This window comes from Falsigemmobacter intermedius, from assembly GCF_004054105.1.
GTDB lineage: Bacteria > Pseudomonadota > Alphaproteobacteria > Rhodobacterales > Rhodobacteraceae > Wagnerdoeblera > Wagnerdoeblera intermedia.
This window is the reverse complement of sequence record NZ_SBLC01000003.1, coordinates 111577-220685: the sequence shown is the minus strand read 5'-3', so window position 1 is coordinate 220685 and position 109109 is coordinate 111577. Positions and strand designations below refer to the sequence as shown.

At 62.6% G+C, this 109109-nt stretch carries 110 protein-coding genes, 7 tRNA genes and 1 other annotated feature (1 of these 118 running past the window's edge); of the genes, 36 read left to right on the top strand and 81 right to left on the bottom strand.

Features of this window, described 5'->3' with window-relative positions:
• The first annotated feature begins 26 nt into the window (after positions 1-26).
• The gene (locus tag EP867_RS03370; RefSeq protein WP_128486787.1) at positions 27-983 is read left to right on the top strand and encodes an IS5 family transposase; all 957 of its coding nucleotides are present in this window, start codon (positions 27-29) and stop codon (positions 981-983) included.
• 294 nt (positions 984-1277) lie between these two features.
• On the opposite strand, the gene EP867_RS03365 is transcribed toward EP867_RS03370, so the two are convergent.
• The 6 genes from EP867_RS03365 to EP867_RS03340 all read right to left on the bottom strand — a co-directional run bounded on the left by EP867_RS03365 (position 1278) and on the right by EP867_RS03340 (position 7231).
• Positions 1278-1670: a F0F1 ATP synthase subunit epsilon gene (locus EP867_RS03365; RefSeq protein ID WP_128486786.1), complete on the bottom strand. Its 393-nt coding sequence runs from the start codon at positions 1668-1670 to the stop codon at positions 1278-1280.
• 11 nt (positions 1671-1681) lie between these two features.
• Complete coding sequence (gene atpD / locus EP867_RS03360; RefSeq protein WP_128486785.1) at positions 1682-3109, bottom strand: F0F1 ATP synthase subunit beta; 1428 nt, start codon at positions 3107-3109, stop codon at positions 1682-1684.
• A 21-nt stretch (positions 3110-3130) separates the two neighbouring features.
• A complete protein-coding gene (locus EP867_RS03355; protein ID WP_128486784.1) occupies positions 3131-4003 on the bottom strand; it encodes a F0F1 ATP synthase subunit gamma in 873 nt (290 codons plus the stop codon).
• A 21-nt stretch (positions 4004-4024) separates the two neighbouring features.
• Complete coding sequence (gene atpA / locus EP867_RS03350) at positions 4025-5563, bottom strand: F0F1 ATP synthase subunit alpha (protein WP_128486783.1); 1539 nt, start codon at positions 5561-5563, stop codon at positions 4025-4027.
• Complete coding sequence (locus EP867_RS03345; RefSeq protein WP_128486782.1) at positions 5563-6123, bottom strand: F0F1 ATP synthase subunit delta; 561 nt, start codon at positions 6121-6123, stop codon at positions 5563-5565. Before EP867_RS03345 ends, atpA begins: the two co-directional genes overlap by 1 nt.
• 334 nt (positions 6124-6457) lie before the next feature.
• Positions 6458-7231 (bottom strand): class I SAM-dependent methyltransferase, encoded by a 774-nt coding sequence (locus EP867_RS03340; RefSeq protein WP_128486781.1) that lies wholly within the window; start codon positions 7229-7231, stop codon positions 6458-6460.
• Between the two features lie 64 nt (positions 7232-7295).
• Here EP867_RS03340 and gloB point away from each other — a divergent pair, with 64 nt between their 5' ends.
• Both gloB and clpA read left to right on the top strand, forming a co-directional pair.
• Positions 7296-8063: a hydroxyacylglutathione hydrolase gene (gene gloB / locus EP867_RS03335; protein WP_128486780.1), complete on the top strand. Its 768-nt coding sequence runs from the start codon at positions 7296-7298 to the stop codon at positions 8061-8063.
• A gap of 169 nt (positions 8064-8232) precedes the next feature.
• The gene (clpA, locus tag EP867_RS03330; protein ID WP_128486779.1) at positions 8233-10551 is read left to right on the top strand and encodes an ATP-dependent Clp protease ATP-binding subunit ClpA; all 2319 of its coding nucleotides are present in this window, start codon (positions 8233-8235) and stop codon (positions 10549-10551) included.
• 132 nt (positions 10552-10683) lie between these two features.
• On the opposite strand, the gene EP867_RS03325 is transcribed toward clpA, so the two are convergent.
• Positions 10684-11628, bottom strand: coding sequence for a sigma-70 family RNA polymerase sigma factor (locus EP867_RS03325; protein ID WP_206616304.1), 945 nt, complete (start codon positions 11626-11628; stop codon positions 10684-10686).
• A gap of 82 nt (positions 11629-11710) precedes the next feature.
• Here EP867_RS03325 and EP867_RS03320 point away from each other — a divergent pair, with 82 nt between their 5' ends.
• A complete protein-coding gene (locus EP867_RS03320; protein ID WP_128486802.1) occupies positions 11711-12277 on the top strand; it encodes a MarR family winged helix-turn-helix transcriptional regulator in 567 nt (188 codons plus the stop codon).
• 120 nt (positions 12278-12397) lie between these two features.
• On the opposite strand, the gene purS is transcribed toward EP867_RS03320, so the two are convergent.
• Positions 12398-12637, bottom strand: a complete 240-nt coding sequence (gene purS, locus EP867_RS03315) for a phosphoribosylformylglycinamidine synthase subunit PurS (RefSeq protein ID WP_128486801.1) — start codon at positions 12635-12637, stop codon at positions 12398-12400.
• Positions 12638-12656: 19 nt separating this feature from the next.
• Complete coding sequence (locus EP867_RS03310) at positions 12657-13415, bottom strand: phosphoribosylaminoimidazolesuccinocarboxamide synthase (RefSeq protein WP_128486777.1); 759 nt, start codon at positions 13413-13415, stop codon at positions 12657-12659.
• Between the two features lie 138 nt (positions 13416-13553).
• Between EP867_RS03310 and EP867_RS03305 the strand changes: the two genes are divergently transcribed.
• Positions 13554-13868 carry a DUF1476 domain-containing protein gene (locus EP867_RS03305; RefSeq protein WP_128486776.1) on the top strand — a complete coding sequence of 105 codons (315 nt, stop codon included), beginning with the start codon at positions 13554-13556 and terminating at the stop codon, positions 13866-13868.
• 162 nt (positions 13869-14030) lie between these two features.
• Here EP867_RS03305 and tyrS read toward each other — a convergent pair whose 3' ends face one another.
• Positions 14031-15281 (bottom strand): tyrosine--tRNA ligase, encoded by a 1251-nt coding sequence (gene tyrS, locus EP867_RS03300; RefSeq protein WP_128486775.1) that lies wholly within the window; start codon positions 15279-15281, stop codon positions 14031-14033.
• 64 nt (positions 15282-15345) lie between these two features.
• Between tyrS and EP867_RS03295 the strand changes: the two genes are divergently transcribed.
• Complete coding sequence (locus EP867_RS03295) at positions 15346-16440, top strand: anhydro-N-acetylmuramic acid kinase (protein WP_128486774.1); 1095 nt, start codon at positions 15346-15348, stop codon at positions 16438-16440.
• A 4-nt stretch (positions 16441-16444) separates the two neighbouring features.
• Here the strand turns inward: EP867_RS03295 and rarD are convergent, their stop codons facing one another.
• Entirely contained in the window at positions 16445-17368 is a 924-nt protein-coding gene (rarD, locus tag EP867_RS03290; RefSeq protein WP_128486773.1) for an EamA family transporter RarD, read from the bottom strand.
• A gap of 101 nt (positions 17369-17469) precedes the next feature.
• On the bottom strand, positions 17470-17679 hold the full coding sequence (locus EP867_RS03285; protein ID WP_128486772.1) for a heavy-metal-associated domain-containing protein: 210 nt from the start codon (positions 17677-17679) through the stop codon (positions 17470-17472).
• 231 nt (positions 17680-17910) lie between these two features.
• On the opposite strand from EP867_RS03285, the gene EP867_RS03280 reads away from it, so the two are divergent.
• Complete coding sequence (locus EP867_RS03280; RefSeq protein WP_128486771.1) at positions 17911-18582, top strand: PAS domain-containing protein; 672 nt, start codon at positions 17911-17913, stop codon at positions 18580-18582.
• 59 nt (positions 18583-18641) lie between these two features.
• Here EP867_RS03280 and EP867_RS03275 read toward each other — a convergent pair whose 3' ends face one another.
• The 4 genes from EP867_RS03275 to EP867_RS03260 all read right to left on the bottom strand — a co-directional run bounded on the left by EP867_RS03275 (position 18642) and on the right by EP867_RS03260 (position 22310).
• Entirely contained in the window at positions 18642-19550 is a 909-nt protein-coding gene (locus EP867_RS03275; RefSeq protein ID WP_128486770.1) for a DUF4167 domain-containing protein, read from the bottom strand.
• A 241-nt stretch (positions 19551-19791) separates the two neighbouring features.
• Positions 19792-20637: a peptide chain release factor N(5)-glutamine methyltransferase gene (gene prmC / locus EP867_RS03270; RefSeq protein WP_128486769.1), complete on the bottom strand. Its 846-nt coding sequence runs from the start codon at positions 20635-20637 to the stop codon at positions 19792-19794.
• A complete protein-coding gene (gene prfA, locus EP867_RS03265) occupies positions 20634-21689 on the bottom strand; it encodes a peptide chain release factor 1 (RefSeq protein WP_128486768.1) in 1056 nt (351 codons plus the stop codon). The genes prmC and prfA overlap by 4 nt, the downstream gene beginning before the upstream one ends.
• Positions 21690-21692: 3 nt before the next feature.
• Positions 21693-22310: a riboflavin synthase gene (locus tag EP867_RS03260; protein ID WP_128486767.1), complete on the bottom strand. Its 618-nt coding sequence runs from the start codon at positions 22308-22310 to the stop codon at positions 21693-21695.
• Positions 22311-22525: 215 nt separating this feature from the next.
• Between EP867_RS03260 and EP867_RS03255 the strand changes: the two genes are divergently transcribed.
• Together EP867_RS03255 and EP867_RS03250 are read left to right on the top strand one after the other, a co-directional pair.
• The gene (locus tag EP867_RS03255) at positions 22526-23827 is read left to right on the top strand and encodes a capsule biosynthesis protein (RefSeq protein WP_128486766.1); all 1302 of its coding nucleotides are present in this window, start codon (positions 22526-22528) and stop codon (positions 23825-23827) included.
• 99 nt (positions 23828-23926) lie between these two features.
• Entirely contained in the window at positions 23927-25063 is a 1137-nt protein-coding gene (locus tag EP867_RS03250) for a polysaccharide biosynthesis/export family protein (RefSeq protein WP_241656800.1), read from the top strand.
• A gap of 87 nt (positions 25064-25150) precedes the next feature.
• Here the strand turns inward: EP867_RS03250 and EP867_RS03245 are convergent, their stop codons facing one another.
• Entirely contained in the window at positions 25151-27379 is a 2229-nt protein-coding gene (locus EP867_RS03245; RefSeq protein ID WP_128486765.1) for a glycosyltransferase family 32 protein, read from the bottom strand.
• 141 nt (positions 27380-27520) lie between these two features.
• Between EP867_RS03245 and EP867_RS03240 the strand changes: the two genes are divergently transcribed.
• The 5 genes from EP867_RS03240 to EP867_RS03220 all read left to right on the top strand — a co-directional run bounded on the left by EP867_RS03240 (position 27521) and on the right by EP867_RS03220 (position 34091).
• Positions 27521-29809, top strand: a complete 2289-nt coding sequence (locus EP867_RS03240; protein ID WP_128486764.1) for a glycosyltransferase family 2 protein — start codon at positions 27521-27523, stop codon at positions 29807-29809.
• Positions 29810-30010: 201 nt separating this feature from the next.
• Entirely contained in the window at positions 30011-31033 is a 1023-nt protein-coding gene (locus tag EP867_RS03235; protein WP_128486763.1) for an aspartate-semialdehyde dehydrogenase, read from the top strand.
• Positions 31034-31159: 126 nt separating this feature from the next.
• On the top strand, positions 31160-31825 hold the full coding sequence (gph, locus tag EP867_RS03230; protein WP_164888747.1) for a phosphoglycolate phosphatase: 666 nt from the start codon (positions 31160-31162) through the stop codon (positions 31823-31825).
• Positions 31822-33207 carry a pyridoxal phosphate-dependent decarboxylase family protein gene (locus tag EP867_RS03225; protein ID WP_128486761.1) on the top strand — a complete coding sequence of 462 codons (1386 nt, stop codon included), beginning with the start codon at positions 31822-31824 and terminating at the stop codon, positions 33205-33207. Before gph ends, EP867_RS03225 begins: the two co-directional genes overlap by 4 nt.
• Complete coding sequence (locus EP867_RS03220) at positions 33204-34091, top strand: TPM domain-containing protein (protein WP_128486760.1); 888 nt, start codon at positions 33204-33206, stop codon at positions 34089-34091. The genes EP867_RS03225 and EP867_RS03220 overlap by 4 nt, the downstream gene beginning before the upstream one ends.
• A 62-nt stretch (positions 34092-34153) precedes the next feature.
• Here the strand turns inward: EP867_RS03220 and EP867_RS03215 are convergent, their stop codons facing one another.
• Positions 34154-35713 (bottom strand): helicase HerA-like domain-containing protein, encoded by a 1560-nt coding sequence (locus EP867_RS03215; protein ID WP_128486759.1) that lies wholly within the window; start codon positions 35711-35713, stop codon positions 34154-34156.
• A 494-nt stretch (positions 35714-36207) separates the two neighbouring features.
• On the opposite strand from EP867_RS03215, the gene EP867_RS03210 reads away from it, so the two are divergent.
• Positions 36208-36921, top strand: a complete 714-nt coding sequence (locus EP867_RS03210; RefSeq protein WP_128486758.1) for an invasion associated locus B family protein — start codon at positions 36208-36210, stop codon at positions 36919-36921.
• Positions 36922-36973: 52 nt separating this feature from the next.
• On the opposite strand, the gene EP867_RS03205 is transcribed toward EP867_RS03210, so the two are convergent.
• The 5 genes from EP867_RS03205 to EP867_RS03185 form a co-directional block, all read right to left on the bottom strand.
• Positions 36974-38176, bottom strand: coding sequence for a beta-ketoacyl-[acyl-carrier-protein] synthase family protein (locus tag EP867_RS03205; protein ID WP_128486757.1), 1203 nt, complete (start codon positions 38174-38176; stop codon positions 36974-36976).
• Positions 38173-38433: an acyl carrier protein gene (locus EP867_RS03200; protein ID WP_128486756.1), complete on the bottom strand. Its 261-nt coding sequence runs from the start codon at positions 38431-38433 to the stop codon at positions 38173-38175. Before EP867_RS03200 ends, EP867_RS03205 begins: the two co-directional genes overlap by 4 nt.
• Positions 38430-39545, bottom strand: a complete 1116-nt coding sequence (locus EP867_RS03195) for a UDP-3-O-(3-hydroxymyristoyl)glucosamine N-acyltransferase (RefSeq protein WP_128486755.1) — start codon at positions 39543-39545, stop codon at positions 38430-38432. The genes EP867_RS03200 and EP867_RS03195 overlap by 4 nt, the downstream gene beginning before the upstream one ends.
• 103 nt (positions 39546-39648) lie before the next feature.
• Positions 39649-40818, bottom strand: coding sequence for a M20 metallopeptidase family protein (locus EP867_RS03190; RefSeq protein WP_128486754.1), 1170 nt, complete (start codon positions 40816-40818; stop codon positions 39649-39651).
• Between the two features lie 27 nt (positions 40819-40845).
• On the bottom strand, positions 40846-42012 hold the full coding sequence (locus EP867_RS03185) for a M20 aminoacylase family protein (protein ID WP_128486753.1): 1167 nt from the start codon (positions 42010-42012) through the stop codon (positions 40846-40848).
• A gap of 272 nt (positions 42013-42284) precedes the next feature.
• On the opposite strand from EP867_RS03185, the gene EP867_RS19755 reads away from it, so the two are divergent.
• Complete coding sequence (locus EP867_RS19755; RefSeq protein ID WP_164888746.1) at positions 42285-42434, top strand: hypothetical protein; 150 nt, start codon at positions 42285-42287, stop codon at positions 42432-42434.
• 79 nt (positions 42435-42513) lie between these two features.
• Here EP867_RS19755 and EP867_RS03180 read toward each other — a convergent pair whose 3' ends face one another.
• Positions 42514-43713 carry an RSP_2647 family RNA methyltransferase gene (locus EP867_RS03180; RefSeq protein ID WP_128486752.1) on the bottom strand — a complete coding sequence of 400 codons (1200 nt, stop codon included), beginning with the start codon at positions 43711-43713 and terminating at the stop codon, positions 42514-42516.
• Between the two features lie 116 nt (positions 43714-43829).
• Positions 43830-44015 (bottom strand): RSP_7527 family protein, encoded by a 186-nt coding sequence (locus EP867_RS03175; protein WP_128486751.1) that lies wholly within the window; start codon positions 44013-44015, stop codon positions 43830-43832.
• A 198-nt stretch (positions 44016-44213) separates the two neighbouring features.
• Here EP867_RS03175 and edd point away from each other — a divergent pair, with 198 nt between their 5' ends.
• Entirely contained in the window at positions 44214-46019 is a 1806-nt protein-coding gene (gene edd, locus EP867_RS03170) for a phosphogluconate dehydratase (RefSeq protein WP_128486750.1), read from the top strand.
• Between the two features lie 87 nt (positions 46020-46106).
• Here the strand turns inward: edd and EP867_RS03165 are convergent, their stop codons facing one another.
• The 6 genes from EP867_RS03165 to EP867_RS03140 form a co-directional block, all read right to left on the bottom strand.
• Positions 46107-47099 (bottom strand): ABC transporter ATP-binding protein, encoded by a 993-nt coding sequence (locus EP867_RS03165; protein WP_128486749.1) that lies wholly within the window; start codon positions 47097-47099, stop codon positions 46107-46109.
• Positions 47092-48075, bottom strand: a complete 984-nt coding sequence (locus EP867_RS03160; protein ID WP_128486748.1) for an ABC transporter ATP-binding protein — start codon at positions 48073-48075, stop codon at positions 47092-47094. The genes EP867_RS03165 and EP867_RS03160 overlap by 8 nt, the downstream gene beginning before the upstream one ends.
• Positions 48072-48998: an ABC transporter permease gene (locus EP867_RS03155; RefSeq protein WP_128486747.1), complete on the bottom strand. Its 927-nt coding sequence runs from the start codon at positions 48996-48998 to the stop codon at positions 48072-48074. Before EP867_RS03155 ends, EP867_RS03160 begins: the two co-directional genes overlap by 4 nt.
• 73 nt (positions 48999-49071) lie before the next feature.
• The gene (locus EP867_RS03150) at positions 49072-50055 is read right to left on the bottom strand and encodes an ABC transporter permease (protein ID WP_128486746.1); all 984 of its coding nucleotides are present in this window, start codon (positions 50053-50055) and stop codon (positions 49072-49074) included.
• Positions 50056-50159: 104 nt separating this feature from the next.
• A complete protein-coding gene (locus EP867_RS03145; protein ID WP_241656799.1) occupies positions 50160-51752 on the bottom strand; it encodes an ABC transporter substrate-binding protein in 1593 nt (530 codons plus the stop codon).
• A 270-nt stretch (positions 51753-52022) separates the two neighbouring features.
• Complete coding sequence (locus EP867_RS03140; protein WP_128486745.1) at positions 52023-53855, bottom strand: ABC-F family ATP-binding cassette domain-containing protein; 1833 nt, start codon at positions 53853-53855, stop codon at positions 52023-52025.
• A 223-nt stretch (positions 53856-54078) separates the two neighbouring features.
• Between EP867_RS03140 and EP867_RS03135 the strand changes: the two genes are divergently transcribed.
• Positions 54079-54285, top strand: coding sequence for a cold-shock protein (locus EP867_RS03135; protein WP_128486744.1), 207 nt, complete (start codon positions 54079-54081; stop codon positions 54283-54285).
• A gap of 209 nt (positions 54286-54494) precedes the next feature.
• Here the strand turns inward: EP867_RS03135 and EP867_RS03130 are convergent, their stop codons facing one another.
• From EP867_RS03130 to EP867_RS03075, 12 genes are all read right to left on the bottom strand, one after another.
• The gene (locus EP867_RS03130; RefSeq protein WP_128486743.1) at positions 54495-54842 is read right to left on the bottom strand and encodes a DMT family protein; all 348 of its coding nucleotides are present in this window, start codon (positions 54840-54842) and stop codon (positions 54495-54497) included.
• 117 nt (positions 54843-54959) lie between these two features.
• The gene (locus EP867_RS03125) at positions 54960-56237 is read right to left on the bottom strand and encodes a solute carrier family 23 protein (protein ID WP_128486742.1); all 1278 of its coding nucleotides are present in this window, start codon (positions 56235-56237) and stop codon (positions 54960-54962) included.
• Positions 56238-56513: 276 nt separating this feature from the next.
• On the bottom strand, positions 56514-57365 hold the full coding sequence (locus EP867_RS03120) for an extensin-like domain-containing protein (RefSeq protein WP_241656798.1): 852 nt from the start codon (positions 57363-57365) through the stop codon (positions 56514-56516).
• Between the two features lie 176 nt (positions 57366-57541).
• Entirely contained in the window at positions 57542-58489 is a 948-nt protein-coding gene (locus EP867_RS03115; RefSeq protein WP_128486741.1) for a prephenate/arogenate dehydrogenase family protein, read from the bottom strand.
• On the bottom strand, positions 58486-59574 hold the full coding sequence (gene hisC, locus EP867_RS03110) for a histidinol-phosphate transaminase (RefSeq protein ID WP_128486740.1): 1089 nt from the start codon (positions 59572-59574) through the stop codon (positions 58486-58488). The genes EP867_RS03115 and hisC overlap by 4 nt, the downstream gene beginning before the upstream one ends.
• 85 nt (positions 59575-59659) lie before the next feature.
• On the bottom strand, positions 59660-60202 hold the full coding sequence (locus tag EP867_RS03105) for a TIGR00645 family protein (RefSeq protein WP_128486739.1): 543 nt from the start codon (positions 60200-60202) through the stop codon (positions 59660-59662).
• Between the two features lie 179 nt (positions 60203-60381).
• Positions 60382-61002 (bottom strand): 30S ribosomal protein S4, encoded by a 621-nt coding sequence (gene rpsD, locus EP867_RS03100; protein ID WP_128486738.1) that lies wholly within the window; start codon positions 61000-61002, stop codon positions 60382-60384.
• A 338-nt stretch (positions 61003-61340) separates the two neighbouring features.
• Positions 61341-61859 (bottom strand): gamma carbonic anhydrase family protein, encoded by a 519-nt coding sequence (locus tag EP867_RS03095; protein ID WP_128486737.1) that lies wholly within the window; start codon positions 61857-61859, stop codon positions 61341-61343.
• A gap of 36 nt (positions 61860-61895) precedes the next feature.
• Positions 61896-62534 carry a guanylate kinase gene (gmk, locus tag EP867_RS03090; RefSeq protein WP_128486736.1) on the bottom strand — a complete coding sequence of 213 codons (639 nt, stop codon included), beginning with the start codon at positions 62532-62534 and terminating at the stop codon, positions 61896-61898.
• A gap of 3 nt (positions 62535-62537) precedes the next feature.
• Positions 62538-63452, bottom strand: coding sequence for a YicC/YloC family endoribonuclease (locus EP867_RS03085; RefSeq protein ID WP_241656797.1), 915 nt, complete (start codon positions 63450-63452; stop codon positions 62538-62540).
• An 82-nt stretch (positions 63453-63534) separates the two neighbouring features.
• Positions 63535-64098, bottom strand: coding sequence for an RSP_2648 family PIN domain-containing protein (locus tag EP867_RS03080; protein ID WP_128486735.1), 564 nt, complete (start codon positions 64096-64098; stop codon positions 63535-63537).
• Positions 64095-65702, bottom strand: a complete 1608-nt coding sequence (locus EP867_RS03075; protein ID WP_241656796.1) for a L,D-transpeptidase family protein — start codon at positions 65700-65702, stop codon at positions 64095-64097. Before EP867_RS03075 ends, EP867_RS03080 begins: the two co-directional genes overlap by 4 nt.
• Positions 65703-66169: 467 nt before the next feature.
• On the opposite strand from EP867_RS03075, the gene EP867_RS03070 reads away from it, so the two are divergent.
• Positions 66170-66739, top strand: coding sequence for a YcbK family protein (locus EP867_RS03070; RefSeq protein ID WP_128486733.1), 570 nt, complete (start codon positions 66170-66172; stop codon positions 66737-66739).
• Between the two features lie 208 nt (positions 66740-66947).
• Here EP867_RS03070 and EP867_RS03065 read toward each other — a convergent pair whose 3' ends face one another.
• Positions 66948-67274, bottom strand: a complete 327-nt coding sequence (locus EP867_RS03065; RefSeq protein ID WP_128486732.1) for an arsenate reductase family protein — start codon at positions 67272-67274, stop codon at positions 66948-66950.
• A 1-nt stretch (position 67275) separates the two neighbouring features.
• Positions 67276-67884: a lytic transglycosylase domain-containing protein gene (locus EP867_RS03060; RefSeq protein WP_128486731.1), complete on the bottom strand. Its 609-nt coding sequence runs from the start codon at positions 67882-67884 to the stop codon at positions 67276-67278.
• Positions 67885-68063: 179 nt separating this feature from the next.
• On the opposite strand from EP867_RS03060, the gene ssb reads away from it, so the two are divergent.
• Positions 68064-68609 (top strand): single-stranded DNA-binding protein, encoded by a 546-nt coding sequence (gene ssb / locus EP867_RS03055; RefSeq protein ID WP_128486730.1) that lies wholly within the window; start codon positions 68064-68066, stop codon positions 68607-68609.
• Positions 68610-68756: 147 nt separating this feature from the next.
• On the opposite strand, the gene EP867_RS03050 is transcribed toward ssb, so the two are convergent.
• The 9 genes from EP867_RS03050 to EP867_RS03010 all read right to left on the bottom strand — a co-directional run bounded on the left by EP867_RS03050 (position 68757) and on the right by EP867_RS03010 (position 78790).
• On the bottom strand, positions 68757-70223 hold the full coding sequence (locus tag EP867_RS03050; RefSeq protein ID WP_128486729.1) for an alanine/glycine:cation symporter family protein: 1467 nt from the start codon (positions 70221-70223) through the stop codon (positions 68757-68759).
• Positions 70224-70343: 120 nt separating this feature from the next.
• Positions 70344-70862 carry a DUF805 domain-containing protein gene (locus EP867_RS03045; RefSeq protein WP_128486728.1) on the bottom strand — a complete coding sequence of 173 codons (519 nt, stop codon included), beginning with the start codon at positions 70860-70862 and terminating at the stop codon, positions 70344-70346.
• 161 nt (positions 70863-71023) lie between these two features.
• Positions 71024-72130 carry a 3-isopropylmalate dehydrogenase gene (leuB, locus tag EP867_RS03040; protein ID WP_128486727.1) on the bottom strand — a complete coding sequence of 369 codons (1107 nt, stop codon included), beginning with the start codon at positions 72128-72130 and terminating at the stop codon, positions 71024-71026.
• 987 nt (positions 72131-73117) lie between these two features.
• Complete coding sequence (locus EP867_RS03035; protein ID WP_128486726.1) at positions 73118-73954, bottom strand: hypothetical protein; 837 nt, start codon at positions 73952-73954, stop codon at positions 73118-73120.
• A 264-nt stretch (positions 73955-74218) separates the two neighbouring features.
• A complete protein-coding gene (gene leuD, locus EP867_RS03030; protein WP_128486725.1) occupies positions 74219-74824 on the bottom strand; it encodes a 3-isopropylmalate dehydratase small subunit in 606 nt (201 codons plus the stop codon).
• Between the two features lie 12 nt (positions 74825-74836).
• Complete coding sequence (locus tag EP867_RS03025; RefSeq protein ID WP_128486724.1) at positions 74837-75349, bottom strand: HdeD family acid-resistance protein; 513 nt, start codon at positions 75347-75349, stop codon at positions 74837-74839.
• Positions 75350-75398: 49 nt separating this feature from the next.
• A complete protein-coding gene (gene leuC, locus EP867_RS03020) occupies positions 75399-76817 on the bottom strand; it encodes a 3-isopropylmalate dehydratase large subunit (RefSeq protein WP_128486723.1) in 1419 nt (472 codons plus the stop codon).
• A 269-nt stretch (positions 76818-77086) separates the two neighbouring features.
• Positions 77087-78133: a hypothetical protein gene (locus tag EP867_RS03015; RefSeq protein WP_128486722.1), complete on the bottom strand. Its 1047-nt coding sequence runs from the start codon at positions 78131-78133 to the stop codon at positions 77087-77089.
• A 66-nt stretch (positions 78134-78199) separates the two neighbouring features.
• Positions 78200-78790, bottom strand: a complete 591-nt coding sequence (locus EP867_RS03010; protein ID WP_128486721.1) for a transferrin-binding protein-like solute binding protein — start codon at positions 78788-78790, stop codon at positions 78200-78202.
• Positions 78791-79055: 265 nt separating this feature from the next.
• Between EP867_RS03010 and rsfS the strand changes: the two genes are divergently transcribed.
• The 4 genes from rsfS to EP867_RS02990 all read left to right on the top strand — a co-directional run bounded on the left by rsfS (position 79056) and on the right by EP867_RS02990 (position 80993).
• Positions 79056-79484 carry a ribosome silencing factor gene (gene rsfS / locus EP867_RS03005; RefSeq protein WP_174722289.1) on the top strand — a complete coding sequence of 143 codons (429 nt, stop codon included), beginning with the start codon at positions 79056-79058 and terminating at the stop codon, positions 79482-79484.
• The gene (gene rlmH, locus EP867_RS03000; RefSeq protein ID WP_128486720.1) at positions 79484-79954 is read left to right on the top strand and encodes a 23S rRNA (pseudouridine(1915)-N(3))-methyltransferase RlmH; all 471 of its coding nucleotides are present in this window, start codon (positions 79484-79486) and stop codon (positions 79952-79954) included. The genes rsfS and rlmH overlap by 1 nt, the downstream gene beginning before the upstream one ends.
• Positions 79955-80090: 136 nt before the next feature.
• Complete coding sequence (locus EP867_RS02995) at positions 80091-80345, top strand: GlsB/YeaQ/YmgE family stress response membrane protein (RefSeq protein ID WP_128486719.1); 255 nt, start codon at positions 80091-80093, stop codon at positions 80343-80345.
• A 102-nt stretch (positions 80346-80447) separates the two neighbouring features.
• A complete protein-coding gene (locus tag EP867_RS02990; RefSeq protein ID WP_164888745.1) occupies positions 80448-80993 on the top strand; it encodes an NYN domain-containing protein in 546 nt (181 codons plus the stop codon).
• Here the strand turns inward: EP867_RS02990 and uvrB are convergent.
• Genes uvrB through mnmD form a run of 4 tightly spaced genes read right to left on the bottom strand, consistent with a single transcriptional unit; the run spans position 80935 to position 85621 of the window.
• Positions 80935-83121: an excinuclease ABC subunit UvrB gene (gene uvrB, locus EP867_RS02985; RefSeq protein ID WP_128486717.1), complete on the bottom strand. Its 2187-nt coding sequence runs from the start codon at positions 83119-83121 to the stop codon at positions 80935-80937. The two genes, EP867_RS02990 and uvrB, sit on opposite strands and share 59 nt — an antisense overlap.
• 33 nt (positions 83122-83154) lie before the next feature.
• The gene (locus EP867_RS02980) at positions 83155-84066 is read right to left on the bottom strand and encodes a DMT family transporter (RefSeq protein ID WP_128486716.1); all 912 of its coding nucleotides are present in this window, start codon (positions 84064-84066) and stop codon (positions 83155-83157) included.
• Between the two features lie 3 nt (positions 84067-84069).
• Entirely contained in the window at positions 84070-84945 is an 876-nt protein-coding gene (locus EP867_RS02975; protein WP_128486715.1) for a DMT family transporter, read from the bottom strand.
• 1 nt (position 84946) lies between these two features.
• On the bottom strand, positions 84947-85621 hold the full coding sequence (gene mnmD, locus EP867_RS02970) for a tRNA (5-methylaminomethyl-2-thiouridine)(34)-methyltransferase MnmD (RefSeq protein WP_128486714.1): 675 nt from the start codon (positions 85619-85621) through the stop codon (positions 84947-84949).
• A gap of 86 nt (positions 85622-85707) precedes the next feature.
• Between mnmD and EP867_RS02965 the strand changes: the two genes are divergently transcribed.
• The gene (locus EP867_RS02965) at positions 85708-86730 is read left to right on the top strand and encodes an NAD(P)/FAD-dependent oxidoreductase (protein WP_128486713.1); all 1023 of its coding nucleotides are present in this window, start codon (positions 85708-85710) and stop codon (positions 86728-86730) included.
• A 15-nt stretch (positions 86731-86745) separates the two neighbouring features.
• Here EP867_RS02965 and EP867_RS02960 read toward each other — a convergent pair whose 3' ends face one another.
• The 3 genes from EP867_RS02960 to EP867_RS02950 form a co-directional block, all read right to left on the bottom strand.
• Positions 86746-87675: a carbon-nitrogen hydrolase family protein gene (locus EP867_RS02960; protein WP_128486712.1), complete on the bottom strand. Its 930-nt coding sequence runs from the start codon at positions 87673-87675 to the stop codon at positions 86746-86748.
• A 102-nt stretch (positions 87676-87777) separates the two neighbouring features.
• The gene (locus tag EP867_RS02955; RefSeq protein ID WP_128486711.1) at positions 87778-88035 is read right to left on the bottom strand and encodes a DUF6455 family protein; all 258 of its coding nucleotides are present in this window, start codon (positions 88033-88035) and stop codon (positions 87778-87780) included.
• A gap of 232 nt (positions 88036-88267) precedes the next feature.
• Positions 88268-88705 (bottom strand): pseudoazurin, encoded by a 438-nt coding sequence (locus EP867_RS02950; protein WP_128486710.1) that lies wholly within the window; start codon positions 88703-88705, stop codon positions 88268-88270.
• Between the two features lie 425 nt (positions 88706-89130).
• Between EP867_RS02950 and EP867_RS02945 the strand changes: the two genes are divergently transcribed.
• Complete coding sequence (locus EP867_RS02945; RefSeq protein WP_128486709.1) at positions 89131-89835, top strand: NAD-dependent deacylase; 705 nt, start codon at positions 89131-89133, stop codon at positions 89833-89835.
• On the top strand, positions 89817-90425 hold the full coding sequence (locus EP867_RS02940; protein WP_241656795.1) for an exonuclease domain-containing protein: 609 nt from the start codon (positions 89817-89819) through the stop codon (positions 90423-90425). The genes EP867_RS02945 and EP867_RS02940 overlap by 19 nt, the downstream gene beginning before the upstream one ends.
• Before the next feature lie 117 nt (positions 90426-90542).
• Here EP867_RS02940 and EP867_RS02935 read toward each other — a convergent pair.
• The 7 genes from EP867_RS02935 to EP867_RS02905 form a co-directional block, all read right to left on the bottom strand.
• Positions 90543-90619, bottom strand: a tRNA-Asp gene (locus tag EP867_RS02935).
• A 213-nt stretch (positions 90620-90832) separates the two neighbouring features.
• Positions 90833-90909 (bottom strand) — tRNA-Asp (locus tag EP867_RS02930).
• Positions 90910-91122: 213 nt separating this feature from the next.
• Positions 91123-91199, bottom strand: a tRNA-Asp gene (locus EP867_RS02925).
• A gap of 80 nt (positions 91200-91279) precedes the next feature.
• Positions 91280-92344, bottom strand: a complete 1065-nt coding sequence (locus tag EP867_RS02920) for an ABC transporter ATP-binding protein (protein ID WP_128486794.1) — start codon at positions 92342-92344, stop codon at positions 91280-91282.
• A 56-nt stretch (positions 92345-92400) separates the two neighbouring features.
• On the bottom strand, positions 92401-93210 hold the full coding sequence (locus tag EP867_RS02915; RefSeq protein WP_128486708.1) for an ABC transporter permease: 810 nt from the start codon (positions 93208-93210) through the stop codon (positions 92401-92403).
• A complete protein-coding gene (locus tag EP867_RS02910; RefSeq protein ID WP_128486707.1) occupies positions 93207-94160 on the bottom strand; it encodes an ABC transporter permease in 954 nt (317 codons plus the stop codon). Before EP867_RS02910 ends, EP867_RS02915 begins: the two co-directional genes overlap by 4 nt.
• Positions 94161-94245: 85 nt before the next feature.
• Positions 94246-94497 carry a hypothetical protein gene (locus EP867_RS02905; RefSeq protein ID WP_128486706.1) on the bottom strand — a complete coding sequence of 84 codons (252 nt, stop codon included), beginning with the start codon at positions 94495-94497 and terminating at the stop codon, positions 94246-94248.
• 230 nt (positions 94498-94727) lie between these two features.
• Here EP867_RS02905 and EP867_RS02900 point away from each other — a divergent pair, with 230 nt between their 5' ends.
• Complete coding sequence (locus EP867_RS02900; RefSeq protein WP_128486705.1) at positions 94728-95180, top strand: pyridoxamine 5'-phosphate oxidase family protein; 453 nt, start codon at positions 94728-94730, stop codon at positions 95178-95180.
• A gap of 48 nt (positions 95181-95228) precedes the next feature.
• Here EP867_RS02900 and rpsI read toward each other — a convergent pair whose 3' ends face one another.
• The 3 genes from rpsI to EP867_RS02885 all read right to left on the bottom strand — a co-directional run bounded on the left by rpsI (position 95229) and on the right by EP867_RS02885 (position 96764).
• On the bottom strand, positions 95229-95714 hold the full coding sequence (rpsI, locus tag EP867_RS02895; RefSeq protein WP_128486704.1) for a 30S ribosomal protein S9: 486 nt from the start codon (positions 95712-95714) through the stop codon (positions 95229-95231).
• 2 nt (positions 95715-95716) lie between these two features.
• Positions 95717-96181 (bottom strand): 50S ribosomal protein L13, encoded by a 465-nt coding sequence (rplM, locus tag EP867_RS02890; RefSeq protein WP_128486703.1) that lies wholly within the window; start codon positions 96179-96181, stop codon positions 95717-95719.
• 166 nt (positions 96182-96347) lie between these two features.
• A complete protein-coding gene (locus EP867_RS02885; RefSeq protein ID WP_128486702.1) occupies positions 96348-96764 on the bottom strand; it encodes a hypothetical protein in 417 nt (138 codons plus the stop codon).
• Between the two features lie 110 nt (positions 96765-96874).
• Here EP867_RS02885 and hisF point away from each other — a divergent pair, with 110 nt between their 5' ends.
• On the top strand, positions 96875-97633 hold the full coding sequence (hisF, locus tag EP867_RS02880) for an imidazole glycerol phosphate synthase subunit HisF (protein WP_128486701.1): 759 nt from the start codon (positions 96875-96877) through the stop codon (positions 97631-97633).
• On the top strand, positions 97633-97953 hold the full coding sequence (locus EP867_RS02875; protein WP_128486700.1) for a phosphoribosyl-ATP diphosphatase: 321 nt from the start codon (positions 97633-97635) through the stop codon (positions 97951-97953). The genes hisF and EP867_RS02875 overlap by 1 nt, the downstream gene beginning before the upstream one ends.
• Before the next feature lie 64 nt (positions 97954-98017).
• On the opposite strand, the gene ruvB is transcribed toward EP867_RS02875, so the two are convergent.
• The 4 genes from ruvB to ruvC form a co-directional block, all read right to left on the bottom strand.
• The gene (gene ruvB / locus EP867_RS02870; protein ID WP_128486699.1) at positions 98018-99043 is read right to left on the bottom strand and encodes a Holliday junction branch migration DNA helicase RuvB; all 1026 of its coding nucleotides are present in this window, start codon (positions 99041-99043) and stop codon (positions 98018-98020) included.
• Between the two features lie 103 nt (positions 99044-99146).
• Complete coding sequence (gene htpX, locus EP867_RS02865; RefSeq protein WP_128486698.1) at positions 99147-100121, bottom strand: zinc metalloprotease HtpX; 975 nt, start codon at positions 100119-100121, stop codon at positions 99147-99149.
• 61 nt (positions 100122-100182) lie between these two features.
• On the bottom strand, positions 100183-100875 hold the full coding sequence (gene ruvA, locus EP867_RS02860) for a Holliday junction branch migration protein RuvA (protein WP_128486697.1): 693 nt from the start codon (positions 100873-100875) through the stop codon (positions 100183-100185).
• A complete protein-coding gene (ruvC, locus tag EP867_RS02855; RefSeq protein WP_128486696.1) occupies positions 100872-101393 on the bottom strand; it encodes a crossover junction endodeoxyribonuclease RuvC in 522 nt (173 codons plus the stop codon). The genes ruvA and ruvC overlap by 4 nt, the downstream gene beginning before the upstream one ends.
• A 293-nt stretch (positions 101394-101686) precedes the next feature.
• Between ruvC and EP867_RS02850 the strand changes: the two genes are divergently transcribed.
• A complete protein-coding gene (locus EP867_RS02850) occupies positions 101687-101893 on the top strand; it encodes a DUF1127 domain-containing protein (protein WP_128486695.1) in 207 nt (68 codons plus the stop codon).
• A gap of 182 nt (positions 101894-102075) precedes the next feature.
• Here EP867_RS02850 and EP867_RS02845 read toward each other — a convergent pair whose 3' ends face one another.
• From EP867_RS02845 to EP867_RS02820, 6 genes are all read right to left on the bottom strand, one after another.
• On the bottom strand, positions 102076-102951 hold the full coding sequence (locus EP867_RS02845; RefSeq protein WP_128486694.1) for a 50S ribosomal protein L11 methyltransferase: 876 nt from the start codon (positions 102949-102951) through the stop codon (positions 102076-102078).
• Between the two features lie 139 nt (positions 102952-103090).
• Complete coding sequence (msrA, locus tag EP867_RS02840) at positions 103091-103753, bottom strand: peptide-methionine (S)-S-oxide reductase MsrA (protein WP_128486693.1); 663 nt, start codon at positions 103751-103753, stop codon at positions 103091-103093.
• A 76-nt stretch (positions 103754-103829) separates the two neighbouring features.
• Positions 103830-104447 (bottom strand): dTMP kinase, encoded by a 618-nt coding sequence (gene tmk / locus EP867_RS02835; RefSeq protein WP_128486793.1) that lies wholly within the window; start codon positions 104445-104447, stop codon positions 103830-103832.
• A 5-nt stretch (positions 104448-104452) separates the two neighbouring features.
• Positions 104453-105613, bottom strand: coding sequence for a D-alanyl-D-alanine carboxypeptidase family protein (locus EP867_RS02830; protein ID WP_128486692.1), 1161 nt, complete (start codon positions 105611-105613; stop codon positions 104453-104455).
• Positions 105614-105659: 46 nt separating this feature from the next.
• Positions 105660-106511: an SPOR domain-containing protein gene (locus EP867_RS02825; protein ID WP_128486691.1), complete on the bottom strand. Its 852-nt coding sequence runs from the start codon at positions 106509-106511 to the stop codon at positions 105660-105662.
• Between the two features lie 437 nt (positions 106512-106948).
• Positions 106949-108124, bottom strand: a complete 1176-nt coding sequence (locus tag EP867_RS02820; RefSeq protein ID WP_128486690.1) for a BaiN/RdsA family NAD(P)/FAD-dependent oxidoreductase — start codon at positions 108122-108124, stop codon at positions 106949-106951.
• A gap of 153 nt (positions 108125-108277) precedes the next feature.
• Here EP867_RS02820 and EP867_RS02815 point away from each other — a divergent pair.
• The 5 genes from EP867_RS02815 to EP867_RS02795 form a co-directional block, all read left to right on the top strand.
• Positions 108278-108352, top strand: a tRNA-Gln gene (locus EP867_RS02815).
• Between the two features lie 60 nt (positions 108353-108412).
• A tRNA-Gln gene (locus EP867_RS02810) sits at positions 108413-108487 on the top strand.
• Between the two features lie 164 nt (positions 108488-108651).
• Positions 108652-108726: transfer RNA gene (locus tag EP867_RS02805), tRNA-Glu, on the top strand.
• Positions 108727-108786: 60 nt separating this feature from the next.
• A tRNA-Glu gene (locus EP867_RS02800) sits at positions 108787-108861 on the top strand.
• Positions 108862-108959: 98 nt separating this feature from the next.
• Positions 108960-109015 (top strand) — a sequence feature (sul1 is cis-regulatory element that is thought to sense ions involved in sulfur or methionine metabolism; They are found in Alphaproteobacteria).
• Between the two features lie 18 nt (positions 109016-109033).
• Positions 109034-109109 carry the 5' portion of a SulP family inorganic anion transporter gene (locus EP867_RS02795; protein ID WP_128486689.1) on the top strand. The gene runs 1322 nt beyond the window's last position, so the window shows 76 of its 1398 coding nt (coding positions 1-76); its start codon is at positions 109034-109036; the stop codon falls past the right edge of the window.

Sequence of the window (109109 nt, the reverse complement as noted above, 5' to 3'; positions counted from 1 at the left end):
TCGGGACGCGACGAGGAGCCCCGCCGATGCCGAAACAGCCTGCCTTTCCCGGTCTTCGCTATGCGATGAAGAAGAAGGTGACGCGGCGCGAACAGTTCCTCGCCGAGATGGACGCAGTGGTTCCCTGGGGCCGACTTCTGGCGCTCATCGCGCCGTACTATCCGAAAGCCGGGCCGAAGGGCGGGCGCCCGCCGATGCCGCTGGAAACGATGCTGCGGGTCTACTTTCTCCAGAACTGGTATGCGCTGAGCGACCCGATGGCCGAGGAAACCTTGTACGACAGCGAGGCGATGCGCCGCTTTGCCGGGATCGAGCTGGGCGATGACCGCATTCCCGATGAGACAACCATCCTGAACTTCCGCCACCTGCTGGAGCGCCACGGGCTGACCGAAGCGCTCTTTACCGAGGTGAACGCGCATCTTGCTGACAAGGGGATCAGCCTGCGCTCGGGCACGCTGATCGATGCGACGATTATCGATGCGCCATCCTCGACCAAGAACAAGGCCGGCGCTCGCGACCCAGAAATGTCCTCCACCAAGAAGGGCAACGAGTGGTATTTCGGCATGAAGGCGCACATCGGCGTCGATGCCGACAGCGGCGTGGCCCACAGCCTTGATACCACGACGGCGAGGGTCCACGACAGTCAGGTCTGGGATGCGCTTCTGCACGGCGACGAGGATTCGGTCTGGGCGGACAAGGGCTATGTCAGCGCCGAGCGCGAGGCGGGGTTCAGGCGGGCGGGCAAGATCTGGGGCGTCATGCGCAAGGCACCGAAGGCCGGCGAGTTGCATCCTCTCGACGCGCGGATCAACCGCATCATCGCCAGCGTCAGGGCGAAGGTCGAACATCCGTTCCGGGTCATCAAGCGCCAGTTCGGTCACGTGAAGACCCGCTACCGGGGGCTGGCCAAGAACCGCGCCCAGCTCTTCACGCTGTTTGCGCTCGGCAACCTGTTTCTGATGCGGAGGAAACTTCTGGCATGAGGACGAGTCTGCCCAGAATCCACCAAGTGGCCGCAGCTGCGGTCCAGAAAGCACGAAAACAGCCGCCGGACACCCGTCCTCGGCTGGTCCAGCCGGTCAAGCGGCTATCTCGGCGCAGCCGAAGCTGTTGATCAGACGTTCCTTAAGAAAAGCCAAAGAAAGCACGAGCCGCTTCGCTTTGGCTTTTCTTAAATACTCATCTTCTCTCTGGCCCCACACAGACGCCTGCATTTGAAAAAGAAAGGGCCCCCGGAGATCACCCCGGAGGCCCTTGGCAGTCGTTTCGCGGCAGGATCAGACGCCGACAGCCGCTTTCAGCGCGATCAGGTCGTTGACGTATTTGTCAGCGACGGCGCGGTCGGTTGCGGAAGCTGCACGGCCACGGGCCGCTTCGATCAGCGCGTCAAGGACCGCTGCCGAGGCTTCTGCCACCGGGATCGCCTGCTCTGCGAGCACGGAGATCGCGCCTGCGTTGATCTCGGCGAAGCCGCCGGTCACCGCAAAGGCTTTGGTGCCTTCAGCGGAGACCGCTTTCAGCACGCCCGGACGCAGGGTGGTGATGAGGGGTGCGTGACCCGCACCCGCCGTCAGATCGCCCTCGGCGCCGGGAATCTGCACCTCGGTGGCCGCAACGGAAGCAAGCTTCCGTTCCGGCGACACCAAGTCGAATTGCACCGTATTGGCCATCAGTTACCCCCTCAGGCGTTCGCAGCCATCTTTTCGGCTTTGGCGATCACTTCGTCGATGCCGCCGACCATGTAGAACGCGCCTTCCGGCAGGTGGTCGTACTCACCGTTCACCACAGCCTTGAACGACTTAATGGTGACGTCGAGCGGAACCTGCACACCGTCAGAGCCGGTGAAGACTTTCGCCACGTCGAAGGGCTGCGACAGGAAGCGCTGGATCTTACGGGCGCGGGCCACGGTGATCTTGTCGTCTTCCGACAGCTCGTCCATGCCAAGGATGGCGATGATGTCCTGCAGCGACTTATATTTCTGCAGGATGCCCTGAACGGCACGTGCGGTCTCGTAGTGCTCTTCGCCGATGACTTTCGGGTCCAGCAGACGCGAGTTCGAGTCGAGCGGGTCAACGGCCGGGTAGATCCCCAGTTCCGAAATCGCACGCGACAGAACGGTGGTTGCGTCGAGGTGGGCGAAGGTGGTCGCCGGTGCCGGGTCGGTAAGGTCATCTGCCGGAACGTAGACGGCCTGGATCGAGGTGATCGAGCCGTTTTTCGTCGAGGTGATGCGCTCCTGCATCGCGCCCATGTCGGTTGCCAGCGTCGGCTGGTAACCCACTGCGGAGGGGATACGGCCCAGCAGTGCCGATACTTCCGAACCCGCCTGGGTGAAGCGGAAGATGTTGTCGACGAAGAACAGAACGTCTGTGCCCGACTGGTCACGGAACTGCTCTGCCAGGGTCAGACCGGTCAGGGCGATACGTGCACGTGCGCCCGGCGGTTCGTTCATCTGGCCGTAAACCAGCGCCACTTTCGATTCCGAGAGCGCATCCGGCTTGATAACGCCCGATTCGATCATCTCGTGGTAAAGGTCGTTACCTTCACGGGTCCGCTCACCAACGCCTGCGAACACGGAGTAGCCCGAGTGCACTTTTGCGATGTTGTTGATGAGTTCCATGATGAGAACGGTTTTACCCACGCCCGCACCACCGAAGAGACCGATCTTGCCGCCCTTCGAGTAAGGAGCGAGCAGGTCGATCACCTTGATGCCGGTGACGAGGATCTGGCTCTCGGTCGACTGAGCAGCGAAATCCGGTGCCGGCTGGTGGATCGCACGGTGTTCACCGGCTTCGACCGGGCCCTTTTCGTCGATCGGCTCGCCGATGACGTTCAGGATGCGGCCGAGGGTAGCGTCCCCCACCGGGACCGAGATCGGCTTGCCGAGGTCAGCAACCGGAGCGCCACGAACGAGACCTTCGGTCGCGTCCATAGCGATGGTGCGGACAGTGTTTTCGCCAAGGTGCTGAGCCACTTCGAGGACCAGACGCTTGCCGTTGTTGGTGGTTTCCAGCGCGTTCAGAATCGCCGGCAGTGCGCCGTCGAACTGCACGTCGACGACGGCGCCGATGACCTGGGTCACCTTACCGTTAGCCGTAGCTTGTGCCATTGGTTTTCTCCGTTCCGGTCGTCAGAGCGCCTCAGCGCCCGCGATGATTTCGATAAGTTCCGTGGTGATCGCGGCCTGACGGGACCGGTTATACTGGATCGTCAGCTTGTTGATCATGTCGCCTGCGTTGCGGGTTGCGTTGTCCATTGCGGACATCCGCGCACCCTGCTCCGAGGCGCCGTTCTCAAGAAGGGCCGTGAAGATCTGCGTAGCAACCGAGCGCGGCAGCAGGTCAGCGAGGATCGCCTCTTCCGACGGCTCATACTCATAGAGCGACGAGGCCTGGGCCGCGCCGGTCTCGATCTGAGCCGGGATGATCTGCTGTGCCGTCGGGATCTGCGAAATCACCGACTGGAAGCGGTTGTAGAAGATCGTTGCCACATCGAATTCGCCGCCGTCAAAGCGGGCGAAGATCTGCTGCGCGATGTCCTGGGCATTGGCATAGCCAAGCTTTTTGACTTCGCTCAGATCGACGTGACCCACGAAATGAGCCTCGAGATCGCGTTTCAGCTGCTCGCGGCCCTTTTTGCCAACGGTGAGGATTTTCACCGTCTTGCCGGCTGCCAGCAGCTTTTGCGCATGTGCCCGTGCCAGACGCACGATGGTGGTGTTGAAGCCACCGCACAGACCACGCTCGGAGGTCATCACCACCAGCAGGTGGGTCTGATCCGAACCCGTCCCGGCCAGAAGCCGGGGCGCGCTGTCGGAAGTGCCGACCGAAGCGGCAAGACCGGCCATCACGGCGGTCATGCGCTCGGCATAGGGGCGCGAAGCCTCTGCCGCTTCCTGCGCACGGCGCAGTTTGGCGGCAGCGACCATTTGCATCGCCTTCGTGATCTTCCGCGTGTTCTTAACGCTTCCGATCCGGTTTTTTAGGGCTTTAAGGCTGGGCATATCCCTGTCCTTTCAGTCCGATTAAGCGAAGTCGCGGGCGAATTCGGCGATTGCGTCTTTCAGCTTCTGCTCGTCTGCACCCTTGATCTTGGGATCGGAGTTGGTGATCCAGTCGAGGATGTCCTTGCGCTTGGTGCGCAGGAAGTTCAGCAGACCTGCTTCAAAGCGGCCAACGTCTTTCACGGCAACCTTGTCGAGGAAGCCCGAGGTACCTGCGTAGATCACAGCAACGATTTCAGCGTTGGTGAGCGGCGAGTACTGCGGCTGCTTCATCAGTTCGGTCAGACGGGCACCACGGTTCAGCAGAGCCTGGGTCGAAGCGTCGAGATCCGAGCCGAACTGAGCGAAGGCTGCCATTTCGCGGTATTGTGCGAGCGACAGTTTCACCGGGCCGGCCACGGTTTTCATCGAGTTGGTCTGAGCCGAGGAGCCCACGCGCGACACCGAGAGACCGGTGTTCACGGCCGGGCGGATGCCCTGGTAGAACAGTTCGGTTTCGAGGAAGATCTGACCGTCGGTGATCGAGATCACGTTGGTCGGGATATATGCCGAAACGTCGCCGGCCTGGGTTTCGATGACCGGAAGAGCGGTCAGCGAGCCGTTGCCGAAATCGTCGCCGAGTTTCGCCGAACGCTCGAGCAGGCGGGAGTGGAGATAGAACACGTCGCCCGGGTAAGCTTCACGGCCCGGCGGACGGCGCAGCAGCAGCGACATCTGCCGGTACGACACAGCCTGTTTCGAGAGATCATCATAGATGATCAGGGCGTGACGGCCGTTGTCGCGGAAGAATTCTGCCATCGCGGTTGCCGAATAGGGCGCGAGGTACTGCAGCGGTGCCGGGTCCGAAGCGGTTGCGGCAACAACAATGGTGTATTCCATTGCGCCGGTTTCTTCGAGCTTCTTCACCAGCTGAGCAACGGTCGAACGCTTCTGACCGATTGCCACGTAGATGCAGTAGAGTTTCTTCGACTCGTCGTCGCCAGCAGCCTCGTTGTAGGACTTCTGGTTCAGAATGGTGTCGAGAGCAACGGCGGTTTTACCGGTCTGACGGTCGCCGATGATCAGTTCGCGCTGGCCACGGCCAACGGGGATCATTGCGTCGATCGCTTTGATACCGGTCGCCATCGGCTCGTGAACCGATTTACGCGGAATGATGCCGGGGGCCTTCACGTCAGCGACGCGGCGCTCGGTCGAAGCGATCGGGCCTTTGCCGTCGATCGGGTTGCCCAGACCGTCAACAACGCGGCCGAGCAGAGCGTCGCCGGCAGGCACGTCCACGATCGACTTGGTGCGCTTAACGGTATCGCCTTCTTTGATCGAGCGGTCGTCACCGAAGATCACGATACCGACGTTGTCGGTCTCGAGGTTCAGTGCCATCCCGCGGATACCGCCGGGGAATTCCACCATTTCGCCGGCCTGAACGTTGTCCAGACCGTGCACGCGGGCGATACCATCGCCCACCGACAGCACGCGGCCAACTTCGGCCACTTCGGCGTCTTTGCCGAAGTTTTTGATCTGCTCCTTGAGGATCGCAGAGATCTCAGCAGCCTGGATTCCCATCACCCAACCTCTTTCATGGCATTTTGAAGTGCGGCGAGCTTCGAGCGGATCGAGGTATCGATCATTTTCGAGCCAACCTTAACGACGAGACCACCGATGAGGGTCTCATCAACGGTCGTTTTCAGTTTCACGGTTTTGCCGACGGTGCCTTTGAGCACCTCAGCCAGCTGAGCAGCCTGCTCAGCGCTCAGTGCCACGGCAGAGGCCACCTCAGCGGTAACTTCACCCTTGGCATCCGCGATGCGCGCGCGCAGGTCCTGGACCAGCTGCGGCAGCGTGAACAGACGACGCTTTGCAGCCATAAGGGCCAGCGTATTCGTCGTCAGTTCCGAGAAATTCAGTTTCGCAGCGACGGCTGCGATTGCGCGGCCCTGATCTTCACGGGTCAACACCGGCGAGGTGATGACTTCACGAAGATCCGCACTGGCAGCAAGGGCTGCCTCCAGAGCGTCCACGTCGGCTTCCAGCGCCTGCAGCGCGCCGCCTTCGGCCGCCAGATCAAACAGAGCCTGAGCGTAGCGCGAGGCAATGCCGAGGGAAATCGAAGCTGGTTCGGACACGTCGACCCTTCCGTTGTCTTTGCCCTGGCCAGCTTCCGGCGTGACTGCCGGACGCCGGGTCAAGGTCCACCCGTGGCGCAGACCGGGGGCCTGCGTCATACTTTGCGATGCGTCTAGCAGAGGAATTTTCATGTCGCAACCGTTCGGGTGGCTGCGAATTCCCCTGAAAGGCGTAAACATCAGGACTTTCTTTACGATGTGCCCCGCAAATCCCGATCGGTCACAGTGTCGCGGCCTTTTCAGCGCCCTTTTCGCCCCCGTCCGCTCTCCTTCTGCCTGTCGTCGGGCCGTGTGATTCACGCGCCCGTGACGTGAGGTTCTGCCCGATTTTTGATCATATCCGGCGCGCCTCCGGCGCGGAGGCGCTGCCGGGTTCTGCCACCGGGCGCCCTGCCCCTTCCAGCACCCGCAACGGCCGGCGCACCACAGCGCCCAGACCGCCGCGCCGCGGGCTCCAGACCTGGCGTGAGGCTTCCACCATGATCACCCCGCCGGAGCGCCAGGGCGTGAAGCGGGCATAGCGCTCCCAGACATCTGAGGTGCGCAGCCAGAAGGCCGCATCGCTCGGCGGCATATAAAGAGCCGAGGTGGTGCGTTCGGGTAAAAGATCCCAGTGCCGCAGCTGCGCCTCAAGCTGACCAGCGGAATAGGGGCGGCCATAGCCAAAAGGCGTGCTGTCCGCGCGGCACCAAAGTCCGGCGCGATTGGGAACAATGACCATCATCCGCCCCTCAGGCCGCAGCACCCGGGCGCATTCCTGCAAAACCCCCGCCGGATTGTCGGTCGTTTCAAGGCCATGCATGACCACCAGCCGGTCAAGGCTTTCAGAGGGCAGCGGCCAGGAGTTCTCCTCGCTCAGAACCGATACATTCGGCATCCCCGCAGGCCAGGGCATCACCCCCTGCGGGCCGGGCATCAGCCCTACCACCCGCGCCGCCGTGCCCAGCCAGGGCCGCAGCAGCGGCACCGCAAAGCCATATCCTGCAATGGTTTCCCCCGCCCGGGGCGGCCAGAGGCTGACCAGCTGATCCCGGATCGCCTTCTGTGCCGCACGCCCCAGCCGGGTGCGATAGTAAAAGTTTCGCAGATCAAGCACATCAAGATGCATTGCCCCAGGCGTCCTTACAGGGGAAACTCAGAGCCGCAGAATAGCCTGCTCCGGAGAAAACACCATGGCCGCTGAAATCATCCGCATTCCCTGCCTTCAGGACAACTATGCCTGGGTGCTGCATGACGCCGAAAGCCGGATCACGCTTTGTGTCGATGTCCCGGATGCGGATCCGGTTCTTGCGGCCTTAACCTCGCGCGGCTGGCTTCTGACCGATATTCTGCTGACCCATCACCATGACGATCACATTCAGGGCGTGGAGGCGCTGAAAGCCGCCACCGGTGCGAAAGTGACCGGGGCCGCTACCGATGCGCACCGCCTGCCCGCGCTGGACCGCAGCGTTCAGCCGGGCGATAGCTTCACCCTCGGCGCGCTCAGCATTGAGGTGCTTGATGCCCCCGGCCACACCCTCGGGCATATCGCCTATTACATCCCGGCCGCGAAAGCCGCCTTCACCGGCGACAGCCTGATGGCCTTTGGCTGTGGCCGCCTCTTTGAGGGGACGGCTGCGCAGATGTGGCAGACCCTCTCGCGCCTCAAGGCCCTGCCCGGCGAGACGCTGATTTACTCGGGTCACGAGTACAGCCTCTCAAACGCGCGCTTCGCCTTGACGATTGAGCCTTCCAATCCCACCTTAGCTGCACGGGCCCGCGAGATTGAGGCCGCCCGCGCCGCCGGAGAGCCGACCCTGCCGGTCCTGCTCTCCACCGAATGCAGCACCAACCCGTTCCTGCGCGTCTCAGAGCCGGCGATCCGCGCCACTCTGGGCCTGCCGTCAGCCTCTGACGCAGAAGTTTTCGCCGAAATCCGCGCCCGGAAGGACCGTTTCTGAGCCCCACGGCTGCCTGAGCGATCACATTTTTCGTTTTGCAGCAGGAACCTCACGGGTGCACGGAAAATTGCCCTTGAAGAACGGCAAATAAAACCGAAGTTTAACTGTAAGAGGCGAGGGTAAGGCCTGAAACCCGTCAGGCCCCGCCCGCAGGACAAGGAGCACCGAAGTGCCGTCGTTCACCACTACGCTCGAACAGGCCATTCATGGCGCGCTCGCTCAGGCGAATGCGCGTCACCATGAACTCGCTACGCTCGAACATCTTCTGCTCGCCCTCATCGATGAGCCTGATGCCGCGCGTGTTATGAAAGCCTGCTCCGTCGATCTCGATGAGCTGCGCCGCGCGCTGACGGAGTTTATCGACGATGATCTGTCGAATCTGATCACGGAAACCGAAGGCTCGGAGGCGGTGCCGACGGCCGCCTTCCAGCGCGTGATTCAGCGTGCAGCGATCCATGTCCAAAGCTCGGGCCGTTCAGAGGTCACCGGGGCCAATGTGCTGGTCGCAATCTTTGCAGAGCGCGAATCGAACGCGGCCTTCTTCCTGCAGGATCAGGATATGACGCGCTATGATGCGGTGAATTTCATCGCCCATGGCGTTGCCAAGAACCCCGCCTATGGCGAGACCCGCCCGGTTCAGGGCGCGGATGAGCCCGGCGAGACGCTGAAAGCCGAAGCCGGAGAGGCGAAAGATTCCGCGCTGTCGAAATATTGCGTCGACCTGAACGTAAAAGCCCGCAAGGGCGATGTCGATCCGCTGATCGGCCGCGAGTCAGAGGTGGAGCGCTGCATTCAGGTGCTCTGCCGCCGCCGCAAGAACAACCCGCTGCTGGTGGGCGATCCGGGCGTGGGTAAGACCGCGATTGCCGAAGGTCTGGCGCTGAAGATCACCCGGGGTGAAACTCCGGCCATCCTCTCGGGCGCGACGATCTTTTCGCTGGATATGGGCTCGCTTCTGGCAGGCACCCGCTATCGGGGCGACTTCGAGGAGCGCCTGAAGCAGGTCGTCAAAGAGCTTGAGGAGCATCCCGATGCGATCCTCTTTATTGATGAGATCCACACCGTCATCGGTGCCGGTGCCACCTCGGGCGGGGCCATGGATGCCTCAAACCTGCTCAAGCCCGCGCTTCAGGGCGGCAAACTGCGCTGCATGGGCTCAACCACCTATAAAGAGTTCCGCCAGCACTTTGAAAAAGACCGTGCCCTCTCGCGCCGCTTCCAGAAGATCGACGTCAATGAGCCGACGGTCGAAGACAGCGTGAAGATCCTCATGGGGCTGAAACCCCATTTCGAGGAGCATCACGACCTGGCCTATACCAAAGACGCCATCCGCCTGGCGGTCGAGCTTTCGGCCCGCTATATCCACGACCGCAAACTGCCCGACAAAGCGATCGACGTGATCGATGAGGCCGGTGCGGCGCAGCATCTCCTGCCCGGCTCGAAACGTCGCAAGACCATCGGCCCCAAAGAGATTGAAGCTGTGGTGGCCAAAATCGCCCGCATTCCGCCGAAAACCGTCTCCAAAGGCGATGCGGAAGTGCTGCGCGATCTGGAAGCCACGCTGAAACGCATGGTCTTTGGTCAGGATCAGGCGATTGAAGCGCTGTCCTCGGCGATCAAACTGGCCCGTGCCGGTCTGCGTGAGCCTGAGAAGCCGATCGGCAACTACCTCTTCGCGGGTCCCACGGGGGTCGGTAAGACCGAAGTGGCGAAACAGCTGGCCTCCTCTCTCGGCGTGGAACTGCTGCGCTTCGACATGTCGGAATATATGGAGAAACACGCTGTATCCCGCCTGATCGGCGCGCCTCCGGGCTATGTCGGTTTTGACCAGGGCGGCCTGCTGACCGATGGCATTGACCAGCATCCGCATTCGGTTCTGCTGCTTGATGAGATCGAGAAGGCGCATCCGGATGTCTTCAACATCCTGCTGCAGGTGATGGACCACGGGAAACTGACGGATCACAACGGCCGTCAGGTTGATTTCCGCAATGTGATCCTGATCATGACCTCCAACGCCGGGGCGTCCGAGCTTGCGAAGACCGCCATCGGCTTTGGTCGCACCACCCGCACCGGCGAAGACACCGCCGCCATTGAGCGCACCTTCACGCCGGAATTCCGCAACCGCCTCGATGCGGTCGTCTCCTTCGCGCCCTTGGGCAAAGCGACGATCCATAAAGTGGTTGAGAAATTCGTCATGCAGCTGGAGGCTCAGCTCATCGACCGTGGCGTGCAGATTGAGCTGACCCCGGAAGCCGCCGACTGGCTGGGGGAAAAGGGCTATGATGAGAAGATGGGCGCGCGCCCGCTTGGCCGCGTGATCCAGGAGCATCTGAAGAAACCGCTGGCGGAAGAGCTGCTCTTCGGGCGTCTGACCAAAGGTGGCACCGTCCGCGTCTCGGTCAAAGACGACGCGCTTGATCTTCAGGTCGAAGAGCCTGGCCGCCCGCGGATCGCCAATGCCCGTCCGCCGCTGCTGACTGCAGACTGACGCGCAGCTCCTGTGAGATAAGAAACGCCCGCACCTGAAAAGGCGCGGGCGTTTTGCTGTTTGAGTGAAACAGACCAGCCGCCAGAAAAACGCCCGCCGGATCCCTCCGACGGGCGCTCAAAACCATTCGGCCTATGCTGTCACTTCAGTGTAAGAAACGACCTCAATTCCCTGATCTTCCACTATTTTGCGGGTCACTTCATCCCCCTGAACCGCGCGTTTCAACGCGAGAAGCGCACGCTCACGGATCTGGCGCACCCGCTCACGCGAGATCTGAAACTCCTCGCCCATCTCTGCCAGAGTGCGGGTGTCATCCTGCATCACCGTGGCGGCAAGGATCCGGCGATCCCTCTCCGGCAGGCGCGCCAGATGCCCTCCCAGAAGTTGAGCGATCGCATCGGCCTCACTGGCCTCACCCACCCGGGTTTCCGGGTCAGAGAGCGGGTCGGGATCGGCCAGAAGGTCCTGCCATTCCGCGCTGCCCTCGGTATCGCCCATCTGCTGATTGAGCGAAAGATCCCGCGCCGCCAGCCGGTCGCGCACCATCTGCACCCGCTCAACATCAACGTCAAAGCGCTTCGCAATGGCCGCATCGAGATCTTCCGGCAACACCCCCTCCGCCTTCAGCTCAGCTTCCGCCCGCCGCAGACCAAAGAACATCCGCCGCAAAACCGAGGATCCCGGCATCCGGATCAGCGACCAGTCGCTATAGGCGTAATCCTGGATCTCCGCCCGAACCCACCAGGCTGCATAGGTCGAAAACCGAAAGCCCATATCCGGATCAAAGCGATCCGCCGCTTTCAGCAAACCGATATTGGCCTGCTGAATCAGATCCTCATCCGGACGGCCACCCCCCCGCGTCATCCGCGCCGCCGCCTTATAGGCCAGCGCCCGATGCGCCAGGATCAGACGATCGCGGGCGCGGGTATCACCCTCATCGCGCCAGGCCCGGGCCAGCCGCGCCTCGGTCTCGGCATCAAGAAATTCCGCCGTGAACCCGCCGTTACGCCGCTTCGACGCGGCACGGACGGGAGAGGCAGAGTTCAGATGACGGGCGGGCAGGATTGGGCGGTTCATCACGATCACCATTTGATTTCGATTCGAAACTATCATTTCAAATCAGATTGTCAAACCAGTTTCGAAACGCTACTTGTTTTGGATGTCGAGCGCTGAAGAAATCTCCGAACTGCTGATCCACCTTGGCCGCGCCGCCCGCACCGAGGACCAGAATGCCCGGCTGACCCCGGCGCAATGGACGGCGCTGCGCTATCTTGCGCGCGCCAATACGGCTTCGCGCACCCCTTCCGCCTTCGCCAGCTTTCACGCCACCACGCGCGGAACCGCGACCCAGACACTTAAGGCACTGGAAAGTAAGGGATTGATCTGCCGCGGCAGCAAGCTCAGCGACGGCCGGGTGGTCTGCTATGATGTGACCGAGGAGGGGCGCTCCCTCCTGTCAGAGGATCCGCTGCGCGATCTGATCCGCGCTGTGGCCGGGCTTGAACCGGCAACCCGGGATTGCCTCGGGCAGGCGCTGCCGAAGCTGGTGGCGACCCTGGCTTCCCTGCGCGAGGCTCCCTCCTTCGGCACATGCCATGATTGCCGCCACTTTGAAGGTACACCGCAAAGCGCCTTTTGCGCCTGTATGTCCCGTGTCCTTGCCGCCTGCGATACCGGACTTCTTTGCGTCAATTTTAACAAAGACACGCCGCCCAAACTGCGCTGACGGGCGGGCCGGGTTTCATTGTCGAGCCCCCGGTGTGCGAGCGGGCGCCTTGCAAATAAAGCCAAATGCGAAACGGGCGGCAGGTTGCCCCGCCGCCCGTCAGACTGATCCTGCCCCGCCTCAGCGAATCGAGACGGTGTATTTTTCGATAACGGTGTTTGCGAGCAGCTTCTCGCACATCGCCTTGACCTCAGCCTCAGCGGCAGCCGCATCGGTCGCGGCAAGGTCAAGCTCAATCACTTTGCCCTGACGGACCGCATCCACACCGGCGAAGCCGAGGGTGCCGAGAGCGTGGCGCACAGCCTCACCCTGGGGATCAAGGACGCCGTCTTTCAGCATGACATGAACGGTGGCTTTCAGGGACATCGCCGAGGGCCTTTCAGTTGATGAGCGTAGGTTTGGTCGTATGCGTGACATTTGAGGGCAAAACCCCCAGACGCCGCGCCAGTTCGGTGTAAACATCGGCCAGCGGACCCGGCTCGCGCACATTGCCGTCGCGGTCCGTATCCCCCTGACGCAGATCCCAAAGACGGCAGCTGTCCGGGCTGATCTCATCGGCAACGACAAGTCGCATGAAATCACCTTCCCAGATCCGCCCGGCCTCCAGACGGAAGTCGGCCAAACGAATACCTGCCGCCAGCATGGCACCCGACAAGAAGTCGTTGACCCGCAGCGCCAGCGCCACCATGTCATCAAGATCCTGCTGCGCGGCCCAGCCAAAAGCAATGATATGCTCTTCGGTGACCAGTGGATCGCCCAGCTTGTCGTCTTTGAAGTTAAATTCCACGATCGGGCGCGGCAGTGCCGCCCCTTCAGGAATGCCAAGCCGCGTCGACAGATCCCCGGCCGCATAATTGCGCACGGTGATCACCACGGGAATGATCTCAGCCATGCGGATCAGCTGCTCGCGCATATTCAGACGGCGCATGAAATGGGTCGGAATGCCCACGGCATTGAGCCCGTTCATGAAAAACTCAGAGAGGCGGTTGTTCAACACACCGCGCCCGTCGGCAGGTGCCGGCCGACTGGTGGTCTGAACGGCAGCGTCATCCTTAAAATATTGAATAAGGGTGCCAGGCTCCGGCCCCTCATAAAGGATCTTCGTCTTGCCTTCGTAGACTTTTTTGCGACGTGCCATAAAACCTCGGATCCGGGAAGTGGATCCCCCCTTTGCCGCCCTCATAGTGCAGATACCGCCCTGCCGCAAGGCAGGCCCCTTGTGATGCAGGGTCCTGCTGCTCATATTTACAAAGTGACGTCTCAGGAGATCGCTCTCATGACCACTTTCGATGACCGTGAACGCGGGTTTGAAAACAAATTCGCCCATGATGCAGAGATGCAGTTCAAAGCCAGCGCCCGCCGAAACCGCCTTCTGGCCGAATGGGCCGCAGGGATCCTCGGCAAAACCGGGCCCGAGGCCGAGGACTACGCCCGCGAGGTGGCCCGCTCTGATCTGCAGGAGCCAGGCGACGAGGATGTCTTTCGCAAAATATCCGTCGATCTCGCCGGCCGCGTCGATGAGGCGACGATCCGCCTGCGCATGGCGAGCCTCCTCGCTGAGGCGCGCTCACAGCTCTCGCTGGAGCCCTGACCCGGCCCCAGGCGCGCGCCCTGCGTCTTTGGCTTTTCTGAAATACTCATCTTCTCTTCGCCCGGCCGCGCCGCGCTGCATCCGCGAAGAAAAGGACGGGCCCAATGAAAAAACCCCGGCACGCTCACCGTGCCGGGGTTTCTATCTCCGATACCGCGGATCTCAGCCCAGCATCACCAGTGCGTGACGCTTTTTACCGGCCGAAAGCTTCAGCGGCTCCTTGAGGTCTTCGGCGCTGATCATGCGCCCGCCATCGGTGGCGGCTTCGTCATTGACACGCGCGCCGCCTTCCTGGAACAGACGGCGGGCTTCTTTCCCCGAGGGCGCGAGTTTGGCGCGCACGAAAAGCTGGGCCAGCGAAATGCCTTCAGCCGCTTCCCCTGCCGGGATCAGAATGGTGGGCAGATCGCCACCGATACCGCCTTTCTCAAACACTTCCCGCGCCGTCGCCTCTGCCGCAGCCGCCGCTTCTGCCCCGTGCAGCAGCGTGGTGACCTCATTGGCCAGGATGATTTTGGCAGTATTGATCTCAGAGCCCTGCAGCGCGCCCAGACGCTCGCATTCCTCCACCGGAAGCTCGGTATATAGCTTCAGGAAGCGACCGACATCGGCATCGGTCGAATTGCGCCAGAACTGCCAGAACTCATAGGGGCTCAGCATATCGCCATTGAGCCAGATCGCGCCATTGGCCGATTTACCCATCTTTTTGCCGTCCGAGGTGGTCAGCAGCGGCGAGGTCAGCCCGAAGATCGAATTATCAAGCACCCGGCGCGTCAGATCGATCCCGTTGACGATATTGCCCCATTGATCCGAGCCGCCCATCTGCAGCAGACAGCCATAGCGGCGGTTCAGCTCCAGGAAGTCATAAGCCTGCAGGATCATATAGTTGAACTCGAGGAACGACAGCGACTGCTCGCGGTCGAGACGCGATTTCACGCTCTCAAACGACAGCATCCGGTTGACCGAGAAGTGCCGGCCGATGTCGCGCAGGAACTCAAGGTAGTTCAGATTATCCAGCCATTCGGCATTGTTGAGCATAATGGCATCGCCCGCACCCTCCCCGTAGGAAAGGTAACGCGCAAAGACCTTGCCCATGCCGGCGATGTTTTCATCGATCTTTTCGGGCGTCAGCAGCGGACGCTCATCTGCGCGGAACGAGGGATCCCCCACCTTGGTGGTGCCGCCGCCCATCAGGGTGATCGGCTTGTGGCCCGTCTTTTGCAGCCAGCGCAGCATCATAATGTTCAGCAGATGCCCGACGTGCAGCGAGGCTGCGGTCGCATCATAACCGATATAGGCCGGCACCACGCCTTTCAGCAGAGCTTCATCCAGCGCCTGATAATCGGTGCAGTCGGCCACATAGCCGCGCTCGAAGAGGACGCGCAGGAACTCGGATTTGGCATGGTAGGTCATGGCAAGATCATCCATATTTCGGGTGCAGCAGGGTATAGCCCCCCAAATCCACAAGGGAAAGCAGATGTTGAAGGCAAAGCCGGTCTGGGCGCTTGGCGCGATGTCAGGAACCTCGCTCGATGGCGTCGATGCAGCCATGCTGCTGACCGATGGCGAGACGGTCTTTGACTTCGGACCCTCGGCCTTCCGCCCCTATTCCCTGCCCGAACAGGCCATCCTGCGCGCCGCACTTGGCCACTGGCCCGGCACCCCCGAAGTCCGCGCCGCAGCCGAAGTGACCGAGGCCGCCCATGCCGAGCTTTTGTCACGCTTTGACGGCGCAGAGCTGGTGGGCTTTCACGGCCAGACGCTCGCCCATGATCCCGGCGGGCGCGGCACTCATCAGGCGGGCAATGGCCAGCTGCTGGCCGAGGCTCTTGGGCTGCCGGTGGTCTGGGATTTCCGCTCTGACGATGTGCGACTGGGCGGCCAGGGCGCGCCGCTGGCCCCCTTTTACCACTTCGCCCTGGCAAAACGGCTGGGCGCTGATCCGGTGGTGTTTTTAAACCTCGGGGGGGTTGGCAATCTGACCTGGGCCGATCCGTCTGAAAAAGGCCCCGATACCCCCGGCGCGGTCTTTGCCTTTGACACCGGCCCCGCCAATGCGCCGATCAATGATCTGATGCAACAGCGCCTTGGGCGCGACCGCGATGAAAACGGCGCGCTTGCCGCGCTTGGCAGTGCCGATGAGGCGCTGATCGCCCGGTTTCTCGAGCATCCGTTCTTCTTCCGCATGGCACCGAAATCCCTCGACCGCGACGCCTTCAGCGGATTGAGCGAAAGTGTCGCAGGCTTAAGCGATGCCGATGCCGCCCGCACGCTGACCGCAGCCGCGGCTGCCGCCGTGGCTGCCGGGCTGACCCTCCTGCCCGCACCGCCCTCGCAGGTGCTGACGGGGGGGGGCGGGCGGCTCAATCCGGTTCTGATGTCGGAACTGAACGCCCGCCTGCCCTGCCCGGTCAGGCCGGTCGAGGCCGCAGGTTTTGACGGGGATATGCTGGAGGCCCAGGCCTTTGCCTTCCTCGCTGTGCGCGTGGCGCGGGGTCTGCCCACCTCGGCCCCCGGCACCACGGGCGTGGCCGCGGCAGTGGGCGGCGGACAGATCAGCCGCCCCGCCTGAGAGTTTAGAGGCCGCGCCGACGGGCGCGCCCCTCCGCCACCAGGGCGATGACATAAAGGATCATCGCCACCCAGATCAGCGGGAAGGCAATCGCCTTGGCGCGGCCGAAGGGCTCGCCAAAGACAAAAACCGCCACAAGGAAAATGCAGGTCGGCGAGATATACTGCATGATGGCGATGGTCGACAGACGCAGCAGCTTTGCGCCATTGGCATAAAGGATCAGCGGCAGCGCCGTGCAGAGCCCCATTCCGAAAAGCAGCGCAAAATCTTTAAAACCCGTATGCGGGAAAAGCGCCCAGCCCTGCATCTCTGCAAAGATCAGATAAGCGATTGCGAAGGGGAAGAGCAAAAGCACCTCCAGCGCGAAGCCCTCATTGGCGCCAACGGGAAGCGAGCGCTTGAAATAGGCGTAAAAGCCCCAGCTGACCATCAGCAAAATCGCAAGCCAGGGCAGCTCGCCTTCATCCACCGCCAGCACCACCACGGCGGCGAAGGCAAAGCCCACCGCCAGCCATTTCAGCTGGCTGAGCCGCTCGCCGAGCAGCAGAAAGCCCAGCAGGATCGAGAAAAGCGGGTTGATATAATAGCCAAGGGCCGCCTGCATCGCCTGGCCGATATGAATGGCATAGATGTAGACGCCCCAGTTGACGGTCACCACCATCGAGGCCAGCGCCGCCATCATTACCGTGCGCGGCTCACGCAGGGCCTGGACCAGCGCACCGAGTTTGCCCATCAGCGCGAGAGCCACCAGCGACAGCGGCAGCGACCACAGCACCCGATGCGCCAGAACCTCAAGCGAGGGGATATGCGAGAGCAGCGCCACATAAAGCGGCATCAGCCCCCAGAACATGTAGGTGACCAGCGCGTAAGCGAAGCCGCGCGGATCGTCGCGATCCGCCGGACGGCGAAGGGGGGTCGTATCGGTCATTATGCTCTCCTGACGCGCAGGGACCGCCTGCCCGCAAGATTTCGGAAATGCCGATTGTGACACCGGCACCGGGTCAGTTCAGGGCGCAGCCGCAGCCGCGATCAAAGCGCGGGACGTGCCTCAAAGCCGATGGCATCGAGCCCGGCAATCACCTCTGCCTCAGGCGCAGACGTGTTCAAGGTCACGCGGCGGGCCGCCAGATCGACGCCCACCCGGGCTTCGGGATCAAGCGCCTTCAGCGCCTCAGTGACAGCCGCAGAGCAATGCCCACAGCTCATATCGGGAAGGTGAAGGGTCAGTTCGCGGCGCATGGCGGATCTCCTTTGCCAACAGATAGGCCCGCAGCGCCGCCCTGAGCAAGGGGGAGCGAAGCTCCGGTCAGCGGCGGTCGCTGAGCGGGTTAACCAAATCTTCGGAAATGTGAAGAATTTTCGAGAAATCCGGCTATAATCTGATCCATCCCGGCCCGATCGGCGGGGAAGTTTACTCAGTGGTCTGCCCGGCGGCTTTCCTGCCCGGGCGGAGAGGTTCGGAGAGATATCATGCGCGGAGTCACCGGCAGATCAGGTCAGATCTTCACGCTGCTTCAGGGCGGCGCGCTGCCCCGCCAGGCCGCAGCCTTCGCGCAACTGGAAGCCTATTGGCTGGCGCTGCGCGGCGAGGCCCGCCTGCTGCCCGAGCGCAGCCGCTTTGATCCCCGGGGTGTCGCTGATATCCTTAACCATCTTATCCTGCTCGAACGGATCGCCCCCGGCCAGTTGCGGGTTCGCCTTGCCGGGCAATCGGTCAGCGATCTTTTCGGCCTCAGCCCCGAAGGCATGCCGCTGACCGCATTGATCAGCCCCGAGAGCCGCGGCGCGGTGGCCGCCCGGATTGAGGAAGTGTTCCGCCGTCCCGCGATCCTGGAAATGGATCTTTCCACCCCGGCAGGCCTGTTGCGCCAGAGCATCGCCACACGACTTTTGCTTTTGCCGATGACCGGGCGTGACGGCAGCTGCGACCGTGCCATTGCCTGCCTGATCAGCGAGGCCCGCCCCGCAGGCCGCGTGCTGCGCTTCGGGCTGGAAAACAGCCGCTTCCGCGAGGTGCCGCCCGCAGAAAAGGGTGTCATTCCGGCGCGGCAGCCACGCTTTGAAGAGGCGGAGCGCCTGCCGCGTGGAGGCGCGTCGACCGCCCCGGCTCAACCACCCTATCTGCGGCTGGTGAAGGGCTGAGACGAAAAGCAAAACGGGCCCCGAGGGGGCCCGTCTGTCTCAGAAGGCATGTGCCGCCCTTATTCCTCAGCCGAGGGGACCGGAGCGGCTTCCGCATCTGCTGCGGCTTTAGCGCGCGTGCGGGTTGCGGGCGCGCGGCGCGGTTTGGCTGCGGCGCGCGGTGCTTTTTCGGCCTCAGCAACGGGTGCCTCTGACGAGACGGCCTCAGCTTCGGTCACAGCAAGGTCACGCGGCTTGCGCTCTTCGCTGCGACGATCGTCTTTGCGACGGTTCTCACGCTTGGGGTCCTGACGGCGGTCATCTTCGCGCTTCGGCGCACCCGAGCGGCGCTGACCTTCCGCGCGCGGTTCACGCGGCTCACGCGGCTGGCGCTCACCCGAGCGGGGCTCGCGGCCCTGGGTTTCGCGGGGCTGCTGTGCTGCCTCTTCGGTCAGAAGAACGGGTGCAGCCTCAGCGACTGCGCGATCTTCCGGCGTTTCGACCAGTCCGACATCTGCGGAACCGGCGTCAGCGTCCTCAAAGGGGAAGACCGGTACCGGCGCAATCTCGGGCTGCTCATCAGAGGAGCGGTCATCACGACGGTTCTGCGACTGCCAGGACGGACGATCGCCCCCCTGCTGGCCACCGTTCTGATGGTGACCATAGCCGTTGCCATTCCCATTGCCATTCCCGTTGCCATGCTGGCCCTGGAACTGGCGGCGGGCTTCCTGTTCTGCCGCCATCTCGCGCATCGCTTCGCCGAGCATACGGGTGTAATGCTCTGCGTGCTGCAGGAAATTTTCGGCTGCAACGCGGTCATTCGACAGCTGAGCATCACGCGCAAGGGCTTGATACTTTTCGATAATCTGCTGGGGAGTGCCACGCACTTTCCCATCGGGGCCCGAACTGTCGAACACCCGGTTGACGATATTACCAATAGTACGCGGGCGGTTCTGTTTCGAACGCGAGCGGGACTTGGAGGATCTCATGTGTCCTGTATTCCGGCCTTGATATGGCTGACCCGGACTGCGCAGGCTGTCCTGAAGCTGAACCCCGGTAAACGGGCAATCGGGTCGACGCTTTGCGGGCTGTAACGCGCAACAGGACCGAAGGGTCTCTGCCTGCGCTGAGGTTGTGAAAGCACGCCAGAAACGCAGGCGCAAGCAGTTTCTGGCTAATTCCGCTGAATTTTACGGATTTCACCGAGGTTTTTTTGACTTTGAGCGGAAGTCAGCCTTTGATTGCGCTCACATTGCGCTCGCGCCCGTCCAGATCCGGATGCACCTGCACCTGGGCGAATCCCGCAGCCTCAAAGAATTCACGCACCGCTGCGCCCTGGCTCGGGCCGATTTCCACGATAATGCGGCCACCAGGTCGCAGCCAGGCGCCGGACTGCGCCGCCAGCAGACGATAAACGCTCAGCCCGTCGCCTTCATCGGTCAGCGCCATACGCGGATCAAAGCCCAGAACATCGCGCGACAGCTCCGACATTTCCTCAATCGCGATATAGGGCGGGTTTGAGACGATCAGATCAAACTGCCCCTCAACCTGCGAAAACCAGTCCGAGACGATCAGATCTGCCCGCTCTGCCACGCCCAGCGCTTCGGCATTTTTGGCCGCAACCTGAAGGGCCGCCGGAGAGAGATCGGCCCCCGTCCCCTTCGCCCCCGGGCGTTCGGCGAGCAGCGTCAGCAGGATTGCCCCGCTTCCGGTGCCAAGGTCCAGAACCTGCGAGAACGGTGCTTTCAGCGCCAGCGCGATCAGGCACTCGGTCTCGGGGCGCGGGTCGAGCACATCGGGGGTGACGTGGAACCGGTAGCTCCAGAAATCCCGGTAGCCGAGAATTTTCGACACCGGCTCCCCCCTGGCGCGCCGCGCGATCAGCGCATCATAGCGCGCGTCAAATTCGGGGGTGAAATCCGCAAGCTCCAGCCGGTGCAGCTTATCGCGCGTCAGCCCTGCCGCATGGGCCAGCAGCATCCGCGCATCAAGGATCTGATCCGGCCCTTCCGGCAAAACAGCGCGGGCGCGGGCCAGGGTCTTCGCCATGGCTTCTGAGAGAGAGCTGTAGCTCATTGCGTGGCCTCTGCCAGTCGCGCGGCCTGATCTTCGGCGACCAGCGCGTCAATCACTTCCCCCAGATCGCCCTGCATGACCTGATCGAGCTTATAAAGCGTCAGGTTAATGCGGTGATCCGTCAGACGGCCCTGAGGAAAGTTATAGGTCCGGATGCGCTCTGAGCGATCGCCCGACCCCACCTGGGTTTTGCGATCCGCCGCCCGGGCCTCATCGCGGGCCTGACGTTCGAGATCGTAAAGCCGCGCGCGCAGGACGGCCATGGCATTGGCGCGGTTCTGGTGCTGCGACTTCTCAGAGGAGGTCACAATGATCCCGGTCGGGAGATGGGTGATCCGCACCGCCGAGTCGGTGGTGTTCACATGCTGCCCGCCTGCGCCCGAGGCGCGCATGGTGTCGATGCGGATGTCCTGTGCGGGGATGTCGATATCCACCTCCTCCGCCTCAGGCAGCACCGCGACGGTGGCGGCGGAAGTGTGGATGCGACCGCCCGATTCGGTGGTCGGCACGCGCTGCACACGATGCACACCGGATTCGAATTTCATCCGCGCAAAGACGCCCTCGCCCACGATGCGGGCCATGGCCTCTTTGACACCGCCAAGATCAGACTCGCTCAGTTCCAGAAGCTGAAACTGCCAGCCCGAATTTTCGGCAAAGCGCTGATACATCCGCAGCAGATCCCCGGCAAAAAGCGAGGCTTCTTCTCCTCCCGTGCCGGGGCGGATCTCAAGGATCGCCGGACGCGCATCGGCGGCGTCTTTGGGCAGAAGCGCCAGCCGCAGGCTGTGTTCCACCCGGGGAAGCTCGTCGCGCAGAAGGCTCAGCTCTTCCTCAGCCAGCGCCTTCATATCGGGATCGGCCAGCATCTCTTCGGCCTGGGCGATCCCCGCCTCAAGGTCGCGCCAGCGGTTGATCTCTTCAACCACCGGCTTCAGGTCTGCATAATCGCGGCTGATCTGCGCGATTTCAGAGGCAGCCGGTCCGGCCGCAAGCTGCGCTTCGAGATATTCGAAACGCGAAAGGATCTGTTCAAGCTTTGCGACCGGCAGCATCCGTCAGTTGCCCGCCGCCGCCCAGTCGCGCAGCCGCGCCACATAACGCGCCATGGTATCGATCTCGAGATTGATCTTATCGCCGGTCTTCACCCCGCCCCAGGTGGTCTGCGTCTGGGTATGAGGGATGAAGTTGATCCCGAAATCGGTGCCGTCGACCTCATTCACCGTCAGCGAAGTGCCGTTCAGCGCGACCGAGCCTTTCGGCGCGATGAAACCGGCCAGCTCCCGCGGAGCACGGAAGGTCACGCGCAGGCTGTCGCCTTCGGGGCGCACAGCGATCACTTCGGCCAGACCATCCACATGGCCCGAGACGATATGGCCGCCCAGCTCGTCACCGACCTTCAGCGCACGCTCAAGGTTCAGACGTTTGCCCGGCTGCCAGGTCTCAGCGCTGATATTGGTCTTGCTGACCGTCTCGGCCGAAATCTCAACGTCATACCAGTTGCGCCCGCCCTCGGTGCCGCGCGCGATCACCGTCAGGCACACACCGTCCGAGGCGATCGAGGCCCCGAGATCAATGGTCTCAGGATCATAAGCGGTGGCAATCCGCGCCCGCAGATCGCCGCGCTGCTCAGATGACACGACCTCACCGATATCCGTGATAATCCCCGTGAACATGCTCCGCCTCCGCCTTGGGAAATGATGCCTTTCCCTAAACGATCCGCCGCGCTGAGGGAAGCAGCGCTGCCTTCACCCTGCCTTGATCGTGCCACAGGGCTGTGTTCTGTCAAAAAACGGGGGCGCAACCGCTTTGATTTCTCCGCGTTTCCCGATGCCTGTGCTTTGCTTTTCCTGTGAGCCGCCATTTCGCGGTTTTTGAAGTGGTCTTTAACATGACGGATTTGCCCCGCCCTCCGCTGGCGCCCCGCAGCTTCCTGCTGCTTCAGGGCCCGCACGGCCCCTTCTTTGCAAAACTCGGCGCGCAGTTAAGGGCCGCGGGCTGCGCGGTCTGGCGGGTGGGGTTCAACCGGGGCGATCAGGTCTTCTGGCCGGAAAAATCCAGCTATATCGCCTGGACCGGAACCCCGGAGGACTGGCCCGCAGAATTCTCACGGCTGATCAAAGACCGGCAGATCACCGATCTGGTGCTTTACGGCGACACCCGCCCCATCCACGCCCGCGCCATTGAGATCGCCCGCGCCGCAGGTCTGCGCATCCATATCTTTGAGGAAGGCTATCTGCGTCCCTATTGGGTGACCTATGAACGCGGCGGCTCAAACGGCAATTCCCGGCTGATGGATCTGACGCTCGAAGAGATGCGCCGCGCCCTGACCCGGGGCGAGGATGAGGTGCCCGAAGTGCCCGCCGTCTGGGGCGATCTGCGCCAGCATATCTTTTACGGTGCAGCCTATCATTTCTTTGTCATGGCGCTGAACGGGCGCTACCGGAACTTCCGCCCCCACCGCTCGATCACCGTGCTTCAGGAATTTCGCCTCTACCTCAAGCGGCTGCTTTTGATGCCGCTGCACCGCTTGCGGCGGTGGCAGGCCGAGCAGGCGATTGCCAGGGGCGGCTTTCCCTATCACCTGGTGCTGCTGCAGCTGGAACATGATTCCAGCTTTCAGATGCATTCGCCCTTCACCTCGATGCCCGAGTTCATCACTCTGGTCCTTGAGGGCTTCGCCCAGGGGGCACCGCTGCACCATCATCTCGTCTTCAAAGCCCATCCCCTGGAAGACGGCCGCGCCGGAATTGAGGCCGCCATCACCCGAGAGTCTGCGCGCCTCGGGTTGTCAGAGCGGGTGCACTATGTAGGTGGCGGCAAACTGGCGCGGCTTCTGAACCACGCGCGCACGGCAGTGACGGTCAATTCCACCGCTGCGCAGCAGGCGCTCTGGCGCGGGATGCCGCTCAAGGCCTTTGGCCGTGCGGTCTATCAGCAGCCGGAATTCCTGAGCGATCAGCCTCTGCCCGAGTTTTTTCGCGCCCCCCGTCGCCCGGATTTGAAAGCCTATCGCGACTACCGGCGCTTCCTTCTCGAGACGAGCCAGCTGGTGGGCGGCTATTACTCGTCCCGCGGACGCCGCGCGCTGCTGCGGCAGGTGGTGGATCTGATGCTGGCGCCGGAAGACCCCTATTCTGCGCTGCTCAGCGGCTGCGCGGCACCGCGGCAACAGTTGCGGCTGATCATCTGACCATCAGAGGGGGTGCGACATTGTGTACTGGAACGGTGCAGCATGTTCGGCTAGCGTGAGTGCCAAAATATAAAACAGGTCCGACGAGGAGACCGAGCAGTGAGATCAGAAGTCAGATCCGGGGCCAGTCGTCTGGTCCTGAGCCTTTGCGTGATCGCCCTCGCAGGCTGCGGCCTGCCCAGGTCGGGACCCAGCAAGCGCGAAATTTTCGCCGGCAGCGTCATGCAGCAGGGCGATGCCTTTGTCGTCTCCGTCAATGACCGTGTGACCCGCGCCACCGCCGTGGTCCCCGATCTGAGCTTCCCGCAAAGTTTTGCCGCCGCGGGCCGCGTGACGGCAGATCGCATCAACCCCGGCGATGTGGTCAACCTCAATATCTTTGAGAACGTCAAAGATGAGCCCCTGCTCTCCGTGGCCGGAGAGCGGCTCTCGGTGCTGACCGATGTTCAGGTGGACGATCAGGGCTATATCTTCGTCCCCTATGCCGGGCGCCTGAAAGCCGCAGGCCGCACGCCGGACCAGCTGCGCGCCGCCATCACCAAAGAGCTTGAAAGCCAGACCCCGGATCCGCAGGTCATGGTCTCACGCCTGGCCGGTGACGGCTCGACCGTATCGGTCTCTGGCGGCGTGACCGCGCAGGGAGTCTATGCGATTGAGCGACCGACCCGCTCGCTTCTGGGCATGCTCTCACGCGCAGGCGGTGTCTCGATTCAGCCGGCCGTGGCCCAGGTCCGCGTGACCCGCGGGGGCACCACCCGCAAGGTCTGGCTGCAGGATATCTATGAAAACCCGAAGGCGGATATCGCCCTGCGCCCGGGCGATAAGATCGTCGTCGAAGAAGACCGCCGCGCCTTTGTGGCCCTGGGGGCGACCGGCACCCAGACCCGCGTTCCTTTTGACACCCGCACCCTCTCGGCTATTGAGGCGATTGCCCAGGTCGGGGGGCTGAACACCTATCTGGCCGATCCGACGGGCGTTTTCGTCTTCCGTAATGAGCCTGCGAGCATCGCCAACAAGGTGCTTGGCCGCAGTGATCTGCAGGGTGACCAGCGGATGGTCTATGTGCTGGATCTGACGCAGCCCATGGGGATGTTCCACGCCCGCGATTTCGTGGTGCGGGACGGAGACACCGTCTATGTGACCGAAGCACCTTACGTGCAGTGGCAAAAAACCCTGAGCGCGCTGACCGGCGCAAGCTCTGCGGCGGACAGCCTGCGCTCCGCCTCAGGCGGTTGAGCGCAGCGACATGGGATCAGAACCGACCCCCTGCGGGCCGGTTTTTTATGACCTGGCCGGGCAGACGCTCCCCCTGCCCGACGGCCGTCAGCCCTCTCCCCCGGCACGCGCCTGACGCAGGGCCTGGCGCAGCGGCCGGTTGTCATTCAGCTGCAAAGCGCGCTCCGCCATGCGCAGGGCCAGTTTGCGATGCCCTCTTGCCATGGCTTTGGCGAACAACTCCCGCTGATAGCGCGGAAAGCTGCGCCGCGCGCGCAGAGCCCTGTAGAACTCCTGCGGCTTAAGGCTGCCATCAAGCGCGGCGAGGATGATCTCAGACAGGACCCCCATCTGCGAGAGCGATGAGCCGAGCCGATGCCCCAGAAGCGGCGCCGGAAGCCGCATCACATTACCACCCCTGAACCGCGCCACATGTGCGGCATCGAGCGGCTCATAGGGATCATAAAGCACCACCAGCTTCGACGCTGCGGAACTCACCTCTGCCGCATCGCCGAAAGGCCCGGAAAAATCACGCCCCCAGGCGGTTTTATACCGGCTTTCCCAGGGCACGAGGCTGCGATCCAGGGTGGATTGCGGCGAGATTGCCACCACTGCTGCCCCCGGCGCCGCCCCCGAAAAAGCCGCCGCCGCATAGCCGCCCATCGAGGCCCCGTAAAAGACAACCCGTTCGAAACGCGCAAAAAAACCTTCGTCACGCAGCCGCTCAAACATCGCGCTGACAGCGCGATCGCGATACCAGGTCCAGCCTGCGGCCATCACGCCCAGCATCGACCAGCCCTGCTTTTCGATAAAGTCAAATCCCCATGGACGACGGTCTTCCCGCTTGTTCATCGCAATATCGAGATTGTCGAAGGTGACGACCAGCACCTTCTCAGAGCGGGGGATGAAGAGGAAACTGTGCTCGCCAAGATCCTCAAAAAAACCGGTATCGCCCGCCAGTTCCCGGGCCAGACCTGCCCAGCCGGGCTGCACCTCACTTTTCGCAGTGCGCGTGCAAACCCGTGTCAGTCCGGCGGCCTCGCCCAGCGCCTCTGTGGGTCCGAGCGCTTTAAGCCAGTGCCAGGCACCGCGGCCTTTGCGGATATCACTCAGCAAAAGCGTGTCCGCATGGCTCAGCGCCCCGATCACCACGGGTGACAGCGGCTGCTTCCACCGCGCCCCGAAACCATCGAGGTTGAGGATCAGATCAACGGGGCGAATATCTTCCGGCCCCGAAATCAGATGCAGCTTTCCGGCTGGCACCCCCCGGGACAGAAGGCTGTCACTCGTGGCCCCCGCAGAGCCGCCCCCCGCGAAAGGCCCTGAGGGATCCGCATCGAAAAGACTGATGTCGCAGCCGGTCTTTTGCCAGAGTGCCAGAAGATCCCCGACCGCAGCCCCCGTCAGATCCGCAACAGAGGTGAGCGACAGTTCCTCAGCCTCTGCGACCGCAAGCGCGGGGGGCATCGCCGGGGGCGCCTCAGCAGGCAGGAGTTTCCCGGCAGCCACAAACCCCGGCAGCGGGGCTGCGCGCGGATCAATGCCATGCGCCTTCAAAAGACGCCCGATGACGCTGCCCGGACGCGGCACACCCTCGGGCTCTGTGGAGAGAATGCGGGCCCGCATCCGCCGCCCATAGAAATGAACGGAGTAAGTCTCTGCGGTGACATAATCCTCAATCCGCACCCCCGGCTTCAACATCTGCCGCCGGTCGCGGTAGTGAAAGGGATAAAGCGCCACCCGTGGCAGGGCGTATTTCACCTCACCCGTCGCCTTCAGAAAATGGGTCAGCGCCGCCGGGCCCCAGACGCCCCAGGGCTGATCCGCCGCATGAACGGGCGCGCCCGCGTCGCGCAGCATTCGCAGACGGTCCTGCTCGGCGGCGCTGAACCAGGGCGGAATGGCATATTCATCAGAGGTAAAGTCCAGGAGCGCACGCAGAGTCTCACTGTCGGGGGGCAGACCCAGAACGCCGCCGTTCAAACCGTGATCACTCTCCCAGGCGTAGAAATGCCCGTTCGGCGTGGTGAAGGGGCGCAGACAATAGGCATCGGTATCCGCCCAGATCATATCGGGCTGCTTTGCCAGCATGTGATAGCGAAAGAGATCGGAATGCAGCGCCGGAGAGCCCGTGCGGCCATGGCGCAGAAACCCGGTCAGCGGCAGGATCTCAGCGGCGTCACGCAACTCGACGCCGGCGGGCGGATTGGTGACGCCCTCATAGGTGTAGAGCACGATAGGCTGCCCGGCATCGACAAAGCTTTTCAGGCAGAGCTGCTCAAGATAGCTCAGACTGCCGCCGATCCACAGCGCGCCGATCCTGTAGTCCCTGCCCATAGCCCGAAGCCCCCTGCCTGCCGCACTCTCCGGATAACATGATAATCCGGTCGGAATTTGTCTTCAGGTTTTGATTTTCGCACTGGTTCCTTAACATTCCGGGTGCAACTCTGTGGCGGACATCAGCCCGGATGCTGCGAAATGCCTCAAAATCCTGACCCTGCCCTCTTCCTGCGCCGCAGTCTCCGGGCGCAGATCTGCCCCTCAGGCGCCGTTCTGCTTGACGCGATCGCGGATGGAGCTGAGCCGGGGCGCGTGCGGCTGATCTTCGCGCGGGGCAGCTCAAAGGAAGCGGTGCTCTCGGCCCTGCCACGGACGGGAAAGCTGCGTGAACTGCGCGAGATTTCCGGCAGCTGGCTCGCCGATCTGGAAGGGGCGCCTGCGCCGGGGCTTCCCGATGACCGCGCATTTCTGGCCGGTTGCAATGTGGCGCTGGCGCTGCGCGTGGCTGAAACGCCGGCCATGCTGCGCGACTGGCTGAGCTATCACGCAACCCATCACGGACTGACCGGCGCGCTGATCGTCAATCGTGCCCCCCCTGGCCCTGAGACCGGGGATTTCGCCCGGGCGCTGCAGGCCCTTATGGCCGGAAGCCCGCTGCGTATCCTGGTGGTGGAGCCTGATTTTCCGACCGGAAAGCCGGGCCTCGGGCCGGAAAGCCATCCCTTCCTCGCCCCGGATGCACCGGGCAAAGACCGAATGACGCCGCCAGAGCCGGACCCCTTCCGGGCGCCTTTGGGCGAGATGGCACTGCATGAGGCGCTGAAGTGGCGCTTCCTGCGCTCGGCGCGGGCGGTCGCGCTGCTCGACCCCTGCGACTGGCTGCCCCCCCGGGCAGAGGGCGAGGCGGATCTTTTCAGCCGCACGGCGGCGGCCCCCGAGGGGGTGATCCTGCTGATCGGGCAGCGCATCTATCCCTGGCGCATCCGTCCCGGTGCAGAGCCTGTCTTTGCAGATCACATCTGTCGTCAGTTCGACGCCCGCCACGCCGTGGCGCGCTGGGCCGTGGCGCCTGAACGCGCGGGACTGGAGAAGACCTGGCGGGTCCGGCGCGTCTCCTATGCCCGCCCCGATCGCAGCCTGGTCGCGCCTTTCCTGCGCGCAATGGCCCTGCGCATTCCCGACCGCAGCGCGGGGGAGCTGGCCCCCAAAACCTCTCTGATCGAAGATCCGGCCCTGCTGGCCATGGCGGGGGATCTCTTCGGGCATAAACCCGTGCGTCCGCCGGTCTCAGTCGCCCCCGCCCTCACCCCGCCCGCCGAGCCGAGAACCGCCATCGTCACCACGATGAAGAATGAAGCGCCCTTCATTCTGGAGTGGCTGGCCTGGCACCGTGCCATAGGGGTCACCGATTTTCTGATCTATACAAATGATTGCACCGACGGCACCGATACCCTGCTGGAAATGCTGCAACGCAAGGGGCTGGTGCAGCATCGCGTGAACCCCTGGGTTCCTGGGGGAGAGTTAAAGCCCCAGCACGCGGCACTACAGGCCGCAGAGACTGAGCCTGTGATCCGGCAGTCTGACTGGGCGATCTGCATGGATGTCGATGAATTCATCAATATCAAACTGGGGGATGGCCGCCTGCCGACACTCTTCGCCGCCATGGAAGAGGCCGCACCCGGTGCCAATATGATCTCATTGACCTGGCGGCTTTTTGGCAATGGCGATGTGGCCGGGTTCGAGGATCGCTTCATGATCAGCCAGTTCACGCGCTGCGCGCCGGAACTGATCCGCAAGCCGCATCAGGCCTGGGGGTTTAAGACCCTTTTTCGCACGATCGACATCTTCAAAAAACTCGGCGTTCACCGCCCCAAGGGGCTGCGCCCGGATCTGTGGGAAAGCATCATCTGGCTGACCGGATCCGGCAAACGGATGCCGAAAGAGATCTACCGCAACGGCTGGCGCTCAACCAATGAGACCTGGGGCTATGACTGGGTGCAACTGAACCACTACGCCGTCCGTTCTGCGGAGAGCTTTCTTGTGAAACGCGACCGTGGCCGGGTGAACCACGTCGACCGCGATCAGGGGCTGCACTACTGGTTTCGGATGAACCACAATGTCGTTGAAGACTGCAGCCTCCGGAACCGCCTGCCCCTGCTGCAGGCCGAATGGGAGCGGCTGATGGCCGATCCTGAAATTCGCGCCGCCCATGAGGCCGCCGTCGCCGCCCATCGCGCCAAAATCGCTGAGCTGCGCGCCACCGAAAAATTTGAAGCCTTTTATCAGGAGTTGACCGGAGAGCGTCTGAGGCGGTTGTCCCGACTGACCCCGCATTTTGGCGGCGCGGTTTTTACCGCCGGCCCCGGCGTGGTGCCCGATCACATTGCCTTTGCAGAGAGCCTGCCGAAGGGCTTTCACTTCACCATTGACGATGAAAAGGCCGCCGAAACCGCGGAAGATCAAATAACCCCGCCACTCAACGCCTGATTTTTAAGCAACATCCGCCTGCAGGGCCTGCCTGTCGGTGGTTTGCTGCGTTCTGACGAGCGAACCGACGAAATGTTGTGTTTTTCGTCATTTTGTTAACCCCTGTCCCGGAGTTTCCCTTCCCCCCGGCCCCCCCTTCGGGTAAGCCCCTCCCTGCCCCGACGATCGTGCGGCGGGGCTTATGTCTTTAAGGAGGCCATGATGGGCTACAAAGTCGTTGTCGTGGGCGCTACGGGGAACGTGGGCAAAGAAATGCTCTCGATCCTTGCTGAGCGTGAATTCCCGGTTGATGAGATCGCGGCACTGGCGTCGCGTAAATCGCTCGGGACCGAAGTATCTTTCGGCGACCGAACTTTGAAGACTAAGGACCTCGACACTTTCGATTTCACCGGCTGGGACATTGCGCTCTTTGCAATCGGCTCGGATGCAACGAAAGTTTACGCGCCCAAAGCGGCTGCAGCGGGCTGCGTCGTCATCGATAACTCGTCGCTCTACCGCTATGACCCGGACGTCCCGCTGGTCGTGCCGGAAGTGAACGCAGAAGCGGTTGACGGCTACGCGAAGAAAAACATCATCGCCAACCCGAACTGCTCGACCGCGCAGATGGTTGTGGCTCTCAAGCCGCTGCACGACCGCGCGAAGATCAAACGCGTTGTCGTCTCGACCTATCAGTCGGTGTCGGGCACCGGCAAAGAGGCGATGGATGAGCTTTGGAATCAGACCAAAGGTCTCTTCGTCATCGGCCAGGACGTTGCCCCCAGCGTCTATCCCAAGCAGATCGCTTTCAACGTGATCCCGCATATCGACGTCTTCCTCGACTCGGGCGACACCAAAGAAGAATGGAAGATGGTCGCTGAGACCAAGAAGATCCTTGATCCCTCGATCAAAGTCTCGGCCACCTGCGTTCGCGTTCCGGTCTTTGTCGGCCACTCGGAATCGATCAACATTGAGACCGAAGACTTCCTCGACTGGGAAGAAGCGACTGAGATTCTGCGCGAAGCCCCCGGCGTTCTGGTGATCGATAAGCGCGAAGCCGGCGGCTATATGACCCCGGTCGAAGCGGCGGGCGAAGATGCGACCTATGTCTCGCGGATCCGTCAGGACAACACCATCGAGAACGGTCTGAACTTCTGGTGCGTCTCGGACAACCTGCGCAAAGGCGCGGCGCTGAACGCCGTTCAGATCGCCGAAGTTCTTGGCAAGCGTTGCCTGAAAAAGGACTGATCGCAGCCAAAGCCGTTAATGAGCCGCGCCCTTCCCACCCGGAGGGCGCGGTTTTTTCATGGGAAATTCACTTTACCCCCGCAATCTGAGAAGGCACAACATGGCCATCTGCGCCGGAGTTCTGCCATGCCCTCTCTTGTCTTTGACCTCGACGGAACGCTGATCGACAGCGCCCCGGATATCGCCCTCGCGCTCAACAAAGTGCTTGAGGAAGAGGGCTTCGCCCCGCTGACGCTGGCGCAGGTCATCGGCTTTATCGGCAATGGCATTCCCGCGCTGATCGGCAAGGCCCGCGCGCATTACGCCATCAGTGAGGCGCGCCAGCAGCCGATGCTTGCGGCCATGCTGCGCTATTACGATCACGGACAGACCCGGCTTTATCCCGGGGTGCATGAGGCGCTGAATGCGCTGAAGGCAGAAGGGTATCGTCTTGGCCTTTGCACCAATAAAAATATCGGCCCCACCCATGACGTTCTGAAGGCCTGCGGCCTTGCCGAATTTTTCGAGGTTGTGATCGGCGGCGACAGCCTGTCGGTGAAAAAGCCCGATCCCGCCCCGCTGCTCAGCGCTTTTGACGCGCTGGGCGGACACCCGCTTCTTTATATCGGCGACAGTGAGGTGGATGAGGAAACTGCGCGACGCGCCGGATTTCCCTTTGCCTTTTTTACCGGCGGCTATTGCCATCTGCCCGAGGAGCGTCTCACCTTTGCGGTGAAGTTTGACGCCTTCGACGCCCTGCCGGGCGCGGTGCGCAGGCTTGCAAGGGCGAAGACCGGGGAGACACCTGCATGAACCATGATGAGCTGCGTCATTGGTCAAAGATTGCTGCCGACTGGGCGCATGACTATCATCTGGACCTGCGTGACCGCCCCGTGCGGGCGCGCACGCCGCGCAACGCGATCCGCGATGCGCTTCCCCCCAAAGCTCCTGAACTGCCGGAGAGCATGGAAGAGATCTGGGCCGATTTTAACCGGCTGATCCCCCAGGGTATGACCCATTGGCAGCACCCGCGGTTCTTTGCCTATTTCCCCGCCAATGCCGCCCCCGTCTCGATGCTGGCAGAGCAGCTGGTCAATGCCATGGCCTGCCAGGGCATGATCTGGCAGACCTCTCCGGCGGCCACAGAGGTGGAACAGGCCATGATGGTCTGGCTGCGCGAGGCACTTGGCCTGCCCGATCGCTTTACGGGAACGATCCACGACAGCGCCACCACCGCCACCCTCTCTGCCGTGCTCACCATGCGCGAGCGCGCGCTGAACTGGCACGGGCTTCAGGCCGGGCTTTCGGGCATGCCGGTGCTGCGCCTTTATACCAGTGGCGAGACCCATTCGAGCGTTGATAAGGCGGCCCGCGTGGCCGGGATCGGCCAGCAGAACCTGGTGAAAATTCCGACCGACGACAGCCTGTCGATGCGGCCCGATCTGCTTGAGGCCGCGATTGCAGCCGACCGCGCAGCCGGCATGATGCCCGCAGGGGTGATCCTTTGCGTCGGTGGCACCTCGGTGGGGGCCTTTGATCACGTGGCCGAACTCATCGCCGTCGCCAAAGAGGCCGGTCTTCCCGTGCATGTCGATGCCGCCTGGGCCGGATCTGCCATGATCTGCCCGGAGTTCCGCCTGCTCTGGGAGGGGATCGAAGGGGCGGATTCGGTAGTGTTTAACCCCCATAAATGGCTCGGCGCGCAATTTGACTGCGCGGTGCAGTTCATCGCAAACCCGCATGAGCAGATCAAAACCCTGGGCCTGCGCCCCAGCTACCTTGAGACCCCTGATCAGGATGAGGTCGTCAATTTCAACGAATGGACCGTTCCCTTAGGGCGCCGGTTCCGGGCGTTGAAACTTTGGTTTTTGCTGCGCGCTCATGGGCTTGAGGATCTGCGCAACCGCATCCGCAACCACGTGAACTGGAGCCGACAGCTCTGTGCCCTGCTCTCCGAACTGCCCGATCTTGAGATTGTGACGGCCCCGGCGCTGTCGCTTTTCACCTTCGCGCACCGCGACGGCGAGGCGGCGACGCTTGACCTGTTGTCGCGGATCAATGACGACGGACGGGTTTATCTGACACAGACCCGCCACCAGGACCGTCTGGTGATCCGCGTGCAGGTCGGGCAGTTTGACTGCACCGAAGAGGATGTGATGATGGTGCATACCGTGCTCTCGGAGCTTCTGGAATGAAGGCGCTGCGGCTGATGCTGAGCGGGGGGCTGCTGGCCCTTCTGCTCTTGCCTCTCGCTGCCCTGGCCGATCTGCCTGCGGCAGAAGACTTTTACGTCAATGATTTCGCCGATGTCCTCACCCTTGAGGAGGAGGCTGAGCTGCGCGGTCGGCTGACGGATCTGCGCGAGGAGACCCGCATCCACGGGGTCGTCGCCACGCTGCGCAGCCCGATCGATTATGACGGCCCGACCGGCCTTGCGGCCTTTGCCACGGCCCTTTTTAACGACTGGGGCATCGGCGACCGGATCCGCAATGACGGATTTCTCATCCTTGTGGCCACCGACACCCGTGAGATCCGCATTGAGCTGGGCGCGGGTTATGAGCCGGTCTGGGACAACCGCGCACAGCGGGTCATTGATGCGCTGATGGTGCCTTTGCTGCGCGATGAGCGCTACGCGGAGGGGCTGGAGGCCGGGGTGAGCGGCGTTGCTGATTACATCGCCCGTCCCCTCTCACAGGGGGTCAGCTTCACCGCGACCGAAGGGATGCCCGATGCGCCTGAGGAGAACGAGAATGATCTGGTCACCTTTCTCACCTTCATGGCGCTGATCGGAGGCATGGTCCTTTACTCCAACCGGGCAGAACTCGGCGACGCTCTGGCCCGCCACCGTCCCTGCCCGCAGTGCCGCGCCAGAACCATCCGCACCAAAGCGGGCCGGCGCCCGGGCGAGGAGGTCCTTTCCATGCGCCGCTTCTGCAGCAGTTGCGGCTGGGAGACCTGGCGCGCCCTGCCGGACGCGGGCTCGGGGGACCAAAGCTCAGACCGCGGCTCCTCTTCTGGTGGCGGCGGCGGCTTCGGGGGCGGCTCCTCCTCCGGTGGCGGGGCTTCCGGGCGCTATTGAAAGCTGAGAAGGCGAAAAGACAAAGGCGCTCTAAAAAGAGAGCGCCTTTGTCGTAGCGATGGTTACTTGCCCCGGAACAGCGTGCCGAGAATACCGCGCACCAGGGCCTGGCCGCTTTTGGTGCCAAGCTGGCGGGCAAAGCTTTTGGCGAAGGTCTGGGTGACGGAATCTGACCGCGACGCGCCGCTGCTGCGCTTTGGCGCCGGAGCATCGGCCTTCGGCGTTCTGTAGCGCGGTGTCGGATCATAGCGGCGCGCGCGGTTGTAGCCGCCGCCCTCCGCCGGGGCGACTTCGGCGGCGGCTCCGGCGGCTTCATCCGCTGCCCGGGCCGCACGGCGGGCCAGCATTTCAAAGGCCGAATCGCGATCGAGCAGCTTTTCGTATTTCGCCGCCAACGGTGAGGCCGCGATCACCGCCGCCCGCTCGGCCAGTGTCAGCGGGCCGTTGAAGGAGGACGGCGGGCGAATGAGCGTCCGCTCGGCCACCCCCGGCACGCCTTTCGCTTCCAGAAAGGACGTCACCGCTTCACCCGTACCGACCTCGCGGATCGCATCTTCGATGCTGAAACGCGGATTGGCGCGGTAGTTCTGCGCCGCCTGACGCAACTCGCGCTGGTCTTTGGCGGTAAAGGCGCGCAGCGCGTGCTGCACCCGGTTGCCCAGCTGACCGAGCACCACCTCCGGCACATCCGCCGGATTCTGCGTCACGAAATAGACCCCGACCCCCTTGGAGCGGATCAGTCGCGCAACCTGCTCAATCCGGTCGATCAGCGCTTTCGGGGCACCGTCAAACAGGAGATGCGCCTCATCAAAGAAGAAGACGAGCCTTGGTTTATCCGGGTTTCCGACCTCGGGAAGCTCTTCGAACAACTCAGAAAGGATCCACAGCAGCACCATGGAATAAAGCCGCGGTGTGTTCATCAGCCGGTCCGCAGCGAGGATATTGATGACGCCGCGCCCGTCATCGGACTGCCGCATCAGATCCGCCAGCTCGAGTGCCGGCTCGCCGAACATCGCAGCCCCGCCCTGGTTTTCCAGCACCAGCAGACGGCGCTGAATCGCCCCGATGGACGCCGGAGCGACATAGCCCCAGGCGGGATTAATCGACTTCGCATTCTCGGCAAGGAAGGCAAGAACGGCGGTCAGATCCTTGAAATCCAGAAGCGGCAGGCCCTGCTCATCCGCGAGGCGGAAGGCGATATTGAGAACACCCTCCTGCGGCTCGGTCAGCTCCAGCATCCGCGCGATCAGCACCGGCCCCATCTCGGCCACCGTGGCCCGCAGCGGGTGACCCTGCTCGCCCCAGATGTCCCAGAAGGCCACCGGGAAAGCCTTATACTCAAGATCAAGACCGATGGTCTGAGAGCGTTTGACGAAAGCCTCGTGAAGCTTGCCCTCTGCCACGCCGGGCTTTGCAAGCCCCGACAGATCGCCCTTCACATCGGCCAGAACCACCGGAACACCCGCGGCAGAAAAACCCTCTGCCAGGATCTGAAGGGTCACCGTTTTCCCGGTGCCCGTCGCCCCCGCAATCAGCCCGTGACGGTTGGCATAGCCCAGCAAAAGCGCCTGAGGCTCTGCATAATCCACGCCGCCGCCGCCGGCAAAAATTCGATCTGTCATCCGACCTCCGTGTCCCGCCCCGGCGCTGCCAGGTATCCGGGGATTTCACCGCCCCGCAGCATACTCTCTTAATTCTTCTGCGCCACTATGGCTTTCGGGGTCCGCCGCTCTGCCGGGGCGGGCCCCCGTCCCTGTCAGACTGGCCGCGCCCTCTCCGGCGCGGCCTTTTTTCTGTTCAGATGGTCGCAGAGCGGGCAGGTCAGCCTTCGGTTGCAGGAAAATTGTAAATCTTTATTGACGGATTGTCGCAGCCCGCCTAGCCTGAGGGCATATAAGTCGGCCAGTCCGACAGGGAGCAATAAGATCATGGAAAAGGGCCTTAAGGCCCTTTTCCGCATTTCAGACAGAGCCTTATCACTATCCAACTTCCGCCGGGTGCGGATCACAAATGCGGGGGATGCGGCGGGAATACGCCTTCCCCCCCGGATAGGGGACTGACTTACTCAGGCCCCCGTGATAACCCCGGTACAGATCCAAATGTTTGCGGGATTGACATGAAATCGACCGAAACGTTCTTCGCCCTGGCCCTCTCGATGGCCCTGGCATCGCCTCTCGCAGCGCAGACCGCGCCTGAAACCCCGGCTGCCCCTGAGGCGCCTGCGGCTCAGGCTCCGACTGAAGCGCCTGCTGAGGGCAATTCGCAGGCTGCTCCGGCAGCGCCTGCCGGCATGTCCATGGGCGAAGAAACCGCCCAGACCGGCACCACCTATATCAAAGAGACGTTCGGCGACTGGCAGTTGAACTGCATCCGCTCGGAAACCGGTGTTGATCCCTGCCAGGCCTATCAGCTGCTGAAGGACGCAGAGGGCAATTCGGTGGCAGAGATCAATCTCTTCAACCTGCCCCCGGGTGGTCAGGCTGTGGCCGGTGCCTCGATTGTAACGCCGCTTGAGACGCTGCTGACCGCTCAGGTCACCGTACGGATCGACAGCGCGCAGCCCAAGCGTTACCCCTTCACGCTCTGCGCGCCGATCGGCTGCGTGGCCCGCGTGGGCTTTACCGCCGCTGAGGTCGACAGCTTCCGCAAAGGCAACAAAGGCACCGTGACCATCGTGCCGGCCATGCTGCCCGATGAGCAGGTTGATATCACCCTCTCGCTGAAAGGCTTTACGGCCGCCTGGGATGCGATGCTGAAAGCCAATGACGCTGCGGATAAAGCGGCGCAGGAAGCAGCCAAGGCCCAGGCCCCGGCAGCGTCGCAGAACTGAGGCCGGACCTCAGGAGATCAGAAGGGCGGTGGCTGAAAGGCCGCCGCCCTTTTCATATCGCCTTGAGGGCGATCACCGCATTCAACCCGCCAAAAGCAAAGGCATTGGACAGGGTTGCACGAAGCTGCACCGGGCGCGCCTGCCCGGCGACCACATCCGTCAGGCATTCGGGATCGGCGAGGCTGCGACCGATGGTCGGTGCAAGGATCCCGTCGCGCAGCGCCATCAGACAGGCCAGAAGCTCAATCGCGCCCGTTGCCCCCATGACATGACCATGCATGGATTTGGTCGAAGAGACCGGCGGGGGCGCATCCCCGAAGACCTCGCGGATGGCCTGGGATTCGCTGCGGTCATTGGCGGCTGTCCCGGTTCCATGGGCGTTGATGTAGCCGATGTCTGAGGGCTGAAGTCCGGCATCCCGAAGCGCCGCCCGCATGGCATGGGCCGCGCCCTCGGGCGAGGGCAGGACGATGTCGGCGGCATCGGCGGTCATGCCAAACCCCGCCACCTCGGCCAGAATATCCGCCCCCCGGTCTCTTGCGCGTTCGTATTCCTCGAAAACAAATACCGCAGCCCCTTCCCCCATGACCATGCCGTCCCGATCGGCACTGAAAGGGCGACAGCCGGTGGGCGACATGACGCGCAACCCCTCCCAGGCCTTCAGGCCGCCGAAGCTGATCATCGCCTCGGCTCCGCCGCAGAGCATGACATCCGCAGCCCCGCTCCGGATCAGCTGAAACGCCAGCCCCATCGCGTGGTTTGAGCCCGCGCAGGCGCTGGCGAGCGAAAACACCGGGCCTTTCAACCCATGAGCCATGGAGAGATGACTGGCCGCCGCGCTGTTCATCAGACGCGGAACGGTGAAGGGATGCACCCTTGCCCGCCCCTCCTGATAGACTTCACGATAAGCGGCATCCGAGGTCGTCAGCCCGCCGCCCGCAGATCCGAGGATCGCGCCGGCACGATGGGCCAGCGCCTCATCGACGCAGAGCCCCGCGCCCGCCATGGCCTCTGCCCCGGCGATCAGGGCGAATTGCGTAAAGCGGTCATAAAGGGGAAGCCTGTTCCCGGGGAACAGCGCCTCCGGCTGCCAGTCGCGCACCTGAGCCCCGATGCGGATCTGCAGGCGCTCGGGATCGGGCAGATCAAGCGGTCCGATCCCGCAGCGCCCCTCCCGAAAGGCGGCCAAAGTGCCTGGCACATCACGGGCGAGGGTATTGACCGTCCCTGCCCCGGTGATGACCACCCGCCTCACGGCGCGGCAGCGGCCAGCTGCGCCTCAACCCCGGCGATCAGACTGGCGAGCGAGGAAAAGTCCAGCCCCTCAGCCTCAGGCGTATTGGCATTGAAGGGCAGCGAAACACCAAAGCTCTCCTCCAGCGCAAAGAGGATCTCAACCAGCGCCATGCTGTCGAGACCCAGGCTTTCGGGCGTGTCGTTCAGGCGCAGATCCGCCACGGGCCGCCCGCACTGGGCCGCCACAATGGCCAGAATGCGCGCCTGTGCCGTCATGCGCTCTCCGATCCGTCGCCGGTCTTCCCGGCGCTGAGGGACTTCTGAAACGCCTCCATCTTTGCCATGAAGCGCGGCAGACGGCGGACGGCTTTGTTGATCTCGATCTGGGTGTCCATCTTCACCGCCGGGCTGCCAAGGATCACCCTTCCTGCCGGAACATTGGTAAAGATTTTGCTCGCGCCCCCGGCGATCACGTCAGAGCCTACGGAAATATTGTCGGAGACGCCGCATTGGCCGCCCAGAACGGTGCGATCGCCGATCACCGAAGACCCCGCGATCCCGACCTGTCCGCACAGCAGGCAATCGCGCCCGACCTGCACGTTATGGCCGACATGCACCATATTATCGAGCTTGCTGCCCGAACCGATGCGCGTCGCCCTGACCGTGCCGCGATCGACGCAGGCATTGGCGCCGATCTCAACATCGTCGCCGATCTCAACCCCGCCGAGCGAGGCAATGCGCGACCAGGTCTGCTCCCGGAAGTCCTTGCGCTCACCAAGCGTGTCGCGGATCTGCTCGACCCCGGATTTCTCAGGGGTGACATAGGAAAATCCGTCAGCGCCGATCACCACGCCGGGATGCGCGATGAAGCGCTCGCCAATGGTCACGCGGTGACAGATCCGCACGCCCTGCAGCAGCAACGCATCCGCCCCGATCTGCGCATATTCCGCGATCGAGACATGGCTCGCGATCTGTGCGCCCTTCCCGATTTTCACCCCCGCGCCAATGGTGACGAAGGGGCCGATGGCCGCGCCCTCACCAATCTCGGCGGTGGGATCAATCACGCTCATCGGGTGGATACCCGGCGCGATCTCAGGGCCCGGATCAAAGACACGCGCGATCCCCGCCATGGCAAGACGCGGGCGGGAAATATAGATGGCGGCCTCGAGACCAAGGGTGCGATGATCCGCCCCGTCCCAGATCACCGCAGCGCGGGCCTGCCCCTTCTCAAGCCCGCCGGCATATTTCGGGTCCATTGCCAGCGCGAGATCCTCAGGCCCTGCGGTATGAGGCTCTGCCGCACGGATCACGCGCAGCTCAGTCTTGCCCTCAGCGCGCGCGCCAATCGAGGCGGCGATCTCAGCAATGGTCAGGGATTTCGGGGTCATCTTACGCTCCTTGGCCGGGGCGTGCCGCGCCCCGCCTCACTCGTAGGCTATGTAAGGCGCTGCGGGCCATCCGAAAAGACCTGATGGCCCGCAGCGACAGAGATCATGCGATGGGGAGACGGCTTTCCACCATGCCGACCAGCCAGGAGGAGCCGAAAGGAATCGCAGTATCGTCAAAGTTATAGGCGGGGTGGTGAACCCCTGCGGTGTCGCCATTGCCCATGAAGATATAGGCACCCGGGACCTCTTCGAGGAGATAGGCGAAATCTTCGCCGCCCATGGTCGGCAGGATCGGATGGACCGGAACGCCCGAGACCTGTTCGGCCACTTTGATGGCATAGCCGGTCTCGGCTTCGTGGTTCACCACGCCGGGGTAGCCTTCGATCCACTCCACCTCTGCCACAGCGCCATTGGCAAGCGCGGTGCCTTCGGCGATGGCCTTCACGCGCTCACCGGCCAGCTGGCGGCTTTCTTTGTAAAGCGTGCGGACCGTGCCGCGCAGCTCAACCTGCTGCGGGATCACGTTATAGGCCTCAGAGCTGGTCTGGAACGAGGTCACCGAGACCACAATCGACTTCAGCGGATCATTGACCCGCGAAGCAATGGTCTGCAGCGCCAGCACGATCTGCGAGCCGATCACGGTCGGGTCGATGGTGTCATGGGGCTTAGCCGCATGGCCGCCACGTCCCTTGACCACGATGCGGAAGGTATTGGTCGCCGCCATCAGCGGTCCTGATTTGACCGCGAACTGCCCCGTCGGAATGCCCGGCCAGTTGTGCAGACCATAAGCCTCTGAAACCTTGCCCCAGCGGGTGAGCACGCCCTCATCGATCATCGCCTTGGCCCCCGCACCGCCCTCTTCGGCAGGCTGGAACATCAGCACGGCAGTACCGTCGAAGTTCCGGGTCTCGGAGAGATATTTCGCCGCGCCGAGCAGCATGGCAGTGTGACCATCATGGCCGCAGGCATGCATAACGCCTGGGGTCTTCGACTGATAAGCAAGGCCGGTGTCTTCGAGGATCGGCAGCGCGTCCATATCGGCGCGCAGCAGCACCACCCGACCCGAGGTATTGGTGCGGCCCTTAATCACGGCCACGATACCGGTTTTCCCGACACCGGGGGTGATCTCATCAATCTCCATCTCGCGCAGGCGCGCTTCGACAAAGGCAGAGGTCTTATAAAGCTCGTATTGAAGCTCGGGATTTTCATGCAGATGCTGACGCCAGGCGGCGATTTCGGGCTGCAGTTCTGCAAGGCGGTTTTTCACCGGCATATTGGTCTTCCCTGTTGGTCCTGTGAATTACTGTGCGGGCATCCGACGCTCAGCCAGCAGCGCAAACCAGCTGCAGCCCAGCGGCATGATCTCATCATCAAAGCGGTAAGCCGGGTGGTGGCACATCGGCGTGTCGCCATTCCCGAGGAACATATAGGCCCCCGGCCGCGCCTCGAGCATATAGGCGAAATCCTCAGCCGGCATGACGGGGGGCGTGTCGCGATCCACATCTGCCGTGATCTCGGCAGCGATATCTGCGGCAAAGGCGGTCTGCGCGGGGTGATTGACGGTGACCGGATAACCGCGCTCATAAATCAGTTCCGCCGTGGCGCCGAAAGCCTCAGCCGTCGAGGTGACGATGCGGCGCAGGCTCTCTTCGGCCACATCGCGCATCTTTTCATCGAGGCAGCGGACCGTGCCGGTCATCTTCACCGTATGGGGGATGACGTTGCGGGCCTGACTGTCGGTTTCGATCGTGCAGATGGACAGCACCACGCTCTTGAGCGGATCGACATTCCGCGAGACCACGCTTTGCGCCGAGACGATGATCTGCGCCGCCACCAGAGAGGTGTCGATCGCCTGATGGGGGGCCGCTGCATGGCCGCCCTTGCCGGTCACCCGAATCTCAAGGCTGTCCGCCGAGGCAAGCAGCGCGCCGCTGCGGATCGCAAAAGTGCCCGCCTTAATGCCCGGCATATTATGCATGCCGTAGACTTCCTGAATGTTCCAGCGCTCCATGACGCCGTCATCCACCATGGCTTTTCCGCCTGCGCCGCCCTCTTCTGCGGGCTGGAACAGCAGCACAACGGTGCCGTCAAAATTGCGGGTTTCGGCCAGATATTTCGCAGCCCCCAAAAGCATCGCCGTGTGCCCGTCATGGCCGCAGGCATGGCTGACGCCGGGAATGGTCGAGGCATAATCAAGCCCGCTGGCCTCCGGGATCGGCAGCGCATCCATATCGGCCCGCAGGCCGATCACCTTACCCGAAGCCGTTGATTTACCGCGGATAACGCCGACAACCCCCGTGCGGCCAATGCCCGGCACCACCTCATCACAGCCAAATTCTTTCAGCCGCTCTGCCACCAGACCCGCCGTGCGATGCACCTCATACATCAGCTCAGGATGGCGATGGAAATCATGCCGCCAGGCGGTGATCTCGGGCAGGAGTTCGGCAAAACGGTTTTTGATCGGCATGGCGCAGGCCCCTTCTGACAGACCGGGCCGGCCGGTGCTGTTTGATCTCAGCGCCAGCCTGCCCGCTGCAGCAAACCACTGCAAGAGGGATCGGAAGCCTGAGGCGAGCAGTTGCCAGATCGCACAATTTAAAGAAGTATGAAGATCTGCTCACGCAGCGCACGCGAAGATGTGTAATCACGGGCCGAACATTAAGGGATAAGTCGTTTTCTGGTCATAGGGTGTAAACCGGTATGCCGCATCCTGCGCCCATACCGCAGGGGAGACCGCGAATGAAGCGCATGAACCGTCTGAGTGAACTCCTGGCAGAGGGCGAGGAATATCATGAGACCTTTCTGTGCTTCCCGATCTCCGCACCAAAGACCATGGCGGTTATTTTCGCGCTTTTTGCTTTCGCGCTGGCGCTGATGGAGCCGCTGTGACCAAACGCAAAGCCCGCGACCTTTCCGTCACGGGCTGCGCATTATTCAATGAAATCAACGATCACTCGCCGAGACTCGCTCAGCCATCCAGACGGAAGGCCAGTGCCTTAAGATAGCCGCCCTCTGCGAGCTGCGGCAGGACCGGGTGATCGGGACCGGCAAACCCGGTGTAAAGCACCTGGCTGCGGCGACCACCGCGACCGATGCCACGCGCTGAGGCATTGCGGAACGCGCTCAGATCCGCTGCATGCGAGCAGGAGCAGAGCACCAGAATGCCACCCGGCGCGACCAGCGGGGCTGCCAGACGGGCGACCCGCTCATAGGCGCGCAGGCCCGCTTCCAGCGCCGGTTTGGCCGGAGCGAAGGCCGGCGGATCGCAGATCACAACGCCGAACTGCTCCCCCTCGGCTGCGAGTGCCTCGAGGGTTGCGAAAGCATCGCCCTGGCGGGTGGCATAGCGATCAGATGCGCCCATCGCCTCTGCCCCTTTGCGGGCCAGTTCCAGCGCAGCCGCAGAGCCATCGACCGAGAGCGCCGAAGTCGCGCCGCCGGCAAGGGCTGCCAGACCAAAGCCGCCGACATGAGAGAAGACGTCCAGAACCTTCTGGCCCCGCGCCAGCGAGGCGGCGAAGGCATGGTTCGGGCGCTGGTCATAAAAGAGGCCGGTCTTCTGACCACCGATCAGGTCAGCCATATAGACTGCGCCATTCATCTTGACCGGAACCGGGCCGGTCACTTCACCGCGAAGGATCAGCGTCTCTTCGGCCAGACCTTCAAGGCCCCGCGAGCGGCCCGAGCCGTTCTTCACAACGGCGCTGACGCCGGTCACAGCGACCAGAGCCGCGACCAGAGCTTCGAGATGGATCTCAGCCCAGGCGGCGTTCGGCTGAACCACGGCCACATCGCCGAAACGGTCAATGACCACGCCAGGCAGGCCATCGGCCTCGGCGTGAACCAGACGGTAAAAGGGATCGGCGTAAAGACGCTCACGCAGATCAAGGGCGCGTTTGAGGCGTAGCTCAAACCAGGCCTGATCGATCACGGCTTCCGGATCGCGGTCGATCATCCGCGCAATGATGCGCGAACGGGTATTCACGGTCACAAGGCCGAGCGTGCGGCGCTCAGCGTCTTCGAGGATCGCAAGCGCACCCGGCTCAAGGCCCTGGGTGCGGCGGTCAGTGACCAGTTCATCGCCATAGACCCAGGGGAAGCCGTGGCGGATCGCGCGGGCTTCGGCTTTGGGACGCAGGCGGACAATGGGGTAGGATGATACACTCATGGGCTCTTTTACGCGCCGCGCGCCTTGTGAGAAAGGGAAAATGTGAAGCCGCCGGCTTCAAAAAAGAAAAGCCCCGGGCAGATGCCGGGGCCGTCTTTTCAACTCGTCTGCGCGGATCAGACTGCGCTTTTGTGGCCCTTATGGGCATCCTGCGACGCCGCACCAAAAAGTGCACGCAGACGCTGAGCAAGGCTCGAGACGCCGGCTGCCAGGACGCGGGCACGATGTGCACGGGCCTCACGGATGACGGCAGTCAGTTCGGCATGGCTCAGAGGGACGACGGAAGAAATGGACTTGGTCATGACGGGCTCCGTTCGGAATGAATCAGTGTTTCTGTCTTGCCCGTTAAATGGGCTTTATGCTGCGATTGCACAATCATGCTGCAGCGCAGAGCCGCTATGCATCCTGCGCAAGCCCCCCGGCTCCCGGGCGCGGTCGCTTGTGTCCGGGCACCACCGAACCTACATTCAAAAGGCATGACTGCCCGTTCCGGAGCCCAGATGACCATCCATCCCCGCATCGCTGAAGTGACCCGCCGAATCGTCGCCCGATCGGCTGACACCCGCGGGCTTTATCTTGAACGGCTTGAGCGGGCGGCCGCCACCGGCCCTGCCCGTGCCCATCTGGACTGCTCGAATGCCGCCCATGCCACCGCGGGTGCCGGGCCGGATCAGGCGGCGATTGCTGCGGCCTCAGCCCCCAATCTGGGCATTGTGACGGCCTATAATGACATGCTCTCGGCGCATCGGCCCTATGAGGATTACCCCGCGCAGATCCGTGACTACGCGCGCCGCGCCGGGGCCACGGCCCAGGTGGCGGGCGGCGTTCCTGCGATGTGTGACGGGGTGACCCAAGGCCGCCCAGGCATGGAACTGAGCCTGATGTCACGCGATGTGATTGCGCTCTCTGCGGGCATTGCCATGAGCCATGACTGCTTTGACGCCGCTTTGTGGCTGGGGGTCTGCGACAAGATCGTGCCCGGTCTGGTGATCGCGGCGGCCAGCTTTGGCCATGTTCCGGCGGTTTTTGTTCCGGCCGGGCCGATGACATCCGGTTTGCCCAATGACGAAAAGGCGAAGATCCGCCAGAGCTTCGCAGCCGGTGAGATCAGTCGGGCTGAGCTGATGGCTGCCGAGATGGCGAGCTATCACGGGCCGGGCACCTGCACCTTCTACGGGACCGCCAATACCAATCAGATGCTCATGGAGCTGATGGGGCTGCATATGCCGGGTGCGGCCTTCGTGAACCCCGGCACGCCGCTGCGCGCCGCTTTGACAGAGGCCGCTGTCGCGCGGGCGGCGGCGATCACCGCAAGGGGAAGCGAGTTTACCCCCGCCGGGCATATCCTGAGCGAAAAAGCCTTGGTGAACGGCATTGTTGGTCTGATGGCCACCGGAGGCTCGACCAATCTGGTGCTGCATCTGCCGGCCATGGCCCGGGCCGCGGGCATTCATCTCGACATCGCTGATTTCGCCGATCTGTCTGAGGTGGTCCCCCTGCTTGCACGGGTCTATCCCAATGGGCTTGCGGATGTGAACCACTTCCATGCGGCAGGCGGCATTGCCTGGCTGGTGCGCCAACTTCTCGATGCGGGTCTTTTGCACGAAGATGTGCTGACAGTCGCGGGGCATGGCCTGTCGGCCTATGCCAGTGAGCCGGTCCTGCGCGAGGGGGCTTTGTCCTGGGAGGCGGTGACAGGCCCTTCGCTCAACGACCGGATTTTGCGCCCCGTGGCCGATCCCTTTCAGCCCAGCGGCGGTCTGGTGGCGCTGGAGGGCAATCTGGGCCGGGGCGTGATGAAGGTTTCCTCGATCCCGGAGGACCGCCATGTGATTGAGGCACCAGTGCGGGTCTTTGACACCCAGGAGGCCGTGAAAGAGGCCTTTCGCGACGGTGAATTTACCGAAGACGTCATCGTGGCCGTGCGCTTTCAGGGGCCGCGCGCCAATGGCATGCCGGAACTGCATGGCCTGACGCCGGTGCTGTCGGTGCTTCAGGCACGGGGGCTGCGGGTTGCGCTGCTGACCGATGGCCGGATGTCGGGTGCTTCGGGCAAGGTGCCTGCAGCGATCCATCTGAGCCCCGAGGCGGCAGATGGCGGACCGCTCGCGCGGTTGCGGGACGGCGATCGGGTGCGTCTTGATGCTGTGGCTGGCCGGCTGGAGGTTCTGGAGGCGGATTTCGCCGCGCGCGTGCCGGTGAAAGGTGATCTGGCGGGCAATGATTTCGGCACCGGGCGGGAGCTTTTTGCCGGACTCCGCCAAAGGGCCTCCGCGGCGGGCGATGGGGCCTCGGTGCTTTGGTGAGCAGAGCGCCGGAGGGCCGGGTTTAAAGATGAGTATTTAAGAAAAGCCAAAGAAAACGCCGCGAGAAGGTCCCGCGGCGTTTTTGCTTCAGAGGTTGGCCGTCTCGCCGATTGCGATACAGGCGGCGGAGCCGATCGGGGTCGGACGCCGCTCAGGGATTGCGAGTTTGCACTCAGGGCGGACCAGCGGGCAGCGCGGATGGAAGGCGCAGCCGGGGGGCGGCGAGATCGGGTTCGGGATTTCCCCCTCAACCGATTTGCGGCGGCGGCCCGAGAGCGCGAGATCCGGCACCGCTTCCAGCAGCATGCGGGTATAGGGGTGCTGCGGTTGTTTGAAGAGCTCTTTGGCCTCCGAGACTTCAACGAGGCGGCCGAGGTAGAGCACGCCGATGCGGTTCGCCATATGGCGCACCACCGAGAGGTCATGGCTGATGAAGAGATAGGTCAGCCCCAGCTCATCCTGCAGGTCGCGCATGAGGTTGAGGATCTGCGCCTGAACCGAGACATCAAGCGCAGAGGTCGGCTCGTCGCAGACGATGAACTCGGGCTTCGAGGAGAGCGCACGGGCAATCGCGATCCGCTGGCGCTGGCCGCCGGAGAATTCATGCGGGAATTTTTCCGCATCTTTCGCCGAAAGGCCCACGACGCCGAGAAGACGCTCCGCTTCTTTGCGGGCGTCGGTGGCATTGGCCATGCCGAAGGTGATCATCGGCTCAGCGATGATATCCCCCACCCGCCAGCGCGGGTTCAGCGAGGCAAAGGGATCCTGGAAGATCATCTGGAAGCGGCGGCGCAGATCGCGCAGTTCTTTAGGGGACATGGAAGCCATGTCGCGCCCGTCAAAGGAGATTTTGCCGCCTGAGATTCCGACAAGGCCCACCATCATCTTGGCGATGGTGGATTTGCCCGAGCCGGATTCGCCAACAAGGGCGAAGGTCTCGCCACGGTTGACCTCGAAGGAGACATCTGCGGTGGCGGTGAGGAACTGTTTCTCCTCGCGCTCGATGACGCGGTTCAGCCAGGGTTTCGAGACGTCGAATTTCCGCCAGAGGTTTTCAACGCGGATCAGCGGGTCAGACATGCGCCTTCTCCTCATCGTAAAGCCAGCAGGCGACCTGACGGTCGTTGGGGCGGTTGATCGGATCAGGACGCTCTGCGGTGCAGCGGCCGAAGGCTTTGGTGCAGCGCGGGTTAAAGGCACAGCCCGGCGGGATGGCGTTCAGGCGCGGCATCGAGCCGGGGATCGAGATCAGGCGCTCACTCTCCTGGGTGAGGGTCGGGATCGAGCCCATCAACCCTTGGGTATAGGGATGCTCAGGCCGGGTGATCACGTCATGGACCTTACCGATCTCGGCGAGGCGGCCTGCGTAGAGCACCGCCACGCGGTCTGCGGTTTCCGCGATCACGCCCATGTCGTGGGTGATCAGCATGACGGCGGCGTTGCGCTCAGCACAGATCTCTTTGATGAGATCGATGATCTGGGCCTGGACCGAGACATCAAGTGCGGTGGTCGGCTCATCGGCGATGACCAGTTCCGGCTCTGCGCAAAGCGCAAGCGCGATGACCACGCGCTGGCGCATGCCGCCGGAGAAATGGTGCGGGTAGTCGTCGATGCGGCGCGCAGCCGCCGGGATTCCCACGCGGTCGAGCAGCGCGATGGCGCGCTGGCGCGCCTCAGCGGCAGAGACCGGGAGGTGGGTCATGATCGTTTCGGTCAGCTGTTTCGCGACCGTATAGAGCGGGTTCAGCGAGGTCAGCGGATCCTGGAACACCATGCCGATGCGGCGCCCGCGCACCTTGCGCATGGCGTCGGGCGAGAGGTTGTCTATCCGCTCCCCTTTCAGCAGGATTTCGCCCCCGGCGATGCGGCCAGGCGGCTCCAGAAGCCCGATGATCGAGGCGCCGGTCAGCGATTTACCGGCACCGGATTCGCCCACCATGCCCAGCACTTCGCCGGGCATGATGTCGAAGGAGACGCCGTTGAGTGCAGTCAGCACACCCCGGCGGGTCGGAAATTCGACCTTCAGGTCGCGGACGGAAAGCAGCGGCTTTGTCATTTCAGCCTCGGATTCAGAGCGTCGCGCAGCCAGTCACCCAGCAGGTTGACCGAGAGCGCCAGCGCCAGCAGCGTGGCGGAGGGGAAGAGCAGGATCCACCACTCCCCGGAGAAGAGATATTTCTGACCATTGCCGATCAGCGTGCCAAGCGACGGCTGTGTCGGCGGAACACCCACCCCAAGGAAGGAGAGCGTTGCCTCAGAGATGATCGCCAGCGCCAGCGAGATGGTCGCAATGACCAGCACCGGGCCAAGCACATTGGGCAGAATATGGGTGAAGATGATCCGGGCCGGATGCACGCCGATGACGCGGGCGGCCTGGACATATTCTTTGTTCTTCTCAACCATGGCTGCGCCGCGCACGACGCGGGCGAACTGCACCCAGTCCGAGAGGCCGATGGCCACGATCAGCACCCATATCGCCATGGTCTCACGCATATTGGTGGGGATGACGCCGCGGGCGATGCCGAAGATCAGCAGGGCAATCAGGATCGAGGGGAAAGACAGCTGCACATCCGCGATGCGCATCAGCAGGCTGTCGACCCAGCCGCCGCGCCAGGCCGCGATCAGCCCCAGGGTGATGCCGAGGATCATCCCGAAGGCAACGGCCGCAAAGCCCACGAAAAGCGAGATCCGCGCGCCGTAAAGGATGGTCGAGAAGATATCGCGGCCCTGGTTGTCAGTGCCCATCAGATAGGTATTGCCGGAAAATTCATTCGGCACCATCGGACGCGAAAAGCCGTCCATCAGGTTCAGCGACGAGGGATCGAAGGGGTTGTGCGGCGCGATCCAGGGGGCGAAGACCGCGCCCAGAATGATTGCCAGCGCCACAATGGCCGCGATGATGGTCACCGGCGAGCGGCGGAAACTATAGGCAATATCACTGTCCCACATTCGGGCCAGTTTACTGGTGGATTGGCTCATCGGCTGGCTCCGGTCATCGGAAGGGTCATCTGGCGGCGCTGGCCGCCGCGAAGGGCGTGGAGGGGCTTGCGCATCAGTGCTTGCCCCCGCCATCCAGCCGCAGACGCGGGTCAACGATATAGTAAAGGACGTCCACGATCAGGTTGATCACCACGAAGATCGCCGCAATCATCATCAGATAGGCCGCCATCACCGGCACATCGACCGCTTTGACCGAGTTGATAAACAGCGAGCCGATGCCCGGCCATTGGAACACGGTCTCGGTGATGATCGAAAAGGCGATGATCGAGCCAAGCTGCAGACCCATCACCGTAATCACCGGCACCATGGTGTTCTTCAGCGCGTGACCAAAGTGGATGGCGCGCTGCGACAGACCGCGGGCACGGGCGAATTTCACGTAATCGGTGCGCAGAACTTCCAGCATCTCAGCGCGCACAAGGCGCATGATCAGCGTCATCTGATAAAGCCCCAGCGTCACCGCCGGCAGCACCAGCGAGGCGCGGCCTGAAGACGTCAGGAAACCTGTCGTCCACCAGGAGGTCACCGCAACGGTATCCCCGCGACCAAAAGAGGGCAGCCATTTCAGCTCAACCGCAAAAATCCAGATCAGCAGCACGCCGATCAGAAAGGTCGGCAGCGAGACCCCGATCAGCGACAGGGTCATGATCCCGTTCGAGGCCACGCCCCGGCGGTTCAGCGCGGTGTAAACACCAAAGCCAACCCCAAGGATGAAAGCCGCGGTGCCCGAAACCAGCGCAAGTTCAAGCGTGGCAGGCAGACGCGACAGGATGAGCTTCATCACCGGCTCCTGCAGCCGGTAAGAGATTCCGAAATCTCCCTGCACGGCGCGGGTGATGAAAGTCCAGAACTGCACCACAAAAGGGTCGTTCAGGCCAAGCTGCTGACGCAGTGCCTCACGATCCGCGAGGGAAGTCTCCTGGCCCACCATGGAGTTAACCGGGTCACCAACGAAACGAAAGAGGGCGAAAGAGATCAGCGCAACGACCAGCATAACGAGGATCGATTGCAGAACTCTGCGAAGTGAATAGGCGAGCATGGGTGTTTGGACATCCCCTGGCTGGCAAAGCCGCCGATGCATCAGCACCGGCGGCTCTGGCGAATGACCGGACCCGGGCGCCTGCCCCGGTCCGACCGATCAGATCACTTGAAGGTGACCGTCGACATATTGGCTTGGTTTTCCGGGTGAACGGCGAGATTGATGCCGTCTTTCATCGCATAGGCGAGCACCTGGTTGTGGATGTTCAGGATGATCTTCTCATCCATCACGACTTTCCAGATTTCCGCGATCTGCGCGTTGCGCGCCTCGAGGTCGGTCATCGTCGCCAGTTCCTCGATTTTCTTGTCGAGCTCCGGGTTCGAATACTGACCGCCGTTATACGAGCCATAGCTGCCGGTCGGCGTATGGACGAGGAAGTCGAAGACATATTGCGAATCGAAGGGCGGCACGCCCCAGCCCAGCAGATAGAAGTCGCTCTCGCGCTTTTCGATCAGCGGGAAGTGCAGGTTGCGCGACTGCGACACCAGGTTTGCCTTGATATTGGCGCGGCTGAGCATCGCCACGACGGCCTGACAGATCGCCTCATCATTCAGATAGCGGTCGTTCGGGCAGTTCATGTCAAAGCTGAAGCCGTCCGGATAGCCCGCTTCTTTGACCAGCTCGGCCGCTTTCGCGTAGTCGGGCTTGTCATAGGCGTCAAGCTCTGCGGTCCAGCCGTTGGCAAAGGGCGGCAGCGGCATGGCACCGGGCTGCGACTGGCCGCGCATCACGACCTGTTTGATCGCATCGCGGTCGATCGACATGTGGATCGCATCGCGCACGGCCTGTTTCGCGAAGGGGTTGTCGTCGGTATTGCCCGAGCGCAGCTTCGGCGAGGAGACGTCATAGGCAAAGAAGATCGAGCGGTTTTCCGGGCCGTTGACCACGGTGACGCCATCGGTCTCCTGCAGGCGGATGACGTCCTGCACCGGCACGTCCTGCACGAAGTCGATCTCACCCGAGAGGAGTGCGGCCACACGGGTCGCAGCTTCTGCGATCGGGGTGTAGATCACCTCGGTCACCTGGGGCTTCTCAGCCCAGTGGTTCTCGTTCAGCGTGAGAACGGTTTTCACTTCCGGGTCACGCGAGACCAGCTTGTAGGGACCGGTGCCATTGGTGTTGCGAACGGCGAAGTTGTCTTCGCCTGCTGCGAAGTTCTGCGGCTCAACAACGTTGTTCTTCTCTGCCCAGCCTTTATCAACGATGAAGAAGTTGGTCAGGTTCTGAACGTAAAGCGGCGAGGGGCCGTTGGTTTTGATGTGAACGGTAAAGTCGTCCACGGCCTCAGCCGACACGGCGGCTGCATGCAAAGCCCGGAAGCCCGAGGATTCTGCCTTCACGCGGTTGAACGAGAAGACCACGTCCTCTGCCGTCAGATCCGCGCCGTCATGGAACTTTACGCCCTGGCGGATCTTGAAGACCCAGATCGACGGATCATCGGGGTGGATGTTCCATTCGGTCGCCAGACGCGGGGTCAGCGAGCCGTCGGTTTCACGAAGAACCAGAGTCTCATAGATGTGGTGCAGCAGCGTCGAGGTCGGACCCTCGTTTTGCGAATGCGGATCCAGCGTCAGCGCATCGGCCGAACGGGCCCAGCGGATGGTTTTTGCATCAGCAGCCGAAAGGCTCAGCGCGACGGCCGCAGCCGACAGCATGAGGCCGGCGGTGGCGCGGCTGAATCGGGGCATATGAGTCATCTGGGCTCCTCCTGAGAACCGGGACCGCTGACTGGCAGTCCCCTACCATTCCCGCTCCCCCGGAGCGGTGAAGTCTGTCATGTAACGAATGACGTTTATAAGCGTCAATTCCGCCGCTTCGCATTGTGCCTGAAATTCACGCAAACGGGGCATTATAACGCAGGCGTGATCATGTTTTTCAGCCCATTCCTCAGGGCAGATGCCGGGGCCAGAAACGAAACCGCCCCGGAACAGCTCCGGGGCGGGGTTCAGTCATCAGAGAAGATCAGCTCAACCCGCTGATTTTTCTTCCAGCATCAACCATTCCTCTTCCGCTGCGGCAAGCGCGGACTGGCGCTCTGCCAGCATATCCGTGGCGCGCTTCGCCTTCACCGGCTCGCGGGTGAAAAGATCCGGCGTGGCCAGCAGTTCCGAGAGTTTGCCAATCTCAGCCTCCAGCCGCTCCATCACTGAAGGCAGCTCTTCGAGACGCTTTTTCTCGGTAAAGCTCAGACCCGCTTTCGCAGGCGTAGCTTTCGGTGCCGCGGCCGCGACCGGGGCGGCGGAAGGCGCTGAGGTCTTTCCGGTCTTGCTGACCGAAAGCGCAACCGGATTTCCGCCGCGCTGGACCAGCATGTCGCTCCAGCCGCCGGCATAGACCGTCGCCCGTCCGCCCCCTTCGAGGACCACAGTCGCCGTCGCCACCCGGTCGATGAAATCCCGATCGTGGCTGACCAGCAGCACGGTGCCCGGAAAATCCCCTAGGATGTCCTGCAGCAGATCCAGCGTCTCCACATCGAGATCGTTGGTCGGCTCGTCGAGGATCAGGAAGTTAGATTCCCGCGCCATCAGCCGCGCCAGCAGCAGACGTGCCTTCTCACCGCCGGAGAGGCTTTTGACCGGTGCCCGCGCCTGACGCTCGTCAAAGAGAAAGTCTTTCAGATAGCCCACGACGTGTTTGGGCACGCCACGCACCATGACCTGATCCGACGCCCCCGAGACCGCCATCTGCGGGTCATTCGTCAGACTGTCCCAAAGCGTGGCTTCGGGATCAAGCTGGGCACGGGCCTGGTCAAAGACCGCCACTTCCAGCCCGGTCCCCAGCACCACCGTGCCGGTATCCGGGGCAAGCTCGCCGGTCAGCATTTTCAAAAGCGTGGTCTTGCCCGCGCCGTTGGGCCCCACAAAAGCGATCCGGTCGCCGCGCATCACCCGCAGATCGAAGTCTTTAATGACCGGACCCGAGCCGAAATCTTTGCTGATCCCGGTCGCCTCAATGACGCGCTTGCCCGAAGTGGGCGCTGCCTCGATCTCCATGGCGGCGGTGCCCTGACGGCGGATCTGCGAGGCGCGCTCCGCCTTCAGCGCATCCAGCGCCCGCACCCGGCCCATATTGCGCTTGCGCCGCGCCGAAATACCCTCAACGGCCCATTTCGCTTCGGCTTTGATCTTGCGGTCTAGCTTGTGGCGGGCCGCGTCTTCTTCGGCCCAGACAGTGTCACGCCAGTCCTCAAAACCATCAAACCCTGATTCGCGACGGCGCACCTGACCACGATCGATCCAAAGCGTCCCTTTCGTCAGACGCTTCAAAAATGCGCGGTCGTGCGAAATCAGCACAAAGGCTGAGCGGGTCGTCGAAAGCTCATTTTCAAGCCATTCGATGGCCGCGATATCAAGGTGGTTGGTCGGCTCATCCAGAAGCATCAGTTCGGGCTCAGAAGCCATCAGCCTTGCCAGCGCCGCGCGACGACGCTCCCCGCCCGAAGCGGTCGCCACCGGGGTCTCGGGATTAAAGCGGAGGCCCTCCGCCACGGCGGCGACTTTCCACTCTTCCCCGTCTGAGAGTGCTGCCGCAGCATAATCGCCAAGCGTCTCAAAACCCGAAAGATCCGGGTCCTGCTCCATATATCCCACAGTGACGCCAGGCGGGACGACGCGGCTGCCCTGATCGGCCTCCGCAAGCGCAGCCATCACCTTCATCAGGGTGGATTTGCCCGACCCGTTGCGCCCGACCAGCGCCATCCGGTCGCCGGCCTGGACCACAAGGTCAAGGTCATCAAAAACAGGGTTTCCGCCAAAGGTGAGCGAGATACCGGAGAGCTGAAGAAGGGGTGCACGTGCCATGTCATCGGCACTAGGCCAGCCTCTCAGCAGGGTCAAGCGGTGAGGTTCGCGCCCTGCGGCAAAGCGCCTCAGAAAATTCTTGCAATATCTCTTTTTCGTGGCATCGTGAGCCTGCGACGTCTTTCTATCGACACCGGTCTGCCCATGGCGCCTCGTCTCCGATCTGACTTGACTGCGCCGGGCCGTCACATTCCGTGGGCGGCATCAGACAGGAGGTTTCACAATGGCCAACGGCACCGTGAAATGGTTCAACACCACCAAAGGCTACGGCTTCATCGCACCGGAAGGCTCGTCGAAAGACGTCTTCGTGCATATCACCGCTCTTGAGCGCGCCGGCATCCGCGCCCTCAAAGACGGCCAGCCGGTCACCTTTGACATCGAAAAATCGCGCGACGGCCGCGAATCCGCGACCAATATCGCACTCGCCTGATCCGGTCTTCATCGCCGGTTTCAGTCTTTGAAAGGCCCGCTCCTGCGGGCCTTTTGCTTGCGCCTCAAAGGGAGTCGCAAGCCGCAACGTGTAAAAGATGAGTATTTAAGAAAAAGCCAAAGACAAGGCGCGAACTTCACTTTGGCTTTTTCAAAATACTCCCGGGTGGGGTCCGGGGAGGGCGGAGCGCCTCCCCGGCGGTGCCGCGCTCACCACTTATGGAAGATGAAAAAGCCGCCCGCTGCGATGAAGGCAAAGCCCACAAAGTGGTTCCAGCTCAGCGGTTCTTTCAGCCAGAAGATGGAGAAGACCGCAAAGACCGAGAGGGTGATGATCTCCTGGATCGTCTTCAGCTGAGCCGCATTGAAATAGCCATATCCGATGCGATTGGCCGGGACCTGCAGCACATATTCAAAAAAGGCGATGCCCCAGCTGATGAAGATCACTGTGATCAAAGACGCGCCGGGATGCTTCAGGTGGCCATACCAGGCAAAGGTCATAAATACATTGGCCAGAAGCAGAAGGCCGATGGTCATCAGAGGAATGGGAAGGGACATGGGGTTCACACCTGCGCGATTTCCACCTCAGACCTAGCGCAGCGGACCGGGTTTCGCCACAAAAGAAAGGCCCCGCTGCGGGATGCCAGCGGGGCCTTTTTATCAATGTCTCAAAGGTCAGGCTTTGCGGTTCAGACCGAGCAGCTGGTAGATCACAAGGGCTGCAAGCGTCGAAGTGCCGATGCCACCGAGAGCAAAGCCGCCGAAGGTCACGGTGAAATCGCCCGCTCCGAGGATCAGAGCAACACCGGCGGTAAAGAGGTTCCGCGGATCGGAAAAATCGACCTTATTGTCGACCCAGATCCGCGCCATGGCAGAGGCGATCAGACCAAAGACCGAAACTGCCAGGCCGGCGAGGACCGGAGCCGGGATGGTCTGCAGCAGCGCACCGAACTTCGGAGAAAGCCCAAGGATGATCGCAATCACCGCCGCAATCGGGAAGATCAGCGTCGAATAGACTTTCGTCATCGCCATCACGCCGATGTTCTCAGCATAGGTGGTCACACCTGTGCCGCCGCCCGCGCCCGCGATCATGGTGGCAATCCCGTCGCCCAGGAAGCCGCGCCCGATATAGGGGTCCATGTTCTTGCCGGTGATCGAGCCGAGTGCTTTGATGTGACCCAGGTTCTCAGCCACAAGCACAATCGCCACCGGGGCAATCATGGTCACGGCGCTCCACTGGAAGACCGGCGCAGTGAACTGCGGCAGGCCGAACCAGGAGGCCGCAGCAACTTTGCTGAAGTCAATGGCGTCAACACCGGGAAGCGTGCCGCCAAAAATCAGCACCAGCAGATAGCCAAAGACCATCGCCATCAGGACCGAAACCCGGCGCAGGGCCTGGCTGCCGTAGCAGGACACAACCCCCATCGCGAGCACGGTCAGCAGGGCGATGATCATATGCCCCGCCGAGGCCTCTCCCTTCATGCCAAGCTGGCTGACCGCGACGGGCGCAAGGTTCAGACCGATGGCCATACCGATGGTCCCGGTCACAACCGGCGGCATCAGCTTTTCGACCCAGGCCGATCCTATCGCCATGACCACCAGGCCGATCAGCGCGTAGATCAGGCCACAGATCACTATACCGCCAAGGGCATGGCCGATGGTGGCGCCCGGCGCGCTCATCACCGCGAGGACCACAGCGATAAAGGCGAAGGATGAGCCGAGATAGCTCGGCACCCGGCCGCCGGTCAGGATGAAGAACAGCAATGTGCCGATGCCCGAGAAGAACACCGCCACATTCGGGTCAAACCCCATGATGATCGGTGCCAGGATCGTCGAGCCTGACATTGCGAGAAGATGTTGAAACGCCATCGGAATGGCGGCAGCGGCCGGAAGTTTCTCATCCGGCAGCACTGTGGCGCCGCTCGCGGGGCGCCAGTTCGGGAAATAGCCCATGCGTGTCTCTCGGGAATAACAGAGTGTGAGGGCTGCTTACGCCGATCTGCGCAAATTGCCAGTGCAAAAAGCCAAAGCGCCTCAAACCCGGGCCGATGGGTGCGAAAACCCCACAAAACTCTGGAAAATCGGGATTATTTTACCAATTGATCAAATAATTCCGATTTGATTTCTGACATGCCGAGCGCTTTTCTTACAGGCTGAGACCCGCAGATCGCCCTGTCACTCACAGCCAATGATCGGCCCCCGGCGAATACGGACACGGCCCTGCCGGGATCACCGGCAGTAGGAGCCTTTGCGATGGCGCGCGGTGTCAAAATGCAGATGGTCCTCATGCATGCCATCAGACCCGGGCCCCAGGGTGGTGCCAAAGATCCCGCAGGCAGCGCGGTGGGCGGCGCGGATCGGCGCGCCCTGGCGTCCTTTGTAGTCGCGCAGAATCGAGAGACTCGTTCCATTCGCAAAAGAGATGCCCGAGATATCGACCGCCCTGCCCCGGCCATGCTCTGAGATTTTTGCCCCGGCACGGTGATTACGGGTGCGGCAGACGTAACTTCCCGCGATCTGCAGCCCCGTGACACCGCCATTGGTGGCACCGAAGGCAGGCTTCAGCCCGCGCTGCACCCAGGTGTTCAGGGCCCGCGCCGTGTCGCAGTCCATAGTGGCTGCCTGGCTCAGACGCACACCGTTCACTGAGGTGATTTTCACCGGATTGGCGATGCCACAGCCGTTCACCCGTCCTGCGATCGGCGAGATGGTTTCGCCGATAATCCCTGGCACACCGCAAACCGCGCCGCGCGTGCCGGTGATCCCGGCCCCGATCCCCGGCGCGGGGCGCACCACTGCGGCCGGGACGAGCTGACCACTGTTGTCATTGGGGTTATGCAGCGCGGCACCGCGCCCCTGGGTCCGGGCACCTGGCAGCAGGACCGGGGCCGGAGCGACCTGAGCCTGGCGCGGCACGATCACCCCGGCGGGACGCGCTTCGGGGCGCAGGGCCGGGTAAAGCGCGATGGGGGTCGTTGGCGCTGCCGCCACAACGGTGGCTGCAGGTGGCGTCTCCGGGCGCGCACGGGGGCGCAAGGCCTCTGCGGGCACCAGAGAGGCCGACTCCGCCCGTTCCGGCACGCCTGTCTCAGCCGCGACGTCCGGACTCACTGCCTGAGTCGCAATTGCCCGTGCCGCCGGGCGCAGAGTCTGAGCCGGGGCGAGGGAACCGCCCGCCCCTTGCGACGGCAAAGCAGCCGCCGGACCGAGGGTCAGGACAAGAGCCGCCACTGCAAGACACCAGGCTTTAACCACCCTCACTCCTTCCCTTTCAGGGCAGTTGCGCCCCCCGCTGCGGCCACACGGCCAAAGTCCGGAGCGGCAGTATCCTGCCCTGCGTCAATAATGCCACGACGGATTGCGCGGGTGCGGGTGAAGTAAGCGTGAAGCTGCTCACCATCCTCCATGCGGATGGCACGCTGCAGCATGAAGAGTTCTTCCGTAAAGCGGCCCAGAATATCGAGCGTCGCCTCTTTGTTGGTCAAAAAGACATCGCGCCACATGGTCGGGTCCGAGGCCGCAATGCGGGTGAAGTCCCGAAAGCCGGAGGCCGAATATTTAATCACTTCCGAGTTTGACACCCGCCGGAGATGATCGGCCACGCCCACCATGGTGAAAGCGATCAGATGCGGCGTATGCGAAACGACCGCCAGCACCAGATCATGATGCGGGGCATCCATCTCATCCACATTGGCCCCCATCCCCTCCCAGAAGGCGCGCAGTTGTGCGACCGCCTCGGGGCGGCTCTGCGGTGTGGGCGTCAGCAGACACCAGCGGTTGCGAAAGAGGCTCGCAAAGCCGGAATGCGGCCCCGAATGCTCGGTCCCCGCAAGCGGATGCGCGGGCACGAAATCCACGCCTTCAGGGATATGCGGCGCGACCGCCTCAATCACCGCCTGTTTCACCGAACCCACGTCGCTGACGCAGGCACCGGGCTTCAGATGCGGGCCGATCTCAGCCGCAATCGCCGCCATAGCCCCCACCGGCACCGCCAGAACCACCAGATCCGCGTCTTTTACGGCATCAGTTGCAGTGGCGAAGACCTCGTCGCAAAAACCGATCTCCAGCGCGGCTTTGCGCGTGGCCTCAGATTTCGCATGCCCCGCGACCGATCCGGCAATTCCGGCCTCGCGCATGGCATGGGCCATGGACGAGGCGATAAGACCCAGCCCGATCAGGGCGACACGCTGATAGATCACGCTCATTCGCGCACCCCTTTGAACTGGCCGATGGCATGGGCAACCCGGCGGCAGCCCGGCTCATCGCCGATGGTGATGCGCAGACACTGCGGCAGACCATAGCCCGCCACCATCCGCACGATCAGCCCGCGCTCTTTGAGAAACGCGTCGCAGGCCTGCGCCTCCTCCGCATCCGCAAAACGGGCAAGAATGAAATTCGCAAAAGACGGATCAGAGGGCACGCCGAAATCGGCGAGCGCCTCAGCCAGCCAGCCGCGCATCCGCGCGTTCTCATTGCGGCAGCGGGTCAGAAACTCCTGATCACGCACGGCGGCCTCTGCCACCTCCAGCGCCACGGTGGAGAGATTGAACGGCCCCCGCAGGCGGTTGAGCACATCAATCACATGTTGCGGACCATAGCCCCAGCCAACCCGCAGACCGCCAAGGCCGTAAATTTTCGAGAAGGTCCGCGTCATGACCACATTGTCACGCGCCTCCACCAGCGAAGCCCCGGCGTCATAGCCCTGCACATATTCCGCATAGGCGCCGTCCAGAACCAGAAGCGCCTGCGGCGGCAGAGCGGCAGCCAGACGCGCCATCTCACCATTGCCGATCATCGTGCCGGTGGGGTTATTCGGGTTGGCCAGAAAGACCAGCTTCGTGCGCTCAGTGCAGGCCGCAAGGATCGCATCGACATCCGTCACGCGCTCTGCCTCTTTGACGCAGACCGGTGTGGCCCCGGCGGCAAGCGCGCTGATCTTATACATCAAAAAGCCATGCTCGGTGTGGATCACCTCATCGCCGGGGCCGGCATAGGCCTGACAGAGGAAATGGATGATCTCATCCGAGCCCACGCCACAGATAATCCGCGCAGGATCCAGCCCCCAGATCTCCCCAATCGCCTGACGCAGGCTCAAGTGGTCAGTGTTGGGATAGCGGTGCAGGGAATGAACCGCGCGGGTGAAAGCCTCACGCGCGCGGTCCGGTGCCCCGAAGGGATTCTCATTTGAGCTGAGCTTGACGACATTGCTGACGCCTTCGACCCGCGCCTGGCCTCCCTCGTAAAGGGCAATATCCAGAAGGCCCGGCTGCGGGCGGATCGTCGGGTGCATGAGACGGCTCGCTTCAATCAGTTCCCGCGGGTTCTAGCCCCGGCTTACATCTCTGACCAGAGGGAAAGACGCCCCCCGCCCCGCTTCAGTATTTGGAATATTTCGCCTTCGCGGTGAACCAGTCCATCACCGCCAGCAGAACACCCGAGAGCACGAAGGTCAGATGGATCACGGTCATCCAGAAGAGCTCTGTCTCGCCGTATTTCGCATCCGCCGCGCTCTCACCGATCTCCATAAAGCGCTTCAGCAGCGAGATGGCCGAAATCGCCACGATCGAGGCGATGACCTTCATCTTCAGCCCCGAAAAATCCACCGTTCCCATCCAGCCCGGACGGTCCTTGGCATCCTGAATATCAAGCTTTGAGACGAAGTTTTCATAGCCCGAGAACAACACGATCACGATGAGATTGGCTGCCAGCGTCAGATCGATGAAGGTCAGCACCACCAGAATCCCGCGATCCGCGCTCATCGTCATGACCTGCGGCACATAATAGAAAAGGTCGCGCACAAAGATCGCCAGCAGCATCATCAGGGTGACCACAAGGCCGAGATACATCGGCGCCATCAGCCAGCGGCTGGCAAACAGCACCCGCTCAAAGCGCACTTCAACAGTTGGTTTTTCGGACATGGGACCCGTCTCAGTAAGAATTCGTCTTCCACATAGCGAAGCCCGAAGGAATTTTCATCCCGCAGATGAAAAATCTTTCTTCCTGCCGTCACAGATCCCGACAGGCGCAAAGACCAGACCCCGAAAATGCAAAAGGCCGCGCAAAGCGCGGCCTTTCCAACAGGTCCTGAAGATCAGGATCAGTTTTTCGCGTAGTATTCGACGACCAGGTTCGGCTCCATGACGACCGGATAGGGAACGTCCGAGAGAGCCGGGGTGCGCACGAAGGTCGCGGTCAGCTTCGAGGTGTCGACTTCCAGGTAGTCCGGGGTGTCGCGCTCGGTCAGGGCAACGGCTTCCAGAACGATCGCGAGCTGCTTCGAGCGGTCACGAACAGCGATGACATCGCCTTCTTTGACGCGGTAGGAAGCGATGTTCACGCGCTTGCCGTTCACGGTGACGTGGCCGTGGTTCACAAACTGACGGGCTGCGAAGATGGTCGGCACGAATTTCGCGCGGTAAACCACTGCGTCCAGACGACGCTCGAGCAGACCCACCAGGTTCTCACCGGTGTCGCCCTTGACGCGCTCAGCTTCGCCGTAGATTTTACGGAATTGCTTTTCGGTCAGGTCGCCGTAGTAGCCTTTGAGCTTTTGCTTGGCGCGCAGCTGGATACCGAAGTCCGAGAGCTTCGACTTGCGGCGCTGGCCGTGCTGGCCCGGGCCGTATTCGCGCTTGTTCAGCGGCGACTTGGCGCGGCCCCAGATGTTTTCGCCCATACGGCGGTCAATTTTATACTTGGCAGCGGTCCGTTTGGTCATCGCTGATCTCCTTCAAAGTAAATGCCCCTGCCCGAAGCGGGCGAGAGACATGAAGGGCGTTGTCCTTTCCTTCAGGACCGGACAACCGGCCCTTCAGGCGACAGGAATCCTCTTGCGAGGCCCCCCAACACCAATGAAAAGCCCCGGCAGAAACCGGGACTTCGGGGCTGATACTCTGCCCTCCCGCCCCTGTCAACGCCCCCTGCCCGAAATCCCCCCCCGGGCAGGGTGTACAGGTCGTCCAACCTGACTTTGGCTTTTTAAAAATACTCCCGGGCGGGGTCCGGGGAGGGCAGGCAGCCCTCTCCGGCGCTCTCAGCCCGCGATACGCCCGCCGGTCAGAGCCCGCGAAGCCCGTTACGGAAACGCGCCGCGTTCCTCCGGTAGCCTTCCGCGCTGTTCAGAAGCTTCGCCTGCGCCTCAGCCTCCAGCATCCGCACGACTTTTCCCGGCGCGCCCATGACCAGCGCACCATCGGGAATCTCTTTGCCTTCCGCAATCAAGGCCCCGGCCCCGATCAGACAGCCTTTGCCGATCTTCGCACCGTTCAGAATGATCGCCCCCATCCCCACCAGAGAGCCATCCCCGATGGTACAGCCATGCAGCACCGCCTTATGGCCGATGGTGCAGTTTTCTCCCACCGTCAGCGGATACCCCATATCGGTGTGAAAGACGCAGTTCTCCTGCACATTCGATCCGCGCCCGATGGTGATCCACTCATTATCGCCGCGCAGAACGGCATTGAACCAGACCGAAGCGGCCTCCTCCAGCCGCACCTTTCCCATCACATGCGCGCCCGGCGCCACAAAGGCATCCGGCGCAATCTCAGGCTCAAACTCATCCAAGGCGTAGATCATGGCACTCCTCCCTGCCGATCCTGTCACTGCGTGCGCTCAGTTCAGCGCGGCAAATTCGGTATCAAGCCCGCGCACGAAATCCACCAGCGCCGGCTGACGCGCTCGGCGCAGCCGCTCGGCCTCGACAATGGTGATCAGCTCGCGGGCGGCCTGATCGATGTCATGGTTCACCAGCACGTAATCATATTCCGCCCAATGGCTGATCTCGGCCTGAGATTTCGCCATGCGCCCCGCGATCACCTCTTCACTGTCCTGACCACGGCCGCGCAGACGGCGCTCCAGCTCCGCAATCGAAGGCGGCAGGATAAAGACCGAAACGACATCCTGGCCCAGCGCCGAATTACGGATCTGCTGACCGCCCTGCCAGTCCACGTCAAAGAGCGTATCGCGCCCCTCACGCATCGCCTGCTCGACGGGACCGCGCGGGCTGCCGTAGTAATTACCAAAAACCTCAGCATGCTCCAGCATCTGCCCCTCCGCCACCATGGCGCGGAAGGTGTCATGGTCGCGGAAATGATAATGCACCCCGTCCTCTTCCCCGGGACGCGGATTGCGCGTGGTGGCCGAGACTGAGAATTTCAGCGTCGGGTCCCAGTCCATCAGACGGCGGGCAAGCGTGGATTTTCCCGCACCCGAGGGCGAGGAGAGGATCAGCAAAAGACCACGACGGGCCATCGGTCACTCCAGATTCTGGACCTGTTCGCGCATCTGGTCGATCAGGTGTTTCAGATCAAGCCCGATCCGGGTGAGCGCAATGTCCCCCGATTTCGAGCAAAGCGTATTGGCCTCACGGTTAAATTCCTGGGCCAGAAAATCGAATTTACGCCCCACCGGCGCCGCCTGCGCCAGAAGCGCACGGGCGGCCGCGATATGAGCGCTCAGCCGGTCGGTCTCTTCGGTGATATCGGCTTTGACTGCAAGCAACGCGAGTTCCTGCGCGAGCCTCGCGGGATCCGCCTCAGTCGCCCCCAGGAGACGGCGCACATTGTCGTGCAAAATCTCGGCCTGACGGGGTCGGCGGGCCTCAGCCGCGGCGCGGGCCTCAAGTGTCAGCGCCTCAATGGCGTCGATCTGCGCGAGAAGCACCGCACGAAGCGCCGCGCCTTCTGAGGCGCGCATGGCGTTGAAATCCGACAGAAGCGCGTGAAAATCCGCCATCAGCGGCGCAAGCAGGGCAGCGGTGTCGCTGTCATCACTCACCGCGGCCTCGGTCACGCCACGCACCGAGAGCACATCCCCCGCCGTGGTCGGTGCCAGCACCAGCCCCGCCTCCAGCGCAGCCGCCTGCACCTTGGTCAGCGCCGCAATGGCCGTGGCAAGAGCAGCCTCATTCACCCGGAACGTCTCAGCCCCCTGGGCACGCGAGAGCTTCAGGTTGATGCTGACATTGCCCCGGCTGAGGCGCTTTCCCGCTTCTGCGCGAACCGCCGCCTCAAGCCCTTCGACAAAGTCGGGCACCCGCAGACGCAGATCCAGCCCCTTGCCGTTCACTGAGCGCATATCCCAAGCCCAGGACCAGGCGGCGAGAGTGCCCTCTCCCTGCCCGCGCCGGGCGGCAAAGGCAGTCATCGACAGCGGTGCGGTCTGGCTCATGGGGCTCTCCGGGGTGGTGTTTCCTCCTTCAACCACAGGACGCCGCAGGGGGAAAGCCCCGGGAAGGGACGGCAGTGCCCCCTCAGCCCGCCATCAACCGCGAGAGCCGCCCAAGGCGCGCGCGCTTCAGCAAAGGTTTCAACGCCTGCGGCTCACCCGAAATCGCCTCAGCCTTCGCGCGGACCGCGTCCAGAACGCGGGCCATTTCCTGCGGATGGTGGGAAGCCAATTCCCACAAAAGCCCGTCCGGGTCGCGCCGCTCCAGCCCTTCTGCGGCCAGAACACCTTTCGGAAAATCAGCGGCGTTCACCGTGATGATCGCTTCGGCCCCGGCATGGATCGCGGCGGCGAGAACATGAAGGTCATTCTCATCGGGCAGAACCAGTCGCGCAGCGATATGGGGCGAGGGGGCAACTTCTGCCGCAGGCCAGGATGCACGCATAAGCGCAATCTCAGCCCGGGCCTGATCTTCGGCCCCGGGCCCCAGCTTGCGGGTGGCCCGCGCCCATTCCTCCAGGATACGTGCCGACCAGAGAGGCTGGTAAAGCCCCTCGGCCGCCGCTCCGATCAGGATCTCGCGCAGGATGGTCGGAAACAGAACGCAGGCATCGAGCAGAAGCTTCGGTCGGCTGTGCGCAAAGCTCACGGGGTCACGCCCGCCTTGATTAAAGCCGCATGGATGGCAGCATCGCGGCCATAGATGTCGCGGCGATACTGCATCTTCCCACGCGCATCCGAGAAGGCCGTGCGGTAATCAAGATGCACCGGCACCGGCTCTTCCAGATTGATCCGCGTCTGTTTGCCGCTGTTGAGCGCCCGCTGGAAAAGACCCTTCGGGTCGTCGCTCTGCCGCGCGAGCAGCGCATAGGCGAAGTCAAAGGGATCATTCAGCCGCACACAGCCCGAGGAGAACGCCCGCGCATCCCGCGCAAAGAGGTGCTTATCCGGCGTGTCATGCAGATAAATCGACCAGGGATTGGGGAACATGAATTTCACCCGCCCCAGGGCATTCGACGGCCCCGGCGGCTGCTTCAGGCTGAAAGGGAAATTCCGCGCCGTATAGGCTGAGAAATTGATGGCAGACCGCGGGATCTCGCGCCCCCGGCTGTCCACGACCTTCAGGTGGCTCAGGGCATTGGGGTTGGCCTGAAGCTTCGGGAGATAATCACGCCGGATGATGCCCGGCGGCACCGTCCAGTCGGGATTGACCTCAAGATAGGTCATCCGGTGGCTGAACTCCGGCGTGCGCTTCTCATCCTTGGTTGAGCCGATCACCGCCCGGGTCTCAAAGCTGACCTTGCCGTCATCGATCAGTTTGACCGTATAATCGGTGAGATTGACCCAGATATGGCGATCGCCGCGCGGGATATTGGCCCAGCGTTCCCGCTCAATCGCAACGGTGACGGCGGCAAGGCGCTCTTCGGCGGCGGTGTTCAGAGCACGCAGCGTGGCTTCTCCGGCCACGCCATCCGCGCTCAGCCCCTGATCTTCCTGAAAGGCGCGGACTGCCGCCACGATGGAGCCGTCATAAGACGCCGTCGCGCTGCGCCCCAGATAGCCCATGGCCGCAAGCCGGTCGCGCAGGGCCACCACCTCAGGCCCTTCGGACCCAGGACGCAGGGACTTCGCCGTAATCGTGCGGCCCCAGCCCCCGCCGGCGATCTGACGCTGCAGGTCTGCGCGGGCACGCAAGAGCCGGACATATTCGGGATTACGCGGGCTGAGGCTGTTGAGAAGCCGCTGCGGGTCGGCCGCAAAGGCTGCAAGAACCTCAGGCTCTTCGGGACGCGGCAGGCTGCGCACGATCCCCGGATCAATCCGCGCCGGGGTCAGCACGCCGGAGGAGAGGTCACGGGCATAATCGAGCAGCGCACGGGTCATGCGGATCTCAAGGCGCCCGCGGTCTCCCTCAGAGCGCAGCTGCGCAAAAGCGCGCCGCAGACCGGCTGCATCATAGCGTGCCACGGGAAGGGCATGAAAGGCGGCCCCGTCTAAGGCCGCCAGCAGGGCCGCGCGGCGGGTGATTCCCTCCGGCCCCTCTGAGGTCCAGAACGACTCATAGCCGCGATCGCGGAAAAAATTCTGAACCGCCTCATCGCCCGAGGCCGCAGCCGCCAGCGCCTGGCGAAACCCGCTGGTCTGCGGCAGCGTCGCCGGGACCATCACGGCCGTGCCGCCGGTGGCTGCCCCGCTGACCTGCGCCACAGCCGGCGCGGCGTGAAGCGAAAGACCTGTGAGAAAAACCAGCACAGCGCCCGGAAGACCTTTGGTGCATTTCCGTGCAGAAGGGTAAAATTTATCCGAAAACAAGTACATAACCCGTTACCTATATCCCTATACCCATCCGCGTCAGCACGAGATGTCAGAACTCAGATGTCGCAAATCCTGCCCACCACCTGAACCCCTGAGACGCAGCAAAGCTCCGCTTTTCTGCGCCTGGGCTTCATTTGTGACAGAACTGCCACGACTGCGCAAAGACCACTCAACCGGACAGGGGATAGCGCCCCTGCCCTCTTCCTAACGCACAGAGATTGCCGTTGTTCAGCAATTTTCTGCCTATTAATGCGAAAAACCTTCCTTGTCGCACCCCCGCCGGGTTGGCCCATGGGAAATGCCATGTCATAAAACACCTGCATTTGGGGATGCGAAACAAAAGGAACGAAGGGTATGGCGGTCTCGCAAGTTTCCGTCCGGCCCCTGAGGGACAGGCAAATACAATGACGGATAACGGGTCTACCGATCTCTCGCGGCGTCGGCTGCTGGGAATCTTCGCGGCCGGGATCGTTGCTGCGGCACCCACCTACTCGAACGCGTTTGGCTTCCTGCGCGGTGCCGGGGATGTGCGCCGCCTGCGGATGTACTCGGGTCGTACCGGCGAGAGCCTGGACACCATCTATTGGATCGACGGCAAATATATCCCGGAAGCGCTGAAAGAAGTGAATCACTTCATGCGCGATGTGCGCAGCGGTTCTGTGCATAAAATCGACACCCGCACGCTCGATATTATCGCGGCCACCCATCGCATGATGGATGTCTCTGAGCCCTATATGCTGCTCTCGGGCTTCCGCTCGCGACAGACGAACAATGCTCTGCGCTCTAACACCCGCGGCGTTGCGCGCAATTCGCTGCATATGGTGGGTCAGGCAGCCGATCTGCGGCTGAAGTCCCGCTCTGTGAGCCAGATGGCCCGCGCAGCAGAGGCCTGTGCCTCGGGGGGTGTTGGTCGCTATTCGCGCTCAAACTTCGTCCACATGGACTGCGGCCCGATCCGCACCTGGGGCGGCTGACCCCAAGTCCTTTTGCACTTCCCCGTATAAGCCCGCTCCGGCGGGCTTTCGGCTTTCCAGAGATGCTGCAGCTCTTCTCTTCCCGGTTATAAAGACAACCTGCGAGAGCAGGAGAGGTTCCCGCAATACTATATTCCGGCACTAAAAAACCGCAGGCACGCGGCCTGCGGTCCTGGCGGGGTAAGACCCCTCTGCCCCCGAAAGGTGATCAGAGCCCCTGCGCTTTTGCAATCTCTTCCGACCAGCCCAGAGTCAGCCCGCCGGGGCCGCGAATGACAGGGCGCTTCATCAGCGTCGGCTGCGCCGCAAGCTGGGCCTCAGGTTCAGATTCGCGCAGAAAGTCAGAGAGCGAACGCCAGGTGGTCGACTGACGATTGATGATCGCCGGACCAAATTCGGTCACCAGCTCATCGATTTCCGCCTCAGTCAGCGGGTCTTTGCGGACATCGCGAAAGCTGACCTCAATGCCCTCATTGGCAAAGGCCTTCAGCGCCTTTTTGCAGGTGTCACAGGTCGGAATTCCATAGAGGATCATCTTAATTTCCTAAAATCGCCACGACATAGGCCTGAGTCTCAGCATAGGGCGGCACGCCGCCGTGCTTCTCGACCGCGCCCGGCCCCGCATTATAGGCCGCAAGCGCGTGGCGCCAGTTGCCGAAACGCGCATACATCATCTTCAGATAGCGGGCACCGCCCTCAAGGTTCTGATGCGGATCCGCGATATTGACGCCCAGCTGACGGGCCGTGTCGGGCATCAGCTGCGCCAGACCGGTGGCGCCTTTGTGCGAAACCGCCGCCGTGTTGAACCCTGATTCCCGCTGCACCAGGCGCAAGAACAGATCTTCCGGAATGCCGTGCCGGCGGGCGGCCGCCCTGGCATGGGCCAGCCATTCGCCGCGATAGCGGCCCGCGTAACGGGGAATCATCCCTGAAGTTGAGGTGGTTGCCGATTGCTTCGCGCGGGGCGTGAGACGGGAGGAATTTTCATATTGCCGCGACAATCTTGTATCAAGAAGTCGGGTCTGTTGCGAAAACAAGGCTTTACGATTGCTGCCTGCCCCCGGTCTGCTGCGGTCCTGCGCGCTGGCCAAGCCCGCGCTGATGACCAGCAGAACCAGCCCTGCCCCAACCCACTGCCTGCGCATATTCGCCTCTGACACCCTTGTCGTCCGCCGGCATATTAGCCTCTGCAGCCCTGCCGAACAGCCCCCGTTTTCAAAGCGGCAATTCCCTGCCAAAGTTGCGCCGTGCCGACACATTGGCTACACAGGCCAGACTGCCGGGCAAAGCCTGGCTCATCCCATTTTTTACAGAGGTCCCGCATATGGCAGGTTCGGTCAATAAGGTCATTCTCATCGGCAATCTCGGCCGCGACCCCGAAATCCGCAGCTTCCAGAACGGCGGCAAAATCGCCAACCTGCGCATCGCGACGTCGGAAACCTGGCGCGACCGCAACACCGGCGAGCGCAAAGAGAAAACCGAGTGGCACACCGTCACCGTCTCGAACGAGGGTCTGGTCCGCGTGGTCGAGCAGTTTCTGCGCAAAGGCTCAAAGGTCTATATTGAGGGCCAGCTTGAGACCCGTAAATGGCAGGACCAGTCCGGCCAGGACCGCTATTCGACCGAAGTGGTGCTGCGCGGCTTCAACAGCCAGCTGACCATGCTTGATGGTCGCGGCGAAGGCGGCGGTGGCGGCGGCTTCGGCGGCGGCCAGGGCGGTGGCGACTACGGTGGCGGAAATGACTTCGGCGGCGGCCAGGGCGGCTATGGCGGCGGCGCAGGCGGCGGCAGCTACGGCGGTGGCCGTTCGCAGGGCGGCGGCCAGCAGGCCCCGCGCGACGCGGGTTTTGACGACGAAATCCCCTTCTGAGGCTGCCCCCCGGACCAAAGCTGAGACCGCTTTTACGCCCCTCTGACAGACGTCAGGGGGGCGTTTTCATTTGGCGGGCTGATCTGATGTCATAGCCCCGGCCCCCGCTGCGGTCATGAAAAAGGGCTGCTCTCGCAGCCCTTTCCCTTATTCTCCCGCCTCTGATTTGCGCCAGGCGCGGTAACCGGGGTCCTGCGCCATGAAGGCCTCAACCTCTGCCGCACCGGCGGTGAGTCTGGGATCATGCGCCAGATAGGCCCGTGTCTCCCGCACCACGAGACCCGAGAGGATCAAAAGCCCGATCAGGTTGGGAATGGCCATCAGCCCGTTGGTCACGTCTGAGAAGTTCCAGACCACCCCCAGTTCGATCGTGCAGCCGACATAGACGACGGCTGAGAAGAAGAGCCGGAAAGGCACGACTCCCCGCCGACCGAAGAGCCGCTCGATATTGCGCTCCCCGTAATAGGCCCAGCCAAGGACGGTGGAATAGGCAAAGAGCACAAGACCCAGGGTGACGATCCAATGCCCCCAGTTGCCCGGCAGACCATGGCTGAAGGCCGCGCCGGTCATCACGGACGCCGGGATCTGCGCGCCGGTCGCCGGATCGATTTCAGCCCAGACGCCGGTGGTGACGATGACCAGCCCGGTGCAGGTGACCACGATGATCGTGTCGATGAAGGTCTGGGTCATCGAGACCAGCCCCTGACGCACCGGATGCGTGGTCTGGGCGGAGGCTGCCGCAATTGCCGCCGATCCCATGCCGGATTCATTCGAGAAGATCCCCCGCGCCACGCCGAACTGAACCGCGATCATGATCGTCGATCCGGCAAAGCCGCCGAGGGCCGAATGACCGGTAAAGGCCGAAGTCAGCACCAGACCAAGGGCGGCAGGCACATCGGTGATGTTAACGGCCAGGATGAACAACGCCCCGATGACGTAGAAGATGATCATCACCGGAACAAAGGCCGCAGTGACCCTGCCGATGGACTGAATCCCCCCGATCAGAACGGCGAGGGTGAGCACCGCCAGCACCAGCCCGGTGATCCAATGCGGCACGGCAAAGCTGGCCTCAAGGTTCGAAGCGATGGAATTGCCCTGGGTCATATTGCCGATACCAAAGCAGGCAAAGACGGCAAAAATCGCAAAACTCAGAGCAAGGGTTTTGCCCAAGGGGCCTTTGATGCCACGCTCAAGGTAATATTGCGGGCCGCCCGATTTCTCTCCGGCGGCATCGGTGGTGCGAAAGCGGACCCCAAGAAAAGCCTCAGTGTATTTTGAGGCCATGCCAAGAATCGCGGTCACCCACATCCAGAAAAGCGCACCCGGACCACCAATGCTGATCGCGGTTGCAACACCGACGATATTGCCGGTCCCCACCGTGGCCGCCAGGGCCGTCGTCAGCGCCTGGTATTGTGAGATGTCGCCCTCACCTGAATCGTCTTTGCGCCGCAAAAGGCCAAGGTCGAGGGCGGGAAGCAGATAAAACAGCTGCAGCAGCCGCAGCCTGACCGTGAGGTAAAGCCCCGTCCCCAGCAGCAGAGGGATCAGAAGCCAGGGCCCCCAGATAACAGCACCGATCCGACCCAGAAGGGCCTCGAGCTGGGTGAGATCCATAGAGCGTCTCCTGCGCTAAGCTATATCGGCCCCGCCGGAGCGGGACTCTGAGATCTTTTCCTGCCACATCGCTTCCCGGTGCGCAGCGCCGAAGGATGCGACCATTTGGCACAGTTGCAATCAGCGCAAGGGAGGTGCCCCCCAGGCGTTGACGCCCGGCTCGCCCGGCCGGCTGCACCACCAGATCAGAAGAACCGTCATCACGAACTGCGCCGCAAAGACCAGCAGGATCCCGTTTACCCCCAGAATGGCCGCCAGGCTGCGCAGCTGATCCTCATCGCCGCCCTGCTGATGCATCGTGGCAAAGAGCACGATCCCCGAAAACACACCCACGATTGCCAGGATATTCAGCGCGATGGGCAGAATGGCCAGCCAGCCCGGACGGCCGGTATCGTGCAGCCTCCGCCAGGCCACGGCGAGCATGGGGAAAAACACCACCAGACTGAAAAGGCCGGAAAGCGGGCTGCCGGTAAGGAAATTCTGCCCCGGCAGCCCGAAAAACTGCTCATCAAACAGGGTCAGAACGATATTGCTCACGAAGATAAAGAGCACAAACCACCAGAACTCCGGCCGGGCGGCGCGTCCTGAGAAAGTAAAATATTTGGAAAAGCAGGTGCGGATCGACTCGGCAAATCCCATAAGCTGACCTTTCAGGGGCTGAGGGCAAAAGTGAATGCCAGCAACTTTTGGCACCACCCTGCCCTCTGTCAAGCCGAAGCGCTGCTCCGCCCCCCCGCTCTGCCCAATGCAAAAGGCCTCCCCCTTTGGGGAGGCCCTGGCAGATCACAAAGATCCGTCGCTCAGAGCGAAGCGTTGAGGGCTGCCACGATGGCATCGCCCATGGCAGAGGTCGAGACCGGCACGCCGCCTTCCGGACCCATCAGATCCGCGGTGCGCACGCCATCCGCCAGAACCTGCTCGACGGCCTTCTCCAGACGGGTCGCTTCCTCACCAAGATCAAAGCTGTAGCGCAGCGCCATAGCGAACGAGAGAACGCAGGCGATCGGGTTGGCCTTGCCCTGACCCGCGATATCCGGGGCCGAGCCATGAACCGGCTCATAAAGGGCTTTCGGGCGACCATTGGCCATCGGCGCACCAAGGCTGGCCGAGGGCAGCATCCCGAGCGAGCCGGTCAGCATTGCCGCCGCATCCGAGAGCAGATCGCCGAAGAGGTTATCGGTGACGATCACGTCAAACTGCTTCGGGTTGCGCACCAGCTGCATCGCGCCGTTGTCGGCATACATATGCGACAGCTCAACTTCCGGATATTCCTCGTCATGGACCTTCTGGACCACTTCGCGCCACAGAATGCCCGACTCCATGACGTTGGCCTTCTCCATCGAGCAGACCTTGTTGTTGCGGCGCTTCGCCAGCTCAAAGGCCGAACGGGCAACGCGGGCAATCTCAGATTCGGTGTAACGCTGGGTGTTGATGCCCACGCGCTCATTGCCTTCGGTGAAAATGCCGCGCGGCTCGCCGAAATAGACGCCCGAGGTCAGTTCACGCACGATCATGATGTCCAGACCGGCGACGACGTCTTTCTTCAGCGAGGAGAAATCTGCAAGCGCGTCAAAGCACTGCGCCGGGCGCAGGTTCGAGAAGAGATCCATCTCTTTGCGCAGACGCAGCAGACCACGCTCAGGCTTCACCGAGAAGTCGAGGTTGTCGTATTTCGGACCGCCCACAGCGCCGAGCAGAACCGCGTCGACTTCCTGAGCTTTCGCCATGGTGTCGTCATGCAGCGGCACGCCGTGTTTGTCATAGGCGCAGCCACCGACCAGGTCTTCCGAGACATCGAAGGTAATCCCGCGTTTGTCCCCCATCCATGCAATGACCTTCTTAACTTCGGTCATAACTTCCGGGCCAATGCCGTCACCGGCGAGGATGAGCAGAGAGGGGTTCGCCACGATATGTCTCCTTCCTGAGGGTTGGATTTGGCGTAAACCCCGCCGCCAGGAGGGTCAAGAGAGAGCCGCCGTCCCGCAGCCCTCCCCGGCAATTTCAGCGCAGTTTCAACGGGATTTCCGCAATAAGAATGCGGGCAGCAAAGCGCGTCTGTGGCAGATCTTCCGCCCCCCTCCGGCAGAGAGCCGTTTCAAGGGGCGCAGCCGGCAGGATCGCAACGCCACCGGGGATCTCGCAGCCGGTCTGAAACGGCGGGCCGATCAGCGAAGCGGTATCGCCCGCCTCCCGCGCGGGATGGCCGATATAGATCAGATCTTCTGCCCGCTGCTGCGGGTCGCGCCTGTGCAGCCAATGCCGCCAGAACACCGTCTCATCGTGATTGCGCGGCGCGCCGGTGAAACGCGCAGGGCCCGCCCCATGGATCAGCAACAGCAAAGGCCCCGCGCGCGGGTGATCGAGTTCCACCACCCAATGCGCCGAGGAGGACAGCCGCTGTCCCGGCCGTGCTCTGGCTCCGCCGCTGTGATCGGGCAGGTCCTGCCAGAGGCTTTCGGAATGATCCTCCGCGAGCCGCAGCGGATACCGCGACAGCAGCGCCAGCGCCTCGTCACCGCTGAAGCGCCCCCAGCCCTGCAGATCACCCGGACCGCCTGCCCGACCGTCGCCGTCGAGATCAAGTGGCGCGATCAGCCCGCAGTTTTGCGGCGCAGAGAGCAGATGCGGATACTGCGGGCCGCCCCGCTGCGCGAGCAACTCTGCAAAGGCTGTCAGCGCAAGGTTCTGATAATCGTGATCAAAACGGCTCAGAAGCAGCAGATCGGCCCCGGCCTCGCGGATCACCTCTGCCAGATGCAAAAGTGCAGGCGCCTTTGCCGCACGGATTTCGCTGAGCAGAAGGCCAGGCCCCTCACGCGAGAGATCCGCATTCCAGGCGGCAAGGCGCAGGCTCTCTGCCCCCGCCTGCGGGGCTGCAAATGCTGCGCAAAAGATCAGGCAGGCATAAGCCGCCGACCGGGCCCGGCGAGATCGGCCAGGCGGCGCTGCTCGCGGATCATGGCCGCGATGCGGTTCATGGCGATGCCGCGCATGAACAAAGAGGCAGGCAGGAAGCACCAGGATGCGAGTCCCCAGATCATCATCTGCGGGTCCGAGACAGCAGCCGACGTCAGGCTGCCCGCCGCCTGCGCCATGAAGAGCGGGATCAGGAATGGCAGGATAAAGCCTAACAAAATGTTAACGCGGGCATCACGCTCAAGACGGTAAACGACATCACGACCCGCCGTCGGATCAAAGGTCGGCAGATTGACCCAGACGTTGAAGCTGGTGCCGCGCCCCGGCCAGCGGCAACTGCGCATCAGCGCCGCAAAAATCACGAGGCTGATCAATGCGATCAGAAAGCTGATCCCCGCCCCGGCGCGCAGCCGGTCCAGATCCTCAGCCGCGACCTCGGGGGCCAGCGCACCGGTCATCAGCCGGACCGGACTGAAGGGGAAATCAATCGCCTGCCCCAGCGCTTCGCCCAGGCGCAGCAGCAGCGAGGACAAAAGACTTGGCGCAAGGTCACCGCGCGCGATCAGCGACAGAATCGCCACCATCGCAAAGAGCATCACAAAGCGCAGACGGTTATAGGGCGCAGCATCCCGAAACTCGATCAGGCTGGGATAGGCAGAGCCATATTCCACAAGAACCAGCCCCCCCGCAAAAATCGCCAGCAGCGCAATGATCTGGCGGGTGTCACTGGCACTTTCAATCAGCATCGACGGCAGAGCGATCAACACCATAACCAGCACCATGCGCACGAATGCACCGGTGAAACGAGCGATCATAAGTACGTCTTCCTCCCTCGGGCGGAAGGTGCGTCTGTCTGTCTGCACGAGTTCTGCCTGACTCCGCTCATCGCGGCGGATTGCCTTAATTTTGCCCGAAATCCTGACGGCTCCCCTCTGTCTGTGCAACTATACCGATAGAAGAACAGAGGAATGCTGCAGAAAAGCGAGCATACTGTCGCCCGATTGCATCATTCCCGGCAAAGGAAAAGGGTCGCCATTCCTTACCCTGGCGACCCTTTCCATGTTTTATTGAGGCAGATTTCAGACCCAGGGACGTTTTGCCCCGGCCGTCGCCTCAAAGGCATCGATCGAGCTGACCTTTTCGAGGCTCAGGCCGATGTCGTCGAGACCGTTCAGCAGGCAGTGTTTTTTGAAGGCATCCACCTCAAAGCTGAAGACCTGACCATCCGAGGAGGTCACGGTCTGCGCCTCAAGATCGACGGTCATGCGGGCATTGGCGCCTTTGCGGGCGTCTTCCATCAGGATGTCGACCTGCTCCTGCGGCAGGCGGATCGGCAGGATGCCGTTCTTGAAGCAGTTGTTGAAGAAGATGTCGGCAAAGCTGGTCGAGATCACGCAGCGGATGCCGAAATCCAGCAGCGCCCAGGGTGCATGCTCACGCGAAGAGCCGCAGCCGAAGTTGTCGCCGGCCACGATGATCTGGGACTGGCGGTAGGCCGGCTGGTTCAGCACGAAATCTTCGATCTCGCTGCCGTCCTGATTGTAGCGCATTTCATCAAACAGGTTCTTGCCAAGGCCCGAACGCTGAATGGTTTTCAGAAACTGCTTGGGGATGATCATATCGGTGTCGATATTGACCAGCGGCATCGGTGCCGCGATCCCGGTGAGGGTGGTGAATTTATCCATGTCAGATGCCTGTCACAATTTGCGCAGCGCCAGCCCCAGACCAGTCAGGGCGACACCGGCAGAAAGAAGTTCGACCGCCAGCAGCGTGCCCAGAAGCACCGTGCTGGCCGTGGTCGGGGAAAAGAAGACGTAAAGGCCAAGACCCAGCGAAAGAAGGCCCGTCAGCGCCAGCAAAACCGGGCTCGTCTGCTGCCGCAGACGCCAGGCCAGCACCAGCCGCACCACGCCTGAGGCCAGAAAGAAGCTGCCCGCGATGATGGTCAGCGACACCAGCCCTGCCAGCGGATCCGCAAGGATCGCCACCCCCAGGACGAGCTGCAGCAGCGACAGAAACGCCACCCAACCCCGCCGTGGCATGCCCTGTTGCGAGAAGGCGCCAAAGAGACCAAAGGCCCCTGCGATCAGGAAAGCCGCCCCCGTGAAGGTTGTGACGGCGATCCCCGCAGGAAGCGGGAACAGAAGTGCAACGATGCCGCCCAAGAGGGCCAGCACGCCGGCAGTCAGAGCAATCGTCGAGCCTTTCATTTCCGTTCCCTTATCCCTGGTTTTTCTCAGGCCCGCTTCGGGGCCCGCCTCAGACGGTCTCCGCCATCAGTTCGCGAACGTCGGTCAGACGACCCGTCACCGCAGCTGCGGCCGCCATTGCGGGCGACAGAAGATGGGTGCGGCCGCCACGGCCCTGACGGCCCTCGAAGTTGCGGTTCGAGGTGGCAGCGCAACGCTCCCCCGGAGCCAGCTGGTCGGGGTTCATCGCCAGACACATCGAGCAGCCGGCCAGACGCCATTCGAAGCCCGCATCGAGGAAGATCTGCGCCAGACCCTCAGCCTCTGCCTGAGCGCGCACGAGACCCGAACCCGGAACCACCATGCCACGCACGCCCGGCGCGATCTTCTTGCCCTTCAGCACTTCGGCTGCAGCGCGCAGATCTTCGATCCGGCCGTTGGTGCAGGAGCCGATGAAAACGGCATCAATTTTGATGTCTTTCAGCGGGGTGCCGGGCTCAAGGCCCATATATTCCAGCGAGCGGCGGGCCGCTTCGACCTTGCCGCCGGTGAACTGCTCGGGATGCGGGACAACGCCCGAAATGCCCAGCACATCCTCAGGCGAGGTGCCCCAGGTCACAACCGGCTCAATCTCTTCGGCCCGCAGGGTCACGACTTTGTCGAAATGCGCGCCCTCATCGGTGAAGAGGGTCTTCCAATAAGCAATCGCGGCTTCCAGCTGCTCGCCCTTGGGCGCATGCGGACGGCCTTTGATATACTCAAAAGTCTTCTCATCGGGCGCGATCAGACCGGCGCGGGCGCCGCCTTCAATGGCCATGTTGCAGACCGTCATACGGCCTTCCATCGAGAGATCGCGGATCGCTTCGCCGCAATATTCGATCACATAGCCGGTACCGCCTGCGGTGCCGGTCGCGCCGATCACCGAGAGGGTGATGTCTTTCGCGGTCACACCGGGGCGCAGCTTGCCGGTGATTTCCACTTTCATGTTTTTGGACTTCTTCTGGATCAGGGTCTGGGTCGCCAGAACATGTTCCACCTCGGACGTGCCGATGCCATGCGCCAGTGCACCAAAGGCACCATGGGTCGCGGTGTGGCTGTCGCCGCAGACAACGGTCATGCCCGGCAGCGTCCAGCCCTGTTCGGGTCCGACGATGTGCACGATGCCCTGACGGATGTCGGTCACCGGATAATAGTTGATGCCGAAGTCCTTGGCGTTTTTGTCCAGAGCCTCAACCTGAATGCGGCTCTCTTCGTTGTCGATATGCTTGTCACGGCCCTCGGTGGTCGGCACGTTGTGATCGGGCACAGCGATGGTCTTTTCCGGCGCGCGCACTTTGCGGCCTGCCATGCGCAGACCTTCAAAGGCCTGCGGGCTGGTCACTTCATGGACGAGGTGACGGTCAATATACAGCAGGCAGGTGCCGTCTTCGGACGTGTGAACGACGTGGTCGTCCCAGATTTTGTCATAGAGCGTGCGCGGAGCGGTCATGGCTCATCTCTCGATTTGGCTTAGTCAGGGAAAGCGCGTGCGAAGGGGCTGCACGCGCGCAGACGCGTGTAAAGATCCGGCTTCAGCGAAGTCGCGAAATCGACGCCCGGTCGTTACGGGCGAAACGCTGCGGCAGGCGCGCGTGATCTGTGATGTCGAAATAGATCATCATGCTTCGGGGGATAGGCCGAAACAGCTTTTGACGCAAGTATCTTTCCTCAGAACGCCCGTTTGCGCATTAATTTTTGATCGGTTGCGACTTCTGCGGCTCAGCGCCGCAAGGCGAGCGGGCGCATATTGAATCCAAAGATCATCGAAGAGCCGCTGTAGATCCCGGCACTCGAGTGCCGTTTCCGGTAACCGAGCGACAGAGAGAGGCTGCGTGACACCGCATAATCAAAGCGCAGCAAAGTAAATTCATCCCGCCGGCTGCGGCCCAGAAACTGGCCCCCTCCCTCTTTCTGATAGAGCAGACTAACGGCCAGAGGGCGGCCGCGTACCAGCGTGCTGTAGCCGGGTCTGATCCGCAGATCAGCGGTATTGACGCCCGTCCGCCGGTGCTCTCCCGCAATCTCCAGGCTGAAGGCGCCGAAACCGCCCGCCGCCTGGCGCAGCACCAGCCCGGCAAAGCCGCGCTGCGCGCCATCATTGCGTAGCGAGCCAATCTCTATGCCCAGTTCAGCCGGGCCGAACCGATTGCGCAGCACCCGGCTGAAGCTCAGCGTCGTCACGGCCGCACGGCTGCCGTCGAGGCTGCGTTTCTCGCGGTGGAAACTCTGGCACAGGCCGATCCAGGTCAGACGGCCGATATGCTGGCTGCCGCAGGCCTGCAAAAAGCCGCCGCGGATTGAGAGCGGATGGCTCAGTGCCCGCTCATATCTGAGCCCTGCGCCGAGCGTGAGCGTCCCGCCCTGCCCAAAGGACAGCACGCTTCCCGCCGAGAGCGCCAGACCACCCACCAGCCCGGCACGGGCGCGGCTTTCTTCATCGACCAGAAAGACCAGCCCCCCCAGATCAAGCCGGTCGCCAATCACGCCGTTGTTGATATTGCCGTCATAGCGCAGGATCGGCGTCACCCCGATTTCAGCGCGCAGAACACGAGGGCTGCCGGGATCCGGCCCGAAACCCAAACGGGTCAGCACCCCCGCACGCATCCTGGCAGCCACGGAGTCGCGATATGCTGACAGCGAAACCAGCTCAAGCTGTGCGCTGCCGCTCAATATGGCCGCTTCATACTCAGAGATCCGCGCCTCAGCAGCAGCATTCAGGCAAACGCTCAGGAACAACGCAAATAGTGCAGGTCTGACTGCTTTCATGGCCCCACTTCTGTTTAAAGACCCGCCGCACCGAAAGCGCGCCGGGTCAGTTCTGCTCCACTCTGCTCAGCGTTTTTCGCCGACGAAGGCACCCACATAATTCATTCCCCCAACCGTCCCCTCCATTTCTCCATAGAGGTAATCGGGCCGGGCCCCGGCAAAGCCCCCGTTGAAACTTCCGTCGACACGATATCCCTCGACATTACCGCTGACAGCCCCGGCGATATCACTGCCGGAGATACTGCCGTTAAGGCCTATCGTGCCCGCCAACATGCGACTGGTTTCTCCGTCCTGGAGCCGGTTTACCGTGCCGTTAACCGAAGCAGCCGCGAAATCTGCCGTCATCGTCAGATCACCGATCACAGGGGTGCTGACGTTGTAGTAGTCCGTGCCCGCGCCGAACACCGCCGCACCAGTATAAGTTGCTCTGCCTTCCGTCGGCATTCGGGCCGCATCAGTTACCGGCTGTTCCAAGAGTTTTTCAGCAAGGCGCATGACACGCTGAGACCTGGCCTCAAGGTCGTCGCCCGTACCCTTTGCCTCGGGCACTTTACCTGTGGCCTGTGTCACACGCGAATCTGAGCCGCCGCCCAGACAGCCCGACAGCATCATGACCGAGGCAATAGTCCCGAAAGTTCCTGCAAGTTTCATCATCATGTCTTCCCCAACTCCGGCCTGGTAAAGGCCGCCACCACCAAAAAGCACCGGACCCTTCTCCGGTCGCATCTCCAGAGTTGCCGGGAAGGTTTAAGGATTGGTTGCCGGGGCGCCTCAGCCGCTAATTTAAACCGGCGGCGGCTATCCGCTTGCAGCTGCGACATAGCCGCCTTAGAAGGCCCCTTTGCCCGGCAGGCGTTGTTTCGGACGCCTGCGACTGCTATTTTAGGGTATATACCCGGTGCCGGGGTTCTGCGGCACGTTGCTGGAGGTTAGTCCCCTGTCTCACTCCGATCCTGCGACCGGCCTGCCGGTCGGTCCCCGCGAGGGCCGCACTGCCCCCGCAGACTACACCGCAAAAGACGTTCTCGAAGCCGTTCTGGCCTCGCTTGACGACGACAAGGCCGAAGAAATCGTCGAGATCGACCTGCGTGGTCGCTCCGATGTCGCGGATTACATGGTGATCTGCTCGGGTCGCTCGAGCCGTCAGGTGGCTGCCATCGCCGAGAAGCTGGCGGAGCGTCTGAAAGACAAGTTCCGCATCTATCCGAAGATGGAAGGCAAAGAGACCGCCGACTGGGTGCTGGTCGATTCCAATGATGTCATCGTCCATATCTTCCGTCCGGAAGTCCGCGAGTTCTACCAGCTCGAGAAGATGTGGGTGCCCGGCGCGGCACATACCACGCCGCGCTGATGCGTGTGCAGATCTGCGCGGTGGGCCGGCTTCGCTCCGGCCCCGAGCGCATACTGACCGACGATTATCTTGAGCGCTTCGCCCGCACGGGCCGCAGCCTCAGCCTTGGGCCTGCGACCGAACATGAGGTCGAGGATAAGAAAAACATGGGCATGGCCGCCGAAGCGCAGCTCTTGTCCCGTGTGATCCCGGCCAATGCCTTCATCGTTGTGATGGATGAACGCGGGAGCGTGCATTCGAGCCCTGAGTTCGCCGATCATCTGCGCCGCTGGCGCGATGCCGGTCACCAGGATGTCGCCTTCGTCATCGGCGGTGCGGATGGCATTGATCCGGCCCTGCGCGCCCGCGCGGGTCACGCGATCAGCTTTGGCCGGATGGTCTGGCCACATATGCTGGTGCGCGTCATGCTGGCCGAACAGCTCTACCGGGCGACGACCATCCTTGCAGGCGGCCCCTACCACCGGACCTGAGCCCCCAATTCTGTGACATTTTCGACGAATTCTGCGCAATTTGACGGAAAACGCGCTGAAATTCCTCTCCACCGGGCAACCCTGATGCATGCTCGAAGTTGGATGGCAGGACCATTCACTTTGGAGGACGGGTAATATGGGTATCGAAAGTCTCATTATCATGCTGGTCATCGGCGCGGTGGCGGGCTGGCTGGCAGGTCAGATCGTCTCCGGCTACGGCTTCGGCCTGGTTGGCAATATCATTGTCGGCATCCTCGGCGCCGTTATCGCCGGGCTGATCTTCCCGCGCATCGGCTTCATGACCTCGGGCGGCATCCTGGCCGCGATCATCCATGCGGCAATTGGCGCGATCATCCTTCTTTTGCTGCTGCGTCTTGTCAAACGCGCCTGAACGGCGGAAGAAGGCCACGGACGGAACGGGCGGCGCCGAAAGGGGCCGCCCGTCTGATTGGAAAGACCTGAAGTGCCTGCTTTTTCGGATATAACCGCGCTGTTGGACGCCTATGACATCGGAGCCTGGCTCCTGCTGATCGCTCTGATCGGGATCATTGTCAGACGCCTCTGGCCAAGACCCGGGAAACCGATCCTGGTGGATGGCTCAAATGTGCTGCACTGGGCCAATAACAACCCCGATCTGCGCGCCCTGCGCCGCGTCATTACCCTTCTGCAACAAAGCGGCTACCGTCCGGAGGTGGTGTTTGACGCCAATGTCGGCTGGCTGGTCTTTGACCGCTGGAGCGGGCCGGAGATGCTGGCGCCCCATATTGGCCTTGAGCCGCGCGATATCACCGTGGTGGCGAAAGGAAAGATCGCGGATCTGGAGCTTCTGGAACGCGCCAAGCGGCGCAAACTGCGCATCGTGACCAACGATCGTTACCGCGACTGGGTGCTGAAATATCCGATGCTGCGCCGTGAAGATGTGCTGGTGCGGGGCCGCGTCGGGCTGACGGGGGCCGAGCTTGATCTCGACCCCGCTACTGTCACTTCGCGCCGCGACGACGCTTCACCCCGCCGCGCTGGCCGGGACGACCGGCGGTAGAGCGACCACGGGCCGAAACCGCCTCTTCCACCGCCTCTTCGATGACCGACTGCCGCGCCAGCGGATCATCAGAGACGGCGAGTTCCACCGCTTCGAGCCGCTTCACCTCATCGCGCAGGCGGGCGGCCTCTTCGAACTCCAGGTTCTCAGCGGCTTTGCGCATCTGCGCCCTGAGCGCATCAAGATGCGCCGCAAGGTTCGAGCCGACGAGCGGCTTGTCGACCTTTGCCGTAACCCGGCTCTGGTCGGTATCCCCCTGCCAGAGGCCCGCCAGCACATCTTCGACGTTCTTTTTAACCGTCGCGGGCGTGATGCCGTGTTTCTCGTTATAAGCGATCTGCTTTTCGCGCCGCCGCTCGGTCTCAGCCATGGCGCGTTCCATGGAGCCGGTGATGCTGTCGGCATACATGATGACCCGGCCCTCGGCGTTCCGCGCCGCCCGCCCGATCGTCTGGATGAGCGATGTCTCCGACCGCAGGAAGCCTTCCTTATCGGCGTCCAGAATCGCCACCAGACCGCACTCGGGGATATCCAGCCCTTCGCGCAGCAGGTTGATCCCAATCAGCACGTCAAAAGCCCCGAGCCGCAGATCGCGCAGGATCTCAATCCGCTCAATGGTGTCGATATCCGAGTGCATATAGCGCACCCGCACCCCCTGCTCGTGCAGATATTCGGTCAGATCCTCTGCCATCCGCTTGGTCAGCGTGGTGACCAGCGTGCGCAGCCCTTTCTGCGCCACGATGCGGATCTCAGAGAGGACATCATCGACCTGGGTTTTCACCGGGCGGATTTCGATCACCGGATCCAGAAGACCCGTCGGGCGGATGACCTGTTCGGCAAAGACGCCGCCGGCCTGTTCCATCTCCCATTTCGCGGGCGTGGCCGAGACAAAAACCGACTGCGGACGCATGGCATCCCATTCCTCAAATTTGAGGGGGCGGTTGTCCATACAGGAGGGCAGCCGGAAGCCGTGTTCGGCCAGCGTCATCTTGCGCCGGAAGTCACCGCGATACATCCCGCCGATCTGCGGCACCGAGACGTGGCTTTCATCGGCAAAGACGATCGCATTATCGGGGATAAACTCGAACAGCGTGGGCGGCGGCTCACCAGGGGCCCGGCCCGTCAGATAGCGCGAATAGTTTTCAATGCCGTTGCAGACCCCGGTGGCCTCCAGCATCTCAAGGTCAAAATTGGTGCGCTGCTCCAGTCGCTGGGCTTCCAGCAGTTTGCCTTCGTCGTTCAGTTGCTTCAGGCGGTGGAAGAGTTCCTCTTTGATGCCTTTGATCGCCTGGGCCATCGTGGGGCGCGGGGTCACATAGTGGCTGTTGGCATAGATGCGGATCTGCTCAAAGGAATCCGTCTTCGCCCCGGTCAGCGGATCGAATTCGGTAATCGTTTCCAGCTCTTCGCCAAAGAAGCTGAAGCGCCAGGCCCTGTCTTCAAGGTGAGCGGGCCAGACTTCGACCACATCGCCGCGCACGCGGAAATGGCCGCGGTGAAAGCCCGCCTCATTGCGCTTATACTGCTGCGCCACCAGCTCGCGGATAAACTCGCGCTGGTCGTAAAATTCCCCGACCTTCAGGTCCTGGGTCATGGCCGAATAGGTCTCAACCGAGCCGATACCATAGATACAGGAGACCGAGGCCACGATGATCACATCATCGCGCTCCAGCAGCGCCCGGGTGGCTGAGTGGCGCATCCGGTCGATCTGCTCGTTGATCTGGGATTCCTTCTCAATGAAGGTATCGGTGCGGGCGACGTAAGCCTCGGGCTGGTAATAGTCGTAGTAAGAGACGAAATATTCGACGGCGTTATCAGGGAAAAAACCCTTAAACTCGCCGTAAAGCTGCGCCGCAAGGGTCTTGTTGGGCGCAAGGATGATCGCCGGACGCTGTGTCTGCTCAATCACCTTCGCCATGGTGAAGGTCTTGCCGGTGCCCGTGGCCCCCAAAAGCACCTGATTGTGCTCACCCGCGCTGATACCGGCCACCAGTTCGGCAATGGCGGCGGGCTGGTCGCCCGCAGGCTCAAAGGGGGTGTTCAGCACAAACCGCCGCCCGCCCTCCAGCTTGGGGCGGGTCAGCACGTCAGGGCGCTCAGTGAGGGCGTTTATATTGTTATGCGGCATAACATCTCCGGGGGCTCTGCCCAACAGATGGGGTCACCTGCCCCCGGCTTGCAAGAGGGCGGCCCGTTTCTCAGCCCTGGCCTTCACGGCCGTGCGCCAGATCGTGAAGAGCCCGGCCCCGATCACGATCGGCGTCCCCATCAGGACCGAGGTTTTCAGCTCTTCGTTAAAGACGACAACGCCGATGAATGAGACGAAAACCAGTTGCGTATAGGCGAAGGGCTGCACGATGCTGGGCTCTGCAGCCTCCAGCGCCATGATCATCAGAAGATGCGCGCCCATGCCGGTCACGCAGAGAATGGCCATCCAGGGCCAGTCCGCCACGGCAATCGGCACAATATTGGCAAGGCCGAAGGGGGTCATGAAGATCCCGCCCACAATCCCCGCCCAGAACAGCGAGACGGCAGAGCTGTCGGTGCGGCTGACCAGGCGGGTCACCACGCCATAGGTGGCGAACATACAGGCCGAGATCAGCACCAGAAGCGACATCAGCGAAAAGCTGTCCGCGCCCGGCTGCAGGATGATCAGCACGCCGATAAAGCCCACCGCAATCGCCAGCCAGCGCCGCCAGCCAACCTTCTCGCCAAGGATCGGCACCGACAGCGCCGCTCCGATCAGCGGGGCTGACGCAAAAATTGCATGGGTGTTGATCAGACCGATTTTCGTGAAACAGGTGACAATCAGACAGGTCTGGGTGACCAGCAGCAGGCTGCGAAACAGCTGCAGCTTCGGCATGCCGCTGCGGATGGCCGACCGGAAATCCGGCCCGCGCCGCAGCGCCAGCAGGATGACCGCGACGAACATCACATGGAAGCGGATCATCATCACGAACCAGACGTTGTAAGTCTCCGCGAGGTAGCGCGAGATCGCATCCTGGACCGCGAAGATCATCACCGCCAGAAGCATCAGAAAAATGCCGCGTCCGGCGTTACTGGCTTTTTGCATGTCTCATGTTCCGGATTGCCCGGGGCGCACCCGGATCAGTGTGCTCAGCCCGGCCAGCACGATCACCCCGGCTCCCGCCAGGGTCATGGGCTGCACCGGCTCATGAAAGACGAGGACCCCCATCAGGGTCACAAAAACGAGCTGAAGATAGGCAAAGGGCTGCACCACATTGGCCTCAGCCTTTGAATAGCAGCGGATGATCAGCCAGTTGGCAAGGATTGCCACCGCGCCATTGGCAAGGGTCAGCCCCCAATGGCTGGCGGGCATCGGCTCCCAGAACCAGACGCCCCCCAGCGTCATCAGACCTGCCCCCAGGATCCCAGACCAGAAGAAAGCCACAAAGGCCCCCTCCTCGCGCGTCGCCAGCCGCGTCAGCACGGTATAAAGCGCAAAGAGAAGGGCCGCGAGCAGCGGCAGGAGGGCGAGCGAGGAAAAGAGATCCGAGCCGGGCCGCAGGATCAGCAAGATGCCGCAGAACCCCGCGCCGATCGCCAGCCACTGCGCCCGCGAGACCTTTTCTCCCAGCACCGGCCCGGCGAGTGCTGCCACCAGCAGCGGGCAGATCTGAAAGACCGCATGAGTATTGATCAGCCCGATGAGGGTGAAGCTCAGCACAATCACCAGGATCTCGCTGACATGAAGGACCGCGCGGCCGAAGTGCAGCCCCGGTCGCTTCAGCGAAACAGCCGCCCGAAAGCCCTCAGGCCGCCGCAGCGCCATGACCAGCACAAAGGCCGCGAAGAACCAGTAGCGCAGCATAATGGAGAACCAGACGGTGTATTCTCCGGCCAGATAGCGCGACAGCCCGTCCTGAAGGGTGAAGGCCGCAACACCCGCCACCATCAGCCAGATCCCGGCACGGTTGTCGCTGGCGCTCATCTCAGGCTTTGACCCCGCGGCTCATGTGGCGCTTGTGACCAAAACCCGGCACCCGCTCAACCGCGAAGCCCGCTTCGCCCAAAGCGCGCCGGACATGGCCTGCGGCGGTATAGGTGGCAAAGGTGCCGCCCGGCGCGGTATGGCGGCCGACTTCAGCCATCAGATCCGCCCCCCACATCTCGGGGTTTTTGGCAGGCGAGAAGCCGTCGAGATACCAGGCATCCGCCCGCCCCGTCCAGGCCGGCAGCCATTCGCGCACATCCCCGATCAGGATCTCGGCGCGCAGCCCCGGCAGGATGATGACCTTGGACCCGGCGCCCCATTGCTCAAGGAAGGGCGCGGCCACGGCATGCGCCTCAGGGAAGGCGCGCAGAGCGCGGTCTATCTCATCAGCCTCAAGCGGATAGCCCTCAAAGCTCGTGTAGCGCATCTCCCCCTGAAAGCCCTGATCGCGCAGGGCAATCCAGGTGGCCAGCATGTTCAGCCCGGTGCCAAAGCCCAGTTCTGCAATTGAGAAGCCGTCGCGAAACCGCTCGGGCAGATCATTGCCGGCAAGAAAGACATGGCGCGTCTCAGCAAGGCCGTTTCCCAGACTGAAATAGGGGTCGTCGAACCGCAGCGAGACAGGCACATCGCCCTCTTTCCATTCAAGACCCGAAGTGCTGCCTGCGGTCATCTTTCCTCTTGTCCTCAACTGGCGCTGCGCCCAGGTTGCCGGCGCGTTTCAGCACTTCTCTGCCCCTGAGCGAACAAAGGCAAGCCATGACCGATCTGACTGTTCTCGGTGCCGGAATCTTCGGCCTTTCCGTGGCCTATGAGGCAGCGAAACGCGGCCTGAAAGTGCGGGTCATTGATCCGAACGGGCCGGGGGCCGGGTCCTCAGGCGGGGTGGTCGGCGCCCTGGCCCCCCATGCCCCTGAGAACTGGAAGCCCGCAAAGGCCCTGCAGCTGCAGGCACTTCTGAGCGCAGGCACCTTCTGGCGCGGCGTTGAAGAGGTGGGCGGACGCCCCGCAGGCTGGGCAAGGACCGGACGGGTGCAGCCGTTGAAAGACGACCGCGCGATTGAGCTGGCACGGGAGCGCGGGATCAGCGCTGAAACCCTGTGGCAGGGTCAGGCACGCTGGTTCGTGCGCGCAGCCGACCGCCCGCTTGATCCCATAAGCCCCACGGGGCTGGTCGCCGAAGATGATCTGACCGCCCGCATTCATCCCCGCATGGCTCTGCCCGCGCTTCTGGCGGCGCTGGTGCGGCTGGGGGGAGAGGTTGTGGCCGAGGGGCCGCTAGAGGGCAGCGTGGTCCATGCCACCGGGGCTGAGGGGCTGCGGGCGCTGTCAGAGACCTTCGCCCGCCCCATCGGGCGCGGTGAAAAGGGACAGGCGGCACTGCTGGCCTGTTCTGCCCCCGAGGCGCCGCAGGTCTATGCGCCGGGGCTGCATATCGTCTTTCACGCCGATGGCACCACGGGCATCGGCTCCACCTCGGAGCGCGATTATGATGATCCGCGCAGCACCGACGGCCAGCTTGAGGCGCTGCTCACTCTGGCGCGGGAGACCCTGCCCGCTCTGGCAAAGGCCGCCGTGATCGAGACCTGGGCCGGAGAGCGGCCGCGCGCGGCCACCCGCACGCTCTGCCTTGCCCCCTGGCCGGAGCGCGACGGCCATTTCATTGCCAATGGCGGTTTCAAAACCGGCTTTGCCATGGCGCCTCTGGCAGCAGGGCTGCTCTGCGATCTGATCTGTGACGGCCGAAATGCCATCCCCGAGGCCTGGGCCCTTCCGGCCTGAGGATGGCAGCTTCGCTTACTGCGTGCTGACCGCGCGTTTGGGGCGCGTGTCCACGCTCAACTGGAAGACATCGGGGCGCGAATAATGCCCCGTGGCGTCAAAGTCATATTTGCCCCGCGCGATATCCCCCCGGTCGATATCAGCATAAAGCACCGTCTCGCCCGAGAAATCCGGACCCGCCAGCACCTGCCCCAGCGGGGAGATGATCGCAGAGCCGCCGCGCATCATCACCTGATCGGGGTCATCGCCAAGCGCGCTCTCATGATCCGCCGCATAGGCTTTGCGGGTGATATGCTGACAGGCGGTCAGCACAAAGCAGCGCCCCTCCATCGCGATATGCTGCATCGAGGGGACCCAGGTGTCGCGATCATCCGCAGTCGGCGCGCAATAGATCGTAACCCCCTGATGATACATATACATCCGCAAAGCGGGCATATAGTTCTCCCAGCAGATCACCGCGCCCACCGTGCCGAAAGGCGTCTCAAAAACCGGCAGGGTTGAGCCATCGCCGAAGCCCCAGATCAGCCGCTCTGCCGCCGTGGGCATCAGCTTGCGGTGCTTGCCGACAAGGCCCTTGTCGCCGTCGAAATAAAGCGCGGTGCAATAGACCGTGCCGCCGTCGCGCTCGATCACACCGATCACGGCGAATTGCCCGGTCTCAGCCGTGGCAGCGGCGATCATTTCCACCTCAGGCCCGTCGAGATCGATCGCGGCTGCATGGTAGCGCCGGTACGCCTCCCGCCCCTCGGGGCGACGCATTCCGATCGGTGCGCCGAACGAGGCCCCCTTGGGATAGCCCCCCAAAAGCGCCTCGGGAAAAACGACCAGCCGCGCCCCCTCAGTCGCAGCCTCACGCAAAGTCGCAACGACCTTCTCTGCGGTCGCTACCGAATCTTCCGGAAATGCCGCGATCTGTGCTACGGCGACCCGAACCTTCTCAGTCATTCCATTCCTCCCCTGCTGCCAATTGGCAGACCGCGGCATTGGAACGGTCAAAGCCCCGCCCTGACAAGAGGGTTGTGGCGGAAAAGTCAGATGAACCGCCGTTCAGCCTCCGGCCTTGAGCCCTTTATAAAGCGCCGCATTCGGGCAGTATCCGGGCGGCTCTGCGGCCTGATCTTCGCGCGCCTGCAGCCAGATACGGCATTCCAGCGTGCCGCTGCATTCGCCACAGCGATGCGAGGCGAGGCGCACTTCGGCAGGCGAAAGACGACCCTGCTCTGCTTCGGCGTTCAGATCCAGGCCGACAGCCTTCGCCATCCGGTTCATGCGCGTCAGGTTGTCGGGGCGGCGGAAGAGCTTCATAGGGTCGTACCTTCAGGTCAGTCTGACCTCGGAGCTAAGAGCCCTGCGGGGATAAAACTTTGATCCTGATCAAATTTTTTACAGAAAGTCATTATTTCGAAAATAAAACGGCCCTGTCCGGGGAGGGACAGGGCCGCTACATCCGACCACGCAGTTGGGGAAAGAGACTGCGCGCCGGAAGAAGCCGGGGCCAGTGAGCGGACCTGTTAAATCCGCTCAGGCCGCGCCGGAATTACTGAATCTGAGCGAAGGCAGCTTCGAAACGCTCAGCAGCTTTTTTGTTGGTTTTTGCAGCCTTTGCCTCTTCGAGGTTTGCCGGCGCGTCACCAACCTGGATCAGAGCAACCATGCCCATCGAGAAGTGCGGGGTGCATTTCACACCATAGACGCCCGGCTCGGTGACGGTCAGTTCGAAGTTTTCGTTCAGCTTGCTTTTGAACTTCTCAACACCCTCCGGCAGCATGCCGTTGATGCTTTCGACGTTGTGGCTTTTGTCTTCTGCGATGAAGCGGATGACATCGCCCGGCTCAGCTTTGATGAAAGCCGGCTCAAACACCATGGAACCGGTTTCGCCTTTGTTGAGCATTTTCACTTCATGCTCAGCAGCGAATGCCGGGGCAGCGAGGCCGAGGACCAGAGCCGAAGCCACGGCGAGGAAGGATTTTTTCATGTCTGTTCTCCAGAGTCACACTAAGCCGGTCAGTCAGTCCTGCCCCGGGGTCGGGGCAGCAAACCGGCCGTCTCGGATCTCGCGTCCTTGCGGGATGCGCCGGTTTGAAACCCAAGTCGGCATCTGCGCAAGCCGGCGCAAGGCGGCTGCTCATTATGTCGCAGGCCAGGGGGCGCCCGGGGGACAGGAACTTGCGCAAACCACAGGGCGGGAGACAGGATGTTTCCGCGGTATGCCGTGGCACACCTTTGCATTCACAGCCCCGTGAGCCACCCTTTGCACTCCGCTCAGGGCAGATCTGCGGGCATCGCAAGGCTGCCGCGCCGCACTCCCGCTGCCGCGAATCGCGCACCGCCCCCCGGCGCTGAGATCCCTCGCTTCAGAGCGCTGCCCGTGGCAGAAAGAGACAAATGGAAGGAGGCCCCATGCCCGATGTTGTGATCCTGACCGGTGCCGGAATATCCGCCGAGAGCGGCCTTGAGACCTTTCGCGCGGAAGATGGTCTCTGGGCGCAGCACCGCATCGAAGATGTCTGCACGCCCGAAGCGCTCAGCCGAAATCCCGCCCTGGTGCATGAGTTTTACAACAAACGCCGTGCGGCCCTGCGGGACGTTGCGCCCAATGCCGCCCATGAGGCCCTGGCGAAGTTTTCCGCCGAATTCCCCGGAAAAATCCTCGTCATCACCCAGAACGTCGATGATCTGCACGAGCGCGCCGGACAAAGCGGGCTTTTGCACATGCATGGTGAGCTTCTGAGCCTCAAATGTACCCGCTGCGATTTCCGTCAGGCGTTTTCAGGTGAAAGCCATGCCGAAATGCCCTGCCCGGACTGCGGCGCGGGCCGTCTGCGCCCCGATATCGTCTTTTTTGGTGAGATGCCTTATTTCATGGACGAGATTCAAAAAGCACTGTCAGGTTGCGAAGTCCTCATCGCGATCGGCACCTCCGGCAATGTCTATCCGGCTGCGGGCTTTGCGGAACTCGCGCGCCACTATGGGGCTGAGAGCTGGCTGGTAAACCTCGACCCACCACAGAACCATCGCGACTTCCAGCGCTTCTTCCAGGGCCGCGCCGGAGAGCAGGTTCCGCTGATGCTGGATGAATTGCGCAGATGGCTGACACGGGCATGAGCGACTGGAGCGTTTTTGCGACCGGGCGCTACCGGTTTCTCGCCCTTGATGTCGAGACGGCAAACTCTGACGCCGCCAGCATCTGTCAGATCGGCCTTGCGGGCGTGCGCTTTGACGGAAGTATTGCGACCTGGGCCTGCTATGTGGATCCCAGAGACCGCTTTTCTGCGTTCAACACCCGGCTCCATGGGATCAGTGCGGCCACGGTTGCGGGGGCTGTCACCTTTGCGCCGCTGCTGCACCGGCTCTCGCCGCTCCTGTCGCAGGTGACGGTGGTGCAGCATTCGACCTTTGATCGCACTGCGATCCATGCCGCCTGTCGCAGCCATCAGATCGGGGCACCTGACTGGACCTGGATCGACAGCGTCCGCGTCGCCCGTGTCGCCTGGCCTGAATTTAAAGGCGCCGGAGGCCATGGCCTTGGCCATCTGAAGACCCGCCTCGATCTAGAGTTCACCCATCACGACGCCGGAGAGGATGCCCGCGCAGCCGCCATGGTGGTGCTGCGGGCAGAGGCTCTGACCGGGCGCAGCTTCACCGATCTCGCCGCCCCGGCCGCGCGACGCCCGGCCTTAGTGCAGCAGGCCTGAGCGGAATGCGAAGGCCGCGCACGGGCTTATCAGACGACATCGCACAGCGAGCAGCAGTCCTCCGCTGCGGGCTGAAATACAAAACACCCTCAGGAAAACCTGAGGGTGTTTTGAAAGTGGCGCGGTTGACGGGGCTCGAACCCGCGACCCCCGGCGTGACAGGCCGGTACTCTAACCAACTGAGCTACAACCGCGCTATGCGGGGATATCTACGGCCAACGCCGGGCGGGCGCAATGGGGGGAATGCAAAAATCTCATGGCGGCCCGCAGATTTCTGCAAAGCCGCCGCAACGGCAAAGACCCGCGGGAAAACGATGCCCCTCCGCCCCCGATCGAAGAAAACCCGTCCGGCTGCGCCGGTTGAAACAGCAAAAAACCCTCAGGAGAATCTGAGGGTTTTTTGAAAGTGGCGCGGTTGACGGGGCTCGAACCCGCGACCCCCGGCGTGACAGGCCGGTACTCTAACCAACTGAGCTACAACCGCGCTATGCGGGGATATCTACGGCCAACGCCGGGCGGGCGCAATGGGGGGAATGCAAAAATCTCATGGCGGCCCGCAGATTTCTGCAAAGCCGCCGCAACGGCAAAGACCCGCGGGAAAACGATGCCCCTCCGCCCCCGATCGAAGAAAACCCGTCCGGCTGCGCCGGTTGAAACAGCAAAAAACCCTCAGGAGAATCTGAGGGTTTTTTGAAAGTGGCGCGGTTGACGGGGCTCGAACCCGCGACCCCCGGCGTGACAGGCCGGTACTCTAACCAACTGAGCTACAACCGCGCTATGCGGGGATATCTACGGTGAACCGCAGAGGGCGTCAATGGCCCTGCCCGCATTTTTCCGAAGTTTTTTCCGACCCCTTAGCGGAAGAGCACCAGCGCATTCGGCGACCAGGCCACCCGCGTCCGCATCCCGCGATCCAGCACCTGACGCCCCGGCACGTTGCGCATCGACAGGCGCACAGGCTTTGCCACGCCGTCCAGCTTCACGTCGTAATAGGTCATATCGCCGTAGTAGACGACCTCTTCCACCACGCCGGGGGCTTCGCGGTCATTGGAAGTCTGGCCGTCATACATCAGGGTCAGCGTCTCAGGGCGGAAACCGACCGAGACCTCTCCCGTGGGCCTGCCCGGTGCCTGACGGGCCGGGACCTGAACGCGGCCAAGTCCGGCGACTTCGAGATCAAAACCCTCATCGTCCTGGCCAAGGATCGTCGCAGGCAGGAAGTTCATCGTGCCGATGAAATCCGCCACCCGGCGGGTCTTGGGCAGACGGTAGAGGGTTTCGGGATCATCGAGCTGCTCGATCTGCCCCTCAAACATCACCGCGATGCGGTCCGACATGACCAGCGCCTCTTCCTGGTCGTGGGTGACCAGAATGAAGGTGATGCCAACCTGACGCTGCAGCTTGATCAGCTCAACCTGCATCTGCTCGCGCATCTTTTTGTCGAGCGCCGACATCGGCTCATCGAGCAGCAGCACCCGCGGCTTCAGGATCAGCGCGCGCGCAAGTGCCACCCGCTGGCGCTGACCGCCCGAAAGCGCATGGGCGGCACGTTTGCCATAGCCCTTCAGCCCCACCATCTCCAGGGCTTCCTGGACGGCAAAGTCTTTCTCCTTGGCCGAACGCGGGTCTTTGCGCAGACCAAAGCCCACATTCTGCTCAACGCTCAGATGCGGGAAGATCGCATAGGACTGGAACACCATATTGGTCGGCCGCGCATTGGCCGGAACCCCGTCCATATTCTTGCCGTCGATCATCAGAACGCCGGAGTTCAGCTCTTCAAAGCCCGCGATGGTACGCAAAAGCGTGGTCTTGCCGCAGCCCGACGGCCCCAGCAGCGAGAAGAATTCCCCCTCGCCAATGCGCGCGGTGATGCCGCGCAGCGCATGGTAATCGCCGTAGTGCTTTTGCAGATCCTCCATCTCGATCAGAGGTTTGCGGATAAGACCCGGAGCGGGTTTGATCAGGATGGATTGCGTCACAGGAAGCCTCCGGTGTCCTTGCCGCCCGATTTGGCGATGCCACGGCGACGGAAATATTCAGCGATGGCCAGCAGAGTGACCGAGAGCAGCACGAGGATGGTGCCCAGGGCCATGATCTCCGGTACTTTGGCCGGGAAGCGGAATTGCGAGAAGATATAGACCGGCAGGGTCGGCTCGGTTCCCGCAAGGAAGAAAGCGATGATGAATTCATCAAGGCTGATGGTAAATGAGATCAGCAGCGAGGAGATGATCCCCGGGGCCACCAGCGGCAGGATGATCAGCCGGAAGGTTGACCACTGGGTCTCTCCGAGATCAATCGCCGCCTCTTCCAGCGACTGATCCAGCGTCTGGAAGGACGAGTTCAGGATCGCAATGGTATAGGGCGTGCAGATCAGCACATGACCCAGGATCACCGTCCAGATGGTCAGCGGAATGCCAAGCCCCAGCAGCACACCAAAGAGCGAAACGGCCACGATGATCTCAGGCAGCACCAGGGGCAGCATGACCAGCCCCATGATCGCGCCCTTGGCAGGGAATTTATACCGCGTCGACGCCCGTGCCGCGAAGATCCCCAGACAGGTCGCCAGCACCGCAGATGAGCAGGAGATGATGAGCGAGTTTTTCACCGCCTTCAGCAGCGTCGCATTGCTCCACATCGCTTCAAACCATTTCGTGGTGAAGCCCTGCAGCGGGAAAGCGATGATCGTGCCGTCGTTAAAGGCAAAGAGCGGCAGCAGAACGATCGGGGCGTAAAGGAAGATCAGATAGGCCAGCGCGTAGCCCTTGAAGAAACGGGCGGCCTTCATCCTTTCGGTCCTTTCAGGAAGCGGCGGTTCAGGAAGAGGAAAAGCAGCGAGACCGAGGTCACCAGCACCATGGCCGAGACCGCAATGGCCGAGCCTGCCGGATAGTTATCCAGCCGCAGATATTGCAGATAGATCATATTGGCGACCATCCGCCCCTCCGGCCCTCCGACCTGCTGCGGGGTGACGTAATCGCCAATCACCGGAATAAAGACGATCAGAACGGCCGCCACAACGCCGGGCATCGCCAGCGGCAGGGTCACCCGCCAGAAGGTCATCAAGCGGCTCTCGCCCAGATCCTGACCGGCCTCGAGCAGCGAGCGGTCGATCTTTTCCAGCGCCACAAAGATCGGCAGGATCGCGAAAGGCGCATAGGCATGGGCAAGCGTGATCACGACAGCATTGGCGTTGTAAAGAATGAAGGTCAGCGGCTCATCGATCAGACCAAGCCCCATCAGGCCCGAATTCAGCACACCGTTGTAGCCAAGGATCACTTTCCACAGGAACACCCGGATCAGATAGGACGTCCAGAAGGGGATGGTGATCAGAAAGAGCCACATGCTCTTGCGCTCAGGCTTGACGTAGAAACTCACGAAGTAAGCCACCGGAAACGCCAGCACGACGGTCGCCACGGTGACCGCAACCGCGATCCCCAGCGAGCGCAGCATGACCGCGCGGACAACAGGGTCGGACCAGGCCCCCAGATAGGGAGTGGTGGGCGTCAGCGTGCCATCGGCATTCTGCTGCATCGAGGCGCATTCGCCCACATAGTTACACAGCGTGAATTCCCAGATGATCGACAGATAGCCGTCAGTCAGAAAGGAATACAAAAACAGCAGCACCAGAGGTGCCGCCAGCAAAATGACCGCATAAATAGCAGGCGGGCTGACCAACATCAGCCCGCTTGACGCTTCAGACCGGACACGCCGGCGTTTCAGACCCTGTAAGCTCATCCGTGCTCCCCGGCAAAGTCAGTCTCGGACTGGGTGGATCGCATGCATCTCGCACAGGGCGCGGAGGTTTAAAAGAGGCTGCGATTCAGTGGCTCACAACCTCCAGAGTAATCGCCCTGGTGCTGAGTTCAGCAAATAAAGCCGCTACGACGCGCGGACGAGAAACGGCCCGCTCCATCGCGTCGCGCAGCGAAGATTCGTCGCAGCCCGCTGAGGTCACCCGCCACACCATCCGCCGTGCCGCGCCGTCGTCGTAAACAATTTCAGCCTCCCCCGAGCGTCCCCGACGCAGGCCAAGAAAATCTGATGCACCCGTCTTACTGTGAAATGAAAACATCCTGGTTGTCCCGGATTTTTGCTCGATGAGCGGAGAGTCGCAAAGACGACAGCGCAAGGTCAAGGCAACGGCCCGAAGAGTGACACTTTCGCACGACGCAGGATCATTCCTGCAACAGAAACGTCACAGATCCTCCCCGGCTCCATCAGGGTCAACAAATACGTAAGAAATTCTCGACAAAACCGCCCCGCGCAGCCGATCCTGCCCCCCTCAGGCAGGGAGGGTCGGGGATGAGCGCTGAGCCGGATCATGTGGTGCTGTGCTGGCTGGCAACGGCCGATGCGGCGGGGCAGCCCAATGTCTCGCCGAAGGAAGTGTTTTTGCGCCCTGCCCCCGATGAGGTGCTGATCGCAGAGATCGCCTCGGCCCGCAGCCTCGCCAATATCCGCGAAAATCCCAGGGTCTGCGTCAGCATGATCGACATCTTTCGCCAGCGCGGCGAGAAACTCGAAGGCCTGGCCAGCCTCATCGCCCCTGAGGAAGCGGAGTTCGCGGGCCTCTCGGCGCGGTTTGCGCGACTGACCCAGGGGCAATACCCGATCCGCCATGTCATCCGGGTGCGGGTGGGACAGGTCGCCCCGATCCGCGCGCCCGGCTGGCATCTGTTTCCCGATAAGACCGAAGCGGATATGCGCCGCGAAGCGCTGGCGACCTACCGCGTCACCGATCTGCCGCGCAAATGAAAAAGGCCCGCCGGAGGCGGGCCTTTCCAAATCCCCGAAGGGATAAAATCAACGCTTCGAGAACTGGAAGCTGCGGCGGGCTTTCGCCTTACCGTATTTCTTACGCTCGACGACGCGCGAGTCGCGGGTCAGGAAGCCAGCGGCTTTCAGAGCGCCACGCAGCGACGGCTCGAACAGTTGCAGAGCTTTCGAGATGCCGTGCTTCACTGCGCCGGCCTGACCCGAGAGACCGCCACCTTTCACGGTTGCATAGACGTCGAACTGGCCGACGACGTTTGCAACTTCGAAGGGCTGCTTCAGGATCATCTGCAGAACCGGACGGGCGAAGTAAGCCGACTGGTCTTTGCCGTTCACGATGACTTTGCCCGAACCCGGCTTAACCCAGACGCGTGCGACAGCGTCTTTACGCTTACCGGTTGCGTAGGAACGGTTCAGCGCGTCGCGGACCGGCTCACGGGGAGCTTCTTCCACAACAGCAGCCGAGGTGCCGGCGACAGCGGCTTTCAGGTCGTCAAGCGATTTGATATCCGACATGATTACGCGCTCCGGGTGTTTTTCGGGTTCAGGACTTTAACGTCCAGGACTTCCGGGTTTTGTGCGACATGCGGATGCTCAGCGCCTGCGTAAACGCGCAGGTTGGTCATCTGCTGGCGGCCCAGACGGTTGCGCGAGATCATGCGCTCAACAGCCTTGGTCACAACGCGCTCGGGGTGAGCACCTTCGAGAACCTGACGCGCGGTACGGAACTTGATGCCGCCCGGGTGACCGGTGTGCCAGTAGTAGCGCTTGTCGTCGCGCTTGTTACCGGTCATCTGGATCTTGTCCGCGTTGATGATGATGACGTTGTCACCCATATCCATATGGGGGGTGAACGTCGGCTTGTTCTTGCCGCGCAGAATCTGAGCGACGATCGTAGCGAGACGGCCCAGAACGACGCCTTCGGCGTCGATCAGGATCCATTTCTTCTCGATATCCGCCGGAGTAGCGGTAAAGGTTTTCATGGTGTGACCTGTGCTTGCAACGAAAGCCGAAGCCCTCGTGTTTAAGGATGCTGCTTAATGCCCCAGCCCCCGCCTTGCGTCAAGCGCGCAAAACATAATAGTTTCTTGTAAAATCAATAGCTTAGTTATTGTGGTATTTTGATACCACAATAACTAAGCAGAATCTTCACCGCCGCGCCGCCTGCGCCATGAGATCCGAGGCTGCGAGTTGCTGCGCGACCGCCTCCGGCACACCCCGGGTAATCATCCGGCGATAAATCCGCGGCCCCTGGACCCCAAGGCCCTGCACCACGGGCGGGATCTGCGCGGCATTCGCGCGGCGCAAAGCCGCCGTCTGGGCTTTCAAAGGCATCTCATCGCGCAGGGTTTCATGTCCCGGACATCCGGTCAGGATATCCGCACTCGCCCGGCCCTGTGCCGATGCCACGCGCCGGTGCGCCTCCTCCAGAAGCCGGCATTCGGCAGCGATTGCCTGCGCGCGGCTCACGCCCGACACGGGGGCAACAGCCGCGCCCGGACCCGCTACCTGCGCGCCGCAACCTGCCAGCAACAGCAGGATCCCCGGAAATATCCCATACTTCACCAAAACCGCCTCCTGTCAGAACCCGGCCCTCAACCTGCCACGAAGCTGACGCGCTGTCTTTCCCCTTTCCTCATCCGGGGCTATGAAGTGCCCAGGCAAAGGAGCCCCATATGCTGAAGACGCGCATCATCCCCTGTCTCGATGTGGCCGATGGCCGGGTCGTCAAGGGCGTCAATTTCGTCGATCTTATCGATGCCGGTGATCCGGTCGAAGCCGCCCGCGCCTATGACGCGGCCGGCGCGGATGAGCTGTGCTTTCTGGATATTCATGCCACCCATGAAAACCGCGGCACCATGTTCGATCTGGTCACCCGCACGGCAGAGCAATGCTTCATGCCGCTGACGGTGGGCGGCGGTGTGCGCAGCCATCAGGATGTGCGCAACCTGCTGCTCGCGGGGGCCGATAAGGTCAGCTTCAACTCGGCGGCGGTGGCAAACCCCGATGTCGTCTCCGAGGCCGCCGACCGCTTTGGCAGCCAGTGCATCGTCGTCGCCATCGACGCCAAAACCGTGGCGCCCGGAAAGTGGGAGATTTTCACCCACGGCGGGCGCAAAGAGACCGGCATTGATGCGGTGGAATTCGCCGTTAAAATGGCGACCAAGGGCGCAGGCGAGATCCTTCTGACCTCGATGGACCGCGACGGCACCCGCGGCGGCTATAACCTGCCGCTGACCCGAGCGATCGCTGATGCCGTCTCCGTACCGGTGATCGCCTCGGGCGGTGTCGGCACGCTTGACCACCTGGTCGAAGGGGTGACCGAAGGCCACGCCAGCGCGGTGCTCGCGGCCTCGATCTTCCACTTCGGCACCTATACCATCGCAGAGGCCAAGGCCCATATGGCCGCTGCCGGTATCAATGTGAGGCTCTGATGTCTGATCTTCTGGCCCGGCTCGAAGCCACCATCCAGGCGCGCAAAACCGCCGATCCGGAATCAAGCTGGACGGCAAAGCTCCTCGCCAAAGGCCCCGAGAAATGCGCCGAAAAATTCGGCGAAGAGGCTGTTGAGGCGATCATTGAGGCGGTGAAAAACGACCGCGCGAAACTCGCCTCCGAAGCGGCAGATGTGCTTTACCATCTCATGGTCATGCTCGCCGCCCGCGATGTGACCCTCGCCGAGGTCTATGCCGTTCTTGAACAGCGCGAAGGCACCTCCGGGATCGCCGAAAAAGCCGCCCGCCCCGGCGCATAACAAAAGCCCCGCCTGAGCGGGGCTTTTTCCTATCCGGCACGCAGAGTAAGCCTCCCCGAATTCCTCACCCGAAAAGATCCGCCTGAGTGGGCTGACGCGGCGGCGCGATGCCAATATGCCGCCAGGCTTTCGGCGCCAGCATCCGCCCGCGCGGGGTGCGCTGAATAAGCCCCTGCTGCAGCAAAAACGGCTCGATCACCTCTTCAATCGCATCGCGGCTCTCCGACAGCGCCGCCGCGATGGTCTCAACCCCCACAGGCCCGCCGCCGTAATTTTCGGCCAGCAAAAGAATGTAACGCCGGTCCGCCCCGTCGAGCCCCAGATCATCCACCCCAAGCCGCGTCAGCGCACTGTCGGCAAGCTCGCGTGTGATGACACCATCCCCTTCCACCAGGGCAAAATCGACAACCCGGCGCAACAGACGCCCTGCGATCCGCGGCGTCCCCCTGGCGCGCCGCGCAATCTCCAGCGTTCCCTCCGGCTCCGCCGCCACCCCCAAAAGCCGCGCCCCCCGCCCGACGATCAGGTTCAGCTCTTCAATGGTGTAAAACTGCAGCCGCGTCGGAATGCCAAAGCGATCGCGCAAAGGCGTGGTCAAAAGCCCCAGCCGCGTGGTCGCCCCGACCAGAGTGAAGGGCTGCAGATCGATCCGCACCGTCCGCGCCGCCGGCCCCTCACCGATCACCAGATCCAGCGCAAAATCCTCCATCGCCGGATAAAGCACTTCCTCCACCACCGGGCTCAGGCGGTGAATCTCATCGATGAACAAAACATCGCGCGGCTCAAGATTGGTCAGAATCGCCGCCAGATCCCCCGCCTTGGCCAGAACCGGCCCGGAGGTCATGCGAAAGCCAACCCCCAGTTCCCGCGCCATGATCTGCGCCAGCGTGGTTTTCCCAAGGCCGGGAGGGCCGTGAAACAGCGTGTGATCCATCGCCTCGCCGCGCATCCGCGCCGATTCGATAAAGACCCGCAGATTGGCGCGCGCCTCAGCCTGGCCGGTGAAATCCTCCAGCCGTTCCGGGCGCAGAGCGCGGTCATTGTCTTCAGAAAGGCGCTCGGGGCGCAAAGCGGGATCAGGCTGTGTCATAGAGGAACAATCCCTGAACGGCGCCCGCTCTGCAAGCCCCTCTGATCACTTTGGCTTTTTCCAAATACTCCGGGGTCCGGGGCAGCGCCCCGGCGCCCGCCCCTCAGCGCCGCCGCCCGGCGCGGGGCACCGATGTCTGCCGCTCTCCCCGCCCGCCCGCAGCCCGCGGCGCCCCCGAGGCAAAGGGCCCTGCCGCCCCGCCGACAGCAGGCGCGACTGGCGCAGCGCCGCGGGGCGATGCTGCGGCCATGGCCTCCAGCGCGGCCACCCGATTGGCCGTCGACGGGTGGGTCGAGAACAGCTTATCGCGGGCATGGGCATGAAGGGGATTGACGATGAACATATGCGCAAGCGCCGGATTGCGCTCCGCCGTCGGATTGTCGATCCGCAAAGCCAGCCCCTCAAGGCGGCGCAGCGCCGAGGCCAGCCACAGGGGATTGCCGCAGATTTCCGCCCCGATCCGATCCGCCTCATATTCGCGCGAGCGGGAGATCGCCATCTGCACCACGGCGGCGGCCATCGGGGCCAGGATCATCATCGCCATGGTCCCCACCGCCCCAAGCGGCCGGTCGCGATTGCTGCCGCCAAACAGAAAGGCAAAATTGGCCAGCATCGAAATCGCCCCCGCCATGGTGGCGGTCACCGACATGATCAGCGTATCGCGGCTTTTGATATGCGCGAGTTCATGCGCCATCACCGCCGCGATCTCCTCCTGGGACATACTGCGCAACAGACCTGTCGTCGCTGCAACGGCGGCATTGTCGGGATTGCGCCCGGTCGCAAAGGCATTGGGCTGATCGCTCTCAATGACATAGACCCGCGGCGGCGGCAGGCCCGCACGATCGGCCATCTGATGAACCATCTGCACCAGATAGGGCGCCGAGCGGCTGTCGACCTCGCGCGCTCCGGTCATCGACAAAACCGCCTTATCTGAGTTCCACCAGGCCAGCAGATTGGTGACAGCCGCAAAGCCAAGCGCAATCATCGCGCCGCTGCCCCCGCCGATCAGCGCGCCGATCGCCATGAACAGCGCCGTCATCCCTGCCATCAGGACGGCCGTTTTTGCATATCCCTGCATCTGCTCTACTCCGCTGAGATCTCGTGCAGATATGGTCAGCGCCCGCCCCTGCGACAAGTCCTCAGCGCTGCGGCTGCAAAAGCTTCAGCGCCGCCCGGATCAGGCCCGAGGTCTCAAGCCCGTCATTCTCCCCCGCCGCCTGAGCCACCGCCGCCGCCGCATCGCCCTGGGCATAGCCAAGGTTCAAAAGCGCCGAGAGCGCATCGGCACTGGCCGCAGCCGAAGGCGCAACCACCGGCGCAGCCGCCGCCCTGCGCTTCGGCGCGACTTTAGGCGCCGCCGCAGCCTCTGCCTCGATCACCTCCGCATCGAAATCGGCCTCAGCCCCCATGGCCCCGCCCTTCGCCATCAGCATCGGCGCTTTGCTCTTTAACTCCAGCACGACCCGCTGGGCGATCTTGGCACCGATCCCCGGCGCTGCCGTCAGCGCCTTGGTATCGCCCAAGGCTATCGCCCGCGCCGTCCCCTCCGGGCCAAGGGTGCCCAGAATGGCCAGCGCCGCCTTGGCACCCACGCCCTGAACGGTGGTCAAAAGCCGGTGCCATTCGCGGTCAATCAGCGTCGGAAAGCCGATCAACTGCAACAGATCCTCGCGCACGATCATCTCGGTATAAAGGGCTGCCGCCTGCCCCACGGGCGGCAGTTGCGCCAGCGTGCGGTCCGAGACCATGACCTCATAGCCCACACCGCGCACATCAAGGATGACATGGCCATCCCCCTTCCAGTCGATGAGACCCGAAAGCTTTCCGATCATCCCGCAGCCCTTTGCACATCCGCCCGTTTCACTGCCGCCAGCAGGCGGTCAGAGGATTGCAGATGATGCGCATGGCAGATCGCAATCGCAAGCGCATCCGCCGCATCCGGCCCCGCGATCACCGCGCCGGGAAACTGAAAACGCACCATATGATCGACCTGCTGCTTGGCCGCATGACCCACACCCACCACGCATTTCTTGATGGCATTCGGGGCATATTCGCCCACCGTCAGCCCCGCCTGAGCCGGAACCAGCAGCGCAATGCCGCGCGCCTGCCCCAGCTTCAGGGTCGAGACCGCGTCCTTGTTCACGAAAGTCTGCTCCACTGCCGCCGCATCGGGCTGATAAAGCCGCAACACTTCCGTGAGCTGGCTGTGCAGCGCCAGCAGACGCTGCGCGAGATCCCCCGGCTCTGAATGGCAGATGCCATTGGCAACATGGGTCAGCCGGCTGCCCGCCACATCAATGACCCCCCAGCCGAGGTTCCGCAATCCGGGGTCGATACCTAAAACGCGCATGCCTGCCTGTTCCTTGTTTTGGCCAGTCTGGCACGAAACATGAACATTCTCCAGCCCTTAGCTGCTTTGTGTAAAATTTCTGCAACGCAGCGAAAGCCGGCTGCGATTCGGGCGCAGCAATGCCGCTTTTCATTCACCTTATTTTTAAGGACGTAACGTCAGTCCCAGCCATGCAGGAAACGCAAGACGGTCATGTGAAATCGGGGAGTTGTTTTGCAACTGCAGCATCAATATCTGGCAGTCATCGAATGTGAAGCCTGTGAAACAGGCAGTTTTTGAAAAGGATGTTGACCATGGCCGCTTTCGAAACCACCCGCCCGCTTCAGGGATCCATCGGGGGCGGGCTGAGCTCTTTCTTCCGCTCCGTGACCCTGCGCCTCGTTCAGTGGAACGATCTGCGCGTGACCCGCAAAGCGCTGGCACGCCTGTCGGATCGTGAACTGGATGATATCGGCCTGTGCCGCGGTGATCTGGAAAACATCTCCGCCCACCTGCGCTGATCCTGCGGCGGCTCTGCCGCCCGAAGCGTCTGAGAGGGACAGGCCGCGCCGGACCACCGGTGCGGCCTTTACCTTTTTCAAGCCCCTGCCCGGGCCAGACCGGCTGTCGCCGCGCGCAACGGGGATACCAATGAAAAAAGCCGCCGGTCCCCCGGCGGCTTCGTCGTCTGTAAAGGGCCCGATCAGCCGCGCAGCAGGACGAGAGTGCTCCATTCGCCGATCTGCGTGTGTTCTTTCAGGCTGAATCCCTGGGCAACATAGGCATCAAGGATCGATTCGGACTGAACCGTCAGCAGGCCTGAGAGGATCAGATGCCCGCCCGGAGCCGCATGTTTCGCCATATCCGGGGCCAGCTGCACCAGGGGGCCTTTGAGGATATTTGCGAAGATCAGATCATAGGGGGCGCGGCTCTTCAGATCGCGGTGATCAAAGCCTGCTGCTTCAACACAGGGCACGCGGTCAGCAAGGCCGTTGATCTCAGCATTGGCGATGGCCACATCGACCGCCACCTGATCGATATCAGAGGCGATGACCTTCGCCTCGGGCCAGAGGCGTGCGGCCGCCAGGGCCAGAACCCCGGTGCCCGAGCCGATATCCGCCACATTCTGCACCATCAGCCCCTCAGCGCCCAGGCGATCCAGCGCTTTCAGACAGCCCAGCGTGGTGCCATGATGGCCGGTGCCGAAGGCCACCGTCGCCTCAATCTGCAGCGGGATCACACCGGTTTCGGGCACTTTATCGGCATCATGGCTGCCATATAGAAAGAAGCGGCCTGCCTCGACCGGGGCGAGATCGCGGCGCACCTTAGCAACCCAGTCGATTTCCGGAATCTCAGAGACGGTCATGCCCTTCGCACCAAAAGCAATGGCGATAATGTCGAGAACCGCCTCATTCGGGGCTTCGGTGAAATAGGCACCGACTTCCCACATCTCCGAGCCGTCCTCGATCTCAAAGACGCCGACGCCGTAGGGCTCGGGGGTCAGCTTCTCGAGAGCAGCGGCGAGCGCATCGGCCGCCTCTTTGCCGTCAAGCGAGGTGATCGCGGAATAGCTGGGCATCGGTCAGATCCTGAACTGAGACATGGCCGGCCCGTCAAAGCCGCCCTTTGGCTGCGGTTTGCCCCGAGCCGCCCGGCTGGTCAAGGCCGGGGCCGCGTCGGGGGCGTCAGGCCGCAGGGCCGGCCCTGCTGGTATCACCTCAGGCAGCCGGCGCTGCGGGAGCTGCGATCGGGCAGCTGACCCCGGTGCCTTTCAGCCCGCAATAGCCGTTGGGGTTCTTCGCCAGATACTGTTGATGGTAGTCTTCGGCGTAATAGAACTCGGGCGCCATGGCGATTTCGGTGGTCACGATGCCCTGCCCCGCCCGCATGAGGCGGTGCTGATAAAGCGCGCGACTGGCCTCAGCGGCCTCAAGCTGCTCGGGCGTGGTGACATAGAGCGCCGAGCGGTACTGCGTGCCGGTGTCATTGCCCTGACGCATGCCCTGGGTGGGATTGTGGCTTTCCCAAAAGATCTTCAACAGCGCCGCAAAGCTGGTCTGCGCCGGATCCCAGACCACGCGCACCACCTCCGTGTGGTTGGTGAGACCAGAGCAGACCTCTTCATAGGTCGGGTTAAGCGTCACGCCGCCCTGATACCCTGCGGCCGTCAGCCAGACGCCGGGCTGCTGCCAGAACAGCCGCTCAACACCCCAGAAGCACCCCATGGCGAAAAACGCCTCTTCCATGCCCTCCGGCACTTCGGCCTTCTGATCGACCCCGAAGAGCAGATGTTTCGCTGAGGTCGGCAGCGGCTCGGGGCGGCCCGGCAGGGTCTCAGAGGGGGCAAGCAGTTCAGCGGGTTTGCGGATGAACCAGGACATGAAAGCACTCCGTCAGGGCGGCAGGGCGCCACCGGTTCTCAGTAATATGGGCAGCGCCTGCCGCGCTGCCAAGACGTCAGCCCAGCGCGGCCCGCACACGCCCGGCCACGGTATCGGCATCTCCCGCCCCGTCGATGACGCGAAAGCGCTGCGGCGCGGTGGCTGCCAGATCGAGGAAGGCGCCGCGCATCAGCGCCTGCATCGCGAGGCCCATATCCTCAAAACGCTGCTCCCCCCCGGCGCGGGCGACGGCCCGGGACAGCCCCTCCTGAGGGTCAATATCGATCAGAAGCGTCAGATCCGGGTCCTGGCCGATCACCAGTTCATGCAAAGCATCCACCGTCGCGCGCAGATCGCCGCGCGTGACGCCCTGATAGACGCGGGTCGAATCGACATAGCGGTCACAGATCACCAAAGCCCCCCGCGCCAGCGCCGGGCGGATGGTGCGCTCCAGGTGATCACGCCGCGCTGCGGTGAACAACAAAAGCTCAGTCTCAGCAGACCAGCGGTCCGCCTCGCCCTCCAGCACCAGGCGGCGGATCTCTTCCGCACCGGGGCTGCCCCCCGGCTCGCGGGTCAGAACCACCTCATGACCCTCAGCCCGCAGAGTTTCCGCCAGACGACGGGCCTGGGTGGATTTTCCCGAGCCGTCGATCCCTTCAAAGCTGATGAACAGCCCCTTACCCGCTGACAGCACGCTCAGAAGACCAGCTTCGAGGCCGCACGACCACCGAGCACCGAAACCGCCGTGGTCAGACGGTTCAGGAAGCCCGCCTTCGGCACATCGGCTTCGACCAGCACGGGGCTGCGCAGCTCAGGCATATCCGGCACCGAGACGATCAGCTCGCCCACCCGGTCCCCCGCTTTCAGCGGCGCATGAAGCGGCCCCTGCCATTCCACCCGGGCGGTCACGCCCTTACCGGGGGTGGCGGGCACCAGAACCTGCACGTTCTCAGCAGCAATCAGGCCAACGCTGGCCGCTTCGCCCAGAAAGACCGGCGCTTCGGCCACGCGCATCTTTTCATTGGCGATGGTGCGCAGACTGAACTGACGGAAGGCCCAGTTGGTGATGCGCTCGCTTTCTTCGGCCCGCGCCACTTCGGTCTCAAGGCCCGAGATGACGAAGATCAGCCGGCGGTCGCCCTGTTTGACCGAGCCGACAAGGCTGTAGCCTGCCTCAGCGGTATGGCCGGTTTTCAGACCATCCGCGCCGACACCCAGGCTCAGCAGCGGGTTGCGGTTGCGGGCATTGGCCGGGGCGCGGTCTTTGTAGTTAAAATGCGTCTCCGAGAAGATCGGGTAATATTCCGGGAAATCCTCAATGAGGCGCTGCGCCAGAATGCCCAGATCGCTCATCGACATCCGATGCTCCGGATGCGGCCAGCCCGAGGAATTGGCGAGGGTGGTATCAGCCATTCCCAGCGCGCGCGCCCGCTCGGTCGCGAGTTTCGCAAAGGCCTCTTCGCTGCCTGCCAGACCTTCGGCCACCACAACACAGGCGTCATTGCCCGAATTGACGATAATGCCGCGGATCAGATCCTGGACCGTGGGACGGTCCTGCTCGTTCAGGAACATCGTCGAGCCGCCCATCGCGCGGGCTTTGCTCGACACCGAGAACTCCGTATCCATCGACACGCGACCATCGCGGACCGCCTCAAAGAGGATATAAAGGGTCATCAGCTTGGACATCGAGGCCGGCGGAAGGGCGCGATGCGCATCTTTCTCCAGCAGCACCGAGCCCGTGGTCATATCATAGACCCAGGCCGCTTTTGCCCGGGTTTCAAAGCCGAAGGCGGTGCTGGCAAGAAGCGCTGCCGCGACCGCAGGCACCAGAGCGGGAATCAGGCGGAGAGGTTTCATGGCAGGTTCCTTCGTAAATCCGGGCCGTAACGTAACCGTCCCGCGCTCAGCGCGAGACGAAATAGGCATCTTTAAAGCCGGCAGCTTTGACCTTGCCGAGCAGAGCATCCCGACCGGCGGCCTCCGCCGGACCGGCGGTCACGCGCCAGAAGGTCTTGCCCTGGCTGCTTTCCTGGCGAACTTCGGCTTTCACACCGGCTTTGCCAAGCTGAGAGACGGCGCTGCGGGCATTTGCCTCAACACTGAAGATCCCGATCTGCACAAGGTTGCGCCCCGAGGTCGCTGCCGGAGCCGCACGGGGCGCGGCCGGAGCGGCTGCAGGGGCCGCCGCTTGGGCGGGACGCGCCTGAGGCGTTACCGCAGCCGTCGGGGCGGTGGCCGGAGCAGCACCCGCAGGCAGGGCCTCAGTCGCGATGGTCTCAGCCTGATCGAGCACCGGCGCCGCCGGGGCCACCGCGACCGGGGCCACCGCGACCGGGGCCTCTTCCCGGCGCAGTGCGGTGACATCGAGTTTCACGGGTGCACCAGCCAGCATCTCAAGTGCGGCTGCGGCATCGGAGGAGACCTGAAGTTTCGGCCCCGGCATCTCACGCTCGCGGCGGAAGAGCGCACCGATGACGAATTTGCCATTGGCCGGATTGCGGATGATCACCCGCTCAGGGTCTTTCACCCCCGGATAGGCAACCCAGACACCGCCAAGCGAGGGGCGGCCATCCCAGAGGCCCATGTCCGACTTCTGAAAGACATCCGGTGCTTCAGTGTCACGCTCCACCACACGGGTGGTGCCGCCGGAGGAGACCGGGGCGCTGTCGGTGGACGACGCACCCTCAAGGCAACCACTGAGAACGGCCAGAGCGCCGGCCGCAAGAATCCACGCACGCGCATTGCGCCCTGCCATCGTCTGCCCCCTCAGCCGGTTTGCCCGACCTTTCTGCGGCCCGCCCCAGGGGCGGCCGGATTGAAATTCGCCCGTATCATAGCGGCGCGCACTCGGGGTGGAAAGTGTGCAGCAAATGCCGATTGCGAAAACCAGCCCCCTCTCGCCGGAAATTGAACAGCGGCTGTCAGGGTCGGAAACTTCGGAAAAACGTCGTCTCACCCCTGAAAGTCCCGACCCTGCGCAGAGTGACAAAGCAGGACCGCCCGACAGCGAGGACCAAAGCCCCGGACCTTTCCGGAGCGCAAGGGGAGCGGCCTTATAGCCTCCCCCCTTCTGATCTGCCACAGAAGACCCTTCCTGAAGAGGTGCTGCGGCGAGGCATAGGGGGACCCGGCCGAAGATCACCGCCGGACCGCCTTTCCCGCAGCTCTTATAAGAAGAGAGAGGGAGGTTGTTTACACCGCCTGCCCTGCCGCCCAGCCCGATGACCAGGCCCACTGGAAGTTATAGCCCCCCAGCCAGCCCGTGACATCGACCACCTCGCCGATGAAATAAAGTCCAGGCTGGCCACGGGCCTCCATGGTCTTTGCATCAAGGTCGCGGGTGTCCACACCGCCCAGCGTCACCTCTGCGGTGCGGTAGCCCTCAGTCCCCATGGGGCTGATCTCAAAACCGCCGAGCGTCTTTGCCAGCCGCTGCAGATCCGCCGCCTTCAGATCGGCAATCCGCCCCGTCGTCCCGGCCCAGGACGCCAGCTGACTCGCCAGCCGCGCGGGAAAGAGCTTTGCCAGCGCATTGCCGGTAATCTGCCCGCCCGCGCCCCGCTTCACCTCTGCGATCTTTGCCGCAACATCTTGACCCGGCATGAAATCCACCCGGATCGTCTCTCCCTCGCGCCAATAGCTTGAGATCTGCAGGATCGACGGGCCGGAAAGACCCCGGTGGGTGAAAAGAAGCCCCTCCCGGAAAGCCGCCTTCCCGCTGCTGACCACCGCCTCGAGCGACAGACCTGCAAGCGAAGCCATCTCTTCGCGCAGGGCATCCGAGAAGGTCAGCGGCACAAGGCCCGCCCGGGTCGCCACGATCCTCAGCCCGAACTGCCGCGCCAGATCATAGCCGATGCCGGTCGCCCCCATCTTCGGGATCGAGCGCCCGCCGGTCGCCACCACCAGCTTCTCTGCCGAGACCACCCCCCGCGAGGTCGCTATAATATAGCGCCCGTTATAAGAGACATCGCTGATCGAGACACCGCAGGCCAGCTCCCCGCCGGCCGCCCCCAGATCGCGCAAAAGCGCATCGATGACCTGATCGGCCTTACCGTCACAAAAGAGCTGCCCCAGCGTCTTTTCGTGATAGGCGATGCCCCAGCCCTGCATCCGCGCAATGAAGTCGTGCTGGGTATAGCGGCTGAGCGCGGAGCGGGCAAAACGCGGGTTATCAGAGAGATAGCGGTCAGGCGCGATCCCGAGATTGGTAAAGTTGCACCGCCCGCCCCCGGAGATGCGGATCTTTCCCGCCGCTTTGGCCGCATGGTCAATCACCAGCACCGAGCGCCCGCGCCGCGCGGCTTCAATCCCCGCAAAGAGGCCCGCCGCACCGGCACCCAAAATCACCACATCGCGCTTATCCATGTCACCGGCCTTATTTTGCTGAGCCTTCGCAGATGTCAGAAAGAATTTCCGCAAGCAACGCGAAGTTATGGGATTTTTCCTCTTGCGGCCAGTCTGAGCCTTGGCTAAACACCCCTCACACCGACGGAGCAACGGTCAAACTGCTTCAAAGGTTGGGGTATCGCCAAGTGGTAAGGCATCGGTTTTTGGTACCGACATTCCTAGGTTCGAATCCTAGTACCCCAGCCAACTTTCTTCTCTGCACCCGTTGCAGATTGGAAATGCGGCCTCTATAAAAGGCCTCCCGGTTGGGGTATCGCCAAGTGGTAAGGCATCGGTTTTTGGTACCGACATTCCTAGGTTCGAATCCTAGTACCCCAGCCAGTTTTCTCTCAGATCCATCCGCACCCGCCCTTTCAGGCGGTTTTTTCGTTTTTCCAATACCCTCTCTGCCGCTCTGACAAGTCGTTGGAAAAATTTCACATTTCGCGATTTTTTCTCTTGCGGGCGGCAGGCGTTCTCCGTAGAAACCGCCTCACAGAGCAGATGGCCCGTTCGTCTATCGGTTAGGACGTCAGGTTTTCAACCTGAAAAGAGGGGTTCGACTCCCCTACGGGCTGCCAGTTCTGAGCGCGGATGAAATGCCGCACCATAACTTCTGAGAGATCAGAAGACGCAAAAGTGGCCCGTTCGTCTATCGGTTAGGACGTCAGGTTTTCAACCTGAAAAGAGGGGTTCGACTCCCCTACGGGCTGCCACTTTGCTGAAAACCGCCCCTCGGGGCGGTTTTTTCATGTCCCTGCGTCCTCTTCGGGCATTGGCCTGCCCCCGGCCAGCCGCTATCAAAGCCCATCCGCAAGGACCCGGTGCGAGCCCGGGTGGCTCTTCCGGCCGCTGATCCGCCGGACCCTAACGACCCAGGCCTTTTTGATGCCCGTTCTTCAAACCTATCTGCGTCAGTGGCAGGCCAATCCGCTGCGCGAGATCCTTGCCGGGGCGGTGGCAA

Bases quoted from the DNA above. Each gene is read 5' to 3' on its own strand.
- EP867_RS02875 (WP_128486700.1), top strand. From the start codon at position 97,633: ATGTCTGATCTTCTGGCCCGGCTCGAAGCCACCATCCAGGCGCGCAAA.
- EP867_RS03175 (WP_128486751.1), bottom strand. From the start codon at position 44,015: ATGACCAAGTCCATTTCTTCCGTCGTCCCTCTGAGCCATGCCGAACTG.
- EP867_RS19755 (WP_164888746.1), top strand. From the start codon at position 42,285: ATGAAGCGCATGAACCGTCTGAGTGAACTCCTGGCAGAGGGCGAGGAA.
- EP867_RS03125 (WP_128486742.1), bottom strand. From the start codon at position 56,237: ATGGGCTATTTCCCGAACTGGCGCCCCGCGAGCGGCGCCACAGTGCTG.
- EP867_RS03145 (WP_241656799.1), bottom strand. From the start codon at position 51,752: ATGACTCATATGCCCCGATTCAGCCGCGCCACCGCCGGCCTCATGCTG.
- EP867_RS02830 (WP_128486692.1), bottom strand. From the start codon at position 105,613: ATGAAACCTCTCCGCCTGATTCCCGCTCTGGTGCCTGCGGTCGCGGCA.
- EP867_RS03355 (WP_128486784.1), bottom strand. From the start codon at position 4,003: ATGCCCAGCCTTAAAGCCCTAAAAAACCGGATCGGAAGCGTTAAGAAC.
- uvrB (WP_128486717.1), bottom strand. From the start codon at position 83,121: ATGCCGCATAACAATATAAACGCCCTCACTGAGCGCCCTGACGTGCTG.
- ssb (WP_128486730.1), top strand. From the start codon at position 68,064: ATGGCAGGTTCGGTCAATAAGGTCATTCTCATCGGCAATCTCGGCCGC.
- rlmH (WP_128486720.1), top strand. From the start codon at position 79,484: ATGCGTGTGCAGATCTGCGCGGTGGGCCGGCTTCGCTCCGGCCCCGAG.
- ruvC (WP_128486696.1), bottom strand. From the start codon at position 101,393: ATGCGCGTTTTAGGTATCGACCCCGGATTGCGGAACCTCGGCTGGGGG.
- EP867_RS02825 (WP_128486691.1), bottom strand. From the start codon at position 106,511: ATGGCAGGGCGCAATGCGCGTGCGTGGATTCTTGCGGCCGGCGCTCTG.
- EP867_RS02845 (WP_128486694.1), bottom strand. From the start codon at position 102,951: ATGCCCAGCTATTCCGCGATCACCTCGCTTGACGGCAAAGAGGCGGCC.
- EP867_RS03255 (WP_128486766.1), top strand. From the start codon at position 22,526: ATGACGGATTTGCCCCGCCCTCCGCTGGCGCCCCGCAGCTTCCTGCTG.
- EP867_RS03180 (WP_128486752.1), bottom strand. From the start codon at position 43,713: ATGAGTGTATCATCCTACCCCATTGTCCGCCTGCGTCCCAAAGCCGAA.
- EP867_RS03340 (WP_128486781.1), bottom strand. From the start codon at position 7,231: ATGCATCTTGATGTGCTTGATCTGCGAAACTTTTACTATCGCACCCGG.
- rarD (WP_128486773.1), bottom strand. From the start codon at position 17,368: ATGACCGATACGACCCCCCTTCGCCGTCCGGCGGATCGCGACGATCCG.
- EP867_RS03085 (WP_241656797.1), bottom strand. From the start codon at position 63,452: ATGAGCCAGACCGCACCGCTGTCGATGACTGCCTTTGCCGCCCGGCGC.
- EP867_RS03045 (WP_128486728.1), bottom strand. From the start codon at position 70,862: ATGGGATTTGCCGAGTCGATCCGCACCTGCTTTTCCAAATATTTTACT.
- hisC (WP_128486740.1), bottom strand. From the start codon at position 59,574: ATGCACCCGACGATCCGCCCGCAGCCGGGCCTTCTGGATATTGCCCTT.
- EP867_RS03105 (WP_128486739.1), bottom strand. From the start codon at position 60,202: ATGTCCGAAAAACCAACTGTTGAAGTGCGCTTTGAGCGGGTGCTGTTT.
- EP867_RS03130 (WP_128486743.1), bottom strand. From the start codon at position 54,842: ATGTCCCTTCCCATTCCTCTGATGACCATCGGCCTTCTGCTTCTGGCC.
- EP867_RS03060 (WP_128486731.1), bottom strand. From the start codon at position 67,884: ATGCGCAGGCAGTGGGTTGGGGCAGGGCTGGTTCTGCTGGTCATCAGC.
- rpsD (WP_128486738.1), bottom strand. From the start codon at position 61,002: ATGACCAAACGGACCGCTGCCAAGTATAAAATTGACCGCCGTATGGGC.
- EP867_RS03220 (WP_128486760.1), top strand. From the start codon at position 33,204: ATGAAGGCGCTGCGGCTGATGCTGAGCGGGGGGCTGCTGGCCCTTCTG.
- mnmD (WP_128486714.1), bottom strand. From the start codon at position 85,621: ATGACCGCAGGCAGCACTTCGGGTCTTGAATGGAAAGAGGGCGATGTG.
- EP867_RS02820 (WP_128486690.1), bottom strand. From the start codon at position 108,124: ATGGATAAGCGCGATGTGGTGATTTTGGGTGCCGGTGCGGCGGGCCTC.
- prfA (WP_128486768.1), bottom strand. From the start codon at position 21,689: ATGCTGCCGGTCGCAAAGCTTGAACAGATCCTTTCGCGTTTCGAATAT.
- EP867_RS03115 (WP_128486741.1), bottom strand. From the start codon at position 58,489: ATGAGCGTGATCTATCAGCGTGTCGCCCTGATCGGGCTGGGTCTTATC.
- EP867_RS03190 (WP_128486754.1), bottom strand. From the start codon at position 40,818: ATGCCGGTGAAAAACCGCCTTGCAGAACTGCAGCCCGAAATCGCCGCC.
- EP867_RS03015 (WP_128486722.1), bottom strand. From the start codon at position 78,133: ATGAAAGCAGTCAGACCTGCACTATTTGCGTTGTTCCTGAGCGTTTGC.
- EP867_RS03260 (WP_128486767.1), bottom strand. From the start codon at position 22,310: ATGTTCACGGGGATTATCACGGATATCGGTGAGGTCGTGTCATCTGAG.
- EP867_RS03310 (WP_128486777.1), bottom strand. From the start codon at position 13,415: ATGGCACGTCGCAAAAAAGTCTACGAAGGCAAGACGAAGATCCTTTAT.
- EP867_RS02905 (WP_128486706.1), bottom strand. From the start codon at position 94,497: ATGTTTTCATTTCACAGTAAGACGGGTGCATCAGATTTTCTTGGCCTG.
- leuC (WP_128486723.1), bottom strand. From the start codon at position 76,817: ATGACCGCTCCGCGCACGCTCTATGACAAAATCTGGGACGACCACGTC.
- EP867_RS02965 (WP_128486713.1), top strand. From the start codon at position 85,708: ATGACCGATCTGACTGTTCTCGGTGCCGGAATCTTCGGCCTTTCCGTG.
- EP867_RS03065 (WP_128486732.1), bottom strand. From the start codon at position 67,274: ATGATCCTCTATGGAATTCCGACCTGTGACACCTGCAAAAAGGCGCTG.
- EP867_RS02960 (WP_128486712.1), bottom strand. From the start codon at position 87,675: ATGACTGAGAAGGTTCGGGTCGCCGTAGCACAGATCGCGGCATTTCCG.
- EP867_RS03295 (WP_128486774.1), top strand. From the start codon at position 15,346: ATGTTGAAGGCAAAGCCGGTCTGGGCGCTTGGCGCGATGTCAGGAACC.
- EP867_RS03010 (WP_128486721.1), bottom strand. From the start codon at position 78,790: ATGATGATGAAACTTGCAGGAACTTTCGGGACTATTGCCTCGGTCATG.
- EP867_RS03245 (WP_128486765.1), bottom strand. From the start codon at position 27,379: ATGGGCAGGGACTACAGGATCGGCGCGCTGTGGATCGGCGGCAGTCTG.
- EP867_RS02940 (WP_241656795.1), top strand. From the start codon at position 89,817: ATGGCTGACACGGGCATGAGCGACTGGAGCGTTTTTGCGACCGGGCGC.
- hisF (WP_128486701.1), top strand. From the start codon at position 96,875: ATGCTGAAGACGCGCATCATCCCCTGTCTCGATGTGGCCGATGGCCGG.
- EP867_RS02975 (WP_128486715.1), bottom strand. From the start codon at position 84,945: ATGAGCGCCAGCGACAACCGTGCCGGGATCTGGCTGATGGTGGCGGGT.
- rpsI (WP_128486704.1), bottom strand. From the start codon at position 95,714: ATGTCGGATATCAAATCGCTTGACGACCTGAAAGCCGCTGTCGCCGGC.
- leuD (WP_128486725.1), bottom strand. From the start codon at position 74,824: ATGGATAAATTCACCACCCTCACCGGGATCGCGGCACCGATGCCGCTG.
- EP867_RS03325 (WP_206616304.1), bottom strand. From the start codon at position 11,628: ATGAACCGCCCAATCCTGCCCGCCCGTCATCTGAACTCTGCCTCTCCC.
- prmC (WP_128486769.1), bottom strand. From the start codon at position 20,637: ATGAGCTACAGCTCTCTCTCAGAAGCCATGGCGAAGACCCTGGCCCGC.
- gloB (WP_128486780.1), top strand. From the start codon at position 7,296: ATGGCCGCTGAAATCATCCGCATTCCCTGCCTTCAGGACAACTATGCC.
- EP867_RS03235 (WP_128486763.1), top strand. From the start codon at position 30,011: ATGGGCTACAAAGTCGTTGTCGTGGGCGCTACGGGGAACGTGGGCAAA.
- atpD (WP_128486785.1), bottom strand. From the start codon at position 3,109: ATGGCACAAGCTACGGCTAACGGTAAGGTGACCCAGGTCATCGGCGCC.
- EP867_RS02980 (WP_128486716.1), bottom strand. From the start codon at position 84,066: ATGCAAAAAGCCAGTAACGCCGGACGCGGCATTTTTCTGATGCTTCTG.
- EP867_RS03215 (WP_128486759.1), bottom strand. From the start codon at position 35,713: ATGACAGATCGAATTTTTGCCGGCGGCGGCGGCGTGGATTATGCAGAG.
- EP867_RS03185 (WP_128486753.1), bottom strand. From the start codon at position 42,012: ATGCCGATCAAAAACCGTTTTGCCGAACTCCTGCCCGAGATCACCGCC.
- EP867_RS03240 (WP_128486764.1), top strand. From the start codon at position 27,521: ATGCCTCAAAATCCTGACCCTGCCCTCTTCCTGCGCCGCAGTCTCCGG.
- EP867_RS03365 (WP_128486786.1), bottom strand. From the start codon at position 1,670: ATGGCCAATACGGTGCAATTCGACTTGGTGTCGCCGGAACGGAAGCTT.
- EP867_RS03225 (WP_128486761.1), top strand. From the start codon at position 31,822: ATGAACCATGATGAGCTGCGTCATTGGTCAAAGATTGCTGCCGACTGG.
- EP867_RS03135 (WP_128486744.1), top strand. From the start codon at position 54,079: ATGGCCAACGGCACCGTGAAATGGTTCAACACCACCAAAGGCTACGGC.
- EP867_RS02915 (WP_128486708.1), bottom strand. From the start codon at position 93,210: ATGAAGGCCGCCCGTTTCTTCAAGGGCTACGCGCTGGCCTATCTGATC.
- EP867_RS03280 (WP_128486771.1), top strand. From the start codon at position 17,911: ATGCGCGGAGTCACCGGCAGATCAGGTCAGATCTTCACGCTGCTTCAG.
- rplM (WP_128486703.1), bottom strand. From the start codon at position 96,181: ATGAAAACCTTTACCGCTACTCCGGCGGATATCGAGAAGAAATGGATC.
- EP867_RS03155 (WP_128486747.1), bottom strand. From the start codon at position 48,998: ATGAGCCAATCCACCAGTAAACTGGCCCGAATGTGGGACAGTGATATT.
- EP867_RS02945 (WP_128486709.1), top strand. From the start codon at position 89,131: ATGCCCGATGTTGTGATCCTGACCGGTGCCGGAATATCCGCCGAGAGC.
- EP867_RS03165 (WP_128486749.1), bottom strand. From the start codon at position 47,099: ATGTCTGACCCGCTGATCCGCGTTGAAAACCTCTGGCGGAAATTCGAC.
- htpX (WP_128486698.1), bottom strand. From the start codon at position 100,121: ATGCAGGGATATGCAAAAACGGCCGTCCTGATGGCAGGGATGACGGCG.
- EP867_RS03070 (WP_128486733.1), top strand. From the start codon at position 66,170: ATGACGGATAACGGGTCTACCGATCTCTCGCGGCGTCGGCTGCTGGGA.
- gph (WP_164888747.1), top strand. From the start codon at position 31,160: ATGCCCTCTCTTGTCTTTGACCTCGACGGAACGCTGATCGACAGCGCC.
- EP867_RS03160 (WP_128486748.1), bottom strand. From the start codon at position 48,075: ATGACAAAGCCGCTGCTTTCCGTCCGCGACCTGAAGGTCGAATTTCCG.
- EP867_RS03305 (WP_128486776.1), top strand. From the start codon at position 13,554: ATGACCACTTTCGATGACCGTGAACGCGGGTTTGAAAACAAATTCGCC.
- msrA (WP_128486693.1), bottom strand. From the start codon at position 103,753: ATGTCCTGGTTCATCCGCAAACCCGCTGAACTGCTTGCCCCCTCTGAG.
- EP867_RS03200 (WP_128486756.1), bottom strand. From the start codon at position 38,433: ATGACGGCACAGGCGCGCATTCTGGCCATTGTGGCGGCCCAGTGCGGG.
- EP867_RS03320 (WP_128486802.1), top strand. From the start codon at position 11,711: ATGTCGAGCGCTGAAGAAATCTCCGAACTGCTGATCCACCTTGGCCGC.
- EP867_RS03050 (WP_128486729.1), bottom strand. From the start codon at position 70,223: ATGGATCTCACCCAGCTCGAGGCCCTTCTGGGTCGGATCGGTGCTGTT.
- tyrS (WP_128486775.1), bottom strand. From the start codon at position 15,281: ATGACCTACCATGCCAAATCCGAGTTCCTGCGCGTCCTCTTCGAGCGC.
- EP867_RS03140 (WP_128486745.1), bottom strand. From the start codon at position 53,855: ATGGCACGTGCACCCCTTCTTCAGCTCTCCGGTATCTCGCTCACCTTT.
- EP867_RS02850 (WP_128486695.1), top strand. From the start codon at position 101,687: ATGGCCGCTTTCGAAACCACCCGCCCGCTTCAGGGATCCATCGGGGGC.
- EP867_RS03095 (WP_128486737.1), bottom strand. From the start codon at position 61,859: ATGATCTACGCCTTGGATGAGTTTGAGCCTGAGATTGCGCCGGATGCC.
- EP867_RS03195 (WP_128486755.1), bottom strand. From the start codon at position 39,545: ATGACCCCGAAATCCCTGACCATTGCTGAGATCGCCGCCTCGATTGGC.
- gmk (WP_128486736.1), bottom strand. From the start codon at position 62,534: ATGGCCCGTCGTGGTCTTTTGCTGATCCTCTCCTCGCCCTCGGGTGCG.
- EP867_RS03025 (WP_128486724.1), bottom strand. From the start codon at position 75,349: ATGAAAGGCTCGACGATTGCTCTGACTGCCGGCGTGCTGGCCCTCTTG.
- ruvA (WP_128486697.1), bottom strand. From the start codon at position 100,875: ATGATCGGAAAGCTTTCGGGTCTCATCGACTGGAAGGGGGATGGCCAT.
- ruvB (WP_128486699.1), bottom strand. From the start codon at position 99,043: ATGACACAGCCTGATCCCGCTTTGCGCCCCGAGCGCCTTTCTGAAGAC.
- EP867_RS02955 (WP_128486711.1), bottom strand. From the start codon at position 88,035: ATGAAGCTCTTCCGCCGCCCCGACAACCTGACGCGCATGAACCGGATG.
- EP867_RS02995 (WP_128486719.1), top strand. From the start codon at position 80,091: ATGGGTATCGAAAGTCTCATTATCATGCTGGTCATCGGCGCGGTGGCG.
- EP867_RS02920 (WP_128486794.1), bottom strand. From the start codon at position 92,344: ATGGAGGATCTGCAAAAGCACTACGGCGATTACCATGCGCTGCGCGGC.
- edd (WP_128486750.1), top strand. From the start codon at position 44,214: ATGACCATCCATCCCCGCATCGCTGAAGTGACCCGCCGAATCGTCGCC.
- EP867_RS03210 (WP_128486758.1), top strand. From the start codon at position 36,208: ATGAAATCGACCGAAACGTTCTTCGCCCTGGCCCTCTCGATGGCCCTG.
- EP867_RS02900 (WP_128486705.1), top strand. From the start codon at position 94,728: ATGAGCGCTGAGCCGGATCATGTGGTGCTGTGCTGGCTGGCAACGGCC.
- atpA (WP_128486783.1), bottom strand. From the start codon at position 5,563: ATGGGAATCCAGGCTGCTGAGATCTCTGCGATCCTCAAGGAGCAGATC.
- EP867_RS02950 (WP_128486710.1), bottom strand. From the start codon at position 88,705: ATGAAAAAATCCTTCCTCGCCGTGGCTTCGGCTCTGGTCCTCGGCCTC.
- EP867_RS02910 (WP_128486707.1), bottom strand. From the start codon at position 94,160: ATGAGCTTACAGGGTCTGAAACGCCGGCGTGTCCGGTCTGAAGCGTCA.
- EP867_RS03275 (WP_128486770.1), bottom strand. From the start codon at position 19,550: ATGAGATCCTCCAAGTCCCGCTCGCGTTCGAAACAGAACCGCCCGCGT.
- EP867_RS03150 (WP_128486746.1), bottom strand. From the start codon at position 50,055: ATGCTCGCCTATTCACTTCGCAGAGTTCTGCAATCGATCCTCGTTATG.
- EP867_RS03285 (WP_128486772.1), bottom strand. From the start codon at position 17,679: ATGCGCCGCGAACTGACCCTTCACCTTCCCGATATGAGCTGTGGGCAT.
- EP867_RS03370 (WP_128486787.1), top strand. From the start codon at position 27: ATGCCGAAACAGCCTGCCTTTCCCGGTCTTCGCTATGCGATGAAGAAG.
- EP867_RS03035 (WP_128486726.1), bottom strand. From the start codon at position 73,954: ATGATCGCTCGTTTCACCGGTGCATTCGTGCGCATGGTGCTGGTTATG.